Genomic DNA, 112,653 nt, shown 5'->3' with positions numbered 1-112,653 from the left:
CCGGGCACAGCGCCGTCCCCGCCGGGGCGACGGGGACGGTCGCGTCCGGCGCCGGGCTCAGTACTGGTTCATCGGACGGAATCCGGGCGGTGTCGGCCAGTCACCCGGGGGCGGTCCCTGCGGCGGCTGGGCGGCGCGCTGACGCGCCTCGAGTTCCTCGACCCGACGCTTGAGCGCCTCGAGTTCCTCGGCGGTCGCGTCGGGCGCACCAGTCACCGTGGGCGCGACCGGTGACGCCGGCGTGGTCCCCGGCATGCCGGGATAGGCCGGAGCCGGCGCATAGGGCATACCGTAACCACCATAGGGCGCACCACCATACCCCGGACCACCATAGGGGCCATAGGGCGGCGCATAGGGGCCGTAGGGACCGTCGTAATAGTCGTCGTCGTAGCGATCACCGCCCATCCAGCGGCTGGGGTTCATCATGTCGCCGAAGTTGAACGCCGACACCGCCGGCACCTGCGCCAGCAGGGCGAGCAGCGCGATCGCGCGCGCGGAACGTCTGGTGAACTTTGGGACTGACACGGAGGCTCCTCCTCGTGGCTTGACGGGATCGGGGATCGGGCAACGCGCCGGTGGGATCAGCCGTGACTCTGCGCGGCTTGATGGAAATGACCGTGACCGTGATGCTCACCCTCCTGGGCGTCGCCGTGCAGCAAGGCGCCGTCGGGCTGGATCAGCGGATGGATGGTCCGGCCGAGCGCGCGCCTGGTGTCCTGTGCCTGCAGCTCGTCGCGCAGCCAGATCAGCCAGGGTTCGATTTCACCGGGGCCACGGGTCGAGACCACATCGAAAGGCGCCACGCTCGCCAGCGCGCGCAGATGGCGCTCGGCGCGCTCGGGGTCGAAGTCCTCGAGCACCGGCAGCAGATCGCCCTTGGTGCAGAGCACCAGGTCGGCGGCGCGGAAGATCACCGGGTACTTGGCCGGCTTGTCGTCGCCCTCGGGCACCGACAGCAGGGTGACGTTGCGGTGCTGGCCGAGGTCGAAGCTCGCCGGGCAGACCAGGTTGCCGACGTTCTCGATGAACAGCAGGTCGATGCCGTCGAGATCGATCTGGTGCAGCGCCTGATGGACCATGTGGGCATCGAGATGACAGGCGCTGCCGGTGGCGATCTGTACCGCCTGCACGCCCTTGGCGCGGATGCGCTCGGCATCGTTCTCGGTCTCGAGATCGCCCTCGATCACCGCGATCCGGCAACTCGGCCCGAGCACCTCGATGGTCGCCTCGAGCAGACGGGTCTTGCCTGCGCCCGGCGAGGACATCAGGTTGATCGCCAGCACGCCGTGACGATCGAAGTGTTCACGATTGTGACGGGCCTGACGGTCGTTCTCCGTGAGCAGGTTGCGCAGCACGCTGACCGCCGCGCGACCGTCCTCGGTCCGGGCGTGACGTCCGCCATCGCGCACCAGGTGCTCGTTGCCGGGGGTGATGTTGCAGCCACAGGTATCGCACATGACGAGATCTCCGCTAGAGATGCGCTGTTGGAACGATGGCGCGCCACTTCGGCAGCGATCGCGCGAACCCTGTCCGGGTCATCCATCCACCGGATGCTGGCGCCAACGTCTCCTGAATCCAAGCCTTGGCGTGAGTGTATGTCATCACAACCGTCACCGGTTAGTCAGAATCCGGTCATGACGCCGGGTCGTCGGGGATCGACAGCTCCAGATTGGCCAGCAACATCTCGTCGCCGCTGATCAGGCGGGTGCGATACCCGGCACACGTCCCGCACAGCAGCCGGTTGGACTCGACCGTGCTCTCGGCGCCGCAGTCGAGACAGCGCACCTGCACCGGCGCGGACTCGATCGCCAGGGTCGCGCACTCGGCGCGGGTCCCGGCGGCGGCCAGCGGATAGGCGCGCTCGAGCAGGTCGGGTTCGACCCCGGAGAGCGGCCCGATACGCAACAGGATGCGCTCGACCCGGGTGGCGCCGTGCTCGTCGGCGATCCGCTCGACCTGATCGAGCAGCGCCTGACAGATGGAGAGTTCATGCATCCCGCAACCTCCGCGCGTCGCGGCGGGATCAGCCCCCGCCCTCGAAATAGGTGTAGCCGTAGAGCCCGGCCTTGAGCTCGACGAACAGCCGCTCGCGGGTATCACGATCGAGTCCGGCGGCATCGAGCTTGCGCCGGTAGTGGGCGAGCAGGGTGCGCGGCTCGAAGTGCACATAGCTCAACAGCTCGTCGGTGGAATCGCCACGCTCGGCCTCGCACAGCCGGTAGCCCGCGGGGGCCTCGGGGTCGAGCTCGACGTTGACCGCATCGGTGTCGCCGAACAGGTTGTGGATGTCGCCGAGGATCTCCTGATAGGCGCCGACCATGAAGAACCCGAGCAGATAGGGCGCGCTCTCGGCGGCGTCGGCATGGATCGGCAGGCTGGTCTCCACCCCGCCCTCGTCGACATAGTGCTCGATACAGCCGTCGGAGTCGCAGGTGAGGTCGTGGACCAGCGCGCGCGCCCCGGGCAGCTCGTCGAGACGCTGGATCGGCGCGATCGGGAAGAGCTGATCGAGCGCCCAGACGTCGGGCATCGACTGGAACAGCGAGAAGTTGCAGAACAGCTTGTCGGCGAGCAGCGCATTGACGGTGTCGGCCAGCTCGCGATGACGCCGCACCGCCGGGTCGAGCCGCGCCGACAGACGGCGACAGACGGCGAAGAACAGCTCCTCGGCACGGGCACGGGTGGCGAGATCGACGGCATCGTCGGCAAAGCCCGCGCGCACCGCCTCGAGCAGCTCGCGCGACTCGGCATAGATCTCCTGGGGGGCACCGCGCCCGGCCTCGCGCAGCTGTTCGGCGAGCGCGTCGAGCAGCGCCTGGCCCTCCTCGGCGCGCGGCTCGACGCCGAGCCCGGCGGCGCGCTCGCGATCGATGACGTTGGTGATCAGCACCGCATGGTGGGCGGTCAGCGCCCGCCCCGACTCGCTCAGCAGGTCGGGCTCGGGCTGGGAGGCGCGCCGACACTCGGCGGCCACCGTCTCGACCACCGCGCGGGCATAGCCGGCGAAGCCGTAGTTGACCGAGCAGTAGTTGCGGGTGCGGGTGCCCTCGTAGTCGACCCCCAGCCCGCCGCCGACATCGAGACAGCCGACCGGCGCGCCCAATCGGCGCAGCTCGACATAGAAGCGCGTCAGCTCGGCGACACCGGCACGGATGTCCTGGACACTGGGGATCTGCGAGCCGAGATGGGCATGCAGCAGCCGCAGCCAGTCGAGCCGACCGGCCTCGCGCAGCGCCTCGACCAACGCCAGCACCTGATTGGCCGAGAGCCCGAACTTGGCCTTCTCGCCACCGCTGCTCTGCCAGTTGCCGGCGGCCGCCGCGGCCAGCCGCACCCGCACCCCGAGCAGCGGCTCGACGCCGAGACGCTCGGCCTCGTCGAGGATCAGCGCCAGCTCCGAGGGCTTCTCGATCACCAGGTGCACGCGCAGCCCGAGCCGCTGCCCGATCAACGCCAGACGGATGTACTCGCGATCCTTGTAGCCGTTGCAGACCACCAGCCCGCCGGGGGGCGAGAGCGCCAGCACCGCCATCAGCTCGGGCTTGCTGCCGGCCTCAAGCCCTGCCTGGCCGGAGCGCAGGATCTCGCGCACCACCCCGGCCTGCTGATTGACCTTGATCGGATAGACCGGCTGGTAACCGCCCCGGTAGCCGCAGGCGGCGCCGGCCGCAGCAAAGGCCGAGGCGAGCGCGGCGACGCGATGGCGGAGGATATCGGTGAAGCGCACCAGCACCGGCAGCGACAACCCCTCGGCGTCGAGCTGCGCGGCGAGCGCGGCGAGATCGACCTCGACCGCGCCCTCAGGATCGGGACGGGCACACAGGTGCCCCGCCCCGTTGATGGTGAAATAGCCCTCGCCCCAACGGTCGATGGCATAGATCTCGTTGCAGCGTCGGGCCGCTTGATCCACCGCGCCTGTCTCCTCGCTCCAGAATGATGATGCACGCCTGCCGGACCGAAGCCCGGCGGGCGCAGGCCCGATCAGGGCCAGATGCCGCGCTGCAGAGTCGCCTTGGCGAGTCGATCGAGCGCCTCGACCAGGGCGGCGGTGCGCAGATCGCCGCACAGCCCCTGCTCGGCGCAATCCTGGGGGAAGCCGCGCCAGCGCGCAACCACCCGGTCGGTGGCGTCGAACATGCGGGTGCGCAGCCGGTTGTTGACCTCCTCGAGCGACCAGCTGTGGTGCTCGATGTTCTGCACCCACTCGTAATAGCTCACGGTCACGCCACCGGCGTTGGCGAGGATATCGGGCAGCACCACGATGCCACGCGCAGCGAGCACGTCATCGGCCTCGGGTGTGATCGGACGATTGGCGCCCTCGACCACCAGCCGCGCCGCCACCCGCGTGGCGTTGCCGCTGTGGATCTGGCCGCCGAGCGCCGCCGGCACCAGGATGTCACACTCGAGCGCGAGCAGGTCGTCGTTGGTGATGGTGCGACTGCCCGGCACCCCGACCACGGAGCCGTGATCGGCCTTGTGGGCCTCGACCCGATCGAGGTCGAGCGTATCGCCGTTCTCGGCGAGGATCGCCCCCCCGGAGTCACTCACCGCGCGGATGTGCGCGCCCATCTCCTGGAACAGCCGCGCCGCGATGCGACCGACGTTGCCGAAGCCCTGGATCACCACTCGCGCGCCCTGCAGGCTGTCGAGCCCGGGCACGCCACCGAGCGCGATCAACCGCTCGGCGGTGTAGACACAGCCACGACTGGTCGCCTCGGTACGACCGGCCGAGCCGCCGAGTTCACGCGGCTTACCGGTGACCACCGGCAGGTTGTTCTCACCGGGGTGGAGCTGGTCGTAGGTGTCGTAGATCCAGGCCATGGTCTGGGCGTCGGTATAGACGTCCGGGGCCGGGACATCGGTATAGGGGCCGATGTTGTCACCGAGTTCGGAGATGAAGCGTCGGGTGATGCGTCGGAGTTCGCCCTCGCTGAGTTCCTTGGGATCGCAGGCGACCCCGCCCTTGGCGCCACCGAAGGGCAGGTGCAGCAGCGCGCACTTCCAGCTCATCAGCGCCGCGAGTACCTTCACCTCACCGGGACTGACCGCCGGATGATAGCGGATGCCGCCCTTGCCGGGACCGAACATGCGGCTGTGCAGCACCCGATAGCCCTCGAAGTGGCGAATGTGTCCGTCGTCCATCTGCACCGGGACGCTGACGTTGATGGTGCGCCGTGGCAGGCGCAGATAGTCCACAAGCCCCGGCGGCACCTCGCTGAGATGGGTGCGGGCACGATGGAACTGCTCGGTGAGGATGCGCTCGGGGTCGAGTTCGTCGGCGAGCGGGGTGGACTGCGAGGATTGGGTGTCGGTCATGACGGCTCCAGCGATAACCGCCGCGCACGACCACGGGGGCGTGCGCAGCACGGGGACAGGACGCCCCGGACACCCGACCAGCCCCTTTGGGGCTGGTCGACGGTGGCCGTGGGGTCGGCCACCGACAAGGTGCCTCGGAAATATCCTCGCTTGCAACGCGGAAAACGGCCAGCCCGCTCAGTCGCGTGGCGTGATCGTCTGCAGTCGCCAGATGTCGCGGTTGTAGTCGCCGATGGTGCGATCTGACGAGAAGCGGCCACTGTGCGCACTGTTGAGGATGCTCATCCGCCACCACCGCTCGGGATCGCGATAGGCCGCAGCGGCCTGCTCCTGGGTGTCGACATAGCTGCGGAAGTCAGCCGCGGTCATCCAGGGGTCGTGCGGATTGCGGATCGACAGGGTGATGGCGTCGAAGATCCCCGGTTCGAAGCGGTTGAAGTACCCCGACTCGATCAACCCCATCACCTCGCGCAGCGCCGGATCGGCAGCGATGATGCCGTTGGGGTCGTAGTGGGCGCGAGTCGCCACGACCTCCTCGGCGGTGAGCCCGAAGAGGAAGAAGTTGTCGGCGCCGACCTGCTCACGGATCTCGATGTTGGCGCCGTCGAGGGTGCCGATGGTCACCGCACCGTTCATCATGAACTTCATGTTGCCGGTGCCCGAGGCCTCCTTGCCCGCCGTCGAGATCTGCTCGGAGAGGTCGGTCCCAGGGGCAATCACCTCCATCAGCGAAACCCGGTAGTCGGGCACGAAGGCCACCCGCAACAGACCGGCGGTATCGGGATCGGCATTGACCACAGCGGCGACGTTGTTGATGAACTTGATGATCTGCTTGGCCATCACGTAGCCGGGCGCGGCCTTGCCACCGAGCAGCACGCAGCGCGGGGTCCAGTCGCGGGTATCGCCCTGCTTGATGCGGTTGTAGAGATGGACGACGTGCAGCACGTTGAGCAACTGGCGCTTGTACTCGTGGATGCGCTTGACCTGGACGTCGAACATCGCCTCGAGCGGGAAGTCGACGTGACAGATCTGCGCCACCACCTCGGCCAGACGGCGCTTGTTCTCCTGCTTGATCTCGCGCCAGCGCGCGCGGAAGGCGGCATCCTCGGCCAGGGGGGCGAGCCCCTCGAGACGCTCCAGATCACACATCCAGTCACCGCCGAGTTCGGCGTCGAGCAGCCCCGCCAGCCCCGGGTTGCACATCGCCAACCAGCGGCGCGGCGTGACCCCGTTGGTCTTGTTGTTGAACTTCTCCGGCCAGAGCTCGTAGAAGTCGTGGAACAGCCCCTGTCTAAGCAGCTCGGAGTGCAGCGCCGCCACCCCGTTGACCGAGAAGCTGCCGACGATCGCCAGATAGGCCATGCGCACCTGCGGCTCGTGCCCCTCCTCGATCAGCGACATCCGCCGCAGTCGCTCGTTGTCGCCCGGCCAGTGCCGCTCGACCTCCATCAGGAAGCGGGCATTGATCTCGTAGATGATCTCGAGGATACGCGGCAGCAGCTGCTCGAACAGACGCACCGGCCAGCGTTCCAGCGCCTCGGGCAGCAGGGTGTGGTTGGTGTAGGCCATGGTCTCGCGGGTGATGCCCCAGGCGGTGTCCCAGGAGAGCTGATGCTCGTCGACTAGCTGGCGCATCAGCTCGGCGACCGAGACCGCCGGGTGGGTGTCGTTGAGCTGGAAGCAGTTGAATTCGGCGAAACGCGAGAAGTCCTCGCCGTTGAGCCGCGTCCAGTCGCGCAACACGTCTTTGATGCTGGCGCTGGCGAGGAAGAACTGCTGACGCAGGCGTAGCTCCTTGCCGTTCTCGCTGGCATCGTTGGGATAGAGCACCATGGTGATGTGCTCGGCCTGGTTCTTCTGCGCCACCGCCTCGGTGTAGCTGCCGGCGTTGAACTCGTCGAGATTGAAGTCGTCGGTGGCCGCCGCCTTCCACAGCCGCAGGGTGTTGACCGTATCGTTGCGATAACCGGGCACCGGGAGGTCGTAGGGCACGGCGAGCACGTCGCAGGTATCGACCCAGCGCACCGCCTCGCGCCCACGGTGATCGAGATAGCGCTCGGTGCGCCCGCCGAACTGCACCCGCTGGGTGAACTCGGGGCGCTCCAGCTCCCAGGGGTTGCCGTCGCGCAACCAGTGATCGGGCTCCTCGACCTGGGCGCCGTGCTCGATTACCTGACGGAACATGCCGTACTCGTAGCGCAGCCCGTAGCCGCGCACCGGCAACTGCAGGGTGGCACAGGAGTCGAGGAAGCAAGCCGCCAGCCGCCCCAGGCCACCGTTGCCGAGCCCGGGGTCGGGCTCGTTCTCGGCCAGCTCCTCGAGCTGGACGCCGAGATCGTGCAGGCCCTTGGTCAGCGCGTCCTCGAGCCCGAGGTTGAGCATGGCGTTGGACAGCGCCCGCCCCATCAGGAACTCCAGCGAGAGATAGTAGACCCGCCGGCACTTGTCGCCGTCGTAGGCCTGGCGGGTACGCTTCCAGCGCTCCATCAGCCGGTCGCGCAGGGTGATGGCGAGCGCCGCATAGGGGTAGTAGGCCGCCAGCGAGTCACTGTCGCGCCCCAGGGTATAGCCGTAATAGCGTTGGAAGTCCCGGGCGAGCCCCGCGGCGTCCATCGGCAGTGAGGGCAGATCGAAGAGGTGCTCGCTGAGCGGGTTCTGCAAGAGCGTCTTGTAGGGAGACATGGCGCACATGGGTCCTCAGTCGTGTGTGAAGATCGGCCGTCGGGCAGACCGCGACACGGCGGCTACCGAACACGACCCGGATCGCGATCGGATCCTCTGGGCAATAGCGTCAGCAAGGCGCGGGCCAGGATGTACGGCCCCACACGCGACTCACCGCAGACCATCATAGCCGCCGGTCGGGTCGACTCGATGAAGCCGTGCCCCACGGCGCAGCGACCGGCACTCAGTAATACAGCGTCACCAGCCGCCAGCCCACGCCCTGGAGGCGCAGTCGGATGTGTACCGTCTCGGCACCGGCGGCCACGAGCCGCGCGCTGAACTCACGGGGCGCGACGAACCAGGCCCCGGCGAGCTGATCGGTCAGGGCCTCGCCCGGCGGTGTCGCGGCCTGCAATCGCTCGCACACCCAGTCGCGGGTCACCAGCTCGTCGAGCGCGCCACGACCGTTACGCCGAATCCCCGACTCCAACCACTGGATGAAGCCATCGGAGAGTTCGCCGATCACCGTTTCGTGCTCCTTGTTGAGCCGATGGGCGATCTCGGCGCGGATCGCCGGCAGATCGACCAACCCGTCGAGTGCCGCGCAGTCATCCTCGGCCAGGGCGTGATCGATGCGCCACAGGGTTGCATAGGGCCAGACGCAATAGAGCGACAACAAGGTCAGCAGCGCCAACAGCAGCGGCCTCAGGAGCGTCCCCAGACCACGCCAGCGAGCGGCCGACCAGTGGGCGCGAAAACGAGAAGGATCGGGAAACAGCGGCATCATCGCGCGAGTCCGGCGCTCAACAGGTCTCCTGGAACTGCTCGAGTGCCTCGCAGACATCGAGCCACTCACTCTCGGTCGCCACCAGCTCGGCCTCGAGCCGGCGGTGTTCCTCCATCAGCTCGAGTAGCCGCGACTTGGCCGACTCCTCGTAGAGCGCGGGATCGGCGAGCGTCTGATCGAGCGTCTCGCGCCGCGTCGCCAGCTGCTCGAGCGCAGCCTCGAGACGCCGCTCGCGCTGGCGCAGCGGCGCCATCGCCTTGCGCTGCTCGGCGGCCTGACGGCGCTGCTCGCGCCGCTCGTTACCGGCGCGCGCCTGGGCCGGCTCATCGGCGCTGGCGCCCGCGGCCACTCGCCCGGCGAGCCAGGCGGGATAGTCGTCGAGATCCCCGGCAAAGGGCGCGACCTGGCCGTCGTCGACCAGCAGTAGGGTATCGGTGGTCACCCGCAGCAGGTGACGGTCGTGCGAGACCACCACCAGAGCCCCCTCGAAGCCCTGCAGCGCCTCGCTCAGAGCATGGCGCATCTCCAGGTCGAGGTGGTTGGTCGGCTCGTCGAGCAGCAACAGGTTGGGGCGCTGGTAGATGATCAGCGCCAGTGCCAGACGCGCCTTCTCGCCACCGGAGAAGGGCGCCACCGGATCGAGCGCGCGATCACCCGAGAAACCGAAGCCGCCGAGAAAATCGCGCAACTGCTGCTCGGTGGCCTCGGGATCGAGTCGGCGCAGGTGCATGAGCGGGCTGTCCTCGGCGCGCAGCGCCTCGAGCTGGTGCTGGGCGAAATAGCCGACACGCAGCTCCTGGGCGCGCTCACAACGTCCGGCGAGCGGCGCCAGCTCACCGGCGAGGACCTTGATCAGGGTCGACTTGCCGGCGCCGTTGCGCCCGAGCAGGCCGATGCGGTCGCCCGGCTCGAACCCCAGCCCGACCCCGTCGAGGATCACCCGATCGGCATAACCCGCGCGCAGCGCGTCGAGCCGCAACAGCGGGCGCGGCAGGTGCTCCGGGACGGCGAAGGCGAAGCGGAAGGGCGAGTCGACATGGGCGGGGGCGATCAGCTCCATGCGCTCGAGCGCTTTCAGCCGACTCTGCGCCTGACGCGCCTTGGTGGCCTTGGCGCGGAAGCGGTCGACGAAGCCGCGCATGTGCGCGATCTCGCGCTGCTGGCGCTCGTGGGCGGCCTGCTGCTGGGCGAGACGCTCGGCGCGCTGACGCTCGTAGGCCGAGTAGTTGCCGGTATAGAGGGTCAGGCGACGCTGTTCGAGGGCGAGCACCTGACCGACCACGGCATCGAGGAAGTCGCGGTCGTGCGAGATCAGCACCAGGGTGCCGGGATAGGCCCGCAGCCAGCCCTCGAGCCAGATCACCGCATCGAGGTCGAGATGGTTGGTCGGCTCGTCGAGCAGCAGCAGGTCGGAGCGACACATCAGGGTCCGCGCCAGTGCCAGGCGCATGCGCCAGCCACCCGAGTAGCTGTTGACCGGGCGGCGCTCGTCGCCGGGGGCAAAACCCAGACCGTGGAGCAACCGCGCCGCGCGGCTCTCGGCGCCATAGCCGTCGATCGCCTCTAGTCGACCCAGCCACTCGGCGTGACGCAGCCCGTCGCCGTCGGCCTCGGCGCGGGCCAGCTCGCGCTCGATCTCGCGCAACTCGCGGTCACCGTCGAGGACGAATTCGATCGCCGCGCGCTCGGTGTCCGGGGTGTGCTGGGCGACATGGGCGATCACCCAGTCGGGCGGCAGCGAGACGGCGCCGGCATCGGCGCCAAGTTCGCCGAGCAACAGCGCGAACAGGCTCGACTTGCCACAGCCGTTGGCGCCGACCAGTCCCACCCGCTGGCCGGGATAGACGGTGACGTCGGCGCCCTCCAGCAGCAGGTTGGGGCCACGGCGCAGGCTGAGCTCTTGAAGTTGCAGCATGATGATCCGGTATCGGTTGCGAACACTGTGGTGCGCGGGCGAGAGGCCCGCGCGATGCGTCTTCAGGGCCGCTCGGCGGCGCGGTCGAGACGGCGATAGCCGATCGCCTCGCCGAGATGGGCCGGGGCGATCCGCGGCGCGCCCTCCAGGTCGGCGATGGTGCGCGCGACCTTGAGCACCCGGTGATAAGCGCGCGCCGAGAGCCCCAGTCTGGCCATCGCCTGCTCCATCATCCGTACCCCCGCGGCCTCGAGCGCGCAGTCGCGCTCGAGGCCAGCGGTATCGAGCGCGGCGTTGGCGCACCCGGCGCGGTGCTGCTGGCGCTCACGCGCCGCGCACACCCGCGCGCGCACCGTCGCCGAGTCCTCGGCCTGCGGGGCCGAGGGCGCGAGCAACGCGCCGAGTTCGACCCGCGGCACCTCGAGCTGCAGGTCGATGCGATCGATCAGCGGCCCCGAGATCCGCGCGCGATAGCGCGCGACCTGCTCGCGACTGCAGTGACAGCGTCCACCGGGGTCGCCGAGATAACCGCAGGGGCAGGGGTTCATCGCCGCCACCAGCTGGAAACGCGCCGGGAAGCGTGCCTGACGCGCCGCCCGCGAGATGTCGATATGACCCGACTCCAGCGGCTCGCGCAGCACCTCCAGCACCCGCCGGTCAAACTCCGGCAGCTCGTCGAGGAACAGCACCCCGTGATGCGCCAGCGAGATCTCGCCCGGACGCGGGTTGCCCCCACCGCCGACCAGGGCCACCGCCGAGGCGGTGTGATGCGGGGCGCGGAACGGTCGCTCGCGCCAGCGCACCGGATCGAACGGCGTGCTGGCGCTCACCGAGCGGATCGCCGCGCTCTCCAGCGCCTCGTCCTCGCTCAACGGCGGCAACAACCCCGGCAGCCGGCTCGCCAGCATCGACTTGCCGCTGCCCGGCGGGCCGATCAGCAGCAGGCTGTGGCCGCCGGCGGCGGCGACCTCAAGCGCCCGCTTGGCCTGCGCCTGACCGCGCACCTCGCGGAGATCGGCGCCAGTCGGCGCGGTGACGATCTCGCCCCCCTGCGGGTGCGGCCTCAGCGCACGCACCCCGGCGAGATGCTCACAGACCTCGCCGAGATGCTCGGCCGGGAGCAGCTCGAGCCCGCCGACCAGCGCCGCCTCCTCGGCATTGGCGCGCGGCAGGATCAGGGTGCGTCCAGCCGCGCGCGCGGCCAGCGCCGCGGGGATCACCCCGGTGACCGGGCGCAGCGCGCCGGAGAGCGCCAGCTCGCCGAGACACTCGCAGTCATCGAGCCCGGCGGCACCGAGCTGTCCCGAGGCACCGAGGATACCGAGCGCGATCGGCAGGTCGAAGCGCCCGCCTTCCTTGGGCAGGTCGGCGGGAGCGAGATTGATGGTCAGGCGACCGTCGGGGAAGCGGAAGCGGGCATTGAGCAGCGCTCCGCGTACCCGCTCCTTGCTCTCGCGCACCGCAGCCTCGGGCAACCCCACCAACGACAACGCCGGCAGTCCCGAGGAGAGATGGACCTCGACGGTGACCGCCGGGGCCGAGATGCCCACGCAGGCGCGGCTGTGCAGGGTGCAGAGCGCCAACGCCGGATCGCGACCGGGTCAGTCGGCGTTCGACCGACGCGCGCCGAGCGCCTGCTCGAGCGCCGCGACCTGGGCCTCGAGCGCCATCACCTTCTCACGGGTACGCGCGAGTACCGCCGACTGCACGTCGAACTCCTCGCGGGTCACCAGATCGAGCCTGGAGAGCCCGGATTCGAGCGAGGCCTTGACGTTGCGATTGATGTCTTCCTGCAACATCTGCAGGCCTTTGGGCATGTTCGCGGCGAACCGCTGGGCCAGGTCGTCGAGTTGCTTGGGATCTAGCATGATCGATTCCTTCGGCGCGAACACACCGGTCCGCGCGCGCTGTGGGTGGGGTTGGACGAGGCCGCCGACCGCTTCGCGGGACGACGACAAGAACCGCGCAGAGGCGCCCTTGGGCCCACATTATAGGTGTGTCGCACGGTGCCGTCTGCGCCGATCGACGGTGCTGTGCCGCCTTCTTTTGGTGCGCTAATCTGACCGCCGACACCCAACCGGCACCAATCCGGTGCACTCTTCTGTTGCCACTTTGGCACATGATGCCGAAAAGCGTCTCCAACACGCCTCAAACGGCAACTGGCACGCGATGTGCTGATGTCCACTGAACGTTTTCGCGTCCCCGGCTCGACCCAACAGCCGACTGCGGCGCACATGGACGGCAACCGCCACGACCCAACGCAAGCAAACAGAGGTATCAGTCAATGCAGCAAGCACGCATCGGCGCCATCCTGACCGCCACCGCACTGAGCGCGGCGCTCATGCCCTGGCAGGGCGCGAGTGCCGAGGGCCCGCACTCGGTGAGCGCCAACATCGGCGTGGTCAGCAACTACATCTGGCGCGGCCAGAGCCAGACCGATGACCAGGCCGCCGTCCAGGGCGGACTCGACTACGCCCACGAGAGCGGCTTCTACGCCGGCACCTGGGCCTCCAACGTCGACTTCGGCGACAACACCAGCTACGAGCTCGACGCCTATCTCGGCTTTGCCGGCAACATCACCGACGAACTCGGCTACGACCTCGGTGCCGTCTACTACGCCTACCCCGACGGTCGCGACAGCGACTTCGCCGAACTCGCCGCCAGCCTCAGCTACCGCTGGCTCACCGCCGGCATTGCCTACACCGTCTACGGTCAGGCCGACGGCGCTCCGGGGGTGAACAACGACGAGGCGCTCTACATCCAGGGCGATCTCTACTACCACGCCAGCCTCGACTTCACCCTGCCCTTCGACCTCGGCCTGACCGTCTACGGCGGCTACACCGACTTCGAGTACAACGACGGCGGCAACGACTACGGCCACTGGGGCGCCTCGATCAGCCGCGAGGCCGGCGACTTCGGCACCTTCAGCCTGAACTACGACCAGGTCGGTCGCGACACCTACGACGACGACCCCAAGGTCTGGGTGGGCTGGAACAAGGAGTTCTGAGCAACGCCACACGCGCTCGCCCCCAACCCCGGACCGGAGCAGGGATTCCGGTCCTCACAGGAGTTCATTCGCGATGAAACTTGTTGCAGCCGTCATCAAACCCTTCAAGCTCGACGACGTGCGCGAGGCGCTCGGCGACATCGGGGTCTCCGGCATCACCGTGATCGAGGTCAAGGGCTTCGGTCGCCAGAAGGGCCACACCGAACTCTACCGCGGCGCCGAATACGTGGTCGACTTCCTCCCCAAGATCAAGCTCGAGATCGCCGTCGACGACGGCATGGTCGACAAGGTGGTCGAGGCGATCAGCACCGCCGCCCGCACCGGCAAGATCGGCGACGGCAAGATCTTCGTGTTCGACCTCGACCAGGTCACCCGTATCCGCACCGGCGAGACCGGTCCGGACGCGCTTTGAGCCAGGCAGTGCTAGGAGATGTAACGGTGAATCCGATGCGACATTCGACGACCCTGCGCGCGCCCCTGCTGGTCGCGCTGCTGCTCTCGCCCCTGCTCGCCTGGGGCCAGGACGACGCCGCGCTAAGCGCCGGCGACACCGCCTGGATGCTGACTGCCACCGCGCTGGTGCTGTTCATGACCCTGCCCGGCCTGTCGCTGTTCTACGCCGGTCTGGTGCGTGCCAAGAACGTGCTCTCGGTGCTGATGCAGTGCTTCGCCATCGCCTGTCTGATGAGTCTCTTGTGGGCCGTCTACGGCTACAGCCTGGCGTTCACCGACGGCGGTGCCAACAACGCCTGGATCGGCGGCCTCGAGCGGCTGTTCCTCGCCGGACTGCAGGTCGACACCCTCTCCGGGAGCATCCCCGAGTCGCTGTTCATGACCTTCCAGATGACCTTCGCCATCATCACCCCGGCGCTGATGGTCGGCGCCTTCGCCGAACGCATGAAGTTCTCGGCGATGCTGATCTTCATGGCACTGTGGCTGACCCTGGTCTACATCCCCATCGCCCACTGGGTCTGGGGTGGCGGCTGGATCGGCGAGATGGGCGCGCTCGACTTCGCCGGCGGCACCGTGGTGCACATCAATGCCGGTATCGCCGCGCTGGTGGCCGCCATCGTGCTCGGCAAGCGCAAGGGCTACCCGACCACGGCGATGCCGCCGCACAACCTCGGGCTGACGGTGATGGGCGCGGCGATGCTGTGGGTCGGCTGGTTCGGCTTCAACGCCGGCTCCGAACTCGCCGCCGACTCCACCGCGGCAATGGCGCTCACCGTCACCCAGCTGGCCACCGCCACCGCGGCGCTGACCTGGATGTTCGCCGAGTGGATCAGCCACGGCAAACCCTCGGTGCTCGGCATCGCCACCGGCGCGGTCGCCGGTCTGGTGGCCATCACCCCGGCCTCGGGCACCGCCGGCCCGATGGGCGCGATCGTCATCGGCTTCAGCGGCGCGATCTTCGCCTTCATCGCCTCGACCAAGGTCAAGCACTGGCTCGGCTATGACGACTCGCTCGACGTCTGGGGCGTGCACGGCGTCGCCGGTATCGTCGGTGCCCTGCTCACCGGCGTGTTCGCCGCCCCGGCGCTCGGCGGCGCGGGCCTGGCCGACGGCGTCGACGGCATCGGCGCCCAGGTGTGGATCCAGTTCGTCTCGGTGATCGCCACCCTGGTCTACGGCGGTATCGTCAGCCTGCTGCTGCTGCTCGGACTCAAGGCCACCATCGGGCTGCGCGTCGACGAGGAGCAGGAGACCGAGGGTCTCGACCTCTCGCTGCACGACGAGCGCGGCTATATCCTCTGACCCCGCCACCACGGCGAGCGGCTCCGGCCGCTCGCCCCGCTCCCTGCGCGGCGCCCGGGCGTCGCGCCCAGTCCGATTCGGAGGTCCCTTCCGTGGAATCCACCACGCAGCTCGTCTATGCCCTGGACACCTTCTACTTCCTCGTCACCGGCGCCCTGGTGATGTGGATGGCCGCCGGTTTCGCCATGCTCGAGGCCGGGCTGGTCCGCGCCAAGAACACCGCCGAGATCCTCACCAAGAACATCGCCCTGTTCGCCATCGCCAGCACCACCTACATGGTGATCGGCTACGACCTCATGTACCCGACGGCGGGCAACGGCTTCGTCCCCGGTCTCGACTGGGGTTTCCTGTTCGGTGGTGACCACGACGCCGCGACCATCACCGCCGAGGGCCTCAACCACGCCCGCATGTCCGACTTCTTCTTCCAGGTGGTGTTCGTCGCCACCGCCATGTCGATCGTCTCGGGCGCGGTGGCCGAGCGCATGAAACTGTGGTCCTTCCTGCTCTTTGCCACCGTCATGACCGCCGTGATCTACCCCATCCAGGGCTACTGGAAGTGGGGCGGCGGCTGGCTCGAGGCGGTCGGTTTCAACGACTTCGCCGGCTCCGGCCTGGTGCACCTGTGCGGCGCCGCCGCGGCGCTCGCCGGCGTGCTGCTGCTCGGCGCGCGCCGCGGCAAGTACGGCAAGGACGGCTCGATCAACGCCATCCCCGGCGCCAACCTGCCGCTGGCCACGCTCGGCACCTTCGTGCTCTGGCTCGGCTGGTTCGGCTTCAACGGCGGCTCCCAGCTCGCGCTCACCGGGTTCGACAACACCAATGCGGTGGCGGCGATCTTCGTCAACACCAACATGGCCGCCGCCGGCGGCACCCTGCTCGGGCTGATCACCGCCCGGCTGCTGTTCGGCAAGGCCGATCTCACTATGGCCCTCAACGGCGCCCTGGCCGGGCTGGTGGCGATCACCGCCGAGCCGCTCACCCCCTCGCCGCTGTTCGCCACCCTGATCGGCGGTGTCGGCGGGGTGCTGGTGGTGTTCTCCATCGTCACCCTCGACCGACTGCGCATCGACGACCCGGTCGGCGCCATCTCGGTGCACGGCGTGGTCGGCATGTGGGGGCTGATGGCAGTGCCAATCACCAACGCCGGTGCCAGCTTCGCCGCCCAGGCGATCGGACTCGGCGCCATCCTCGGCTGGGTGTTCACCACCTCGCTGCTAGCCTGGCTGCTGATCCGTCTGGTGATGGGCCTTCGCGTCAGCGAGGAGGAGGAATACGCCGGCGTCGACCTCGGCGAGTGCGGTCTCGAGGCCTATCCCGAGTTCACCGCCACGCGTCGTGCCAGCTGACGCCTCCAACACCATGTTCTCGCGCTGCTCACTCCTCTGTTGTTGAGCATTCAGGGCCCCGTCAGGGGCCCTTTTTTTGGGCCGGCTCAGGCCGGAGCGAAACGGACCCTGACGATCCCCGGCAGATAGCGGCGCAACACCGGCACGCGTGCCACCAACCAGGTCAGCGCGCGCGTCAGACCGCGCGGGGCGACGAATTCGAGATCCTGGACCTCGACGAGATCGGGAACCCAGTCGCGCAACGTCGGCGCAAGCCGGTGCCGATCGATCCCCCAGGGCATCTTCGGGGTGCGGTAATGGGGTGTCTTCCACCAGCCACGCAAGGTGCGCCGCGACAGCCAGCCGGGGATGTGATCGAAGGCGAGCCAGGCTCCGGGCAGGCGCGTGGCCAGCTCGCGCAGCAGCCCGGCCAGCGCCTCGGGATCGAAATACATGAACAGCCCCTGGGCGGTGACATAGACCGGCCGACCCGACGGCACCCGATCGATCCAGCGGGTGTCGAGCGCACTCATCGGCAGATGCAGATGGCGCGCGTCCGGGCTGATGAAGCGCTCGCGGATGGCGATCGACTCGGGCAGGTCGACGCTCAGCCACAGCGCCCGATCGCTGTCGAGACGGAAGCGCTGGGTCTCCAGCCCCTCGCCGAGATTGACGATGACGCCATCGGGATGGGCATCGAGAAAGGCGCGCAGCTCGGCGTCGAAGATCGCCGAGCGCACGCCGTGGGAGTAATCGGCCGGACCGAAGGCGCGCTCGTAGTCGTAGTCGAGCGCGCGGTGGATATCCAGGGCCCGGGGATCACGGATCACCCCGTCGGCGCGCGCCGCCTCGCTGGCACGATTGTGCAGCGTCCACAGCATGGTCTCCGGGACATCGGTGAGGTTGGGAACGTGTCGGGTCGTCATCGGCAGGTCTCTCGGTGGAAGACGGCCGCAAGGGCTCGGTCTCGCGCCCGCCATGTCATGGAAAAAGGAAGGGGGACGCGGGCACGCACCCGGTACGGACCGGGGCGCGCCCGCGCGCCGGATCAGGCCGGCAGTGGCGAGTCCTTCAGGTGCCAGTCCTTGGTCGCCTGCTGGGCATCCCACATCGAGCGGTAACGTCCGGCGGCATCGAGAAGCTCCTGATGTCGCCCCTGCTCGACCAGTCGACCGTCCTCGATCACCAGGATGCGATCGGCGGCGGCAATGGTGGAGAGACGGTGGGCGATCACGATCACCGTCTTGGCGCGCACCAGGGCATCGATGGCACGCTGTACCGCCACCTCGCTCTCGGTGTCGAGCGCGGCGGTGGGCTCGTCGAGAACGACGATCGGCGCGTCCTTGAGCAACGCGCGGGCAATCGAGATCCGCTGCCGCTCGCCGCCCGAGAGTCGTCCGCCGATCTCACCCAGACGGGTGTCCCAGCCCTGCGGTAGGCGCTCGATGAACGACAGGCACTGGGCGGCACGCGCCGCGGCCTCGACCTCGGCGTCGGAGGCCGAGGGGCGGGCCATGCGGATGTTGTCGCGGACCGTGTCGTCGAACAGGTAGACGTCCTGGAACACCGCCGAGATCAGCCCGTTGAGGGTCTTCGGCGGAATCGCCCGCACATCCACACCACCGATGCTGACCCGTCCGGCCTGGGCGTCGGCATGACGCATCAGCAATCGGGTGAGGGTGGTCTTGCCCGAACCCGAGGGGCCGACCAGGGCGGTGAGGCTGCACGGCGCCAACTCGGCATCGATGCCCTGGATCACCGGCTCGGCGCTCTGCGCATAGGTGAAGGAGACGCCCTCGAAACGGATGTCATACTGCTCCGGGATGCGCTCCGGGGTCTGCTGCGCCAGCGGCTCGATCGCCAGCAGTGCCTCGATGCGCTCGAGCGCCGCCTCGATCAGGCTGAACACCTTGGTGAAGGTGATGAAGTTGGCCAGCGGCTCGGCGAAGCGCACCACCATCACCATCACCGCCGCCAGCACCGCCAGGTCGAGCGAGCCCATCACCACCCAGGTCGTTCCGGCAGCGACCACTAGCAGCAGCCCCAGCTCGACCACGCTGGCGACGATGATCGCCGGCTTGGCGCCGGCGCGCTCGGCCGCATCCTGGGTCGCACGCAGATGCGCGAAGCTCTCTTGCAGCCGCTCGGCCTTCTCGCCCTCGCAACAGGCCGCGCGCAACACCGCCAGCCCCTGGGTGTACTCGAGGATGTCGGCATAGGTGCGGCTGTGGGCGGCGGCGACGCGCCGCTTGTCACGGTCCTGCGCGGGGCGGCGGCGACGGTAGAGCGGCACGATCGCCGGAAACACCAGCAACAGGATCAACCCCACCCGCCAGTCCAGCCACAGGGTGACCAGCGCCGCCACCAGCGGGGTGACCACTGCCCCGGCGATCATGTTGAACACCGTCAGCGCGTAGTTGAGGTTCTCGTCGACGTTGCCGAGCAACATCGAACTCAGCTCGCCGGTACGCTTGTCCTGCAACCGTTCGAGCGGCATCCGCCGCAGCTGCTCGCCGAGCTGCAAACGCAGCGCATGGGTTGCCTGCGACATCCGACCATCGAAGTCGAACCCCATGGCGCGCCAGCGCACCACGGTGGCGAGCACGGCCAGTGCGGTCATCCCGCCCAACCAGGCGAGCGCCGTCGACCACTCCGGCTGCGGACGCAGCAGCACGACGAACAGCGGCAGCATGCAGGCCAGCGCCAGCCCCTGCAGCACCGCCGCCACCACCAGCCCGAGCAGGCTCGTACGCAGCCCGCGAGCGTGCTCGCCGGCGGTACTCAGCAAGCGCTGATAGGTCGTGCGCCAGGGCACCAGGGTGAGGCGCTCGGTATCGTCCTGGGTCAGGGTCTCGGCGTTCATGCGGGGGTCTCCTCACTGGCGGTGGGTGCCTGCTCCTCGACGGCGTGCGCGCCCAACGCCCACTGCTGGGCCTGGGTGTAGCTGCGCCACAGCCGGGCATAGCGACCATCGTGTTCGAGCAGCTCGTGGTGACGGCCACGCTCGACCAGCCGACCGCGGTCGAGCACCAGGATCTGGTCGGCGTCGCGGATGGTGGAGAGACGATGGGCGACCAGGATCACCGTCTTGCCGCGCATCAGGTGCGAGAGCGCGCGCACCAGCGCCGCCTCGTTCTCCGGGTCGGCGAAGGCGGTGGCCTCGTCGAGCACCAGGATCGGCCGGTCCTGGAGGATGGCGCGGGCGATGGTGATGCGCTGGCGCTGCCCGCCGGAGAGGAAGAGACCGCGTTCGCCGACCTGGGTGTCATAGCCCTGCGGCAACGCCATGATGAAGTCGTGCGCCTGGGCCGCGCGGGCGGCAGCGACCACCGCGTCCATATCGACCTCGGGCATGCCGAGACGGATGTTGTCGGCGATCGAGCTGGCGAACAGGAAGGTGTCCTGGAAGACGAAGGCGACCTGATGCATCAAGATCTCGGGGCGCATCTCGCGGACGTCCACTCCGCCGACCAGAATGCGTCCGGAGGAGACATCCCAGAAGCGCGGGATCAATCGCGCCACCGTGGTCTTGCCGGCACCCGAGGGACCGACCAGGGCGGTGACGGTACCCGGCTCGACGCGGAAATCGAGACCGCTGAGCGCCGCCGACTCGCTGCCCTCGTAGCGGAATTCGACCGCCTCGAAGGTCACGCTGGTATCGCCCGCAAGCGGGTCGCGTCCCTGCTCGGGCAGCGGCAGCACCGGCAAGCCTTCGATCTGCTCGATACGACCGATGCTGAGCTTGGCCTTGTCGACCAGGTGCATCAGCGACATCAGCGGCATCATCGCCTCGGCCATCCCGGTGCCGACCAGCAACACCGCCAGCCAGGTGGAGAAGCTGAGCGTGTCCTGCCAGACCAGCAGCACGCCGCACCACAGCAGCACCACCAGGGTCGGCAGCGGGTTGAGCACCGCCAACCCGAGGCGCGCCGACAGCCCGGCCTCGCGATACCAGCGGGTAACGATATCCAGGTACTCCACCAGCGCGTGCTGATAGCGCCCGAAGGTGGCATGACCACTGTCGAAGGTCCGCACCACCGGCATCGCCTGGACGAACTCGATCACCGCGGCACCGACCTGTTCGCGGGCCAGATGGTAACGACGACTGAGTTCGCCGCGATTGCGCATCGCCAGGTTCATCGCCATGAAACCGAACACCAACACCGCCAGCGCGCCGAGCGCCAGACGCCAGTCGAGCCACAGCAGGGCCACCAGGGTCAGCACCGGGGCGACATAGGCACGGGCGTAGAGCGGCGTGCTGTCGGCGACGAACACGTGCAACTCCTTGACGTCGTCCTGCATCACCTTGGCCAGGGCACCGGCACCGAGGTGCTGGGCCTCGCCGAGCGAGATCCGCGCCATGTGCTGGCTGAGTCGGGTGCGCAGCACCTGCTCGAGGCGGAAGGCCGCCGAGTGCGACTGGAGGAAGGCCTGCACTCGCAGCACATAGGCGACTGCGGTACAGCCAATCGCCCCGAGCAACGCGGTCCAAGGTGAGGCATCGGTGTCCTCGACCAGACCGTGCACCAGCCAGGCGAGCAGTCCGAGCGCGCTCAGGGCGAAAAAGGTGGAAAGGGCCGACAGCAGCATGGCGAAGCTGATCTGGCCGCGAACCGGGCGCATCACCGCCCAGGGGCTCGTGCCGACTGGCGCTGCGCCTGAACTCTGATCCGGGTCGGTATTCATCGATGACCTCTACAGATGAGTGAAATGGACAGCTCACCCCGGACGCGCTCCGTCCGGCGCGAACCCCGAGGTTCAGAACAGGTGGCTCACCCCGAGCCCGAGAACTCGCCCCTGTGCTGGCAGACCGAAGGAGATATCGCCCGGAACCGCGTAGGCGTAGTGCTCGTAATCGGTATCGAGCAGGTTGTCGCCCCAGACGTAGAACTCGGTATCGTCGAACATCAGGCCGAGACGCAGGTCGAGCTTGTGGTAGGCCTCGAGATCGATGCGGTTCTGGGGATCGGCCGGGCGCTCGCCGACATAGCGATGGGTCAGTCGGGCATTGAGCAACGGCGCCGCGCCGCCGGGGAAGGACGCGATCGCCCGCTGCCAGGACAGCGACACCAGACCGCTCCAGTGCGCCACGTCCGGCACGCCGTTGCCGGCCTCGACTCGACCGCCCTGGACTCCGAGGACGTCCTCGGTGATGGTCGCGTCGGTATAGCTCAGCCCCGCCGAGAGGCTCAACCCAGCGCCGATGCGCCAGTTGCCCTCGAGTTCGGCACCCTTGCTCTCGGTGTCGGCGTTGACCGCCTGGGTGGCCATGGTCAGGTAGTCGAAACCGAGCAGATGGTCATCCGCGACACGGTTGTAGAAGAGCGCGCCGCTGAGATCGAAGCGCCCGTCGAGTGCATGGTGCTTGAAACCGATCTCGAGGCTGTCGACGGTGGCGGCGCGATAGGGCTCGCTGTCGGCGATCTGGGTGGCGAAGTCGTTGAAGCCGCCGGACTTGTAGCCGCGCGCGGCGACGGCATAGAGATTGGTCGACTCGCTCAGGGTGTGCGAGAGCGCCAGGCGGCCGGTGTCATAGCTGTCGCTGAGACGGCGTCGATCGACCGAGACCGAACCCGGATTGCGATAGGTGGCGCCGTAGCGCTTCTCCTCCCAGGTATGACGCCAACCGGCGGTGAGTTTCCAGGCGTCGGCGAGCGGATAGGTCAGCTCACCGTAGATCGCCTCGCCGTGGGTATCGAAGCGACGGTCGTACTGCGTCCCCTGCATGATCGACGAGTCCCAGGTACGCTCCGAGCGCGACAGGTTGAGACCCGCCACCCAGAACACCTCGGCACCGGGCAGCGACGACAACCGCAGGTCCTGGTTGAACACCCGCTCGTCACCGATATCCTGGGCGCGGATCTCGATCGGCGCGCCGAACATCTTCTCGCTCACCCGGGTGCCATACGCCTTGTGGATATCGATATCGGCGTTGGTCAGCGAGGTGATCGCGGTCAGCCGTCCCCAGTCGAGCTGGTGGTTGAACTCCAGCGAGTGACGCTCGACGACCTTGCGGTTGTCATCGATCGACTCGGGCGAGAGATCGACCAGCGGGGGATCGCCATAGGGTCTGAGCACCATGACGGGGGCGGCACCATCGCGCTGCTGACGCTCCGAAATCAGCAGCAGCGAGGTCTCGGCAGTCGGCTCCCAGAGCAGGCTGGCACGCGCCGCGAAACTACGCTCATAGGTCAGCGGATCACCGGTGCGCTGGTTCTCGATCCAGTTGTCACCACCCTCGTGACGGATCGCCACACGCGCCATCCACTGCTCCGAGAGCGCGCCACCGAAGGCCGCCTCCTGGAGCTGTTGACCGGCCTCGCCTCCCTCGATGCGCACATAGCCCTCGGCCTCGCGGCTCGGGCGACGCGAGCGAACGTTGAGCGCGCCGGCCTCGCTGTTGCGACCGAACAGGGTGCCCTGCGGCCCCTTGAGCACTTCGATACGCTCGACGTCCAGGGTCGCCATCGCGGCATGGCGGCTCGACATCGGCACGCCGTCGAGATTGATCACCACCGAGGTGTCCTCGGCACTGACCTGATAGAGCGAACCGACACCACGGATGCGGATGTTGGCATCGTTCGCCCCGCCCCATGAATTGACGTCGACCCCGGGGGTCTGACGCAGCACCTCGCCGAGATCCAGCAGGCGCTGCTCCTCGATGGTCGAGGCATCGATCACATCGACGCTGAAGGGGACTTCGGCGAGCGACTCTTCACTCAGACGCGAGGTCACCGTCAAGGTATCGAGCTGTACCGCATCACTGCTGGCGGCTACCCCCTGCAGGGGCAGCGAGACACCGAGGATCGCGCTCGCGATCCGACGACGTCGGTTCGAATACCGCATACGAGTCATCTCCATTGGTCGCCGCGAGCAGCCTGCGGGTCGAGGACCCGGCGCATGACGACCTCGGGCGACCGGCGAGGGACATCGGCAGAGAGATTCAGGGGGTCATGAGCACACGGACCTTGCGGTCTAGATCCCATGGCGCGGAACCGAGATCATCCGGACGGAAGGCATCCGGCTGAACTCGGCCCCTGTCCCGTGCCGATCCTGGCGAGGTGAGATGGACGATCAGCGCCTTACTTCGCGTACATGACAATTATTCTCATTAACGCGCGCATATGCTGCCCGGATCGGGAGCGCAATCCCCGAATCGGGACGCGGCATGGCGCCCCGCAGGAGCATGCCTCGAGCGGCGCTAGACAAGACGTACGCCGTTCAGCCGGCGCATGGCCCGGGCGGACGCCCGGGCGGCGGGAGGATCAGTCGGTCGCGGCGAGGGCGCGACGCAGGAACTCGGGCTGGGCGAGTGCGCCCTGGTGGATCTCGGCGTTGTAGTAGCGGGTCGCGAAGGGCTTGGCGCGGGCGTCCTCGAGGCGGAAGCGATCGAGCGCGACGCCCTTGCCGGCCATGGTCGCGCTCCACCAGCCGGAGGGATAGATCGGCTGCGGGAAGCACAGCGTCTGGGTGGTGTCGAAGCCGCCCTCGCGCAGCGCCTGGTGCATGTCGCGCAGCAACTGGGTGTGATAGAGCGGCGATTCGCTCTGCTGGATGAGGATGCCGCCGGGGGCGAGCACGCGCTCGCAGTCGGCGAAGAAGTCGCGGGTGAACAGCCCCTCGGCCGGACCCACCGGATCGGTGCTGTCGACGATGATCAGATCGAGGCTCGCCGGCGCGGCCTCGCGGATCCAGCGCACCCCGTCCTCGAACAGCAGCTGCGCACGCGGATCGGCGTTGGCCTCGGTGAGCTCGGGGAAATAGCGCTCGGCGAGCCGGGTGACGCGCTCGTCGATATCGATCTGCACCGCCGACTCGACCCCGTCGTGACGCAGCACCTCGCGCAGGGTACCGCAGTCGCCGCCACCGATGATGCACACCCGCCGCGGCGCGGCATGGGTGAACAGCGCCGGGTGCGACATCATCTCGTGATAGAGGAAGTTGTCCCGGGTCGAGAGCATGGTGCAGCCATCGATCACCATCAGATGGCCGAAGCCCTCGGTGTCGTAGATCTCGATGCGCTGATAAGGGGTCTGCTCCTCGTGCACCCGGGCGCGCATCTTCAACGAGAAGGCGGAACCGTCGGTCGCGACGACCTCGGAGAACCACTGATTGGGATCGAGCATGGACATTCCTCTGCGATATGGGGTCGGGAGCCAGGCCCCCGCGACGGTGGACGTCGACGCGCGGGGCTAGGGCCGGTCGTCGAGATTGGCCGGACACAACACCTCGCGCATGATGCCGATCAGCTCGAGCAGCTGGGTGTTGCGGATCCGGTAATAGATCCGGTTGGCCTCCTTGCGGGCGACCACGATGTTCTTGTTGCGCAGCTGTTCGAGATGCTGCGAGATGTTGCTCTGTGAGGTGCCGACGCGCTCGACGATCTCGCCGACCGAGAGCTCGCGCCCGCCGAGCGAGCAGAGGATCTTCCAGCGCAGCGGATGGGCCATCGCCTTGAGTGCGTTGGCGGTGAGGGTGGCATCTTCCTCGTCACCGGGGCCTGTGGGCGAAACCGGATCGGTCATCGTGCATCCTCCTCAGGATGGTTGCCGCGCCTGCCCCGGCGCGGGTGCGGGCGCGTCCGGATCGACCCGGACATAGCCGCTCATGTTCTTGGCAATACAGATGATATCGCTGATCTCGCCCCGGGTATTCCTCACTGCGGTGCGCGAGAACAGGATCGGCACCCGACGACCGTCGCTGGCGATGAAACGCGCCTCGATCTTGCTGAGCGCGCCGGTGCGGATCAGCGCCTCGAGCCAGGTGCCCATGAAGGCCCCGGCCTGCTCGTCGGCCTCCTCCTCGAAGACGTCCCCGATCGCCATCCCGCGCAGCGCCGTCTCCTCGTAACCGAGCATGTGGCGTGCGGCCGGGTTGGTGAACTTGATGGTGCCGTCGGGGGCGAGCACCAGCAGCGCCTCGCCCATGTAGGTGAGGATGTTCTCCAGGTACTGGCGCGCCTCGGCCAGCTCGCGGGTGCGCTCGGCGACCTGCTGCTCGAGCTGGCGGTTGAGCCCGCGCTCCTTCTCGATCAGGCGGAAATAGGTACCGATCTTGTTGATCAGCAGGTCATCGTCGATCGGCTTGAGCAGATAGTCGACCGCACCGACGGCGAAGCCCCGCTGCTGAAAGGCCTCGGACTTGAAGGCGGCGGTGAGGAAGATGATCGGGATGTCGCGGGTGCGCTTGCGCAGCTTGAGCATCGAGGCGGTCTCGAAGCCGTCCATCTCCGGCATCTGCACGTCGAGGATGATCAGATCGATGTCGGCGTGCTCGTGGGTGAGATCGAGCGCCTGCTGCCCGGAGCTGGCCTCGAGCACCGCACAGTCGAGATGACGCTCGATCAGGGTGCGCAGGGTGAAGAGGTTGTGTGCGTGATCGTCGACGATCAGCAGCTTGAATCCGGCATGGTGGCTCATCATCGCTCTCCTCGCGCCGCGCCGCCCGATCCCGTGGCGGCACGGCCGGTCTGGTGTGCATCCCGCGCCGACGCGGCCCGCGCGCCACGCACCTCGGCGAGCAAGCGATCGAGCCGATCGTCATCGACGGACTTGGCGAGCAGCGCGAGCACACCGGCCTCGCGACAGGGCTCGGGCGACGGCGCCTCGGCCTCGCCCAGCAGCACCACCGCGGGCGCGGCGCCCCGGCACTGCGCGATCAGGCCGTGGATGCTATCACAGCACTCTCCGGGCGCCCCGGTGAGCGCCAGCAGCATCAGCATGCAGCCCTCGCCCTCCTCGGCCAGGGTCTCGCGTGCCTCCTCGAGATCGGCGGCGGTCTGCACCCGCAGCCCGCGCCGCCCCAGCGCCGCCGCCAGTCGCACCAACAACGGCACCTCGCGCGCGATCACCAGCACCCACTCGCCCCCGTCCTCGGGCGGGGCCGCCTCCGTCACGGCGACCGGGACGGCGGTATCTGCCGTGGTGGCGGGGGTGTCCTCGGTCGCCGGCGACGCATCGGGCGCACCGCCCGGCGCCGTGAGCGGCAGCAACAGGGTGAAGCACGCCCCGGCCCCGGGCGCGCTCTCGACACTGATGCGCCCGCCGAGCAGCGCGGCCAGCTCGCGACTGATCGACAATCCCAGCCCGGTGCCGCCATAACGGCGCCGGGTCGAGCCATCGGCCTGCTGGAAGGCCTCGAAGATCAGCCCCTGCTTGTCCTCGGCGATCCCGATCCCGGTGTCGGCGACGCTCAGCGCCAGCGGCAACTCGGGGTCGTTGCTCGGCGCGCAGCCGAGCAGGATATGACCGCGCTCGGTGAACTTGAGCGCGTTGCTGAGGAAGTTCTTGAGGATCTGGCGCAGCTTGTCGGCATCGCAGTGGATCAGGGTCGGCGCGCGCGGGTCGATCTCCAGACTCAACCGCACCGGCTTGTCGGCGAGCTGAGGCTCGATCAGCGCCACCAGCGACTCGAGCAGCGAGGGCAGCTCCACCCAGTCGGGGTCGAGTTCGACCTGACCGGCCTCGATCCGCGAGATGTCGAGGATGTTGTCGATCATCGTCCGCAGGTCGCGCCCGGCGGCGTGGATCACCTGAGCCTGCCGACGCTGCGCCGGGTCGAGCCCGCCGCTCTCGGCGGCGAGCATCTTCGACAGCAGCAGGATCGAGTTGAGCGGGGTGCGCAGCTCGTGACTGACGTTGGCGAGAAACTCCGACTTGTAGCGGTTGGAGCGCTCCAGCTCGCGAGTATGCGCCTGCTCGGCGCGCAGGTGCTCGGCATGGGTGTGCGCCAGCGCGGTGAGCTGGGCGCCGAGCGCGCGGATCTCGCGCGGGCCGCGCCAGTCAAAGCGCAGCGCCCGCCCCTCGCGCAGCACCTGGGTCAGCCCGCGGGTGAGCGACTGGCCGAAGCGCTCGAGCCGCCTGGCGATCAGCCGCGCCACCACCATCACCACCACCACCAGCGCGAGCATGATCGAGAGCACCCGCACCATCAGCGCGTCGCGGAAGGCATCGATCGGCGAAGGATCGACCGCGCGCCCGACCCACAGCGGCGCGCCGTCCTCGGTGAGGAACATCGGCACCCACAACAGCTGGCGTCCGGCACGCCCCTTCCACAGCGCCAGGTTGCCCGCGGTGAAGATGGCCTCCAGCCCGGAGAAGTCGACGAAGGCCTCGCCCAGGACGCCACCCGGTTGGCCGGGACGCAGATAGCTGCCGTCGTGGTTGACCCACAGGGTGTCGCGATAGAACTGCGCCAGCCCGCCGACATCGATCGCCATCACCACCGCCCCGCCCTCGTCACCGAGCCGACTGATCAGGCTCAGGGTCATCAGCTGGCGCTGATCGCGCTCGCCGGCCTCCTGGTCGATGCGGATGCGGCTGACCAGCACCGCCCCCGGCTGCAACGACAGCCCGGTGTCGAGGAAACGCGGCTCGGGCAGCAACGGCGGGCGTTCGGTGGCATGCCACTCCTGATCCTGTCGGTCACGCGCGAGCTGGAAGCGCAGCGCCCCGCTGTCGTCGACGAAGAGGATCTGGATGATGTCGCGCTGGTCGACGAGGATCTGGTTGACCCAGCGGGTATAGCGCTCGCGCGCCAGCGCCACCTGCCCGGGCTCGCCCCGGAGCCCGAGGATCAGCCCCGGCTCGGGCAGCCGCGCGAGCAACCGGATCATCTCGTGACGACTGGCCAGGTGCTGGTCGAGGTCGCGGAAGTCGGCGCGCAGGTTCTGCAGATAGGCGCGCTGATAGAACAACGCCGTGCGATCGAGCACCAGCGGCAGATTGATCGCCACCGCCAGCATCAGCGGGATCACCCCGAAGGCCAGCAGGAACAACAGGATATAGAGCCTCAGCTTCATCTCACCGACACCGCCGGACCGCCCGTCGAAACCGATCGAGGCATTGAACCGCAAAGACGCGCGGGATGCGAGTCATGGGCGAAAGTGAGACATGAACCGCAAAGACGCCAAGGACACAAAGAAGATCAATAAAGACAGCGGGATGAAACCTTTCGAGCGACCAGCCTTCACCCTCCATTCAGGAGCGACGATGGCACCGAGATCTCACCCGATCAAACCCACTTTGTGTGCTTGGCGTCTTTGCGGTTCAAACTCCCTCGCGGCTGGCGGCTGGCGGCTGGCAACTGGTAGCTGGCGACTGGTAGCTGGTAGCTGGTAGCTGGAGATCGTTTGACAGCCCCTGCGCCCCTTCCTAGGATCGGGCGTTCATCCATCTTGCCGATCCCAGATCATGCCCCGACTCTCCGCCCTGCAGTGGCTGCTGCTCGTCGTCTTCCTCGTCTTCTACGGCTTCGCGGTGTTCGCGATCACCCGTGATTACTATCTGCGCAACCCGATCCAGGTCGCCCAGGCCCCGGTGGCGGCGCCGGATCAGGGCGTGCCCGAGCCGGTCACCGGGAACGACCCCGAGCAGCTCCACCAGCGCGCCGACAGCCTGTTCATGTCGCAGCGCTATGGCGAGGCCGCGCGCTACTACCAGCGCATCCTCGAACTCCGCCCCGACGACCCCGAGGCCTACAACGACCTCGGCCTGTCGCTGTTCTACACCGGCGACACCGCTGGCGCCCTCAAGGCGCTGCGCGCCGGGCTGGAGATCGCCCCCGAGCTGCAGCGGATGTGGCTAACCTACGGCTTCATCAACCTCCAGATCAGCGACACCGCCACCGCCCGTGCCGCGCTCGAGCGCGCCCGCGACATCGCCCCCGACAACGACATCGGCGGCGAGGCGGTCCGTCTGCTCGGCCTGCTCGAGCAGGCCGGCGACTGAGGCTCAGCGCTCGGCCTGCGCCACGGTATAGTGCGCGCCCTGCTTGAGCTTGTCGTAGTTGCCGAAGACCTCGCCGAGGTTGCGCTTCATGTACTGGCGCAAGCCATTGATGGTGACCACATAGAGCCGTCCGCCGGGACGCAGCCGGGCACGGGCGTCGTGCAGCAAGAGCGCGAGCAGCTCCTTGCCGACCTTGGCGGGGATGTTGCTCACCACCAGATCGAAACGCGCGGCCGGGTCGATCTGCGCCAGCCCGTTGCTCAGCTGGGCACGGGCGTTGCCGAGCCCGTTGCGCTCGGCGTTGGCGTTGGCGTAGTCGACGGCGACGAAGTCCTTGTCGACCATCAGCGTCTGGCCCTGGGGCGCGCGCGCGGCCAGCGACAGCCCGAGCGGGCCGTAGCCGCAACCGATGTCGAGACAATCGGCGTCGGGCGCGACCTCGACGTACTGCAGCAGCAGCCGGGTGCCCTCATCGATCTCGCGCGGCGAGAACAGTCCCCAGGTGGTATGAAAGGTGAGCGGAACACCGCCGGGCTCGGCAGTGAAGACGATGTCGCGGCGCAGGCCGGCGAGCTGTTCGGGAGTGAGCATGGTGCGTGGGTCGTGAACTGAACGGATGCGACCGGTCACCGCGCGGGGCGCGGCGCCGTCCCGGCGGGGATCGCCGGTGGTCGGCGCATTGTCCGATCCCGGCGCACGTTTGACCAACAGACAGACGAGCGTGGACGGAGGCTGAGCATGCAGGAGCCAGGCGGCAGACTCGGGATCGAGCTGCGAATCGCCCCCGAGACGCGATGCTGCGAGATCCACTCGACCCGGCCGGTGACCGCCAGCCAGGTGTTCATCGGGCGCACGCCGGCGGAGACGGCGCGGGTCCTGCCGCGTCTCTACAGCATCTGCGGCCAGGCCCAGGCGTGTGCCTGCGCCACCGCGCTCGAACACGCCCTGGGACAGGCCGTGCCCACCGCGGTCCGCGCTGATCGCGCCGCGGCGGTGGCGAGCGAGACCCGGCGCGAGCACCTCTGGCGCATCCTCATCGACTGGCCGGCGGCGCTCGACGAGCCGGCCGATCACCTGACGCTCGCCCGGGTCCACGGTCTGACCCGCACCCTGCTCACCGCGCTCGACCCGGAGGCGGACCTCTTCATCCCCCACGCCCGCCCCGCAACGACCGACCAGCGGGTGCTCGCCGAGACCCGCGACGCCCTCGACACCCTGCTCGAGGAGCGCGTCTTCGGTATGTCCCCGGCGCACTGGCACGCCCGCATCGACACCCCGGAGCGGCTCGCCGACTGGGCGGCGAGCGGCGTCAGTCAGGCTGCGCGACTGCTCCAGCGGGTGATCGTCGACGACCTCGCCGGACTCGGCGCCACCACCATCGCACCGCTGCCGGCGCTCGACGAGCGGGCGCTCGCCGACCTGCTGCCCCGGCTCGCCGACCCCGGGTTTATCGCCGCCCCGACCTGGGACGGTGCGCCGCGCGAGACCACGCCCCTCACCCGCCAGTACCATCACCCGCTGATCAGCGCGCTCGGCGCCGGGCTGCTGGCGCGGCTCGCCGCGCAGCTCGTCGAGGTCGCCGCCCCGCCGCTGATCGAGCCGCCACCGACCGCCGCGCTCGACGGCGGTCTCGGTGTCGGTCGCGCCGCCGCCGCGCGCGGCGAGCTGATCCATCTGGTCCGGCTCGACGCGCGAGACCACATCGCCGACTATCGCATCCTCGCCCCCACCGAGTGGAACTTCCACCCGCGCGGGGCGCTCGCGCTGGCGCTCGAGGCGCTCGAACCGGTCCCCGAGACCGAACTGCGCCGACGCGCCGGGCTGCTGATCGCCGCCCTCGACCCCTGTGTCGCCTTCGACCTGACCCTCACCGGCCCCAGCGAGGTCCCGCCATGTGCCTAGCCATCCCCGCCCGGATCACCGCCATCGACCACGCCAACGACACCGCCGAGGTCGCACTCGACGGGGTCGCGCGCAGCGTCTCGCTCGCCCTGCTCGACAGCGCCGAGGTCGGCGACTACGTGCTGATCCACGTCGGCTACGCGCTCAACCGCATCGACCCCGAGGAGGCCGAGCGCACCCTGGAGACGATGCGCGAGGCCGGGCTGCTCGCCCCGGGGGATGCGCCATGAGATATGTCGACGAGTTCCGCGACCACGCCCTCGCCAAGCGGCTCGCCGCGATCATCGCCGCCGAGGTCGACCCCGAGCGCGACTACCGGCTGATGGAGTTCTGCGGCGGTCACACCCACGCCATCTTCCGCTACGGGGTGCAGCAGCTGATGCCGCCGCGGCTGCGCTTCGTCCACGGCCCCGGCTGTCCGGTGTGCGTGCTGCCGATGGCGCGGATCGATCAGGCGATCGCGCTGACCGAACGCCACGGGGTGACGTTGTGCACCTACGGTGACCTGATGCGGGTTCCAGGCGGCGACCGTCGCACCCTGTTCCAGGCCCGTGCCGAGGGCGCCGACGTGCGCATGGTCTACTCCACCCAGGATGCGCTGCGCATCGCCCGCGAGCAGCCGGGGCGCGAGGTGGTGTTTTTCGCCATCGGCTTCGAGACCACCACCCCGCCGACCGCGGTGGCGTTGGAGCAGGCGCGCGCCGAGGGGCTGACCAACTTCTCGGTGTTCTGCAACCACGTGCTCACCCCACCGGCGCTCGCCGCCATCCTCGCCGACGGCGCGCGCATCGACGCCATCCTCGGGCCTTCGCACGTCAGCACCCTGATCGGCACCGCCCCCTATGCCTTCGTCCCCGAGCAACACCGGCTGCCGCTGGTAATCGCCGGCTTCGAGCCGCTCGACGTGATGCAGTCGACGCTGATGCTGGTGCGCCAGATCAACGCCGACACGGCGCGGGTCGAGAACCAGTACCGTCGCGCGGTCAGCGAGGACGGCAACCGCAAGGCGCAGGCACTGATGGCGCGGGTCTTCCGGGTGCGCGAGCGCTTCGCCTGGCGCGGACTCGGCGAGATCCCGGAGAGCGCCCTGGAGCTGGCCCCCGAGTTCGCCGCGTTCGATGCCGAGCGCCGCTTCCCGGTCGCGTGCACACCGGCGCGCGAGCCCCGTGGCTGCGAGTGCCCGGCGATCCTGCGCGGCGAGAAGCGCCCCACCGAGTGTCGTCTGTTCGGCACCGGCTGCACCCCGGCGCACCCGCTCGGCGCCTGCATGGTCTCCTCCGAGGGCGCCTGTGCCGCCTACTGGAGCTATGGCCGGACCCGCGACCGGGCGGCCGCCGGCTGACCCGCATGCACCCCGGGCGCCGCGCCCGCGATCACCGACGAGAACCGACCCGATGACCAGCCAATCCAGCCCCCACACCCCGCTCGACCTCGACCACGGCCGAGTGGAGATGACCCACGGCGCCGGCGGTCGCGCCATGGACCAGCTCATCGACGGAATCTTCCGTCGTCATCTCGACAACCCGCTGCTCGCCCAGGGCAACGACCAGGCCCGCTTCGCCGTCCCGCCCGGTCGGCTGGCGATGAGCACCGACGGCCACGTGGTCTCGCCGCTGTTCTTCCCCGGCGGCGACATCGGCGCGCTGGCGGTGCACGGCACCGTCAACGATCTGGCCATGGGCGGCGCGCGACCGCTGCATCTCAGCGCCGGATTCATCATCGAGGAGGGCTTCGCTCTCGCCGCGCTCGATCGCATCGTCGCCAGCATGGCGCGGGCGGCGCGCGAGGCCGGGGTGACGGTGGTCACCGGCGACACCAAGGTGGTCGAACGCGGCAAAGGCGACGGGGTGTTCATCACCACCACCGGACTCGGGGTAGTGCCCGAGGGGGTCGAACTCTCCGGCGAGCGCGCCCGCCCGGGCGATGCCATCGTGCTCAGCGGCGGCATCGGCGAGCACGGGGTGGCCATCCTCGCCCAGCGCGAGCACCTCGGCTTCGCCACCGGGGTGCGCTCGGACAGCGCCGCGCTGCACGGGCTGGTCGCCGCGATGCTCGCGGCGGTGCCGGGGCTGCGCTGTCTGCGCGACCCCACCCGCGGTGGGCTGGCGGCCTGTCTCAACGAGCTGGCGCGACAGTCCGGGGTGGGGATGCAGATCCGCGAGGCGGCGATCCCCGTCCACCCCGAGGTCGCCGCCGCCTGCGAACTGCTCGGGCTCGACCCGCTGCACATCGCCAACGAGGGCAAGCTGGTGGCGATCTGTCCGCCTGAGCGCGTCGATGACCTGCTCGCGGCGATGCGCGCCCACCCGCTCGGCGTCGCCGCCAGCCACATCGGCGAGGTGGTCGAGGACGAACTGCGGCTGGTGCAGATGGAGACCGGGTTCGGCGGCTCGCGGGTGGTCGACTGGCTCACCGGCGAGCAGCTGCCGCGGATCTGCTAGCGGGTCTCGGGCACGCCCTCGACCACCCGCCCGTGGGCGCTCTCGAGGCGCAGCTCGGGCAGCGTGACCGAGGGCGGTGCGGGATAGCGGCGGATGTCACCCTCACCGGTGATCACCTCGACCCGCCGCCATTCGTCGGCGACCACGCCGAGCGCAAGCTTGGTATCGCGCTCGGTGAACAGCCCGCGATGGACGACGCCGTAGGTCAACACCCCGTCGCGCGCGACCAGCCGGCTCTCCACCCGGCTCCAGGGCAGGCCGAAGCCACGCGCCTCGAGCCTCAACTGGGCGCGCCGATCACGCTCGCCGATCCAGAACAGGACGACGTCCAGGTCGTCGGCCTCGATGCGCAACACCTCGGGCGCGGGCAGGAACTCGTCGTGGGCGATGCGCTCGTACTCGATCCGCTTGAGCGGAGTCGCGACCAGCACCACCGCGATCAGCACCGGCACGCCCAGGGCGTAGCCGAGCGCGGTCAGGCGCGGATGACGCAATCGGCTCGACGGCGGCGGTGCGAGCGCGGCGGCACGCTCGCGCCGCGGCACCCGCAGCACGCCGTGATAGAGCAGCAGCGCGGTGCCATAGACGAACACCCAGGCCCAGATCACGTCCGAGGGGAAGTGATCGCCCGCGGCCATGCGACCGATCCCGAGCAACACACCGAAGGCCACCGAGCCGGCGAGCGCCATCCAGGCCAGCAGCGGTCGACGCCGACGCCAGATCAGGAAGAAGACGCCGAGCACGAAGCCAACCGAGGCGTGACCACTGGGGAAGGACTTGCCCTCGCCATAGTCCCCGATCCGCAACGGCGGCAGATACGGCTGGGTGCCACCGAAGGCCTCGGTCTGATGTGGCCGCGGACGGTCCCACTGCTCCTTGAACACGCCGTTGACGATCAACCCGGGGCCGAGCAGCGCGGTGGCGATCACGAACACCGCATGGATACGCAGCCGTCTGAAGCGCGGCCACAACGCGGCGGCGATCAGCACCAGCAACCCGCCGAGCATCACCAGACCGGTGAGCAGCGGCGCGGCGACATAGAGCGCCGACCACAGCGGTGCCTGGGCCTCGTACCAGGGATCGTCGGCGCCGGGATGGTAGAACAGCGACACCAGGCGGGTGTCGAGGTCGCTGAGCCAGAACGGCAGGGTGCCAAGCAGCGCCACCACGGCCAGGGCGATGAGCTGACCTCGCAGATCGCGCGCGATCATCAATGCCCCCGCTGATCACTGGATGGGGCGGCTTGGGCTGACGGCATGACGGACTCCTGATGTGGTGACGACGATGGATCGGCGAGGCATTGTCCGGTGACTCGATCACTTTGACCAGTGCCTCGGGGACTGGATCGCACCGCCGGGCTCGGGTATGGTCGGTCCCGCTCGTACACGAAAAAACCACAGACGAGAAGAGGACCAACCCATGACCCGCGCACTGTTTGCAGGCTCGCTCGCACTCGCACTGCTCACCCCGCAGGTATTCGCCGCGACCCCCGACATGGCCACGCCGGAAGAGGCCAAGGCGCTCTCCGAGCAGGCGCACCAGGCAGTCGAGAGCCAGGGGGCCGAGGCCGCATTCGCCACCTTCGCCGCCGAGGACGGGGGCTTCCGCGACCGTGATCTCTATGTGTTCTGCATGGATCTCGAGGGCGAGATGCTCGCACACCCACTCAAGCCCGAGCTGGTCGGCAAGAACCTGATCGACTTCGACAAGTACGGCGACACCCTGTTCAGGGACATGATCGAAACGGTGAAGGACTCGGGCGAGGGCTGGGTGGACTATCGCTGGCCCTATCCGGGCAGTGACGAGATCCGCGACAAGGCCACCTATGTGATCGGCAACGATGCCGGCTTCTTCTGCGGGGTCGGCGCCTACAGGTAGCGCACCAAGCGGGAAACGCTGAGCAAATCAGCGTTTCCCCATTCGACGCCGACGGTGGCGAGACGTACCCGTTGGAGGCACGGGTCAGGACCTGACGGTCATCTCCGTCGGCGGGGCGTGTCTCCTGGATCCGGGGAGCCGGGACACGGGGACCGTCAGACGAGGGGCTCAGGCGGTGGAGAGTTCACCCTCGACGAACGGTGCCTGTTCCTCGGCGGCGGCGGCCTTGGCGGCGACCCCGAACTCCGATTGACGCTCGGCGACCTCGAGAACGGTGGCGCGGCCCCGCTCGTCGCTGAGCCGGAAGAATTCCACCAGACGCATCTCCTCGGCGTCGAGCGGCCCCTTGTCATCGAGGCAGAGCAGATAGGTAGGGGTCACGGTACGCAGCGCCATCGAGAGTTCGTGGGCCTCCTCGAGCCCCATCCGACGGATCCCCTGCTCATAGTTGCTGATCCGCGACTTCGACAACGAGTTGGTCCGGCTGGACAGGTCGGAAAGACTCAGCTTCTGCTCTTGCCGGGCGGCGCGAAGGCGTTGGCCGATACGTTTGGTCAGGTCCATAGTGATAATGATTCTTTTAACCAGTTTGGTGGTACGAAAAAATGATCGAAGGCCGGCGGTCAAGTTCATCCTTGAGCCGGTTCCGACACACGTCCAAGGTGCATGAGGAACTGAACCGCCGTCGTCCCGGCCCACCGTCTGACGACGGTGGGTCAGGGAACGATTGCGTCTCTTCGAGGGCCGATCAACCCAGGAAGGCGTCTTCCCATTCGGCTTCTCCGATGGTCTGGGGCTGGGGCTCCACGACACGGTCGGCGAAGGCGGAATCGAGGGTCTTGATGAAGCACTTGGTCTGCGGCGAGAGGAACTTGCCGCGACGTTGCACGATGCCGTAGCTGCGCTTCGGGAAGTAGTGATCGAGCGGGATGGTGCTGAGCCTCTCCTCCCCGGTCAGACAGACATCGGTGACGATGGAGATGCCGAGTCCGAGTTCGACATACTTCTTGATCACCTCCCAGCCGCCTGCTTCCAGGGTCACCCGATACCCGAGATTGTGCTGCTTGAACACCAGGTCAACCATGCGCCATGTACTGAGATGGCGCGGCGGCAGGATCAGCCCGTAGGGGGCGATGTCCTCCAGGGTGACCGTCTCGCGACCGGCCAGTGGGTGATCGGCCGGGGTGATCAGCGTCGGGCGATAAGTGACGAATGGCCGATAGGTGATGTCGTCCGGGACCTCGAGCATCGAGCCCACGGCGAGATCGACCTCGTCGGCGCGCAACATCGCCAGGCCGTCGCGACCGGTGACGTTGTGCATCTTGAGTTCGATGCCGGGGTACTGATCGACGAACTCGCGCACCGGATCGGGAAGGATATAGAGGATGGTCGACTCGCCGGCGGCGATGTTGAGCACCCCTTGATCGACCCGGCCGCACTGGGTGGCGAAGGTCTCGTGGAGCTTGTCCATGCCCTCGACCAGCGGCTCGGCCATCTGGAACAGCAGATCGCCCTCGGGGGTGAGCTTGATCTTGGGACCTCGGCGCTCGAACAGCACGGTGCCGAACTCGCGCTCAAGCGCCTGGATCTGCAGCGAGACCGTTGGCTGGCTCAGGAAGATCTTTTCCGCCGCGGCGCTGACGCTGCCGGTTCGGGCCGCGTGACAGAAGGCGCGCAGCTGCTTGAGCCGGTTCTGCTTGTAATGGATCTGGGATCCGGAACCCATGGCAGACATCCCTCAGTCGACAACAAGTGCCGATATTAGCGGATGAACGCCATTGATAAAAGCAATACCCCTGTTATCCACCAGAAAAGTCTCACGTTTTGACGATCGACGCACAACATGTACACGGCTCAGTCGTCGAGCTGGGCGAGGATATTGCGTGCCACGCGGCGCGCGTCCTCGTCTCCCTCCTCAAGCACCTCGTACAGAACGTGTCTGGCAGCAACCAGGCTGTCGAGTTCCCGTAGCCGGTTGGCGCGCTTGAGCTTCTCCTCGACAGAATTGATCGCCGCAGGCACCGGCGTCGAGGTCTCGCGCGCGGCCTCCTCGACGTCGATACGATCGAGTTCGGCCTCCATCTCGGTCTCGCTCAGCGGCTGCCAGCGCGACTCGTCGTCGAGCGCCGGATCGAGTTCGCCGCCGACCGAGGTCCCAGGACGGGGACCGCCACCGGGCGCCGGCGAGTCGCCGGGGCCGTCGGGATCGGTGCCGTCGTCGTCCTCGTCCTCATCGAGCCGCCCCTTGAGCAACACCCGGGCGAACAGGATGCCGAGTTCGAACAGCAGCCACATCGGGATCGCCAGCAGGGTCTGCGAGATCACGTCCGGCGGGGTGAGAAACATGCCGACGATGAACACACCGACGATCACATAGGGACGCTTGGCGGCGAGCGCAGCCGGCGTGGTCAGGCGCAGCGCCACCAGCAGGATGGTGGCGATCGGGATCTCGAAGGCCAGACCGAAGGCGAAGAACAGGGTCAGCACGAAGTCGAGATAGGCCGAGATGTCGGTCATCATCGCCACGCCCTCAGGCGTCGAGCCGGCGAGGAAGGCGAACACCAGCGGGAACACCACGTAGTAGGCGAACAACATGCCGAGATAGAACAGCAGCACGCTGGAGAGCAGCAGCGGCACCGCCAGACGCCGCTCGTGCTGATAGAGCCCGGGAGCGACGAAGGCCCACAGCTGATAGAACAGGAAGGGCATCGACAGGAACACCGCCGCCACCAGCGCCAGCTTGAAGGGCGTGAGGAAGGGTGCGGCCACCTGGGTGGCGATCATGGTGTTGCCGTCGGGCAGCTGTGCCATCAGCGGCGCGGCGATGTAGACGTAGAGGTCGTTGGCGAAGGGGAACAACGCCAGGAACACTACCAGGATGGCGATCACCATCCGAATCAGGCGATCGCGCAGCTCGATCAGGTGTGAGACGAAGGGCTGTTCGGCGCCCGGATCATCGGGATGCATCGCAGGTGACATGACTGGACTCTATCCGGGCGAGGGGCCAGGGCCCCGGGTGGCGGCGGATCTCGGGTGGATGACAGGGGTTAGCCGCGCGGCGGGGTCCGCGCGGCGCTCGCCCCGTCCCGGGCGTCGGGAGCCGCGGCGGGAGGCTCGGACTCCTCGAGAATGGTCTCGAGCGAGCGCGAGCGGTGCTGCTCGTCGAGCACGCGATTGAGTTCCTCGGTATGCAGCTCGCGGTCGATCTCGTGCTTGACCGAGGCCAGGGTGCGGCGCGCCTTGCCGACCCACATCCCGGCCATGCGCGCCACCCGTGGCAGTCGCTCCGGGCCGATCACGACCAGCGCGACCACCGCGATCAGGATGAACTCCCAGAATCCCCAGTCGACCATCAGGTCTCCCCGATCCGGCGCTCAGCTCAGGGCTGACGCTTGTGGCTCTCTGCCGAGGCGTTGGTGGCCTTGGCGTCGGTGCGCTCGGCCTCGCTCAGCTGCTCGGGCGCGGCATCGTTGTCCCGATCCTTGTCGGCATCGGACATCGCGCTGCGGAAGCCCTTGATCGCGGTGCCGAGATCGGAGCCGAGGTTCTTCAGCCGTTTGGTGCCGAACAGCAGCAGCACGATCACCAGGATGATCAGAAGCTGCCAGATACTGATACCGCCTGCGCCCATCTTTTCCTCCGGACCACCCCTGTGCGGCGGTCGACTCTAGCCTCAGTGGAAACGCGCCCGACCAGCGGGTGGTCGGCGCGCATCGGGAATTCGTGCCCCGGGTGCGACGCGTGTGCGGAGGAGTCGTTCGACCGCCGCCTTTACCGCCCCCCGGAAAGAACGGGGCCGGTGACTGCCGGACAGGCCGCGCCGAGCGCGCGCTCGGGACACCCAGGGTCGCCGGCAACGCGCAATCATACCGCAATCGCTGCGGCCCCGGCAGCCCCCGGCGCAGCGGCTCAGCCCTTGCGTGCGGCCTTCTCCTCGAGCCCCGAGAGACCGAAACGGCGCTCGAGCTCGGCGAGCACCTGGTTCGGTCCCAGCCCCTGATGCGAGAGCAGCACCAGGGTGTGGAACCACAGATCGGCAACCTCGTAGACGACCTTCTCGGGCACCCCGTCCTTGGCCGCCATCACCGTCTCGGTGGCCTCCTCGCCGACCTTCTTGAGAATGGCGTCGAGCCCCTTGGCATGGAGCTTGGCCACATAGGAGCTGTCGGGGTCGGCGGCCTTGCGCGCTTCGAGGACCTCGGACAGGCGATCGAGTACATCGTTCATGGAGCGTGACAAACCTTCTGCAAGTGTTGGGATCAGCCCTTGGAATAGATGGCGTCGGGGTCCTTGAGCACCGGCTCGACCGCACGCCAGGCGGCGCTCTCGTCGAGCGCGCGATAGAAGCAGCTGTGACGCCCGGTGTGACAGGCGATGCCGCCACGCTGCTCGACCTCGAGCAGCACCACGTCACCGTCGCAGTCGAGACGGATGTCGCGCACCACCTGCTGATGGCCCGAGGACTCGCCCTTGTGCCACAGCCGCTGGCGCGAGCGCGACCAGTAGACCGCATGCCCGCTCTCGCGGGTCAGGCGCAGCGCCTCGCGGTTCATCCAGGCCATCATCAGCACCTTGCCGGTACCACGCTCCTGGGCGATCGCCGCCACCAGACCGTTGTCGTCCCAGGAGACGGCATCGAGCCAGTCGTCGGCGCGCGTCGCTGGGTCGCTCATGCCCGCTGCGCCTCCAGCGCGTCGGCCAGCTGCTGACCGGCGGCGAAGTCGAGGGTGCCCTCGTAGATCGCCCGCCCGGTGATCGCACCGCTGATGCCACTGGCGGCGGCCTCGGCCAGCACCCGCACGTCATCGAGCGTGGTGATGCCGCCGGAGGCGATCACCGGGATACGGATCGCCTCGGCCAGGGCGCGGGTGGCCTCGACGTTGGGACCGCTGAGCATGCCGTCGCGACCGATGTCGGTGTAGACGATCGCCGAGACGCCGTCGTCCTCGAAGCGGCGCGCCAGGTCCTCGACACGGTGCTCGGTGACCTCGGCCCAGCCGTTGATCGCCACCTGACCATCCTTGGCGTCGAGCCCGACCATCACGTGACCGGGGAAGGCGCGACAGGCGCGGGCGACGAACTCGGGCTCCTTCACCGCCTGGGTGCCGATGATGCAGTAGCTCACCCCGGCGTCGAGATAGGCGGCGATGGTGCGCTCGTCGCGGATACCGCCGCCGACCTGGATCGACAGCTCGGGGTAGCGCGCGGCGATCGCGCGGATGGCCTCGCCGTTGACCGGCTCGCCGGCGAAGGCGCCATTGAGGTCGACCAGGTGCAGGCGACGGGTGCCGGCCTCCACCCAGCGGGCGGCGACCTCGACCGGGTCGTCGGAGAACACGGTCTCGTCGTCCATCCGGCCTTGACGCAGCCGCACGCAGCGGCCGTCCTTGAGATCGATTGCGGGGATCAGCAACACGGGGATTGGGTCTCTTGCTGGGGTTCGGAAAACGGTGATCGGGGCGCGGGCGCGCTCACAGCGCGCCCTTGGTCGAGGGGGTGATCCCGGCCATGCGCGGATCGGGCTCGACGGCCATGCGCAGCGCCCGCCCGAAGGCCTTGAACATGGTCTCGGCCTGGTGGTGGGCGTTGGTGCCGCGCAGGTTGTCGATGTGCAGGGTCAGCGCGGCGTGGTTGACCAGCCCCTGGAAGAACTCCTGGAACAGATCGACCTCGAAAGCGCCGACCTGGGCGCGGGTGAAGGGCACGGCATAGGTCAGCCCGGGGCGTCCCGAGAGGTCCACCACCACCCGCGACAGCGCCTCGTCGAGCGGCACATAGGCATGACCGTAGCGGCGGATGCCGCGCTTGTCGCCGAGCGCCTGGGCCAGCGCCTGACCGAAGGTGATGCCGATGTCCTCGACGGTGTGATGCGCGTCGATATGGAGATCGCCCTCGGCCTCGACCTGCAGGTCGATCAGACCGTGACGCGCGATCTGGTCGAGCATGTGCTCGAGGAAGGGGACGCCGGTGCGGAAACTGCCCTGGCCAGTCCCGTCGAGATCGAGCGTGACGCGGATCTGGGTCTCCAGGGTATCGCGCGCGACCTGCGCGCGGCGGTGTGTGGTCTCAGCAGACATGGGATGATCGCTCGGTGACGCCTGGTATACGGATCAATTCACTAGGATAACAGCCTGCGCCGGGTTCGTGGCTGCGACCAGCGACCAGCGACCAGCGACCAGCGACCAGCGACCAGCGACCAGCGACCAGCGACCAGGGGATTGAACCGCGAAGGCGCGAAGGGCGCAAAGGGGAATAAGCCACCAGCGGCCAGCGATCAGCCACCAGTGGGAGCGGGCCCGCGCCGCCTGTAGCCTCACGCCGACATCACACATCACTCACTTTGCGTGCTTCGCGGCTTTGCGGTCCAATCCTGGCGGCGGCTGGCGGCTGGCGGCTGGCGGCTGGCGGCTGGCGGCTCGTGACGGCTGGAAAACCGCTCGTCTCATGTCTCCAGCCAGAAGGTCACCGGACCGTCGTTGACCAGCTCGACCTGCATGTCGGCGCCGAAGCGCCCGCACTGCACGGCGGGGTGCGCGGCGCGGGCGCGCTCGAGCAGCAGCTCGAACAGGCGTCGGCCCTCCTCGGGGGGCGCGGCGCTGCTGAAGCCGGGGCGGGTGCCCTTGCGGGTGTCGGCGGCGAGGGTGAACTGGGGCACCAGCAGCAGCCCGCCGTCGATGTCGCGCAGGCTGAGGTTCATCCGCTCCTCGGCGTCGGGAAAGACGCGATAGCCGAGCAGACGTTCGAGCAACCGCTCGGCACGCGCCTCGGTGTCGCCACGCTGTACCCCGACCAGCACCAGCAGACCGCGATCGATGGCGCCGACCACCTCGTCGCCGACCGTCACCCGCGCCCGGCTCACCCGTTGCAGCAACCCGATCACGCCGCCCCCCCGCCGAGTTCGACGGCGAAGCGATCGGTGGCGGCCACCAGGGCGCGCTGGATCCCCGGCTCGAAGGCCGAGTGACCGGCATCGGGCACCACCTCGAAGCGCGCCCCGGGCCAGACCTGATGCAGCTCCCAGGCCGAGCGCATCGGACAGATGAGATCGTAGCGCCCCTGCACGATCACCCCGGGGATCTCGGCCAGCCGTCCGGCGTCGCGCAACAACTGTTCGGGGGCGAGAAAGGCGTGATTGACGAAGTAGTGACACTCGATCCGCGCCAGACTCAGCGCCAGGTGGGGATCGGCGAAGTGATCGCTGACGGTGCGGTTGGGATGCAGGGTCGAACAGCGTCCCTCCCAGATCGACCAGGCCTTGGCCGCGGCCATGCGCGCGACCTCGTCCTCGCCGGTGAGACGGCGGTGATAGGCGTGCAACAGATCACCACGCTCGGTCTCGGGGATCGGATCGAGGAAGCCCGCCCAGTGATCGGGGAAGACCCAGTTCGCGCCCTCCTGGTAGAACCACTGGATCTCGGCGTCGCGACAGAGAAAGATGCCGCGCACCACCAGTGCCGCGACCCGCTCGGGATGGGTCTCGGCATAGGCCAGCGCCAGGGTCGAGCCCCAGGAGCCGCCGAACACCAGCCAGCGCTCGATGCCGAGGTGCTCGCGAATGCGCTCGATATCCTCGACCAGGTCCCAGGTAGTGTTGGCGCCAAGCTCGGCGTGCGGGCGCGAGCGCCCGCAACCCCGCTGGTCGAACAGCACCGCGCGATAGCGCCCGGGGTCGAAGAAACCGCGGTGTGCCGGCTCGCAACCGGCACCGGGACCGCCGTGGAGGAAAACGGCGGGTACACCGTCGCGCCGCCCGCACTCCTCGACATAGAGCTGATGCCCGTCGCCCACGTCCAACCGGTGGACAGCGAAGGGGTCGGTGATGGGGTGGAGGAATTGCGCTGTGCTCTGCATGGGTCGCTCGGGGTTGCGGTGGACTCGGCACGAGGCCAGGACTCCCCGATGGTACGCAACCACCGTCGATCACGCACCCGCCGCGCCGACGGACGCCATGCTAGCCTTGGGGCGCGGCAGACCGCCGTACACCAAGGACGTCCGTGATGAAGCTCCTCCCCCTGCTACTTGCCGTCGCCCTGCTGCTCGGGCTCGGCTATGTCGCCGCCGGCCCTTACCTGACCGTGGCGCAGATCCGCACCGGTCTCGTCGAGCGCGACCCGGTCATGCTCGAACAGCACGTCGACTTCCCACGGCTACGCGCCGGGCTCAAGGACCAGCTCAACGTCCGTCTGCTCGAAGAGGCCCAGGACGACGGCGAGACGTCCAACCCGCTCGCGCTGGCGCTGGTGGGTCTGGCCACGCAACTGATCGACAAGGTGGTGGACACTTTCGTCACCCCGGCGGGGCTGGCCAGGATCATGGCCGGCGAGACCCCGGAGCCGGGCGCGGAGCTGCCGACGGCCCCGGTCGAAGAGGCGGACGCGCCCGACGACGGCGGCGGCGAGCGCCGCCCCTTCGCCGACGCCCGCTATGTCTACGACGACCTCGACACCTTCTCGGTCTGGGTGCCGACCGAAGACGGGCGTGAACTCCGCTGCGTGCTCGAGCGCGACGGACTGCGCTGGCGGCTGGTCAACATCGTGTTGCCACGGGACTGAGCCCGCCCAGCCGCCCCGCGCCCGAACCGATCAGAGACCGCGGCTGGCGCGCTTGCGGTCCTGCTCGGTGAGGTGACGCTTGCGCACGCGGATGGCGTCGGGGGTGATCTCGACCAGCTCGTCGTCCTCGATGAACTCCAGCGCCTGCTCCAGGGTGAACTTCACCGGCGGGGTCAGCAGGATGTTCTCGTCCGAACCGGCGGCGCGGATGTTGGTCAGCTGCTTGGCCTTGAGCGGGTTGACGGTGAGGTCGTTGTCGCGCGAGTGGATGCCGACCACCTGGCCCTCGTAGATCTCGTCGCCCGGCGAGACCAGCATCCGACCCCGCTCCTGGAGGTTGAACAGCGCGTAGCCGAGCGCCTTGCCGGTGGCGTTGGAGATCAGGGCGCCGTTGCGCCGCTCGGCGATGCCGCCGGTGGTGGCCGGACGGTAGCGCTCGAAGACGTGATACTTGAGGCCGGTGCCCGAGGTCAGCGACATGAACTCGGTCTGGAAACCGATCAGGCCGCGCGAGGGGATCTCGTAGTCGAGCCGCACCCGCCCCTTGCCGTCCGGCACCATGTCCTTGAGTTCGGCGCGACGCTCGCCGAGCGCCTGCATGATCGCGCCCTGGCACTCCTCGTCGACGTCGACGGTGAGCTGCTCGTAGGGCTCGCAGATCTCGCCGTCGATCTCGCGGAAGATGACCTCGGGGCGCGAGACGGCCAGCTCGTAGCCCTCGCGGCGCATGTTCTCGAGCAGGATCGAGAGATGCAGCTCGCCACGCCCGGAGACGCGGAACTTCTCCGGATCGTTGCCTTCCTCGACACGCAGCGCGACATTGTGGATCAGCTCGCGCTGGAGCCGGTCCTTGAGCTGGCGCGAGGTCAGGTACTTGCCCTCGCGCCCGGCGAAGGGCGAGGTGTTGACCTGGAAGGTCATGGTCACGGTCGGCTCGTCGACGGTCAGCGGCGTCATCGGCTCGACATGATCGGGATCGCAGAGGGTATCGGAGACGTTCGGCGCCTCGATCCCGGTGAGCGCGACGATGTCGCCGGCGCTGGCCGAGTCGACCTCGTGACGGTCGAGCCCGAGATAGCCGTAGACCAGACCGATCTTGACCTTCTGCCGGGTGCCGTCGCGCTTGACCACGGTCACCTGCTGATTGGGGCGCACGCTGCCCTGGCGAATGCGCCCGACCGCAATGGCGCCGACGAAGGCGTTGTAGTCGAGGGTCGAGACCTGCATCTGGAAGGGCGCCTCGGGCTTGACCTCGGGGGCCGGGCAGTGCTCGACGATGGCCTGGAACAGCGGGCTCATGTCGCCGTCGCGCACATCGTCCTCGAGTCCGGCATAGCCATTGAGCGCCGAGGCATAGACGATGGGGAAATCGAGCTGCTCATCGGTTGCGCCGAGACGGTCGAAGAGATCGAAGACCTGGTCGATGACCCAGTCCGGACGCGCGCCCGGACGATCGATCTTGTTGACCACCACGATCGGACGCAGACCGTGGGCGAAGGCCTTGCTGGTGACGAAGCGGGTCTGCGGCATCGGTCCCTCGCGGGCATCGACGAGCAGCAGCACCGAGTCGACCATCGACAGCACACGCTCGACCTCACCGCCGAAGTCGGCGTGCCCGGGGGTGTCGACGATGTTGATGCGATAGTCGTTCCAGCGGATCGCGGTGTTCTTGGAGAGGATGGTGATGCCGCGCTCCTTCTCCAGCGCGTTGGAGTCCATCACCCGCTCCACCGGCCCGAAGCGCTCGCCGAGCGTGCCCGACTGCTGCAGCAGCTGATCGACCAGGGTGGTCTTGCCGTGGTCGACATGGGCGATGATGGCGATATTGCGGAGTTTCTCGATTTGCTTGCTTGACAATGCCTTATCACTCGTTGACGAGGCGTCGCGCGCCTCTTTGGGTGTTCACTGGGCCCGGGGATTATGGGGCGGACTCCACACGGCCCGCGCCAGGGGCATCACGGCGAGGGATGCGCCCGAACGGGTCCGATCTCGTCGAATATGGACGCGCGGGATGGTCTTCTTGACCCGTGGTCGCGACCAAGGAGTTGGTCGACAGGCACCCGGACGCGCGCAACCGGCAAAGCTGTCGGTCAGCGGCTCGACGATGGAACGGGTGATCACCAGGCGTGCCAGGGTTGGGAATTCATAAGTATACACCGTACGGGCCAGGGCCCAGCAGGGGCGACGAAAAAAAACCTGTCGGCCCCGATCATCACCACCATCGCCGCCACCCTGTGCACCCACCAGCGCGCGGGCCGGATGTCCAACCATGCCCATCTCGAGCCGATGGCGGGGCACGCCAGCCGCGTCGGCAGCCTCGATACCTACCGGGCGCGGGCCGACGGCAACGCCGATCTGTTCGAGGGCGTGAACATGACGCCCGCGAGCGGCGCCCGCCCGGAGATCTATCGCGGCCTCGGCAACACCCCCGACCTGCGTGACTGACCGCCCGGCGGCGCCGGGAAACACCACCACGCACTGTACCGATTGTCACAAAGCCCGCCGACACGGCCTGTTGCGATCCCCACAAGGGTCACGCCCCCAGCCATTCGCCACACGCAAAAACAACCGGTTACCGCACCCTCTTCAGTCAGGCACGCTGCTTGCTCATGCACGACAGAACCATTGAATCCGCGGGGCCCGACGCCCCGTCAGTCGTGGAGGCCAGACGATGGAGTCGAAGCAAGCGGGTCACGATCGAAAGACCCCCACCTCGGGTTGCGCTGCGGGGGGCTGCGGTGGCGGGAGCGCGCTCGACCGGCTCCCCGCCGCGACCCGCGAGCGGGTGCGTAACCATCCCTGTTTCTCGGAGGATGCCCATCAGCACTACGCACGGATGCACGTGGCGGTGGCGCCGGCCTGCAACATCCAGTGCCACTACTGCAACCGCAAGTACGACTGTGCCAACGAGTCACGGCCCGGCGTGGTCTCCGAGCTGCTCGAACCGCAGCAGGCGGCGGACAAGGTGGCGGCGGTGGCCGCCCACATCCCCCAGCTCTCGGTGGTCGGCATCGCCGGTCCGGGCGATCCGCTGGCCAACCCCGAGCGCACCTTCGCAACCTTCCGGCTGATCGCCGAGCGCACCCCGGACCTCAGGCTGTGTGTCTCGACCAACGGCCTGGCGCTGCCCGAGGCGGTCGACACCCTGTGTCGCTACAACATCGAGCACGTCACCATCACCATCAACTGTCTCGACCCCGACATCGGCGCCGAGATCTACCCCTGGGTGTTCTGGAACAACCGCCGCGTGCGCGGTCGCAAGGGCGCCGAGATCCTCATCGAGCAGCAGCAGCTCGGGCTCGAGCGGCTGGTCGAGCGCGGCATGCTGGTCAAGGTCAACTCGGTGCTGATCCCCGGGGTCAACGACCAGCACATCACCGAGGTCAGCCGCGCGGTCAAGGCCAAGGGAGCCTTCCTCCACAACCTGATGCCGCTGATCGCCGAGCCCGAGCACGGCACCTTCTACGGCCTGATGGGCCAGCGCGCACCGCGCGCCAGCGAGCTGCGCGCGCTGCAGACCGAGTGCGCCGGCGACATGGCGATCATGCGTCACTGCAAGCAGTGTCGCGCCGACGCCGTCGGCATGCTTGGTGAGGACCGCAGCGCCGAGTTCACGCTCGAGCGCATCGCGACCATGGAGATCGACGACGCCGCCGCACTGGCGCGACGCACCGCCGCGCGCGAGGCGATCGAGCAGCGGCGCCAGGGCGTCGCCCCGGCGCTGGTGCCGCTGTCCACGCTGAGCACCACCCGCCCCCGCCCCGTCACCCACGCGGCACGCATCGCGGTGGCCAGCAGCGACGCTCGACTGGTCGATCAGCACTTCGGTCATGCCGAGCGCTTCCTCGTCTACGAGGTCGACGAACAGGGCGAACGGCTGCTCGACGAACGCCCACTCGCGCGCTACTGCAACGGCGCCGAGCACTGCGACGAGGACGACGACGCCCTGGCCCCGGCACTGGCCGCGCTCGCCGACTGCGCCATGGTGCTGTGCTCGCGCATCGGGCTCGCTCCCTGGGAGCGGCTCGAGACGGCGGGCATCCGCCCCAACGGCGAGCTGGCGATGCTGCCGATCGAGCAGGCACTGCGCGCGGCCCATCGCGAACTCGCCGAGCAGGGTGTCCTGAACGTCGATCAACCCCAGTGCGCCGCCCTGAGCGCCTAGCCACGGAGATCCCCGAGATGGCCCTGAAGATCACCGCCGGATGCGTCAACTGCTGGGCCTGCGAGCCGCTCTGTCCGAGCGCCGCGATCGAGCCCGCCATCCCGCACTTCCGTATCGATCCAGCCGCCTGCAGCGAGTGCGCGGGCGAATACGCCGACCCACAGTGCGCGAGCATCTGCCCCATCGAGGGCGCGATCGTCGATGCCGGCGGCAGCGCGCTCAATCCCCCGGGCTCGCTCACCGGCATCCCGCCGGGCCTGCTCGAGCAGACACGCGCACGCATCCAGGCCCGCTGACCCCAACCACCGGGTCCGATATCAGGGACGCCCGCGGGCCCGGCACCATCACCAGGAGACCGATGGAGGCGAGACCATGGCCACGCCCTGCCCCGAACGCACCCGCGAGATCCAACGGATCTTCGTCCGGTTGATGACCCGGGCGGTCGGCGCGGGCAACGACCATGCCTTCGCCTGCATGATCGCCAGCCGCGCCAGCGGTCTCGGCGCCCTGCCCCCCTGGCTCGGGCTCGCGCCCGAGGCGTTCAATGCGCTGATGGGCTATCACTTCCCCGGAGTCTCGCCCGAGGTGCTCTCCAGCCTCGACGGGGCGGCGCCCAATCCCGCGCGCGAGGACGAGCGCACGGAGTTAGTCGCACTGCTCGGCAGTCAGCGCGCCGGACACACTCATTCGGAGCTGTGGATGGCCGAGGTGGTTGCCGCCGGCTGCATGGCCACCGATCATCTGTGGCAGGACCTCGGCCTGTGGAACCGCCGCGCGCTGACCGCGCTGATGCGTCGCAACTTCCCGCGTCTGGCCATGACCAACGCCGGCGACATGAAATGGAAGCGCTTTCTCTACAAGCAATTGTGCGAACGCGAGGGCGTCTATCTGTGCCGGGCACCATCATGCGAGGAGTGCGCCGACTACCATGTTTGTTTTGGACCTGAGGACTGATCTCGCCGCCGGCGAGACCACCGCCAACACCCTCCATGCCCGCGCGCTCGGCGCCTATCTGGGACTGGCCATCGGCGACGCCCTGGGTGCCACCGTGGAGTTCATGACCCCGACCGAGATCCGCACACGCCACGGCACCCACCGCGACCTGATCGGTGGCGGCTGGCTCAGGCTGCGCCGCGGTCAGGTCACCGACGACACCACGATGTCGCTGGCCCTCGGCCAGGCACTGCTCGAGCACGGCAGCGTCGCGGCCACGCCCATCGCCGAGGCCTTCAGTGCATGGATGCGCACCAAGCCGGTCGACATCGGCCATACCGTGCGTCGGGGCATCTCGCACTATCGTCGCACCGGCGCCACCGTGGTCCCGGAGAACACCTATGACGCCGGCAACGGCGCCTGCATGCGCGCCCTGCCGATCGCGCTCTTCACCCTCGGCGCCGAGGCCGAGGCCGTCGCCACGGCCTGTCGGATCCAGGCCCATGTCACCCATCACAACCCGCTCTCGGATGCCGCCACCCTGACCGTGGTGCGCATGGTGCAGAGCGCCATCCTCGGTGCCACCCGCGAGCATCTGCGCGAACTGGCCGAGGCACTGATCGCCGAGGAGCCGTGCTTCGCCTACGATCGCGGCCGCGCCGAGAACCCCGGCGGCTACATCGTCGAGACGATGCGCGCGGTGCTGCAGGCGCTGTTCGCCACCGACGGCTTCGAGGCGGCGCTGGTCGACGTGGTCAACCGTGGCGGCGACGCCGACACCACCGGCGCCATCCTCGGCATGATCGTCGGCGCCTTGCACGGTCCCGAGGCCATCCCTCGGCGCTGGCTCGACGGACTCGAGCACACCAGTGCCACGGCCTGCCGCGAACAGGCACAGGCGCTGGTGCGTGCCTCGGCGCTGTGCCGAGGTCGCGCTCAGCCGCGATAGAAATCGAACAGCAACACGAATACCGCGCTCGCCACCACCAGCCCGACGAGCATCACCGGGATACCCACCCGCAGCCAGCCGAGCGGGGTGATGCGCGCCTCGGGGATGCCACTGCGCTCGGACTCGGCCACGCAGATGACATTGGCGGTGGCGCCGATGTGCGAGCCGTTGCCGCCGAGCCCGACGCCGATCGCCAGCGCCCACCACAGCGGGGTGATGTTCACCCCCTGCTGCTCGAGCCCAAGTACGATCGGGATCATGGTGACGGTGAAGGGGATGTTGTCGACCACCGCGCTGAGCAGCGCCGCCACCCACATCAGCGCCAGACAGGTGAGCAGCAGCGTCTGCGGATCCTGCGCCAGCCGCGCCAGCCGAAAGCCGACCCAGTCGAGCAGCCCCGAGGCCTCGACCCCGCCGACGATCACGAACAGCCCGGCGAAGAACACCAGCACCGACCACTCGAGCTTGCCGAACAGCGACTCGGGGTCGGGGCGCAGCAACACCAGCGCCAGCGCCACCGCGATGAAGGCGACATAGGCCGGGAACAGGTGCAGCCGGTGATGGACGAAGAACAGCACGATCGCCACCCCCAGCGCGATCAGCCCGCGCCGCAGCCGGAGCGGATGCTTGATCGCGCGCCGCTCGTCGAGATCGATCTGCGCCCCCGGGCCGCTCGGCGCCAGCTCGCGCCGAAACAGCAACAGGATCAGCACCACCGTGACCGCCCAGGAGACCACGACCAGCGGCGCCATGTGCACCAGGAAGCGGGTGAACTCGATGCCGCCGGCGCTGCCGATCATGATATTGGGCGGGTCACCGACCAGGGTCGCCGCACCGCCGATGTTCGAGAGCATCGCCTCGGCCATCAGGAAGGGCAGCGGATTGAGCGAGAGGATGCGGGTGATCAGCACCGTTAACGGCGCGAAGATCAACACCGTGGTGACATTGTCGAGGAACATGCTGATCAGGCTCACCGCCAGCGCCAGATAGACCAGCAGCAGCCGCGGGTTGCCGCGCGACCACTTGGCGATGCGGATGGCCAGATAGTCGAAACCGCCGGTGGGCCGCAGCAGCACCACCAGCATCATCATCCCGGCGAGCAGGAACAGGGTGTTGGCGTCGATCGCCATCACCGCCTCGGCCTGGCCGTAGAAGCCGCCGATCATCCCCACCCCGATCATCACCACCGCGCCGATGAGCGCCGCGCTGGTGCGGTGGATCAGCTCACCGAAGATCAGCACATAGGCGGCGATCATGGTCAGCCCCGCGGCCGCCATCTGGCCGCTGAACTGGGGTGCCATCGCAAGCTCGTTCACACGTCCTCCTCGTCTCTGGCCAGCATGCAGCCGACGATCGCCATCCGGGTCACCACGCCGCGGTACTCGCCGGCGTCGACCAGGAACAGGTAGGAGCTGTTGTAGCGCTCCATGATCGCCAGCCCCTTGATCAGCGGCGAGCCGGCGCTGATCGTCGCCCGGCTCTCGAGCACATAGCCGCTCGCCTCCTCGGCGAGGATGGCGCGACGCCGCGCCTCGGGCAGGTCGACGTTATCGATGTTGTCGCCCAGATAGTGGGCCGCGCCGACCAGAAAGTCGGGGATGCAGGTGTGCTTGACGATATGACGCAACGATACGCGGCCGCAGATCCGCCCCTCGGCATCGGCATAGGGCAGCCCGCCGACGCTGCAGCGCACGCACTCGCGAAACACCTCGCGCAGGGTCATGCCGGGCCTGACCACCAGGGTCGGGACGGCAAGTTCGATCAGTTTCATGGAGATTCAGCCTTCCGCTTCGGGTGACCCCGGATCGCGCGTCGATCCGGGGCTGGACGCGCCCCGCAGGCCCAGGAGCAGGGTCCGTGTCGCAGGGCGCCGCGGCACGAACCGCGCGGCGGAGGCAGGGACGAGGTTGGGCTCACGCCCGTGTCAGCGCCGTGGCGGCATCGCCCGTCGTCGCAGGTCGTGAGCGAACCCGCCCGTCGCGCCATGGACAGCGTCGGGACAAGAGGTGTCGGGGTCGGCTCGGATCGCGCGATCACGCATGCGGGTCGAGATGTCGCGCGATCAGTCTAGCACCCGAGCGCACCGGTCGTCGCACAGGCCTCGTCATCGAAATAGGCCAGCCCCTCGAGCAACTCGCTCACTCCCGCCTCGACGATGGTGATGCCGTGACGTGCACAGAAGCGTCGCGCCCTGGGTGTGGGCTCGGGGATCAGCGCCCAACCCGCGGGCGAGCCGGCGCCGTGGGTCAGCTCGGTGACCAGCATCCGCTCGGTGTCGCGATCGAGGTTGAGCCCCAGCAGCAGATAGCGCAGCCCGCGCCGGCGGGCCTTGACGAACGCGGGGATGGCGAAGCCGCCCATCAGCTCGGTGAGATAGTCGACGAAGTCGGCGTCCGAGGCGATATAGGTCGATCCCGGCTCGGGGCTGCCGAGCGGCTTGAACAGCACCGGCAACGCCGGATCGACCGCGTCCTGATCGACCTCGCGATAGCCGACACCGTCATGCACATGAATGCGAAAACGGTAGTCCGTCCCCCCCATCCGGGCGATGCCGCGCACCAGCACGTGCGGCCGGTCGGCATAGAGGTGCTGGAGCTGGAGATCGCGATTGAGATCGATGACATAGCCGGGACCGGTCCCGGTCAACCAGGCGTGCAGCGGCGCCTGCGTCCACGCCCGCCCCGCGTAGGTGGCATCGAGGAAGCGCTGTACCGCGCCGCGCCCGCGCTTGAGTTCGACGCTCATCGCCGCACGCGAGAACTCCCACATCAGCCGCCGCGACATCGGCCGTCCGCCGTTGAGCGCGAGGATCAGCGAATCGCTGTCGGCCGGGATCGGCTCGCCGCGCTCGCGATCGACCACCCCGGCAAGCGCGCCGGGTCCCAGGCAGGGCACCAGCTCGCCCCGCGCCAACGCATCGACGATGGACTCCAACAGGCTCGACATCAGGACCTCCGTGGCTGCAATCCGATACTCACGGAAGCCAATGCAAATCCAGGGCCAGCGTGTCGCCCCAGCCGTTCGCCACGCCGTATCGGTGCCCGGTACCGCACCTCGGACCGGATCACCGCCGAGCACCGCGGCTCGAATCCAGCGCGTTCCGACCATCATCGAGCGGGCCAACCCCGACAAAGCGTCGCAAACCCCACAGCCGCCGCTGGCTGGCGCGCGCCGGTTTCGGCTAGCATGCCTCGATCGCCCGACAGCCCCTGGACAGCCCGACCGATGACGCCCTCCCCATCCGCCCTCGCCAACCTGCTCGCCGAGCGTCTCGCCGCCACCGCCGACCTGCTCGAGCGCACCCGCGCCGATCACGTGCTGCTCGAGGGCTGCGTGCGCGCAGCTTCGCGCACCGCCGAGGCGATCGCCGCCGGCGGCACCCTGTTCATCTGCGGCAACGGCGGCAGCGCCGGCGAGGCCACCCACCTCAGCGGCGAGCTGATCGGCCCCTTCGCCGACAAGACCCGCCCGGCGCTGCCGGCGATCGCACTCGGCTTCGACCCCAGCGCCGCTACTGCGGTGGCCAACGACTTCTCCTTCGACGAGATCTTCGCCCGTCAGCTCGCCGGGCTCGCCCGGCCCGGCGACGTGCTCTGGGCGCTGACCACCAGCGGGCGCTCGCCGAATGTGCTGCGTGCCCTCGAGGTCGCCGCCGAGCGCGGGCTCTACGGCGTGCTGCTCACCGGCGCGCTGCCCGCCGAGGCCGCCCCACGCGGTGTCGATCAGGTGCTCGCAGTACCCTCGACCGAGACCCCGCGGGTGCAGGAGCTGCACCTGATGCTCGGTCACTTCCTCTGCGAGGCAGTCGAGGCGCTCGCCACCCCCAGCTCCAGGGCATAGAGCCAGGGCCAGCGCTTGCCGGTGACATAGAGCAGGTCCTGCTCGGGGGCATAGGCGATGCCGTTGAGCACGTCGGCCTCGGGGGGACGTTGTGCGCGCGGCCACAGCGCGCTCAGGTCCAGGGTCGCGGTCACCGCCCCGCTCACGGGGTCGATCCGTACCAGCCGGTCACTGCGCCAGACATTGGCCCAGATCCCCGCCGGGGTGTACTCCAGCTCGTTGAGCCAGCGCACCGGGCGGCCCCGCTCGCGCACCAGCACACGGCGCCGGATCACGCGCCGCTCGGGATCCATGAAGCTCAGAGAGGCACTGCCGTCGCTGATGATCCAGTCGCGCCCGTCATGGGTGATGCCCCAGCCCTCGCCGGGGAGGGTGAAGCGATCGACCGGGGTGAGGGTCGCGCGGTCGTAGATCAGCCCGACCCCGGCACGCCAGGTGAGCTGCACGATCCGATCCTCCCAGGGGGTGATGCCCTCGCCGAAGAGGCGCTCGGGCAGGTCGTGACGCTGCAGCACCCGGCCACTGGCGAGCGCCACCCGGCGCAGCGACGAGCCGCCATACTCGCCGGTGCCCTCGAACAGCGCGCCGTCGGCGAAGGCCAGCCCCTGGGTGAAGGCCCCGGGGTCGTGGGCGAAGCGCGCCACCACCCGATAGTCGAGCGCGACGACGGCGCCCCCGTCACCCGAGTCAGCGACATCACAACCCGTCACCATCAGGACGAGCAACAACCGCCACCACCCGGTCCTCGCCCGCTGAGTCAGCGTCGCCACGCTCGTCCGTCCATGTCCCAGAGCATGCCCTGCTCGGTGTCCGTCCGGCTAGTCGCCGTCGCCGAGACGCTGATAGTCGCTGCGCGAGCCGGTCAGATCCCAGGCGAAGGTACAGTCGAGAGACGAGAGCACCGCGATCAAGCCGGGCTCGCCGTCCTCGAGCATCACCTGCAACGGCGAGCGGCGTGCGAACTGGCGACTGACGCGACGCACCCAGTGGCGACGCATCTCCGGGTTGCGCGGAAAACTGGTGTGCAGCGCCGCATCGATGCGCAACAGATAGTCGGCGCGACGGGCGGTCTCGGGGTGATCGGACAGCGCCACGCGCCCCAGCTGGCGAGACCGCACCCCGGCGGGCAGTTGCAGCAGGGCGGCGATCTCACCCGCCCCCAGCTGCCAGGAACCGAGCAGGGCGATGAGTTCGCGGGTCTGGTCGAGGCGAGGATCAGACATCGGCGTCTCCAGCAGGGAGCGGCGGAAGATGAGTGGGATCGTTGACGAATCGTGTCTTATCGAGCGCCCGTTCACTGGGCGCCATGGATCCGAGAGATGGCGACCACGCGCGACCAAGACAAGGACGTCGCCCTGCCTCGAGGGATCGATGCTCAGTTAGCCGTCACTCTTCGTACGTCTTCTCGTCACTCGCTCGCAACCTCGTGTCCGGATTGGGCATTTCCGCATTCGTCGAGCTTGTGGATAACTTTGTGCACAAAACTGGCGCAACCGCCTCCGATTCTCACCCAAGCTCATCCCAAATCTGATCGTCACCATATCAAGCAAACAAAAAATAATTAACAAAATCAAAATTATAAGAACACAAAAAATCTTCTCCACCGCATCAACCCAAGGCCTCCGGGAATCGTGCGAGCGGGGCTTGACAGATGTGAACAACCCACAAAAACATCCCATACTCCAAGCTCCGTGCCACCCCACGGCATCCATCGGGCAGGCCCATCGAGATCACAGCACACGAACAAATCGATCGGTGAGCAGCCCTCTACCATCGTTCTGATGCCGGATCGTCGGCATGCCGGAAACCGACTCGGGCTTGGAACTCGCGGTCACGATCCGTATATTTTCAAGTGAGAGTCCCCACTGCCCTCGCCCGAATCCGCCCGTCGGCGCCCACCGCAACGCCCGACGATCCATCCACGCCATTCGGACAGGACGCGCACCAAGATGACAGCGAACGCCCCTCTCGAGCCCTTGCGCGCCCACGTCAGCGCGCGCATCGTCGGCCAGCACGCCTTCGTCGACAGCATGCTGATCTGTCTGCTCAGCGACGGCCACCTGCTGGTCGAGGGCATGCCGGGATTGGCCAAGACCTCGGCGGTCAAGGCGCTCGCCGAGGGGCTCGAGGGCGACTTCCACCGCATCCAGTTCACCCCCGACCTGCTGCCCTCGGACCTGATCGGCACCGACATCTATCGCCACGAGCGCGGCGAGTTCGAGTTCCGTCAGGGACCGCTGTTTCACAACGTGCTGCTCGCCGACGAGATCAACCGCGCCCCGGCCAAGGTGCAGTCGGCGCTGCTCGAGGCAATGGCCGAGCGCCAGATCACCGTCGGCCAGCGCACCTATCCCCTGCCCGGGCTGTTCATGGTGCTGGCGACCCAGAACCCGGTCGAGCAGGAGGGCACCTATCACCTCCCCGAGGCCCAGCTCGACCGTTTTCTGATGCAGGCGGTGGTCGACTACCCCAGTCGCGACGAGGAGCTTGCCATCCTCTCACTCGACCAGCGCCGCCACACCGAACCCAGTCCACCGCCAGACCAGCTGCTCAGTCAGGCCGAGCTGCAGCACGCCCGCGCCGAGGTCGCCGCGCTGCACCTCGACCCCAAGCTCGAGGGCTATGTCGTCGATCTGGTACAGGCCACCCGCGACCCCGGTCGCTACCACCCCGACCTGGCGCGCTGGTGCCGCTTCGGCGCCTCGCCACGGGCGAGCATCGCCCTGGCCCGCTGTGCTCGCGCCCGCGCCTGGCTCGACGGCGAGCGCTTCGTCGCCCCGCACCACATCCAGGCGGTGGCCCCGGAGATCCTCCGTCACCGCCTCCTGCTCAGCTTCGAGGCCGAGGCCGAGGGGGTCACCACCGACACCCTGATCGAGCGCCTGCTGGCCCTGGTCGCCATTCCCTGAGCGCCGCCATGCAGCAGCCCGGCGTCCGTCTCGACGACCTGCTCGAACTGCGTCACCAGGCCCGCGCCCTGGGCCTGCCCGCGCACCACCTGGTCAACTCGCCCTTCGCCGGGCTCTACGCCTCGGTGTTCCGGGGCGCCGGCATCCACTTCGAGGAGGTGCGCGAGTACCGCGCCGGCGACGACATCCGCTACATGGACTGGAAGGTCACCGCGCGCACCGACACCCCGCACCTCAAGCTCTTCCGCGAGGAGCGCGAGCGCGCCGTGCTGCTCTGCGTCGAGCGTGGCGCGCACCTCGAGTTCGGCACCCGCAACACCTTCAAGTCGGTACAGGCGGCACGCGCCGCAGCACTGATCGGCTGGGCCGCAAGCCGACTCCACGACCGCGTCGGCGGACTGGTGTTCGGCACCCCGGCGCCGCGCATGCTGCGCCCGGCGCGGGGGCGACGTGCGCTCTGGCAACTGCTGCGCACGCTCGCCGAACCGCTCGCCCCCGGATCGCCGACCACGCCGGTGACCGAGACCCTGCGCCGCGCCGCCGCTGGACTGCCGCCGGGCTCGCTGCTGTTCCTGGTCGCCGATCTCGACTGCGAGCGACCGGGGTTCGAGACCCTGCTCGGCGAGCTGCGTCAGCGCCACACCCTGGTGCTGCTCGCGCTTGACGACCCGGCCGATCGCGAGATCCCGGCGATGGGCCGGGTCGGCTTCGTCGGCCCCGACGGTCGCCGCCATCAGCTCGACACCGACGACCCCGTTGCTCGCAACGCCTATCGCGCGGCCTGGGAGGTGCGACGCGCGCGACTGCGCGCCAATGCCCACCGACTCGGACTGATCCTGATCCCGATCGCCACCGACAGCGAGATCCATCTGGCACTGAGCCACGGGCTGGCACGCCACGCTCGGTCGAGGGCACACCGATGATCGAGCACGGCGGACTACGCGACATCCACGACATCGACGCCGTCTCCTGGTGGCCGCCGGCCCCCGGCTGGTGGCTGCTCGCGTTCGCCCTCGGACTCGGCGGCTGGCTGCTGTGGCGCGAGCGCGCACCGCTCGGTCGTGCGATCGTCGGGCTCGCACGCAGCCACAGCGGCTGGCGTGTCGACGCCCGCAGACGACTGCACGCACTGGCGCGTCGCGAGCGCGCCGGCGAGGACCCGAGCCGACTGCTCGCCGAGTTCTCCGAACTGCTGCGCCGCATCGCCATCGCCCGCTGCGGGCGCGACGGCGTCGCCGGGCGCTGCGGCCAGTCCTGGCTGGAGTGGCTCGAACGCGCCGACCCGGCGGGCTTTCCCTGGCGCGAGCACGGCCAGGCGCTGATCGGCGCACGCTACGCCCCCCCCGGACAGCCCCCCATGCCACCACTCGCGCCACTGATCGCAGCAACCCAGGCCTGGACCCGGGCCGCACCCTGCCGGGAGGGCGGCGATGCTTGAGTTCCACTGGCCCTGGGCCGCGCTCGCACTGCCGCTGCCCTGGCTGCTGCCACGGCTGCGACGACGCCGGACCGGATCCGACCCGACGCCGCCGCGACCGACCACCCCGGGACTGCGCCACCCCCACCCCGAGCGGTTGCGCGCGGTCTTCGCCGCAGGCGGCGACGGCACCGGCGGCGCGGCGCGCCTCGACCGGCTGCTGTGGCTGCTGCTGTGGCTGGCGCTGGTCGCCGCGCTCACCCGACCACAGTGGCTCACCCCGCACACCGAGATCAGCACCCCGGGCTACGACCTGATGCTCGCCGTCGACGCCTCGCACTCGATGGCCGCGCTCGATCTCGGCGACGGACGCCAGCTCGATCGCATGCAGGTGGTGCGCACGGTGATGGATCGTTTCGTCGCCGGGCGTGGCGGCGACCGCGTGGGGTTGATCCTGTTCGGCGCCCAGGCCTTCGTGCTCGCGCCGCTGACCCTCGACCGCACTGCGGTGCGCCAGCAGCTCGCCGGCCTGGTCCCCGGGATCGCGGGCTCGGCCACCGCGCTGGGCGATGCCATCGCACTCGGCACACTCAAGCTGCGCGAGCGTCCCGAGGGCTCGCGGGTACTGCTGCTGATCGCCGACGGCGACAACAACGCCGGCAGCTTCGACCCGCGCGAGGCGGCGCGACTGGCCGCGCAGTACGGCATCCGCATCCATGTCATTGGCGTCGGCAGCCAGCAGCAGCGCATCCCGATCCGCGAGGAGGGACAGATCCGCTATCGCGACGACCTCACCATGGACGAGGAGACGCTGCGCGCGATCGCCGCCCTCACCGGCGGCGATTATTTCCGCGCCACCGACGGCGATGCCCTGGCGCGCATCTCGGCGCAGATCGACGGACTCGAGAAGACCGCGAGCGAGGCACGCACCCTCTACCTGCCCCAGCCGCTCTACCGCTGGCCGCTGCTGCTCGCGCTGGCGGCCTTGCTCGCGCTGAGGATCCGGGATCGCGGGGTGGTGTCATGAGCGCCGCCGGACCGCACCTGGCCGAACCGCTGTGGCTGCTCGGGCTGCTGGCGATCCCGGCGCTGTGGTGGTGGCGACGCCGCCGCTCGCCGCTGGCAGGCGCGCCGACGGCGTTGCGCGCCTATGCCGACGCCCATCTGCTGCCGCACCTGCTGGTCACGCCACCGACGCCGGGCCGACGGGGCCACCCACTGCGCCGCTGGGCGCTGCTCTGGGCCCTGCTGATGCTCACCCTCGCCGGGCCGCGCTGGGGCTATCAGGAGGTACGACTGTTCCACCCCGGCAATCACCTGCTGGTGCTGCTCGACGTGTCGCGCTCAATGCGCTGCACCGACCTCGCCCCCGACCGGCTCGGGCGCGCCCGTCAGGAACTCGAGGACCTGATCCGCGCCAATCGCCATCACCGTCTCGGGCTGATCGCCTTCGCCTCGGTCCCGCACGTGCTCGCCCCGATCACCGAGGACAGCGCCACCCTGCTCTCGCGCCTGCCCGTGCTCGCCACCGACCTCGCTAGCCCGCAGCTCCAGGGCAGCAACCTCGAGGCCGCGCTCGAACGCGCCGCACAGCTGCTCGACCCGCTGCCGGCCGAGGGCGCGCGCGCCATCCTGCTGATCTCCGACGGCGACTTCGCCACCCCGCTGCCGCTCGAGCAGGTACGCGCGCTCGCCGCACGCGGCATCCGTCTGCACGTCCTCGGCGTCGGCACCGAGCAGGGCGCCCTGGTGCCCGCGTCCCAGGGCGGCTGGGTGCGCGACCCCATGGACCCGACCCGCCAACCGGTGCGCTCAACGCTCGAACCCGAGCGGCTCGAGGCGCTCGCCGTGGCCGGTGGCGGGCGCTACCGCGAAGCGGTCCACGGCGAGACCGACACCCGCGCACTGCTCGATGCCAGTGCCGAGCGGGCGCGATCCGCCGCTGCCGGTGACGAACGCACGCGGATCTGGAACGAGCGCTTCTGGATCCCCCTGATCGTCCTCGCGCTGCTGGTGCTGGCCGAATTCCGCCATCCCTGGCGGCATCCCGGGGGTGGGTCTTGAGCAGGCGCACGATACTCGTGCTGCTGCTCGGTCTCGGCACCCCGGCGGGCGCCGCCGACTGGTTCGAGAACCGTGCCCAGCGCGCCTATGGCGACTATCTCGCCGGCGACTACGCCGCCGCCGCCGAGGGCTTCAGCGATCCCTACCGACGCGGTGTCGCACTCTATCGCGCCGAGCGCTACCAGGAGGCCGAACGCGCCTTCACCGAGGCCGCCGAGAACGGTGGGCACGGCGGCGCGGCGCACTACAACCAGGGCAACGCCCGCTTCCAGCTCGGCGACTACGCCGGCGCCGTCACCGCCTACGGCGAGGCGCTGCGGCGCGACCCCGAGGACGCCGACGCCGCGCACAACCTCGCCCTCACCCGCGCCCTGCTCGCCCGGCTCGAACCCGAGGAGGAGGAAGAGGAGGAGGAGGACGAGGACGAGAACCAGGAACAGCAGGAACAGCAGGAACAGCAGGAACAGCAGGAACAGCAGGAACAGCAGGAACAGTCTGAAGCATCGGAGCAGTCGGAGCAGTCGGAGCAGTCGGAGCAGTCGGAGCAGTCGGAGCAGTCGGAGCAGTCGGAGCAGTCGGAGCAGTCGGAGCAGTCTGGTCAGGGTGATCGATCGGAGGACGCGGGTCGAGCCGAATCGACGACGGCGGGCAACGGGGAGGACGACGGCGAGACTGGAGCGGACGACGGAACCGGCGACGGTGCGGACGACGACGACCGCGAGCACACCGGTCGCGACGACGAGACCGAGACCGAGACCGAGACCGAGACCGAGACCGAGACCGAGACCGAGACCGACCAGGGTGACACGGACGACGCGTCCCCGGAGGCGGGGCGCGAGGACGGTGACGGCGGCGACCAGGGTCCGGCGACACCCGCCTCGGGCACGGCCCCCGAGGACGCGCGAGACCGCGGCAGCGCGGGCGAGCAGGCGCCCGACCGAGGCCCGGGCGAGCAGGGCGAGACCGGCGAGCGCGCCGCACAACCGGGCGAGGTCCAGCGGCGCGGCCCGGACGGCGCGCAGCCGGGGCTCGACCTGCCGGGGAGCGGGCCGGACGAGACGGCCCCCGGCGAGGACGACCCCTCGGCGGAGACCGGCGACCTGCCCGGGCCACTCGACCCCGACGCCACCCTGGAGCAACGACTCGAGCGCCTCCAGGGCGACCCGGCGCTGCTGATCCGCAACCAGTTCCGGCTCGAGGAGCTGCGCCGGCTGCGCGAACAACCGCTGCGCTATCGGGAGATCCGCCCATGGTGAGGTCGATCGTCCCACTCACCGCCCTCGCCCTGCTCTGGTGCGCTCAGGCCGGCGCCCAGTTCCAGCCGCCCTGGCCGCCGCCCTGGCAGGCCGGCCAACGCCCGGCCTGGCCCACTCAGCCATCGACCACCAGCCGTACCCCCGACTACCGGTTCAGCTGGTCGATCGAGACCTCGAGTCCCTATGTCCATCAGCCGGTGCTGCTGCGGCTGCGCCTGAGCGGCGATGAACAACCGACCCGGATCGGGCTCGAGCCGCCACGCCCCGGGACCGTGCTGCTGCGCCGAGTCCACGCCGAACCGCCCAGACGCGCGGGCGACGGCACCACCATCAACACCCTGGTGTTCGCCCTGCTGCCGCTGCGCCCGGGGCGGCTCGACGCCGGCCCCCTGCGGCTCAGCGGCAGCCATGCCGGCGGCGCGTTCGAGGTCGGCAGCGAGCGCCCGCTCAGGCTGCGGGTACGCCCGCCGGCGCCCGGTATCGAGCCCTGGCTACCGGCGCGCGCACTGACCCTCACCTCCAGCCTGACACCCGAGGGTCCGGTGGCCCCGGGCGAGCCGCTGAGACTGCGGCTCGAACTCTCGGCGACCGGCACCAGCGGCGAGCAGCTCCCGGTGCTCGCTGACCAGCTCGCCGGGGTCGACGGCATCCGCGTCTATCGCGAGCGCGCACAGGTCGACACCCGTCTCTCGCCCGATGGACGACAGCTCCTCGCCAGCCGCGTCGAGACCCATACCCTGGTGGCACAGCACGCCGGACGGCTGCTGCTCCCCGAGATCCGGGTGGCCTGGTGGGACATCGCGCGCGAGCGCGGCGAGCTGGCGCGCACCCCGCTACGCACCCTGCAGGTGACGGACGGCGCGCCGCCCCCCGGCCCGCGATCCACTGGCACCCGGCGTGGATGGCGGTGAGCGCGGTGCTGCTGGTGCTTACCGGCTATTGGTGGGCGGTGCTCACCCGCGCCCCGGCTGGACGCTTGGCGGGCGCGCTCGAGCGCGCCCGCCTGCATCTCCTCGGGCTCGGCGAGACACTGTGGGCGGGATTGTGGGTCGGCCTGCCCGGCGGCTGGCGGTTGCGCCTGGGGCTGCTGCGCGCGCGCACCGCCACCACCCCGGAGACCTGGCTGGCACGGCTCGCCCCGGCGCTGCCCGACGGCGGACGGCGCGGTCGACCCGAGGTGGTCGCGGCACTGCTCGCCACCGCACCCGGCGCCGATCACACCGCGCTGACGCGGCTGGTGGCGCGACTGGAGGCGGCGCGCTACGGCGCCCAGCGGGTGGTGTTCAGCCGCTGGCAGCGCGCGCTGGCGCGCCGACTCGCCAGCGGACGACGCGCACACCGCCCGGCTCGCCCGAGGCGGCGCGGCGGGCTGCCGCCGCTCAACCCGCCCGGCTGAGGCGCCGTCCCAGCCCCTGGCTCAGCCCGGCGAGCAGGATCCAGTACATCAGCCAGTCGTGACGCACCATGCGGTAGTTGGTCAGCTCCCACAGCAGCAGATAGCACCAGAGCGCGATCAGCAGTGCGCGCAGCAGGCGATCATCGGCGCAACCGCGCCAGAGCGCGGTCAACAGCGCCAGGATGAGCAAGGCACCGCAGAGCAAGCCGACGACGCCGAACTGCACCAGCACCTCGAGATAGGTGTTGTGCAGATGACGCAGCGCCACCCCGGCGCCGTCGCGCACCCCGGGGTCGCCGCTGAGGTCCATCAGCCATTGGCTCAACCCCGGCCCCCAGCCGAACCAGGGCTGATCGAGCCACAGCGAGAGCCCGATCAGCTGGGCGCTCCAGCGCTGGCCAAGCGAGGAGGCGGCGGTGCCCTCGCGCGCACCGCTGATCCAGGCCAGGTCCTCGCGCATGCGCCACAGCAGGTCGTCGGCCTGGAAGGCGACCAGCACCAGCACCACCGCGGCGAGCACGGCGACCCACAGCGCGCGGCGCAGCACCCGACCATCGAGCCGGGCGCGCGTCGGGGCGGCGAGCACCAACCCGAGCAGCAGCGCCGGCAGCCAGGCGACCCAGCTGCCGCGCGACTGGCTCTGCAGGAAACCGAGGGCGAACAGGCCCAGCAACAGCCCCCAGGCCAGGATCAGCGACCAACGGGTGATCGGGCGGGCGGCACGCGCGAGCAGGCGCTCGCGCATCAGCATCAGCCCGAGCAGGGCCGAGCCGGTATAGAGTCCGGTGGCGATGGCGGTGAAGCCGTACTGATCGCGCTCGCCGAGGAAGGCGCCCGGGTCGCTCGCCAGCAGCCCCCAGTCGAGCCGCCACAGCATCCCCAGGGCGAGCCCGGCGAGGGCCAGCCCGAGCAGGCGCAGGGCGCGTGGGCGCTCAGCGGCGAGGAAGTGGGCGAAGGGGATGAACAGCAGCAGCTTGCACCAGTCGAGCGCACTCTCCCACAGCAGCCCGTGTGGCACCGACGGATCGAACGCGGCGACGGCGGCGCGCGCCACTACCAGCAGACAGAGCGCCACCACCGCCAGGGACGCGGGCGACCAGTGCCAGGGGGCGCGGGGCGCGGGCGGCGCAAGCACGAAGGCCAACGCCAGCCCGACCATCGCAATCGAGGCGAGCGCGGTGGAGAGAAAGGCACTGGCGGCGAGCAGATAGAGCATCGCCACCCCGGCGCGCTCGGCCAGCGCGCGCGTGGTGATCGGTGTCGGATTGGGCATCGCGTCGGTTCCGGCTAGGGACGGGATCGGCGCCGCCGGCGGGGGGCGGGCGGCGACAGGCGCTCGGCGGGCAAGCATAGCAGGAATCCGGCCAACCTCGGAGCCGATGATGAAAACAGCACTCGCGCGGCGTTCGAGCGATGGTATGCTTGAGCGCTGCGATCCGATCAACGCCTCGCATTCTCAATACTCATCATGAACCTGACACTCGTCGTCCTCGTCCCCTTTCTGGGGGCCGCTCTGACCGGGTGGGTCTCTCGTTACGGACGTTTGCGCTCGGCCTGGATGGCCGGGGCGGTGACCGCCCTGGCGCTGGCCTGCCTGCTGCCGAGCCTGCCGGTGCCCTTTGCCGGCGAGACCCTGATTCAACGCCTGCCCTGGATGCCGGGGCTGGGGCTCGACCTGGTATTCCGTCTCGACGGTCTCGGGCTGCTGTTCGCCCTGATGATCCTCGGCATGGGCCTGCTGGTCATCCTCTATGCCCGTTACTATCTCGACGCGGACGACTGCATGGGGCGTTTCTACGCCTATCTGCTGCTGTTCATGGGCTCGATGCTCGGCATCGTGCTGGCCGAGAACCTGATCCTGCTGCTGATGTTCTGGGAGCTGACCAGCCTCTCCTCGTTCCTGCTGATCAGCTATTGGCGCCATCGCCAGGACGCCCGCCAGGGCGCACGCATGGCGCTCACCGTCACCGGGCTCGGCGGCCTGGCGATGCTCGGTGGCTTCCTGCTGCTCGGCGAGATCGCCGGCAGTTACGAACTCTCGGTGATCCTCGCCTCGGGCGATGCGATCCGCGCCCACCCGCTCTACACCCCGATGCTGGTGCTGGTGCTGCTCGGCGCCTTCACCAAGTCGGCGCAGTTCCCCTTCCACTTCTGGCTGCCGCGGGCGATGGCCGCGCCGACCCCGGTGTCGGCCTATCTGCACTCGGCGACCATGGTCAAGGCGGGCATCTTCCTGCTCGCGCGGCTGTTCCCGGCGCTCTCGGGCACGCCGCTGTGGAGCGCGCTGGTGATCGGCGCCGGACTCACCACCCTGCTGATCGGCGCCTGGATCGCGCTGTTCAAGCACGACCTCAAGGGGCTGCTGGCCTACTCGACGGTCAGCCATCTCGGTCTGATCACCCTGCTGTTCGGCATCGGCACCCCGCTGGCGGCGGTCGCCGGCGTCTTCCACATCATCAACCACGCCACCTTCAAGGCCTCGCTGTTCATGGCCGCCGGCATCATCGATCACGAGTGCGGCACCCGTGACATGCGCCGGATCAACGGGCTGTGGCGCTTCATGCCCTATACCGCCACCCTGGCGATGGTGGCCTCGGCGTCGATGGCCGGGGTGCCGCTGTTCAACGGCTTCCTCTCCAAGGAGATGTTCTTCGCCGAGGCGGCCAACTTCTTCGACCAGAGTGCCTGGAGCTGGGTGCTGCCGGTGACCGTAGTGCTCGCCAGCGCGCTGGCGGTGGCCTATTCGCTGCGCTTCATCCACGACGTCTTCTTCAACGGCGAGCCGCACGACCTGCCGCGCACCCCGCACGAGCCGCCGCACTGGATGAAGGTGCCGGTGGAGATCCTGGTGGCGATCTGTCTGCTGGTCGGCATCCTCCCCGCCCTCACCGTCGAACCCTTGCTCGCAATCGCCGCCGACAGCGTGCTGCAGTGCAACTCACCGGCCCATGACCTGGCGATCTGGCACGGCTTCAACTCGGCCTTCGCGATGAGCGTGATCGCGCTGCTCGGCGGGCTGCTGATCTATGCCGCGCGCCAGCCGTTGTTCATGGTCGCCGCTCGTCACGAGGGCCTGATCGATGCCGGGGTGCTGTTCGGATCGACCCAGCGCGCGGTGATCGCCGCGGCACGCGCCGTCACCGCCGCGCTCGACACCGGCTCGCTGCAACGCATGGTGGCGCTGCTGCTGATCAGCGCGCTCGTCCTCGGCGCCGTCGGCATGCTCGGCGTCACCGCCCCGCTCACCGGCTCCGCGACCCTGGTCCCGGCCGACGGCATCAGCCTGATCGTCGCCCTCGGACTCGGCGCCGGGGCGATCGCCACCACCGCGCTGCACCGGCAGCGTTTCACCGCGCTGATCGTGATCGGGGTGCTGGGACTGCTGGTCGCGCTGATCTTCGCCAAGTTCTCGGCCCCGGACCTCGCCCTCACCCAGCTCTCGGTCGAGGTGGTGACCATCGTGCTGCTGTTGCTGGCGCTCTACTTCCTGCCCCAGCACACCCCGGCCGAGTCCTCGCGCGTGCGCCGTGTCCGCGACCTCGCGCTCGCCGCGCTCGCCGGCCTCGGCACCACGGCGCTCGCCTGGGGCATCCTCACCCGCCCCGGCGAGACCATCTCCGGGTACTTCCTGGAGCACAGCGTGCCCGGCGGTGGCGGCAGCAACGTGGTCAACGTCATCCTGGTCGACTTCCGTGGCTTCGACACCCTCGGCGAGATCACCGTGCTGGCGCTCGCGGGACTCGGCATCTACGCCATGCTCAAGGGTCTGCGCCTGCCCGGAATGACGCTCGACCCCCATGGCCACCCCTGGAACTGGGACCTGCACCCGAGCATCATGGCCGCGCTCACCCGGCTGCTGCTGCCGCTGGCACTGCTGGTCTCGGCGTTCATCTTCCTGCGCGGTCACAACCAGCCCGGCGGCGGCTTCATCGCCGGACTGATCACCGCCGTGGCGCTGATCATGCAGTACCTGACCAATGGCGTGGAGTGGACCCACCGCCGGCTCAACGGCAACATGCACCCGCTGATCGCCGCCGGCCTGCTGGTGGGCACCCTCACCGGCATGGCGAGCTTCGTCTTCGGCTATCCCTTCCTCACCTCGACCTTCAGCCACGTGCACTGGCCGCTGGTCGGCGACTTCGAGCTGGCCTCGGCGATGGCCTTTGACCTCGGCGTCTATCTGGTGGTGGTCGGCTCGACCCTGCTGATCCTGATCCATCTCGGGCTGATGCGCAGCGCCGCCACCCAGGAACGAGACTGACTGATATGGAAGCCCTGATCTCCATTCTCATCGGCCTGCTCACCGCCTGCGGGGTCTATCTGGTGCTGCGCGCCCGGACCTTCCCGGTGGTGATGGGCCTGACCCTGCTCTCCTACGGGGTCAACCTGTTCCTCTTCGCCACCGGTCGACTGACCATCGGTCAGCCGGCGGTGATCGACGCCCAGGCGCCCGGCTATGCCGATCCGCTGCCCCAGGCGCTGGTGCTCACCGCCATCGTTATCAGTTTCGCGATGACCGCCTTCGTGATCATGCTCTCGCTCAAGGCCCGCGCCGAACTCGGCAACGACCATGTCGACGGTCAGGTCGACGAGGAGGGACGCGCGTGAGTCATCTGGTGATCCTCCCGCTGCTGCTGCCGTTGCTCGCCGGCGCCCTGTTGCTGCTGGTGCGCCGCACCCTGCCGCTGACGGTACGGCGGCGGCTCAATCTGGTAGCACTGCTCGCCCAGGTCGGAGCAGCGCTGGCGCTGCTGCTCGCCGTCGCCGACGGCAGCGTGCTGACCTATCAGCTCGGCGACTGGCCGGCGCCCTATGGCATCGTCCTGGTGGCCGATCGGCTCAGCGCCTGGATGGTGTTGCTGACCGCCTTGCTCGCGCTGTGCGCGCTGCTCTACGCGATCCGCGGCAGCGATGCCGGCAGCCGTCACTTCCAACCGCTGTTCCAGCTGCAGCTGTTCGGTCTCAGCGGCGCCTTCCTCACCGGCGACCTGTTCAATCTGTTCGTCTTCTTCGAGGTGCTGCTGCTGGCCTCCTACGGCCTGCTGTTGCACGGCGGCGGCACCCAGCGCACCCGCGCCGGGCTGCACTTCGTGGTGGTCAACCTGGTCGGCTCGACGCTGTTCCTGTTCGCCGCGGGGACCCTCTACGGCGTCACCGGGACGCTCAACATGGCCGATCTCGCCGGCAAGCTCGCCGCCCTCGACCCCGACGAACTCGGGCTGGCTCGTGCCGGCGCGCTGCTGCTGTTCGCGGTGTTCGCGCTCAAGGCCGCGCTCTTCCCGCTCTATCTGTGGCTACCCACGGCCTATGCCGCGACCTCGGCGCCGGTGGCGGCACTGTTCGCGGTGATGACCAAGGTCGGGATCTACGCCATCCTGCGCATCCAGACGCTGTGGTTCGGCGATGGCGCCGGGGGGTTGGCCGGACTGCTCGATCCCTGGCTGTTGCCGCTGGCGCTGGTGACCATGGCGCTCGGCAGCCTCGGTGCCCTGGCGAGCACCACGCTGCGGATCCAGATCGGCTATCTGGTGCTGGTCTCGATCGGGGTGCTGCTGACCGCCATCGCGCTCGGCGATCGCGACAGCATCGCCGCCGCACTCTACTACCTGGTCCACACCACGCTCGCCACCGGCGCCTTCTATCTGCTCGCCGAGGGCATCGCCCGACGCCGCGGCGCAGCCGGCGACCGGCTGATCGACGCCCCGTCGATGCCCCATGCCGGACAGGTCGGCACACTCTTCTTCATCGCCGCGATCCTGGTGGCGGGGCTGCCGCCCTTCTCCGGCTTCCTCGGCAAGCTGATGGTGCTGCGTGCCGCGCTCGACGACCCGGCGATGGCCTGGATCCTCGCCGTAGTACTGACCTCGGGGCTGCTCGGCATCGTCGCCCTGGCGCGCAGCGGCAGCCTGCTGCTGCTGCGCGCCGGTCCCGGCGAACCGCCAGCGGCCACGCCCGGGCGCGCCGAGCTGCTGCCCGCCACTGCGCTGCTCGCGCTGTGCATCGGACTGACACTGGGGGCCGGTCCGCTCAGCGCCTTCACCCAGGCCACCGCCGAGCAACTGCTCGCGCCCGAGCACTATGTCGAGACGGTGCTCGGCGGCGATCGCGATATGGAGGCCCGTGCACGATGAAGCTGCGACTGCTGCCCCATCCACTGCTCACCCCGGCGCTGACGGTGATCTGGCTGCTGCTGGTCAACAGCCTGTCACTCGGCCAGCTGCTGCTCGGCCTGCTGCTCGGCTGGCTGATCCCGATCTTCACCCTGCGCTTCTGGCCCGATCGGGTACGGATCCATCGACCACTGACGCTACTGCGCTTCGTGCTGGTGCTGCTCTACGACATCCTGGTCGCCAACCTGGGAGTGGCCTGGCTGATCCTGCGCGGCCCGCGTCGGGTACGACCGGGCTTCGTCGAGGTGCCCTTGGCGCTGCGCTCCGAACTCGGTATCAGCCTGCTGGCCAATACCATCTCGCTGACTCCGGGGACGGTCTCGGCCTGGCTGAGCCCGGATCGCGCTACCCTGGTGGTGCACGCGCTCGACGTGGACGATCCCGAGGCGCTGGTCGCAACCATCAAGCAGCGCTATGAAACCCCGTTGCAGGAGGTCTTCGAACCATGCTGAGCACCGCTGTGAGTATCGCCTTCCTGCTGGTGGCCGCAGCCTTCGTGATGGCGCTGCTGCGCCTGCTCTACGGCCCCGATCAGCCGGACCGCATCCTCGCCCTCGACACCCTGTATGTGAACACCGTGGCGTTGCTGGTGTTGCTCGGCATCCATCTCGGCAGCGCGCTCTATTTCGAGGCCGCGCTGCTGATCGCGATGATGGGGTTCGTCGGCACCGTGGCGCTGTGCAAGTATCTGTTGCGCGGCGATATCATCGAGTGAGGCCAAGATGCTCGAAATCATCCTCTCGGCGCTGATCCTGCTCGGCGCGCTCTTCACCTTCATCGGCTCGCTCGGACTGGCGCGGCTCGAGGACTTCTATACCCGGCTGCACGGCCCGACCAAGGCCACCACGCTCGGTGTCGGCAGCCTGCTGATCGCCTCGATGGTCTATTTCAGCACCCGTGGCGAGGGGCTGAGCCTGCACGAACTACTGGTGACGCTGTTTCTCTTCATCACTGCGCCGGTGAGCGCCCACCTGCTGGCCAAGGCCGCGCTGCACCTGCGACTGCGCTCGATCGCGCCGGTACCGCCGCGCGCCGAGGCCAGCGATCCGCGCCAGGCCAATGCCAGCGGAGATTCAGCCACCCCCCCTCAGGGCTAGCAGGAAGCGCTCGAGCGCCGCCACCTCGAGCGGATGCGAGAACAGATAGCCCTGCCCGGTATGGCAGCCCTCGCGGGTGAGGAAGTCCTGCTGTTCGCGCGTCTCCACGCCCTCGGCCAGCACCTCCAGCGAGAGGCTGCTGGCGAGCGCGATGATGGCCTTGGCGATGGCCACGTCGTTGGCGTCGTCGGGGATGTCGGAGACGAAGGACTTGTCGATCTTGAGCTTGGTGAGCGGCAACCGCTTGAGCTGGGTCAGCGAGGAGTAGCCGGTCCCGAAGTCGTCGATGGCGATCTTGACGCCGAGCGCACGCAGCGCGCCGAGCACGTGCCGGGTGCGCTCGATCGAGCGCATCATCGTCGACTCGGTGATCTCCAGTTCGAGTCCCGCCGGTGACAGACCGGTGCGGGTGAGGATACCGCCGACCATCTCGCTGAGCGCGTGCTGATCGAACTGCTTGGGCGAGAGGTTGACGCTGATCAGCACCTGCTCGTCGAGCAGCCCGCCCTGCTGCCAGGCACGCATCTGGGTGCAGGCATGCTCGAGGATCCACTCACCCATGACGATGATGATCCCCGACTCCTCGGCCAGGGGGATGAACTTGCCGGGCGAGACCAGCCCCATCTCGGGATGACGCCAGCGCACCAACGCCTCGAGCCCGCGCAGCTCGCCGCTCACCAGGTCGAGCTGCGGCTGGTAGAAGAGTTCGAGTTCATCGCGCTCCAGGGCACGGTGCAGGCTCGATTCGAGCAGCACCCGCTCGAAGGCGCGCGCGGTGAGTTCCTCGGAGTAGTAGCGAAAGCCGTTGCGCCCCTCGTCCTTGGCGCGATACATCGCCGCGTCGGCGTTGCGCACCAGGTCCTCGGCGCGCGCGCCGTGCTCGGGATAGAGGCTGATGCCGATGCTCGCGCCGAGGAACACCGAGTGCTCGCCGACCTCAAAGGGATCCTTGAACAGCTGCAGGATGGCGCGCGCCACCCGTGCCGCGTCGTCCTGATGGGCGATGCCGTTGAGGATCAGGGTGAACTCGTCGCCGCCCATCCGCGCCAGGGTGTCGCCCTCGCGAAACTGCGCCCGCAGCCGCCCCGCCACCACCTTGAGCACCTGGTCGCCATAGCTGTGGTCGAAGCTGTCGTTGACGTGCTTGAAGCCGTCGAGGTCGATGAACAGCACCGCCAGCCGGGTGTGCTCGCGGTGCGCCAGCCGGATCGCCTGCTCCAACCGATCGGCGAACAGCAGCCGGTTGGGCAGTCCGGTGAGCGGGTCGTGATGGGCGAGATGGGCATAGCTGTTCTCGCGCTCGCGCAATCGGTCGAGCAACTCGAGGTGGTCGCTGATGTCGCGCGAGACCTCGATGATGCCGATCACCTCGCCGGTGTCGTCGAGCAGCGGGCTGGCGGCGACCTCGTACTGACGCACGCCGCCGTCGGGCAGCCGATGGTGGCGCAGCATCTTGCACGGCTCGCCGCTCTCGAGGATGGTGCGCAATGGGCACAGCGGGTCCTCGGGCACGCAGGGATGCGGGGCGAGCTGGTGACAGCCCCACTCGTGCAGTCCGGCATCGTCGACCGCGGCGAGTCGCTGGGCGACGCGGTTCATCCGCAACACGTGGTGATCGGTACCGATCACCATGATCGGGTCGTCGATACCGTCGATCACGTGCTGCAGGAATGCGCGCTCCTCGTGCAGCGCGCGCTCGGCGAGCCGGCGCTCGGTGACGTCCTCGCCCGATGACAGGGTGCCGATCACCGTGCCCTCGCCATCGCGCACCAGGTTGTGGTGCCAGGCGATCAGCCGCTCCTCGCCACGCGCGGTCAGGATCGGACCATCGGTCAGGGCGGTCTCCGGGTGGGCGCCCGAGAGCATCTTGCGAAACAGCCCGTGACGCCGCTCGCGCTCGCCCGGCGGCAGGAAGCGGGCGAACCAGTCGAGCCCGATCAGCTCCGACTCGGCACAACCGAGCACGTTACAGCCACGCGGGTTGACCGAGAGGATGTGGCCGTCGAGGTCGAGTGCGAGGAACATCACCCCGGCGATGTCGAGATACTGCCTGGCACGGTTGCGCTCGGTCTCGGCCTGACGCTGTGCCTGCTTGAGCGCGGAGATATCGATCTGGGTGCCGACCATGCGCAGCGCGCGACCGCGCTGGTCGCGTACCAGATAGGCGCGGGACAGGACATCGACCCAGTGCCCCTCCTTGTGACGCATCCGCATCTCGAGGTCGAAGTCGTCGCAGCGTCCACTCATGTAGTCGCGCAGCCGGCGCCAGCAGCGCTCGCGATCCCTGGGGTCGACCAGCCGCTCCCAGGTCTCGAGCCGGTCGGGCAGTTGGCGCTCGGCGTAGCCGAGCATCGACTTCCAGCGCGCTGACAGATAGATCCGCCGGGTGCGCAGGTCCCAGTCGAACAGCCCGGCATCGCTGCCGCGCATCGCCAGCGCGAAACGCTCCTCACTGTCGCGCAGCGCACGCTCGTAGCAGTCGCGCTCGGTGATGTCGCGCCCGAGCACGATCAACCCCTTGCGCCGGCCGTCGTCCTCGAACACCGGCACCTTGATCACGTCGTAGACCTTGGTCACCCCGTCCGGGCGGGTGATCCGCTCCTCGGCACGCGACAGCCGGCCGGCGCGCCAGGCGATCTCGTCGCTCGACTCACAGGCGAGGAAGGCGTCGCGATAGCAGGGGTCGGTGAACTCGGCCAGCTCGGCGTCGGTCCTGCCGCGATAGTCGACGGCGGTGAGCGAGAACAGCGCGAGATCGGCGTCGTTGGCCTCCAGCCAGCGCCCCTCGCCGTCCTTGAAGCAGATGATGTCGGGGGTGGCGTTGATCAGCGAGCGCAGCCGCTGCTCGCTCTCGCGCAGCGCCATCTCGACCGCGCTGCGAGGGCCGATCTCCAGGGCGAAGGCACACACCAGGGGCTGGCCGTCGCACTCGAGCAGTGACAGCGTCACCTCGACGGCACACTCCTCGCCCTCGACGCGTCGGTGTACACCCTCACGCCGCTCGTGACGCACCTGGCGCAGACGCGCGACCAGCGCCGACCAGGCCGCGGCATCGAGGCTGGTGTCGATGCTGGCGACCGGCTGGCCGATCAGCCGCTCGCGCCCCTCGCCGGTCAACCGCTCGACGGTGGTATTGACCTCGACCAGCCGACCGTCGAGACCGGCCCAGTAGATCTCCAGGGCCGTCTGGTCGATGGCGGCTTGCGCCATGTCTTGTCGCAGCATATACCTCGGCTCCGGCGCGCGCTGATGCGCTCGGTGCGTTCCGAACCGACCAGTACATGCACAGACTTCGCCTCCAGCCCGTCGATCTCCACAGCGGGATCGAGCCGGGCACGGCCACCATCCTTGAACGCCGATGCGAAACGTGCGTGAGCCGGGATCCAGACACGCGGGTCAGGTGACGGGCGGAGACGACGACAGCGCCTCGCCCAGGGCGCTCACTCCGGGTCGCGGGTCGTCGTCTCGTCCCAGCGCCGCGCCGCGGCCTCGTCGCTGGCACGGGCCTCGACCCAGTGCTCATCCGCGCCGCTCGTCTCTTTCTTCCACAGCGGGACACGGGTCTTGAGGGCGTCGATCAGGAACTCGCAGGCACGAAAGGCCGCCGCATGATGCGCGCTACCCACCCCGACGAAGACGATCGGATCGCCCGGGGCGAGCCGACCGACCCGGTGCACCAGCACCAGATCGGTCAATGGCCAGGCCCGTTCGGCCTGCGCGGCGAGCGCTTCGAGCGCCTGCTCGGTCATGCCCGGGTAGTGCTCGAGGACCATGCCGTCGACCGCACCCTCGGCGCCGAACGTGCGCATCAGCCCGGTGAAGCTCACCACCGCGCCGACCCGCCCGTCGGTGTCGTTGAGCACGGCCTGCTCGGCCAGTGGGTCGAGTGGCTCGTGCTGTACCCGGATCTGTCGCATCGGCACCTCCGCGTCAGCCGATCGGAGCGACCCCCAGCAGCGCCCGATGCAGCCAGAACATGAATGCAAGATAGAGTACCAGACCGCCGACGATGGCGAGTGCATCGTTGAAGGACGAGGCCGGCGCGCCATAGACGGTGGGCGCCGGACGACGCTTGAGCGAGATGCGGTCGGCCACCGCCCAGGCGAGAAAGCCACCGAACAGCAGGACATCGGCCAGGGTGCCGTTGGCCAGCAGGTGCGCCAGCGCCCACAGCTTCACCGCGACGAGCATCGGGTGCTTGAGGGTGCGCTGGATACGCCCCGGCAGATAGGCCGCGAGCAGCAGGGTGAACACCGGCAGCATCAGCAGCAGATTGATATGACGCAGCCAGACCGGCGGGTCATAGAGCGGGATCGGCGCCTGACGCGCCAGCCCGTAGCCCCACACCAGCACCAGGAAACCGAACAGCGCGAACAGCCCATAGAGCGCCTTCCACGGCAACTCACCGATACGCGCCACTACGCGCGCGCGCCACTCGGGGGCGAAGATGGACACCGAGTGCCCACCGAGAAAAAGGACCAGACCCAGAATCAGGATCGCCATGCGCAACATCTCCTTCGAGCATCAGAAGCGGATGCAGATCCTATGCGATTGTCGGGCGATCGAGAAACCCGTGTGTCGGGGGACCAGGCGTCAGCCACCAGCGGTCAGCTTCCAGCCGCCAGTGGGCGCGCATGCTCGACAGTTGGTTGGCTAGCTCCCCGCTGGTGGCTAACAACTGACCGCTGGCGGCTGATCGCTGATCGCTGATCGCTGGCGGCTGACGACTGGCGGCTGGAAGCTGGAAGCTGGTGGCTGGTGGCTGGTGGCTGGTGGCTGGAAGCTGACCGCTGGCGGCTGGAAGCTGAAACTCAGCCCCGCACCGCGCTGGCGCAGAACATCGAGTAGGTGCGCTCGACACCGGCGGCGTCGGGCTTGACCAGGCGGTGGGCGGTCTCAACGCGGATCCGCTCCAGCCCGGCATCGACAAGCATCTCGGCGATTCGCTCACGGTCGAAACCGTGGTGACAGACGCCCTCGTGGTCGGCGTGGAAGCTGCCGTCCTCGCAATCGAGGTCGACCAGGAAGAGCGTTCCGCCCGGGACCAGCAGCCCCGCAAGACGCGCGATCATGGCACCGACATCGGGCACGTGATGCAGCGCCATCGCCGAGTGGATCAGGTCGAAACCACTGGCCGGGGCCGGCTCGTCGACCAGATCGACCTGACGGATGTGGAGGTTGTCGAGCCCAGCGGCCAACCGCTTGGCTTCGAGTTCGGCGAGCATCCCGGGGCTGCTGTCCCAGCCCTCGACCTCGGCGACCTCGGCGGCGAGCGCGAGCGCCGCCAGACCGGTGCCGCAGCCGTAATCGAGCACCCGCATCCCCGGGCGCGGCGCGCAATGCCCGGCCAGGGCGAGACGGACCGCCCGGGCGAGTTCCTGGATCAACGGGTTGTTGTCCCAGGTCGCGGCGACCTGCTCGAAATCGGTCCGTGGATAGGGGTTGGACATGATGATGATCTCCGGTGGATGAGGACGATCTCCAGACTAGCCGACGACCGTCTCACCAGACCTTCATCACCGACGCAACATCCGTCACCCGTGCCGCAATCGCGCCCGATAGCGACGCGGCGAACAGCCCTCGGCGACACGGAAGCGCGAGGCCAGGTGCGACGGCGAGGCGAACCCGCACTCGGCGGCGACCTCGGTGATCGAGCACTCGGAGTGCGCCAGCAGGGCGCGGGCACGCGCCAGACGCGAACGATAGATCAGCTCGCGCGGACTACAGCCGAGCCGGGTCCGCAGCAGCCGGTCGAGGGTGGCGCGCGAGACCCCGAGATGGGCGGCGATCAGCTCGCGCGAGAGCGGCTCGGCGAGATGGGTCTCGACATAGACCACCGCTTGCTCGACCAGTCGCGCGGTCCGTGCGCTGGCCGGGCGCTCGGCCAGCGCGCGCAGACAGAGACGCGCCAGCTGCTCGGCGAGCAGGCGCAGCATCGCCGCGCGTCCCGGCAGCCGCCCGAGATGCTCGCGGGCGAGCCGCTCGGCGACCGCGAGTACCTCGTGCCCCTCGACCGGCTGGAGCAGCGGCACCCGCAACGCCTCGGGGTCGAGCCCCTGGGTGGCGGCCAATGCGGCAAGCCAGTCGTCCTCGATCAGCAGCACCAGCTGGGTCGGCACGCCGCGCTGCGGCAGTGGCCGATGCAACCGCGCCGGTGGCAGCATCAGCATGCGACCACGCTCGACGCGCACCTGCCGCCCCTCGACCTCCATCCACTGATCGCCGTCGAGCACCACCAGAAACAGCCATTGCGGATGACGGTGCGGCGTCGCGACGGGCGCTCCGGAATCGACGGCGGGTGCGGCATCGGCGATCAGCAGCGACAACTCGGGACAGTCGAAGGTGCGGCACGCACAGCGCGCCTGGAAACGATTCGTCGCGCCCTCAGCCGGCGCGTGCGGCGCGGCTGAGCAGGGTGTCGAGGGCATTGGCGAAGGCCTGACGATCGCGCGCGTCGAGCGCCGCCGGCCCACCGGTCTGGACGCCGCTGGAGCGCAGCGTCTCCATGAAGTCGCGCATGTTCAGCCGCTCGCCGATGTTGTGCTTGGTGTAGCGTTCACCACGCGGATCGAGCACCTCGGCGCCCTTGGCGATGGCCTCGGCGGCGAGCGGGATGTCGGCGGTGATCACCAGGTCACCGGTACTGACCCGACGCACGATCTCGGCATCGGCCTGATCGAACCCGGCACCGACCCGGATCGAGCGGATCCAGCGCGAGGGCGGCGTGTTCAGCGACTGGTTGGCGACCAGGGTGAGCGCTACCCCACAGCGCTCGGCGGCGCGGTAGAGGATGTCGCGGATCACCCGTGGGCAGGCGTCGGCGTCGACCCAGATGTGCATCCCGCCTCCTGTACCAGTACCCAGGGCGCGATCACCAGCGCCCAGACCTCGGCCTCGCGCGCAAACCAGTCGCGCGCCTCGGCGTCCGGGATCGGGCCGACCTCGCCGGCCTCGATCGCAGCGCCCAGTGCGGCGGTGTCGTCACGGGCGATGCGCAGCGCGGTCTCGATCAGATCCAGCCCGGCGGCGACGCGGATCACCTTACCCTGGGCGAAGAAGCGCTGCAGCGACGACCAGGGCGCGCGGGCCGTCTCCTGGTTGAGCTTGGCGCGGAGCAGCGCGTCGTCCTGCTCCAGTGGGGTACCGTCGACGACGGCGGGGTCTTGCTGTGTCACGCGGGATCGACCTCGTGGAATGACGTGGGGACGCCGCGTCGGAGCGGCGTCGTTGCAATGGTTCGACCCGACGTCGTGACGCCGGACCGGATGGATCAGGCGGCGCTGACCTCGCTGTCGGCAGTATCGCCGCGCGCGCCCGCCTCCGGCGCCTCAGCCTGTGACTCGCGCACCAGGATCAGGCCACCGAGCGGGGGCAAGGCGATCGGGATCGAATAGGGGCGCCCCATCCAGCTCACCGCCTCGGTCTCGACACCGCCCTGGTTGCCGACGTTGCTGCCGCCATAGAGTTCGGCGTCGGAGTTGATCAGCTCACGATAGAAGCCGGCCTCGGGGACACCGATGCGATAGTGCTCGCGCGGCACCGGGGTGAAGTTGAACACCCCCACCGCCAGGGTCTCGCCGTTGCGGTCCTTGCGCAGATAGCTCAGCACCGACTGCGAGCTGTCGTGACAGTCGATCCACTCGAAGCCCTCGCTGGCGAAATCCTGCTGATGGAGTGCCGGCAGCGTGCGATGGCAGTGGTTGAGATCGCTCACCAGACGCTTGATGCCCTGATGCTGCGGCCGCTCGAGCAGCTCCCAGTCGAGCGCGTCGTCGAAGCGCCACTCGCGCCCCTGGGCGAACTCGCAGCCCTGGAACAGCAGCTTCTTGCCCGGATAGCTGAACATCAGGGTATAGAGCAGACGCAGGCTGGCGAATTTCTGCCAGCCGTCGCCCGGCATCTTGTCGATCATCGAACCCTTGCCGTGCACCACCTCGTCGTGGGAGAAGGGCAGCACGAAGTTCTCGGTGAAGGCATAGAGCAGGCCGAAGGTCAGCAGGTCATGATGGAAGTGGCGATAGATCGGGTCCTTGGACATGTAGGACAGGGTGTCGTGCATCCAGCCCATGTTCCACTTCATGCTGAAGCCGAGCCCGCCGAGATAGGTCGGGCGCGACACCGCCGGCCAGGAGGTCGACTCCTCGGCGATCATCAGGGTACCGGGATGACGCTCATGGGTGACGCTGTTGAGTTCACGCAGGAACTCCACCGCCTCCAGATTCTCGTTGCCGCCGTACTTGTTGGGGATCCACTCGCCGGCGTCGCGTGAGTAGTCGAGATAGAGCATCGAGGCCACGGCATCGACCCGCAGCCCGTCGAGATGGAACTCCTCGAGCCAGTAGAGCGCGCTCGAGAGCAGGAAGTTCTTCACCTCGTTGCGACCGAAGTTGAAGATCAGCGTGCCCCAGTCCTTGTGCTCGCCGAGCCGCGGATCAGCGTGTTCGTAGAGCGCGGTGCCGTCGAAGCGCGCCAGGGCGTAGGCGTCCTTGGGGAAGTGCGCCGGCACCCAGTCGAGTAGCACACCGATACCGCGCTGATGGAGATGATCGACGAAGAAGCGGAAGTCATCGGGCGAGCCGAAACGCGAGGTCGGGGCGAAATAGCCGGTGCACTGATAGCCCCAGGAGGCATCGAGCGGATGTTCGGTGATCGGCAGCAGCTCAACATGGGTGAAGCCGAGCGCCTCGACATAGTCGCCGATCTGCTTGGCCAGTACGCGATAGTTGAGAAAACCACCGTCGGCATCACGTTGCCAGGAACCGAGGTGCACCTCGTAGACCGAGAACGGGCGCTGTTGCCAGTCGGCCGTGGCACGGGCGCGCATCCAGCCGGCGTCACCCCAGCGATAGCGGGTCTCCGGGCAGAGATGGCCAGCGGTCTCGGGCCGCTCCTGGAAGGCCTGGGCGTAAGGGTCGATCTTGACCTGGACATTGCCCTGACGGTCGCGGATCTCGTACTTGTAGAGACCGCCGGGACCGAGTTCGGGGATGAACAGCTCCCACACCCCGGAGCCACCGCGCACCCGCATCGGATGGGCGCGCCCGTCCCAGGCGTTGAAGTCGCCGACCACACTCACCCGCGCGGCATTCGGCGCCCACACCGCAAAGCGCACTCCGGCGATGCCGTCGACCTGGTGGAGATGCGCGCCGAGGAAACGATAGGCGTGCCAGTGACGCCCCTCGCCGAACAGATGGAGATCGAAGTCGCCGAGCTGTGGCGGGAGACAGTAGGGGTCGTGGCTGCGATGCACCACCCCGGCAGCATCCTCCCACTCGAGCTGATAGCGCTCGGGCAGCGCCTCGGGCACGCCGCGCCAGATGAACAGATCGGTGCCCTCGATCCGGGTCATCGCGGCAGCGGCCTCGACCAGCCGCACCCGCTCGGCGCGCGGCAGGAAGACATGCACCACCAGACCGCCGTGCTCATCGAGATGGCGCCCGAGCACGCTGAAGGGGTCGTGATGACGCGCCTCGACGATGCGTTGCAGGGGATCGGGAAGGGCCCGCACGGCCTGGGTTGCGGTTGCCATATCGCTGATCTTCCTCCGCTGTCTAGCTGTGGTCGGGGTCAGTGACGGGCCCGCCGCCGGGGCCGCTGACCAGTCGAGACTGGGAACGCACGTCACCGCGCGAGCCTCGTCCGATACTCAGCAAAGATCGGGGAAATGGCTCGACGAACACGGCTCGATCCGCTCTGAAGAACGCCCTCGATGGTATCATAAGGGCACTGCTTAACATGCGGTTGCCTCAAGATTCCAGGAGGATTTCATGCCCCACAGCAACCCCCGTTTCATCAGCCGTCTCACCCGCAATACCCTGGCGCTGATCCTGGCTGGCGGACGGGGATCCCGCCTCAAGCAGCTCACCACCTGGGGTTCCAAGCCAGCGGTGCCCTTCGGCGGCAAGTTCCGCATCATCGACTTCCCGCTGTCGAACTGCATCAACTCAGGGATCCGTCGCATCGGCGTGCTCACCCAATACAAGGCGCATTCGCTGATCCTGCACATCCAGAAGGGCTGGGGCTTCCTGCGCGGCGAGTTCGGCGAATTCGTCGAGCTGTGGCCGGCGCAGCAGCGCGTGACCGAGAACTCCTGGTACGCCGGCACCGCCGATGCGGTCTACCAGAACCTCGACATCATCCGCGACCACGACCCCGACTATGTGCTGATCCTCGCCGGCGACCACATCTACAAGATGGACTATGGCGCGATGATCGCCTTCCACGTCGAGTCGGGCGCCGACATGACCGTCGGCTGTCTCGAGGTCGAGACCGAGCGCGCCCGCGAATTCGGAGTGATGGAGGTCGACGCCGGCCATCGGGTACGTGGCTTCGAGGAGAAACCCGCCGAGCCCAAGCCGATCCCCGGCGCGCCCGGACGGTGCTTCGCCTCGATGGGGATCTACGTCTTCAACCGCGACTTCCTCTTCGAGCAGCTGCAGAAGGACGCCGACACCCGTGGCTCGAGCCGCGACTTCGGCAAGGACATCATCCCCTCGGTGATCAAGCAGTACCGGGTGATGGCCTATACCTTCCGCGACCCGGTCAGCGGCGAGCAGGCCTACTGGCGCGACGTCGGCACCCTCGATGCCTTCTGGGAGGCCAATCTCGAGCTGATCGGCGTCACCCCGCCGCTCAACCTCTATGACAAGGGTTGGCCGATCTGGACCTATCAGGAGCAATTGCCGCCGGCCAAGTTCGTCTTCGACGACGAGGACCGACGCGGCATGGCGGTCGACTCCATGGTCTCGGGCGGCTGCATCATCTCCGAGGCCAAGGTGCGTCACTCGCTGCTGTTCTCCAACGTGCGAGTGAACTCTTTCGCCTATGTCGAGGACTCAGTGGTGCTGCCCGACGTCGACATCGGTCGCAATTGCACCATCCGCAACGCCATCATCGAACGCTACTGCCAGCTCGAGGAAGGCACCGTGATCGGACTCGACCCCGAGGCCGACCGTCGCGCCGGCTACCAGGTCACCGACAGTGGCATCACCCTGGTGACCCCGGAGATGCTCGGGCAGAACGCCAACCACGTGCGATGAGGAACACAGAGCACATGCAGATCGAGATCAACGGCGACCGCACCGAGGTCGCCGAGGCCATCACCATGGCCGAGCTGCTCGAACAGCTCGAACTCACCGGCAAACGTCTCGCCGTCGAGGTCAACGCCGAGCTGGTGCCGCGCAGCCGCTTCGCCGAGCACCGTCTCATCGCCGACGACCGGGTGGAGATCATCCACGCCGTCGGCGGCGGCTGAACGGCCACGCCGGGCCTGCCCCGGTGCCATCCTTGATTCACAGATGCGGCCCTTTTGAATTTGCCCGCCACCGGCCGCATGCTGGTTCGTTTTCCACTTCACGCTTCGACACGGACCCCCATGACCACAGCGACCCAGAACCCAGACCGACTCGTCATCGCCGGCAAGGAGTACGGCTCCCGCCTGCTCGTCGGCACCGGTAAGTACAAGGACATGGACGAGACTGCGCGTGCCATCGAGGCCAGCGGCGCCGAGATCGTCACGGTCGCGGTGCGTCGCACCAACCTCGGCCAGAACGCCGATGAGCCCAACATCCTCGACGTGCTGCCCCCGGAGCGCTACACCTATCTGCCCAACACCGCCGGTTGCTTCGATGTCGACACCGCGGTGCGCACCTGCCGCCTGGCGCGCGAGCTGCTCGACGGCCACAAGCTGGTCAAGCTCGAGGTGCTCGGCGACCAGCAGACCCTGTTCCCCGATGTCATCGCCACCCTCAAGGCCGCCGAGATCCTCGTCGCCGACGGCTTCGACGTGATGGTCTACACCAATGACGACCCGATCGTCGCCCGCGAGCTGGAGGCCATCGGCTGCTGCGCGGTGATGCCGCTGGCCGCGCCGATCGGCTCGGGTCTAGGCATCCGCAATCCGCTCAACATCCGCACCATCGTCGAGAACGCCAAGGTGCCGGTGCTGGTCGACGCCGGCGTGGGCACCGCCTCCGACGCCGCCGAAGCGATGGAACTCGGCTGCGACGGCGTGCTGATGAACACCGCCATCGCCGCGGCCAAGGACCCGGTGCTGATGGCCACAGCCATGCGCAAGGGCATCGAGGCCGGACGCGAGGCCTATCTCGCCGGGCGCATGCCGGCCAAGCGCTTCGCCTCGGCCTCCTCGCCGATCGAGGGGCTGTTCTTCTGAGTCTCCCGCCGACGGGCATCGGCCCGTCGCCAGCGCGCCCGCTCGGGCGCGCTGCCCCACCGACCGCCCGCTCTTGGTATCCTGCGCCTCCCGATCGTGCAGCGGAGCTGCGGAGACATCGCCTCGAACCGCCAGGACGCAGACCCCGCCCAGGGATCGCCCCCGCCACGATCCATCCGCTCATCAGTCATCAAGCGTCGAGAATCCATCCGTGCAACCAACAGATCCCCGTCATCGTCAGGTGCGCAGCTTCGTGCTGCGCGAGGGCCGACTCACCCCGGGCCAGGAGCGCGCCTTCGCCGAGCTCTGGCCCCGCTTCGGCGTCGACTGGCAGGCGCCGGCGCCGCTCGATCTCGGCGCGCTGTTCGGCAACGACCAGCCGGTGACCCTCGAGATCGGCTTCGGCAACGGTGAGTCGCTGGCGCGGATGGCCGCCGACGACCCGGCGCGCAACTGGCTCGGGGTCGAGGTCCATCGCCCCGGGGTCGGGCACCTGCTGCTCGAGATCGAGCGGCTCGGCATCGACAACCTGCGGGTGATGCGTCAGGACGCCGTCGAACTGCTCACCCACGGCATCGCCCCCGGCGCGCTCGACCGGGTGCAGCTGTTCTTCCCCGACCCCTGGCCGAAGAAGCGTCATCACAAGCGCCGCATCCTCAACCCCGGGATGATCGCGTTGCTCGAACGCGCCATCCGTCCCGGCGGTCACTTCCACGCCGCCACCGACTGGGAGCCCTATGCCGAGCAGATGCTCGAAACCCTGGAGGCGGCCACGGGCTTCGCCAACACCGCCGGCGCCGGTCACTACACCCCACGCCCCGAGAGCCGTCCGCTGACCAAGTTCGAGCAGCGCGGCGAGCGCCTCGGTCACCCGGTCCACGACCTGATCTTCCGCCGCAGCTGATGGGCGGGCTCAGGGTCCAGGGGCTCGGCAACGCCTTGTTCGGGCCCATCGACCTGGCCGTCGGCGGCGGCGAGCGGGTGTTCCTGTCGGGCCCATCGGGCTGCGGCAAGAGCCTGCTGCTGCGCGCCATCGCCGACCTCGACCCGCACCGGGGCGAGGCCTGGCTCGACGACGTGCCGCGCTCGCGCCTGCCCGCCCCGCTGTGGCGTCGCCGCGTCGGGCTGCTGCCGGCCGAGTCGGCCTGGTGGGGCGAGTCGGTGGGTGAGCATCTGCCCGCCACACACCCGCCACTCGATGACTGGCTGAGTGTGCTTGGCTTCGGCCCCGAGGTACTCGACTGGCCGGTCGCCCGGCTCTCGACCGGCGAGCGCCAGCGCCTAGCGCTGCTACGTCTGCTCGCCCAGTCGCCACGGGCGCTGCTGCTCGACGAGGCCACCGCCAACCTCGACCCGCAGAACTGCGCCCGGGTCGAGGGGCTGATCGAGGACTACCGCGCCGCCCACCGCACGCCGGTGCTCTGGGTCAGTCACGACCCGGCGCAACGGCGCCGACTCGGCGATCGCCGGCTGAGCATCCGCGACGGTCGGCTTGAACCCGAGGACATCGACCCGTCATGACGCTGATCTCGCTCACGCCACTCGATCTCTCGCTCGCCGCGGTGCTGGTCCTGCTGCTCGCCTGGGTCTCCTGGCGGCTGCGCCTGGGGGTGGAGCGGCGCGTGCTCGTCGCCGCGCTGCGCAGCGCCATCCAGCTCAGCCTGATCGGGCTGGTGCTCAAGGTGTTATTCGCCCAGTCGAGCCTGTCGCTGATCGCCCCGGTGGCGCTGGTGATGCTCGCGGTGGCCGGCTGGGAGGTGATGCAGCGTCAGCGCCGTCGCTATCGCGGTCCCTGGGGCTACGGCATCGGCGCGGTGTCGATGTTCCTGTCCTCGTTCGGGGTGACCTTCCTCGCCCTCACCCTGGTGATCGGGGTCGATCCCTGGTACCAGCCGCAGTACCTGATCCCGCTGCTCGGCATGCTGCTCGGCAACACCATGAACGGCATCGCCATCGCCCTCGACAACCTCACCCGTTACGCCTGGGAGGCGCGCGCGCGCATCGAGGCGCGGCTGCTCGCCGGCGCCGACTGGGACGAGGCGATCGGGGAGGTACGCCGCGAAGCGATCCGCTCTGGACTGATCCCGATCATCAACTCCATGGCCAGCGCCGGGCTGGTCAGCCTGCCGGGGATGATGACCGGTCAGGTGCTGGCCGGCAGCCCACCACTGGAGGCGGCCAGGTATCAGATCCTGATCATGTTCCTGATCGCAGGCGGCACCGGATTGGGATCGATCTTCGCGGTCTGGGCGGGCTCGCGACGGCTGTTCGACGGTCGCCAGCGACTGCGTCTGGATCGGCTGAAGGCGCGCCCGAGGGGTGGTTGAGCGAGGAACCGAGGCACAAATCGTGCTTTTTTTCCGCATCGAATCCGCCCCGGCGATGGGTCGGTCCTCCCTCAACGATCCAACACCGCCCTCAGCGAGCTGATCGGGAAAGATGAAATAAGCCACTGTTATCAAAGATACAATCATGAAAAAGAACGAATTTCCGATCGTGGCCGTTGGTATTTATTTAAGTCAATACAACCAATAAATTGATTGTAAATATCAATATTATAAATCTGTCCCACTGCGTTCTTTCCCGGCCCCGCATCCGCTAGTGTGAATCCATACCGCGTCGGGGCTCACCCGGTGCACCTTCCCGATAGGGATCACAGACGGTAACTCGCGCAGGAGCGCCGTCGGTTCGGGGCCGAACCATCCTCGAGGCCCCGCTCCCGGATCCAGTGACCACCACCCGTGTCGTCACAACGACCGGTGCATCCCTGCGCCACGCGCAAGGCCCGAACCCAGGGCTCTTGCGCTTAGAGCCGGCAACGCCGTTGCGGAGGACCATGAGCATGAATCCATCGACCCACTACGACGTACTCATCGTCGGTGCCGGCGTCACCGGCACCGCCCTGCTCTACGAACTGGCCAAGTTCACCGATCTCGGGCGGTTGTGCCTGGTGGAGAAGTACGACGACGTCGCCACGGTCAACTCACACGCCCACAGCAACAGCCAGACCATCCACTGCGGCGACATCGAGACCAACTACACCCTGGAGAAGGCGCGTTCGGTCAAGCGTACCGCCTACATGGTGATCAACTACGCCACCAAGCTGCCCGCCGAGGAGCGCGACCGTATCATCCAGCGCATGCCCAAGATGGTGCTCGGTGTCGGCGCCGAGGAGTGTCGCTATATCCGCGAGCGCCACGCCCGGTTCAAGGGACTATTCCCACGCATGGAGTTGCTCGAGCGCGAGGCGATCGCCGAACTCGAGCCCAATGTGGCACGGGTCGAAGGCCGGTGGCGCGCCGAGGAGATCGTCGCCACGGGAACCGCCGACGAGTACTGCGCGGTCGACTTCCAGGCACTGGCACAGTCCTTCTCCGATGCTTGCGCACGTCTCGACCGCAACAGCGGCAAGCAGATCACCCAGCTGTTTTCGACCAAGGTCGAGTCGATCCGCAAGGAGGGCGGGGACTATGTGCTGCGCACCAACCGCGGCCTGCTACAGGCGCGCGCGGTGGTGGTCTGCGCCGGGGGGCACTCGCTGCTGATGGCCCAGGAGATGGGGCTGGGACTGGAGTATTCCTGTTTGCCGGTAGCCGGCTCCTTCTACTTCGCCCCCGAAGCACTCAACGGCAAGGTCTACACCGTCCAGAACCCCAATCTGCCCTTCGCCGCGGTGCACGGCGACCACGACGTCAAGGAGCGCGGCAAGACCCGCTTCGGCCCCACCGCACTGATGCTGCCGATGCTCGAGCGCTACAACCGATCGAGCATCCGCGAGTTCTTCAAGGTGCAGCGCTTCGATCATGATGTGGCGGCAGTCGTGTGGGACCTGATGAAGGTGCCCGATATCCGCAACTATGTGCTGCGCAACTTCCTCTACGAGGTGCCCTGGCTCAACCGTCAGCTGTTCGTGCGCGAGATCCGCAAGATCGTCCCCGCGCTCCAGGCCTCAGAGATCAGCTATGCCGAGGGCTTCGGCGGGATCCGCCCACAGCTCATCGACAAGCGCGCACGCAAGCTGCGCATGGGCGAGGCCAAGATCAGCGACGGCGGCGGCATCATCTTCAACATGACCCCGTCCCCCGGCGGCACCAGCTGTCTCGGTGCTGGCGAGGGCGACATGCGCGCCATCGCCGAGTATCTCGGCGCCCGCATCGACGAGCGTGCCTTCGAGCAGGAGCTGCTGATGGGGCACGAGGACACCCGCGATCACGAGGATCCGGCCACCGAGGCGCTGGCCACGGCGGTCTGATCCCGCAACCGATCGCGGAAAAACGGGCCCGACCACGCTGAGGCGTGGTCGGGCCCGTTCATGTCAGCCGGATGACGCCGTCCGAAGACGGCGTGACAGCGACTCAGGCGTGGTAGGGACGGCTCAGCTCGTGCACCGCCTCGATCATCGCGCCGGCATTCTCGGGATTGACGTCCGGGGTGATGCCGTGGCCGAGGTTGAAGACGTGGCCGGGACCCTTGCCATAGCTCTCCAGCACCCGCGCGACCTCCTCGCGGATCCGCTCGGGCGAGGCGTAGAGGGTGCAGGGGTCGAGATTGCCCTGGAGGGCGACGCGATCGCCGACCATGCGCCGCGCATCGGCCAGATCGGTGGTCCAGTCGACGCCGAGGGCGTCGCAGCCGGTGTCGGCCATGTCGGCGAGCCACTGACCGCCGTTCTTGGTGAACAGGATCACCGGGACGCGGCGGCCCTCGGCCTCGCGGGTCAGGCCGTCCATCACCCGCTTCATGTAAGCCAGCGAGAACTCGCGGTAGTGGGCCGGGGCCAGGGCACCGCCCCAGGTGTCGAAGATCATCGCCGCCTGGGCGCCACGAGCGATCTGGGCGTTGAGGTAGGAGGTCACCGAGTCGGCGACCTTGGTCAGCAGACGGTGCAGCAGGTCGGGACGGTCGAACATCATCGCCTTGGTGTGGGAGAAGTTCTTCGCGCTACCGCCCTCGACCATGTAGGTGGCCAGGGTCCAGGGACTGCCGGAGAAGCCGATCAGCGGCACGCGACCGTCGAGTTCGCGACGGATCACCGACACCGCGTCCATGACGTACTTCAGCTCACCCTCGGGATCGGGGATCGGCAGACGGTCGATATCGGCCTCGGTGCGCACCGGACGCTCGAAGTTCGGGCCCTCGCCCTCGGCGAAGTAGAGCCCCAGGCCCATCGCGTCGGGCACGGTGAGGATATCCGAGAACAGGATCGCTGCATCCAGCGGGAAGCGGTCGAGCGGCTGGAGGGTGACCTCGCAGGCCAGTTCCGGGCTTCTGCACAGGTCCATGAAACTGCCCGCCTTGGCGCGGGTGGCACGGTACTCGGGGAGATAGCGGCCAGCCTGGCGCATCATCCAAACCGGCGTGTAATCAACGGGTTCGCGCATCAAGGCGCGCAGGAAGGTGTCATTCTTCAGTTGGGTCATGAAGCAGTGCCCGGGCAGTTTGATGTGTTAAGAACGCAGGTTTTGCAGGGCTATTCTACTACGGGTTAACGGCCAAACGCCCGACGAGAAAGAGCACATCCCATAGCGACTGCGTGCGCCCCTCTCCCGCTCGTCCTGGATCTCCAGAGAAATCGCTAAAGCACTGAAAAGAAAGGGAACCTTGATAAGCTGTGCGCAACCCTGTGGATAAGTGGATGGATAAACTGGTGGACAAAATCGGGGCCTGATTCAGTCACAAGTTATCCACAGGATATCTTCAGCTTCATCCACTCGATCCGGCCTCTCAAGCGCATGATATATATAAAAAAAAAAGAGTTATCCGGATATCCACAGGGATCAATAATAACTACAGACTTTAAATATCTATATATTTATTTTGATTAGATTCGCGCGAAACGGCGGGGCCGAGCAGATCCAGCATACCCCAGATCAAGATATCCGCGGATGGAAAATGTCAGCAAGATCCTCGTCTTCCGTCACCCCTCCCTGGGGTAGAATCCCCCGATGAATGCTTCAGCCCTCCTCGACTCGCTCAACCCCGCCCAGCGTGAGGCCGTCTCAGCCCCTCCGGGTAACCTCCTGATCCTCGCAGGCGCCGGCTCGGGCAAGACCCGCGTGCTGGTCCACCGCATCGCCTGGCTGCTCCAGGTCGAGCAGGTGCCGCCCTGGGGGATCCTTGCCGTCACCTTCACCAACAAGGCCGCCCGCGAGATGCGTGGACGCATCGAGACCATGTTCGCGCAGCCAGTCGGTGGGATGTGGGTCGGGACCTTCCACGGCCTGGCCCATCGCTTGCTGCGCGCGCACTGGCAGGAGGCGGGGCTGCCGCAGCACTTCCAGATCCTCGACGCCGATGATCAGCTGCGCATGATCAAGCGCATCGTCAAGGACCTCGGTCTCGACGAGACCCGCTGGGCACCGCGCCAGATCCAGTCCTTCATCAACAAGCACAAGGATGAGGGGCTGAGACCGACACATCTCGACTTCTCTGGTGACTTCTTCGGCGAGCGGATGCTCACTGTCTATCGCGAATACGAGCAATTGCGTCAACGTGGTGGTCTGCTCGATTTCGCCGATCTGCTGCTGTGCGCCCATGAGCTGTTGCGTGATCGTGCCGACCTGCTCGAGCATTATCAGCGCCGTTTCCGTCATATCCTGGTCGATGAATTCCAGGATACCAATGCCATCCAATACGCCTGGCTGCGTCTGCTCGCCGGTGGCGAGGACAAGTTGTTCGCGGTCGGTGACGATGATCAGTCGATCTATGGCTGGCGTGGTGCTCGGGTGGAGAACATCCGTTCCTTTCAGCGCGATTATCCGGAGACCCGGGTCATTCGTCTGGAGCAGAACTATCGCTCCACCGCCACCATTCTCGCCGGCGCCAATGCGCTGATCGCCAACAACCCCTCGCGACTGGGCAAGAAGCTGTGGACCGAGGGTGAATCCGGCGCGCCGATCCGTCGCTATGGTGCATTCAACGAGGTCGATGAGGCCCGCTTCGTCGTCGAGCGTATTCGTCGTCATGCCGAGACGCCGGGTGGCCGTCACGATCAATGCGCCATCCTCTATCGCACCACCGCGCAATCTCGCCTATTCGAGGAGGCCCTGATGCGTGCCGCCGTCCCCTATCGGGTCTATGGCGGGCAGCGCTTCTTCGAGCGCGCAGAGATTCGTGACGCCCTCGCCTATCTACGCCTGATCGCCAACCAGGACGATGACGCGGCCTTCGAGCGGGTGGTCAATACGCCCTCGAGGGGGATCGGACTGCGTACCCTCGATCAGTTGCGCGATCACGCCCGGGGGCACGGGTTGTCGCTGTGGCGCGCCGGCGCACAGCTGATCGCCGAGCAGGGGCTGGGTGGCCGGGCGGCGAATGCGCTGGGCGCCTTCATGGCCTTCATCGAGCAGCAGCGCGCCCGCAGCGCCACCCAACTGCTGCCCGATCTGACCGCCGCGCTGATCGACGAGGCGGGGCTGCCGGCGCACTACGAGAAGCAGAAGGACGGCAAGGGACGCGACCGCATCGAGAACCTCCAGCAGCTGGTCGAGACCGCTGCGCGCTTCGCCCATGAACTCGAGGCGCCGGATGGCGAGGTACTCGGCGCCTTCCTCGCCCATGCCGCGCTCGAGGCCGGCGAGACCCAGGCCGATGCCGAGACCGATGCGGTACAGCTGATGACGCTGCACAGCGCCAAGGGGCTGGAGTTTCCGGTGGTCTTCCTGGTCGGACTCGAGGAGGGCTTGTTCCCGCACGCCATGTCCGCCGACGATCCGGACCGGCTCGAGGAGGAGCGCAGGCTCTGCTATGTCGGCATGACCCGGGCGATGGCCGAGCTCTATCTGACCCATGCCGAGAGTCGGCGGCTCTATGGGCGTCAGGATCTGCCGCCGCCATCGCGCTTTCTGCGCGAGATCCCGGAGCGGCTGATCGAGGACGTGCGCGCTCGCGCCGCGCCCCCCAGACCGTCGCCTGCGTTCAGGCCCTCGCCACCACCCGTTGCCCGTCCTGCCGCGGCGCGTGAGACCGGCGGTTTTCAGGTCGGACAGCGGGTCCGCCACGCCAAGTTCGGCGAGGGCGTGGTACTCGATGGCGAGGGACGGGGCGCCCAGGCGCGTATCCAGGTCAAGTTCCAGGGCAGTGCCGGTACCAAGTGGCTGGTGCTCGCCTATGCCAAACTGGAGGCGGCATAGCCTTGTCGCCGGTGGCCGACCCGGGAGGGGGTATGAAGACACTCAACAAACGCGTGCTGGTCACCGGCGGCGCCGGTTTTCTGGGGAGTCATCTCTGTGAGCGTCTGCTCGAGCAAGGTTGCGATGTCCTCTGTGTCGATAATTTCTATACCGCGACCAAGGACAACATCCGCCATCTGCTCGGTCATCCGCACTTCGAGCTGATGCGTCATGATGTCACCTTTCCGCTCTATGTCGAGGTCGATGAGATCTATAACCTCGCCTGTCCGGCCTCGCCGATCCATTATCAATCAGACCCGGTACAGACCACCAAGACCAGCGTCCATGGCGCAATCAATATGCTGGGTCTTGCCAAGCGGACCGGGGCGCGGATCTTTCAGGCCTCGACCAGTGAGGTCTATGGTGATCCCGAGGTCCATCCCCAGGACGAGGGCTATTGGGGACGCGTCAACCCAATCGGCCCACGCGCCTGCTATGACGAGGGCAAGCGCTGTGCCGAGACCCTGTTCTTCGATTATCACCGTCAGCACGGACTGCGGGTCAAGGTGGCGCGTATCTTCAATACCTATGGCCCGCGGATGCACCCTGACGATGGACGGGTGGTCTCCAACTTCATCATTCAGGCATTGCGCAATGAGCCCATCACCCTCTATGGCGATGGCAGTCAGTCGCGCGCCTTCTGTTATGTCGATGACATGATCGAGGGTATCGTGAAGTTGATGGAGAGTCCGGATCAGGTCACGGGGCCGATCAACCTCGGCAATCCGGTCGAGTTCAGCATGCGTGAACTGGCCGAGTGTGTGCGTGAGCTGACCGGCTCGAATGCGCCCTTGATCGAGCGCCCGCTGCCCGTCGACGACCCGCGCCAGCGCCGTCCGGACATCAGCCTGGCGCGCGAGCTGCTCTCCTGGGAGCCTCGGGTCCAGCTCGTCGAGGGATTGCGGCGAACGGTGGAGTATTTCGAGGCGCTGCTGCGTCGAGGGCTGGCCTGAGCCGACCCACGAACCGGTTCGTGAAGACTTTATCGTTCAATGGTTTATTTGTTTTCGTTTCGGTTGTCGAGGCGTTAACCTGAGACAGGCATGCGCCTTGCGCGGAGGTGGCGGTCGTCGTCCGACGGGGATGTCGGTCAGCGTTTCGCCCAGTGCTGTGCTATGGTTCGCGCCGGCGGTGGACGACCCGAGCGGGTTGCGCCCCGGAGTCTCCCGGGGACGGCCGCCGTTCATGCCGGTTGCTCGAGCGTTGCGATCGCGGGCGCCGGAAGATTCGATCCTGCCCCCGGAGAACACCGAACTCGGGGTGTCCATTCCAGAGGCTTGAAGATTTGCGCAGCGTGGTCTATCCCGGGACCTTCGATCCCATTACCAATGGTCATGTCGACCTGATCCTGCGCGCGGCGCGTCTGTTTGATCGGGTCGTGGTCGCCGTTGCCGCCGACACCGGCAAGCAGCCCCTGTTCTCCACCGAGGAGCGGGTTGCTCTGGTGCGCGAGGCCGTGTCCGATATCCCCAAGGTCGAAACCGTTGATTTCCAAGGGTTGTTAGTGGATTTCACGCGTGAACTCGGGGTCGATGTGATCATGCGTGGGCTACGCGCGGTGTCCGACTTCGAGTACGAATTCCAGCTCGCGGGCATGAACCGGCGTATGGCGCCGGACATCGAGACCCTGTTTCTCACGCCAGCCGAGAAATATGCCTACATCTCGTCGTCCCTGGTGCGGGAGATCGCCCGCCTCAAGGGCGACGTGTCGGCCTTTGTCGTCCCGACGGTCGAGGCCGCACTGAAGGCGCGCTTTGGATAAAATCCGCGCGCTTTTTCTCCATCCACTGAAGCTAGCTCAAGGAGTTCTTCCATGGCGCTGTTGATCACCGACGAATGCATCAACTGTGACGTCTGCGAGCCCGAGTGCCCGAACGGCGCGATCTCGCAGGGTGACGAGACCTACGAGATCGACCCCAGCCTCTGCACCGAGTGCGTTGGTCATTACGAGACCGCGCAGTGTGTCGAGGTCTGTCCCGTTGATTGCATCATCAAGGACCCCAATCACGAGGAGTCCGAGGACGCGCTGCGGGCCAAGTTCGAGCGTATCGCCGGCGGTAACTGACCGCGGCCTGCCACGGCAGTGTGGGACAGTCGGTCTTCCCGGACGTCCACTGCTGTGGCTGTCGGCATCGCCCTGGCGGTGTCACGTCATGACGACACGTGCGCGGGTGACGGTCGAATCCTTTCGTCCAGCCCGTGGCGTGTTCCGCTCGCCGAACGACATCGCATCGGGATGCATGACGGCTGCCTGAGGGCGTGCGCCCTCCTCCCTGCCGATCCGTGATCTTCCACCGACCCGGATGACGGCACGTCCGGCCACGAGGCCGCTGACGGCATACCCGCTGGTCGCGCTTTGATTCGCATCGATTTCGACAACCTCAAGGAGATCCTCGCTAATGACCGTCAAGACCCTGTTCACGACCGCGCTGGCGCTGGTCGTGGTCGGCTTCATGTCCGTGTCCACGGACGTCGAGGCCAAGCGATTCGGGGGTGGATCCAGTCTCGGCAAGCAGTCGAGCAGTCTCTCCTCACGCCCGGCACAGCGTCAGCAGCAGGCGGCGCAACCGCGTGCTCCGGCCGCCACCAATGACCAGCGTCCGCAACAGAAGAGCGGCGCGAGCCGCTGGCTCGGTCCGCTCGCCGGTCTGGCTGCCGGTGGCCTGCTCGCCTCGCTGTTCTTCGGCGACGGCTTCGAAGGCTTCCAGTTCATGGACTTCCTGCTGATCGCGTTGCTGGTGTTCGGTGCGGTGATGCTGTTCCGGGCGTTGCGGCGACGTCAGGCGACGGGGCCCGTGCCCGCGGCCGCCGGCGCCCATGGTCGGGTGATGCCGGGCCAGCAGCGTCAGGCACATCCGGGGGCGGTCGGCACACAGCGCGCTGGCGGTACCCAGCAGCAGCCGTCCTGGTTCAATGCCGCCGGCTTCCTCGAGGACGCCAAGGCGCACTACGTGCGTCTGCAGTCGGCCTGGGACCAGGCCGACATGAACGATATCGCCGAGTACACCACGCCCGAGCTGTTTGCCGAACTCGAGCGTGAGCGCGCCAAGCTCAGCGGCCCCCAGAGCACCGAGGTGGTGCAGCTCAAGACCGAACTCGTCGGGGTGCGGCGCGATGGCGATCAGGTGGTCGTGAGCGTCCTCTTCTCCGGGCTGATCCGCGAGCAGGCACAGGCACCGGCCGAGTCCTTCCGCGAGGTCTGGCACATCCAGCACACCTGGGCCAGCCCTGCGGGCGACTGGTTCATCGCCGGGATCCAGCAGGTCGAGAGCTGATCCCGAGGCCACGACGAGGCGCGGACGCGTCCCGTCGTGGTGATTCGTGCGGCCGAGTGAGGGACGAGCGGGGCGAGATGGCGCATAATCCGCTCGACGGGGATTGGCCGAACGTCGCCGCTCTCCGCTCCGCTCGGTCCTGTGGGTGTCACCCGTTGCTGCCTTGATCGATCAGCTGGCGGATATCGCTGGTGTCCCTTCACTCCGTGCCCAGTTCATGTTCCATGGTGTCGAGACGGGTGTAGACGCATCAGACCCCGTCTCATCGAGTGTTGAGCGCGCCCTGAGTTCGCGCGTGTCTACGGAGAGTCCAGATCATGTCCAGCCCGACGCCTCACCCCTCCGGCTCCACCGGACCAAGCCTGTCCGACGGGCTCTACCCCTCCAAGGAAGTGCTCGAACTCGCCTTCAAGGCGGTCCGCAAGGCGGTGGTGCCGCAGATCCCCGATGTCATCCTGGCGTTGCGCAAGGAGCTGAATCGCCCCGAGCCCGATCTCAAGGCCGCTGCCGACCTGATCGCTCAGGATCTGGCGCTCTCCGGCCAGGTGCTCAAGACGGTCAACTCGCCCCTGTTCGGCGCGCGCGCCAAGATTTCCAGTGTTCATCAGGCAGTGGCGATGATGGGGGTCCGGCGGGTCGCCGCGCTGGCCTCGGCCGATGCCATCGAGCGCGCGCTGCGTCACAGTCAGGGGGGCGCTGCCCGGGTGGTCTGGGAGTCGATCATGGAACAGGCCCATGCCGCAGTCGCGGTCGCCAGACAGACCGGCTGTATCGATCCCGAAGAGGCCTATCTGTTCGGCCTGATGCATGATGTCGGCAGTCTCATCTTCGCCGAGCAGCTCAAGGACTACGCCACTGTCTGGATCCTCCACGCCGCCTCGCCGAGCGCTCTGCTCGAGCACGAGCGCAAGGCGCTCGGGGTCGATCACACCACGGTCGGCTTCCTCCTCGCCGGGACCTGGCAGCTGCCCGGCTATACCACCCTGGCGATCTATCACCATCACGATCCCCAGGCGGTCAAGCTCGTCGATGCGCGGGTGCGCACGCTGATCGCGATCGCCAAGTTCGCCTACTATCTGCGGGCCCTGCCGCAGGGCAACCAGGATGCCCCCGAGATGCTTGGTTATCTCGACGACGCCCGTCAGGAGCTCGAGTTCAACGATGAGACCCTGAACGCGCTCTCCGAGGAGGCGATGCGGGGGAGCTGGAGCCAGGGTACAGGCGACGGATGAGGGATTAGTCGCCCCGTCTTGCGCTTTTTCATCGCCCGCCGATGTCCTCGGCGTCGAGACTCGTGTCCTTCGCAGCACGAGGAGAGACGCCGGTGAAGCCTTCCGACCTGACCATCCTGTTCGACAACCATGATCCCGCCGGCGGTCCGCGTACGCTCTGGGGGTTTGCCGCACTGGTGCGGGTGAACGGTCAGCGCTTGCTGTTCGACACCGGCAGCAACGGCCCGGCGCTGTTGCGCGGGATGCGCGCCCAGGGGGTCGATCCGGCGACCCTCGATCAGGTCTTCCTCTCGCACCAGCACTGGGATCACATCGGCGGTCTGGATGCGGTGCTGGACGCCAATCCAGGTGTGTCCTGCGTGCTCCACGACGGCTTCTCGGCGCATCTGGTCGAGGACATCGACGGGCTCTGTGGCGAGCTGATCGTGGTCGGGGCCGAGCCGCGTGAACTCGCTCCTGGCGTGTTTTCCACCGGTCGGCTCGAGGGGCCGCCCGACGAGCAGGCGTTGGTGATCGACACCGGCGCCGGGATCGCCCTGGTCAGTGGCTGCGCCCACCCCGGGATCGAGACGCTGGTGGCACGTGCCCGCGCGCTCGCCGATGCCCCGGTGCGCTGGGTGATCGGCGGGCTGCATCTGATGCGTGCCGAGTCGGTGGAGATCGCGGCGACGGTGACCGCGCTGCGCGACCTCGGGGTCGAGTGGGTGCTGCCGACCCACTGCACCGGCGCCGCCGGGGTGGCCGCCTGTCAGCGCCTCTATGGTGGCCACGCGCTCGGCGGCGGGATCGGTGCCAGGGTCGATTTCGCCGCCCTGGGCGCGACCGCTCAGCGCTGACAGCGCGGACAGTAGACGCTCGAGCGCTGGGCGATGCGCAGCTCGCGCAGCGGGGTGGCGCAGTCGCGACAGGGCTGGCCGCCGCGCCCGTAAACCCTGAGCGACTGGGCGAAGTAGCCGGGCTGGCCGTCATCGCGGAGAAAGTCGCGCAGGGTGGTGCCACCCTGGTCGATTGCTGCCTCCAGCACCGCGCGGATGGTCTCGGCGAGCCGTCGATAGCGGGCCAGCGAGATCCGGTTGCTTGGGCACGTCGGGTGGATCCCGGCAAGGAACAGCGACTCGTTGGCATAGATGTTCCCCACCCCGACCACCACGCTGGCGTCCATGATCAGCGACTTGACCGCGATGCGCCGGGTGTGACCGATGCGGTGGAGGTGGTCGCCGTCGAACTCGGGGGTGAGCGGCTCCGGGCCGAGATGACGCAGCAGCGGGTGCGTGGCGCGGGCCTCGAGCGGCGTCTGTGGGGTCCACAGAAAGAGTCCGAAGCGTCGGGGGTCGTGCATTCGCAGACAGGGGCCGTCGGTGCAGACCAGATCGATGTGATCGTGACGACGCGGCGGCGTCGCCGGGTCGAGGATGCGCAGACTGCCGGACATCCCCAGATGGATCAGCAGACTGCCGTGCTCGAGTCCGAGTAACAGATACTTGCTGCGCCGTTCGAGTCCGAGGATATGGGTGCCGGCGATCCGCTCGGCGGTGTCGGCGGCGACGGGCTGGCGCAGCCGTGGCTCGCGTACCAGCAGGCGCTCGATCCGCCGTCCCTCGAGATGGGGGCGGATGCCGCGCAGGGTGGTCTCGACCTCGGGGAGTTCAGGCATCTTCGGGGCTTACTCTCGAACGCGGGTGATCGGCCGTGACAGCCGTCATCGTCAGGGTGGATCCGGGGCGAAGGGGTCCTGGCCGAAGCCCTGGGGCGGACGCTTGTAGGGCTCGGCGCCGAAGCCGGCCTCGGGGCTGGGGCGTTCGGGACCGAGGCGGACCTCCGGTGGTGGTCCGAGCAGGGTGTCGCTCGGCAGCACGGGTTCGTTCATCGCGCGGCTCTCCGGGGCGAAGGGATCGGTACCCGTGGCCGCCGATGACGTCGTCGGTTCGGGCAGCGGCGCGAGCGCCGGATCGGTCGCGAGCCTGGGTGTCGTGGCCAGCAGATAGCGCAGCGGCTGATCGAGTCGTCGCCAGCTGCGCTGATCCTCGGAGAGACGGAAGCGCAGCATCCGACCGTCCTCGGCACGCAGACTGAGGGCGGTGCCGCGTGGCGGCTCGGGATCGTGCTCGACCCGTTCGGCGCTGAGCGCGGGCAGTGCGTCGAGCGACTCTGGGGTCAGGCCGACACCCTCGAGCGTGCCCTGTACCGGGACGAAGTCCGCCGGCAGCGGGCGCGCCGAGACATAGTCGCGCAGCGGCGCGATCAGCAGGTGATAGGCGCGATCGTCGATCAGGTGCACGAGATCGCCGACGGCGACATAGCGATGCTGCTGGAGTGGATCGGTCGCGCCGAAGGCGAACTCACGGGCATCGACCCGTAGTCGTACCCGGGGTGGTGACAGCCCCAGGGGGGCGAGTTCGAGCCCGCTGGCCGGGAAGCTCTGTCGCACCGGGATGGCGAGTACCCCGAGCAGGCGTTCGATGTGCTCGGTATCGGCCGGCGCGCGGAAGGGCGTGCGTAGCTCCCAGCCCGTACCGGCACGCATGAACTCCAGTGGCGGCTCGCCATCGCGTTCGAGCCCGACGCGCTGGATCTGTGCCGGCTCGATCGTCGCCAGCAGCGGGCTCGCATGGTGCTGGCGCAGCTCGTCGCGGATCGCCAGTGCGAGTCCGAGCAGCACCAGCGCCAGGACCAGGTTGATCCGCCAGCGTTGGTTCATCGTGCCCTCCCGCGTCGCCACTGGATCAGCAGCCAGCTGGCAAGCAACAGTCCGGGGATCGCGCCCAGGCTGCCTGCGCCGAGCAGCAGGCGCCGCTCATCGTCGAGTTCGAGTGGCGGGTGTCCGGGCGCCGGTGATGGCAACGGGTGCATGCGCGCGCCACTGAGCCAATCGATCAACGCGAAGGCGAGCGCCCGGTTGCCCTCGCGGTTGATCCAGGCGTTGCTCATGAAATCACCGTCGCCGATGACTGCGATGCGCTGGTGGCGGTCGCCCTCGGTGCTCGCGCGGGTCAACGCGAGCAGGAGCGCCTGGGGGCCGGCCAGCTCGCCGACGACCTCGTCGCGGTAGCTCCCGGGCTCGATGCGTCCGACCTCGTTCCAGCTGCGTGGGCCGCTGACCAGTGGCTGCGCGAGGCTCCAGTCCTCGGCCGTTTCGGGGGCGAAGACGCGCGCCCCGGGGAACAGTACCGGCTGCGACAGCATGGCGGTCAGTGGGTGGGGCGTGGTGGTGGCGCTCCCTTGGGCCAGGGTTGGTGTGTCGGCGCCTTGCTCCAGGCTCTCGGGGTCGAGCACCATCCCGGGCAGCGGGCGCAGCCCGAGCCGTTCGGCCAGTGGCTCGAGGCCGTTGAGCGGGCCGGGGTCGAGCAGCCACAGCAGGTTGCCGCCACGGTCGAGGTAGTCGATCAGTCGCTCGACCTCGCCGGGGAAGAGTGCGATCTCGGGCTGGCCGAGGACCACCAGGTGGGTGTTGACCGGGACATCGCTGACCAGCGCCAGGTCCAGCGGACGGGCGAGAAAGCCCTGGGCCTCGAGTTCGCGCCCGAGTCGACCGAGATCGGCGGCGCCATCGCCATCGATGTCGCGTTCGCCGTGCCCCTCGATCACCGCGACCCAGGGTCGTCGATCCTCCAGCAATCGGGCGATGGCAGCACTGAGACTGTACTCGTCGAGCCGCTCCAGGGTCTCGCGTCGGCCGCGATACTCGACCAGCAACTGGCCATCGACCCGGACCTGGGCGTTACGCGCGCGTTCGGGGAAGCGACGCGGGTCGACGAACTCGACCAGCATATCGGGGAGCGCCTGTTGATAGCGGGCGAGAAAACGCCTGATCGATCTGCCGAGCAGACCGTCGGGATCGGCGAAGACGGTGATGCGCGGTGGCTGATCGAGCTGTGCGAGCAGCTGCAGGCTCTCGACCGAGAGGCTGTTGTCGCCACTCGAGGTCCAGTCCCAGTAATGGTCGTGGCGTGCGCTCAGCCAGCCGGCGGCGATCGCTACGGCGAACAGCAGCGCGAGGAAGACGCCATCGGCGAGCGGGCGATCGAGTCGTTTGAGCAGGGCGTGGATGCGATGCAGTGGCGACATCAGGCGAGCCGTCGGTTGTCGAGGCGGCGCTGGGCGAGCGCGAGGAAGACCGCGCTGAACAGGGCGAAATAGGCGAGGTCGCTGAGTCGGACGGCACCGAGCAGGAACCAGAAGAGGTGCTCGTTCCAGGTCAGCCAACCGAACAGTGACAGTGAGCCGTCGACGAACTGCTCGGCGCGACCGATGACCGAGAGCAGCAGCAGCACGGCGAAGGCGGCCAGGGTCGCGCTCGTCGGCTGGGTGCTCAGTGTCGAGGCGTGGATGGCCACCGCAGCGAACAGGCCGGCGGCGAGCCACAGCCCCAGGGTGGCGGCGACGATCTGTCCCGCGTCGAGCGGCGCGGCGCCGACGAGCAATAGCAAGTTGAGCGCCGGCAGCAGACACAGCGGGGTGAGCTGTGTCCACAGCCCGAGATACTTGCCGAGCACGATCTCGCTACTGCCGATCGGGGCGCTGGCGAGCAGCGCGAAGCGTCCGTCGCGCAGCTCCGCGCTGAGCATCCGCGCGCCCATCAGCGGTGCGGCGAACATCAGGATCACCGCGGTGAAGCCGAACAGGTTGAGGGTCAGCTCCAGGGTCAGGCTGTGCTGGCGGCTCGCCGCGTCGAGTCCGGCGACCTCTTCGATCACCTGGAGAAAGATCCAGGCGAGCACGATCTGGGCGCCGCCGAGCAGCACCCAGGGCAAGGGGGTGACGGCGCCGCCGAGCAGCTCACGGGTGAACAGAGTACGGATCATGTCGACTCCTCCGCGCCGGTGAGGTCGAAGAAGACGCGCTCGAGGTCGCTGCGCTCGGGGTGGAGTTCGTGTAGATCGACCCCGGCAGCGATCAGTTCGCGGGCCAGGTCGGCGGCGCTCGCGCCATCCTTGAGGACCACCCGGTAGCGGCTCTCGGCGACAGGACTCACCTGATCGAGTGAGTCGAGCGTGCGCAACTGCTCGCCCTGTTCCGGGGCGCCGAGCCGGATCCGCCACAGGTGTGGATTGTGCTCGGCGGCGGGATAGCCGTCATAGCGCACTCGACCCCGGTGCAGGATCATCACCCGGTCGCAGACCGCCTGCACCTCGGGGAGGATATGGCTCGAGAGGATGATGCCGCACTGGTGCGCGAGATCGCGGATCAGTGCGCGCAGTTCGCGGATCTGATAGGGATCGAGCCCTTCGGTCGGCTCATCGAGGATGAGGACCTGGGGGCGGTGGATGATCGCCTGGGCGATCCCCAGACGCTGCTGATAGCCCTTGGACAGGGTGCCGACGAGCTGGCGTCCCACCCGGTCGAGTCCGCAGCGATGCTTGGCCTCGTCCAGGTTCGCGGTGATGCGCTCGCGCGCGATGCCGCGCAATCGCGCGCAGAAGCGTAGATACTCGTCGACCCGCAGCTCGGGGTGGAGCGGTGGTCGCTCGGGGAGATAGCCGAGCCGACGTCTGGCTAGGCGTGGCTGACGGGCGAGATCGGCGCCGAGGATCTCGACCCGGCCACTGCTCGGGGCGAGCACGCCGGCGAGCAGCCGCAGACAGGTGCTCTTGCCGGCCCCATTGGGACCGAGCAGACCGAGCACCTGACCGGTATCGAGCGTCAGCTCCACCTCGGAGAGCGCCTGATGGCGTCCGAAGCGGCGGCTCAGGGCGGTTGCACGCACGAGGGTCTCCATGACAGCGGCAAGATACCCGCTCCTCGGGGGATTGCCAAACACTTCCAGCGATCAGTCGTCAGCGACCAGCGACCAGCGACCAGCGACCAGCGACCAGCTACCAGCTACCAGCCGCCAGCCGCCAGCCGCCAGCCGCCAGCCGCCAGCCGCCAGCCGCCAGCCGCCAGCCGCTAGGATTGAACCGCAAAGCCGCGAAGCACGCGAAGGGGGAATAAGCCGCCAGCGATCAGCCGCCTGTGGCCTCACGCCGACATCACACATCATTCACTTTGCGCCCTTCGCGGCTTTGCGGTTCAATCCGCTGGCCGCTGGCCGCTGGCCGCTGGCCGCTGGCCGCTGGCCGCTGGCCGCTGGCCGCTGGCCGCTGGCGACTTGATACCTTGCCATGCCCGGCGGTGGCGGCAAGAATGCGGCGCATGCGTCGTCCTAGCCCGTTACCGACTTGGTTCCATCCCTCGCTGGAGTGGCTCCGGCTGCGTCTGTCGCGCCCGGAGGCGCTGGTGTGGCACGCCGCTATCGGGTTGTTGACCGGGCTCTTGGCCGGTGCGGTGATCGTCGTCTTCCGGCTCGCGGTCGAGGGGGCTCAGGCCGCCTGGCTGCCCGAGCATGGTGAGAACTACGAGGCGCTCGCCGTCTGGGTGCGGCTGTTGCTGCCGCTCGCCGGGGCGCTGGTCATCGGGGTGATCTTCCTGCGCTTTGCTCAGGGTATCCAGGTGCTCGGCGTGGCCCGGGTGATGGAGCGCATGGAGTATCACCAGGGCTATCTGACCCTGCGCGGCTTCGTGCTGCAGTTCGTCGGTGCGGCCATCGCCATCGTCAGCGGCCACTCGGTGGGGCGCGAGGGGCCACACGTCCATCTCGGCGCGGCTAGCGGCAGTCTGCTCGGCCAGCTCTTCTCCCTGCCCAACAACAGCATCCGCACCATGGCCGCCTGCGGGACCGCTGCCGGGATCGCCGCCTCCTTCAACACCCCGCTGGCCGGGGTGATCTTCGCCCTGGAGGTGCTGGCGCTACCCTACAGCATTGCTGGTTTTATCCCGGTCACGCTGGCGGCGGTGAGCGCCAATGCCGTCGCCGTGGCCGTCTTCGGCAGCGCTCCGGTGTTGCTGCTCCCGCCCTTCGTGCTCGGCTCGCTCGCCGATCTGCTGCCGGTGCTGTTGCTGGGGGTGCTTGCCGGCGCGGTCGCGGCGGCCTATATCCAGTCGTTGCAGGGCGCGGCACGGCTTGCCGGGCGTCTCGGTGGGTTGCGTCGTTACCTGGTTGCGGGGCTTGCCGCCGGGCTCATCGGTGTCCTGGTCCCCGAGGTCATGGGGCTCGGTTACGACACCCAGCAGACGCTGCTCACCGGTCAGGCCGCCTGGGGCTTTCTGGTGGTGCTGCTCGTCGCCAAGCTCGCCGCCACCGCGCTCAGCGTCGGACTCGGGATCCCCGGGGGCAACATCGGCCCGGCGCTGTTCATGGGGGCGATCGTCGGCAATCTCACCGCCGTGATCAGTGCGTTCTTCGTCCCGCTCGATCCCGCCCATGTCACCTTCTATACCCTGCTCGGCATGGGGGCGATGATGGGCGCGAGCCTGCAGGCACCGTTGGCCGCGCTCACCGCCATCGTCGAGCTCAGCCACAGCCCCGGGGTGATGATGCCGGGGATGCTGGCGATCGTGATCGCTGCGCTGACCTGTCGCCAGCTGTTCGGCAAGGACTCGATGTTCCTGACCCTGCTGCGCGCCAAGGGGCTCGATTATCGCGCCAACCCGGTGATCGCGATGCTGCGCAGGAGCGGTGTGGCGAGCGTGATGAACACCGGTTTTGTGCGTCAACATCGGCTGCTTGATCGCGCTCTGGCCGAATGTCTGGTCGCCGATGCGCCGGACTGGATCGTCGTCGATCAGGATGGTGTCCCCAGCGTGTTGATGCCGGGGCTGGCGATCGCCAGCGAACTCGCGCGCGTCCCGGAGACGGTCGAAATCGATCTGCTGGAGATCCCCGCCGAGCGTTTCGAGCTTGCCCCCATCCATCTCCAGGCGACCCTGCAGGAGGCGATCGAGCAGCTCAATGCCCGCGGGGTCGAGGCGCTCTATGTCCAGCGTCCCCTGGCCCCGGGGATCGACCACGTCTACGGTGTCCTCACCCGCGGGCGTATCGAGTCGGCGTATCGGTATTGAGCGGGCATCAGCCGCTGGCCATTAGCTACCAGTGGCCAGTCGCCAGCTTCCAGTGGGGACGGCATGGCGCCCCTGGCCGGCGACTGGCGACTGGTAGCTGAGGTGCGCGATCATGTATCGCGATCTGGAGGGGTGGTTCGTGAGTCGCGCGCCGGATCGTGATCCCGGTGAGACCCCGGGGGCCGGCGTGCGGCGTTCCTTTTACACTGCAATCAGGAACGAGCATGTTGTTGAATACGCTGTTTTTCGCGCTGTTTGCGCTGATCATGGTATCGGCAGCGGTGATTCTGCTCGGTGTCACGCGTTGGCAGCGCATGACCGTGGCGCTGGTCGAGCAGCTCGAGGCGGCCAGGCGTGCGGTGACGCCGCGCACTTTCGAGTGCGATGAGCTGCAGGGGTTGCCGGAGCCGGTGCAAGCCTATTTCAATGCCGTCTTGAGTTCGTGTCAGCCATTGGTAGCCACCGCCGAAATTGCTCAGGAGGGGAAGGTCGATCTCGGTCGCGCCCGTACCCGCTGGATTCCCTTTCGTGCCCGCCAGCACGTCTTCCTCTCCCGTCCGGGTTGGTTGTGGGACGCGCGGCTACGTTGGCTGCCCGGGCTCGGGTTGTTCGCCCACCAGGGATTGCTCGCCGGGATCGGGGTCGCTCGCTACAAGCTGTTCGGTCTGATCCCGGTGGTGCGCTCGCGTGAGGAGGCGGCTGGCGCGAGCAGCGAACTCACCCGTTTTCTCGCCGAGGCGGTATGGTATCCGACCCGGTTGCTACCGAGTCAGGGGGTGAACTGGGAAGCGATCGACGGTCGGCATGCTCGCGCGATCCTGGACGATGACAGCATCGGTGTCGAGGTGGTGTTCACCTTCGATGATGGCGGACTGGTGCGCGTGGCGCGGGCGCAGACGCGTGAGCGACGGGTCGGTGGCACTCGGATCGAGACCCCCTGGGAGATGCGCTTCTGGGAATATCGCGCGCACGGTGGGATGCTGATTCCGGTGCAGTACGAGATGGCCTGGGGGTTGCCCCAGGGGCGTCGGGTCTATGCTCAGGGACGGGTGAGCGAGGCGCGCTACAAGTTCACGCCCTGAGGTTCGCCGGCATCACGCCCGCCACCCTGTGGCGGGCGTGATGCCGCGACCGGTCAGATCAAGGTTTCAGCTTGTCCTTGAGGATGGTGTTGACCTGTTGGGGGTTGGCCTTGCCGGCGCTGGCCTTCATCACCTGACCGACGAAGAAGCCGAACACCTTGTCCTTGCCGGCGCGATACTGCTCGACCTGGGCGGAGTTGGCGGCGATGATCTCGTCGATCATTGACTCGATCGCTCCCGTGTCGGTGATCTGCTTGAGCCCCTTCTGTTCGATCACCTGGTCGGCATCGTCCTCGCCCTGCCACATCGCCTCGAACACCTGCTTGGCGATCTTGCCCGAGATGGTGCCGTCCTTGATCCGGGCGATCAGTCCGGCGAGTCCCTCGGCGCTCACCGGGGAGGCGTCGATCTCCAGTCCCGCTTTGTTGAGCGCGGCCATCAGCTCGCCGCTGACCCAGTTGGCGGCGAGCTTGGGCTCGCCGCTGGTGCGTGCCACGACCTCGAAGTAGTCGGCCAGCGCGCGGCTGCCCGCGAGCAGGTTGGCGTCGTATTCGGACAGCCCGAAGGCGTCACGGAAACGGGCGCGCTTGGCATCGGGCAGTTCGGGCAGTTCGGCGGCGACGCGCTCGATGAAGGCACTCTCGATCTCGACCGGCAACAGATCGGGGTCGGGGAAGTAACGGTAGTCGTTGGCCTCCTCCTTGGTGCGCATCGAGCGGGTCTCGTCGTTGGCCGCGTCGTAGAGCCGGGTCTCCTGGACCACGCTGCCGCCATCCTCGAGCAGGTCGATCTGGCGCTCGACCTCGAAGGCGATGGCGCGTTCGAGGAAGCGGAAGGAGTTGACGTTCTTGATCTCGGTGCGGGTGCCGAAGGTGTCGCTGCCGAGCGGGCGTACCGAGACGTTGGCGTCGACGCGGAACGAGCCCTCCTGCATGTTGCCGTCGCTGATACCGATGTAACGCACCAGCTGGTGAATCTTGCGCGCGTAGGCGACCGCCTCCTCGGGCGAGCGCATGTCGGGCTCGGAGACGATCTCGAGCAGCGGGGTGCCGGCGCGGTTGAGGTCGACACCGGTGTAGCCGCCACCGAGCAGGCTGTCGTCGTGCAGCGACTTGCCGGCGTCCTCCTCGAGGTGCGCGCGGGTCACGCCGATGGTCTTCACGCTGCCGTCATCAAGCACGATCTCGACCTGGCCGCGACCGACGATCGGCAGCTCGTACTGGCTGATCTGATAGCCCTTGGGCAGGTCCGGGTAGAAGTAGTTCTTGCGTGCGAATACCGAACGCGGGGCGATCTCGGCGCCGATCGCGGTGCCGAAACGGACCGCCAGGCGCACCACCTCAGCGTTGAGCACGGGCAGCACCCCGGGCAGGCCGAGATCGATGGCGCATGCCTGGGTGTTGGGTTCGGCGCCGAAGGCCGTCGGTGCCGCGGAAAAGATCTTGGATTGGGTCGCGAGTTGGGTGTGGATCTCGAGACCGATGACGGTTTCCCATTGCATGGTTGGGCCTGCCTGATTCTCTTGTCGATGCGTCACCAGGCACCCTGGGTGCCTGGGTGTTGAGCGATCCCGGCGCCGAGGACGCCGCTCCAGGGCGACGTCTGCGGCAACCGGGTTCTAGACGTCGAGGTTCTCGACGTTGAGCGCGTTGTGCTCGATGAACTGACGGCGCGGCTCGACCTGATCGCCCATCAGGGTGGTGAAGATACGATCGGCGGCGACCGCGTCCTCGATCGAGACCTGCAGCAGACGCCGACCCTCCGGGTTCATGGTGGTCTCCCACAGCTGCTCCGGGTTCATCTCGCCGAGTCCCTTGTAGCGCTGGATGCTGTAGCCGCGCTGGGCCTCGGTGAGCAGCCAGCGCACGCCCTCGCCGAGTGCGCTGATCTCGCGGCGGCGCTCGCCACGGGCCATGTAGGCGCCGGGTTCGAGCAGCCCGTCGACCTTGGCGCCGTAGTCGACCAGTCGCTTGTAGTCGGCGGTGTGGAAGAACTCCAGCGGTACGAAGCGGGTGTCGGGAATACCGTGGATCAGCCGCACCACCTCCAGCCCCGGGGCGCGTTCCTCGGTGGCGGCGACATGCTTGACGCGGTAGTGCAACGAGGGTGATTGCTCACGGTTGAGTCCGGATTCGAGACGCTGGTGCCACTGCGCGAAGCCCTCGGGATCGTTGAAGGTCGCGGTCTCGAGCGCGGGCAGATGGGTGAGTTCCTCGAGGAAGGCCGCGTCATAGCGCGCGGCGAGCCGTTTGACGATACCGACGAAGACCTGGTAATCGCGGGCGAGCGCCTCCAGCGCGGTGCTCGCCAGCGCCATGGCGTCGGCCGAGACGTGCAGCTCGGCCCCGTCGAGCGCGGTCTGCAGCATGGCGTTGTTGAGCGCCGGCTCGTCGAGCAGATACTCCTCCTGCTTGCCCTTCTTGATCTTGAACAGCGGTGGTTGGGCGATATAGATGTAGCCACGCTCGACCAGCTCGGGCATCTGCCGATAGAAGAAAGTCAGCAGCAGGGTGCGGATGTGGGCGCCGTCGACGTCGGCATCGGTCATGATGATGATGCGGTGATAGCGCAGGTTGTCCGGGTTGTACTCCTCGCGCCCGATGCCGCAGCCGAGCGCGGTGATCAGGGTGCCGACCTCGGCCGAGGAGAGCATCTTGTCGAAGCGCGCCTTCTCGACGTTGAGGATCTTGCCCTTGAGCGGGAGGATCGCCTGGAAGCTGCGATCACGCCCCTGCTTGGCCGAGCCACCGGCCGAGTCTCCCTCGACCAGATAGAGTTCGGAGAGCGCCGGATCCTTCTCCTGACAGTCGGCGAGTTTTCCGGGAAGCCCGGCGATGTCGAGCACGCCCTTGCGCCGCGTCATCTCGCGCGCCTTGCGCGCGGCGTCACGCGCGCGCGCCGCCTCGAGCATCTTGTTGGCGATCGCCTTGGCCTCGTTCGGGGTCTCCTCGAGGAAGATACCGAGCTGTTCGGCGACCAGCGACTCGACCACCGACTTGACCTCCGAGGAGACCAGCTTGTCTTTGGTCTGCGAGGAGAACTTGGGGTCCGGCACCTTCACCGAGAGCACCGCGGTGAGGCCTTCGCGGGCGTCGTCGCCGATGGCGCGCACCTTCTGGCTGCGGTCCAGCGCCTCTTGCTCGATATAGCTGTTGAGGGTGCGGGTGAGTGCGGCGCGCAGCCCCGCGAGGTGGGTGCCGCCGTCGCGCTGCGGAATGGTGTTGGTGTAGCAGAAGATGGTCTCCTGATACCCACTGTTCCACTGGATCGCCAGTTCGACGGAGATGTCCTGGCGCTCGGCGCTGAAGTGCATCACCGTCGGGTGGATCGGTTCCTTGTTGCTGTTGAGGTGCTCGACGAAGGCGCGGATGCCGCCCTGGTACTCGAAGTGATCGCTGCGTCCCGTCGCCTCTTCGCTGAGGGTGATGCGCACTCCCGAGTTGAGGAAGGAGAGTTCGCGCAGCCGACGAGCCATGATGTCGTAGTGGAAATCGAGGCTGGTGAAGATCTCGGGTGAGGGCTGGAAACGGATCTCGGTGCCGGTCTGCTCGGTGTCGCCGATACGCTTGAGCGGGTACATGGGTTCGCCCATGCGGTATTCCTGCTCATAGATGTGCCCGCCGCGCTGGATGCGCAGCCTGAGCCACTCCGAGAGCGCATTGACCACCGAGACGCCGACCCCGTGCAGGCCGCCGGAGACCTTGTAGGAGTTGTCGTCGAACTTACCGCCGGCGTGGAGCACGGTGAGGATGACCTCGGCGGCCGAGCGTTGCTCTTCCTCGTGGATGTCGACGGGGATACCGCGTCCGTCATCGAGTACCGAGACCGAACCGTCGGCATGCAGGGTCACGCTGATGCTCGAGCAATGACCGGCGAGTGCCTCGTCGATGGAGTTGTCGACCACCTCGAACACCATGTGGTGAAGACCGGTGCCGTCGTCGGTGTCGCCGATGTACATACCCGGACGCTTGCGGACAGCGTCCAATCCGCGGAGTACCTTGATGTTGGAGGAATCGTACGTCATGTGATCTGCTTCGAGCGATGAGTGAGATCCTGTCGTTCGATGCCCGGGGGGCAAAGGGCAAAGGATCGAGGGATACGCGGTTCGGTGTTCGAGCCGAGCGTCGTGTTCTGGGGCGTCGTGCTGAAACGCACTGGGCGTCCTCCGTGCGGACCTCCGGGTGTCATGATCTGGCGTGGCCCCGGGGGGGCGAGAGCCTGCACGGGACGAGGGGCGTGCCCCGCGTCGACGGTGAGCGGCCGATGCCGACACGCCACGCGCGCTGCGAGGGTCCAGAGCGGTCGTCTCATCCCTTGATTATACGGGATGCCGCCCTGCTTGGGCGTTGTGCAACGATCGTCGGGTACATGCCCCTGGCTGGGTTTCACGTGAAACATCCCTGTCAGTCCCCTGCCTTGCGCGCCGATGGTTTCACGTGGAGCAAGCGGTGTCCGGGGTCGGGAGCCGTTCGGCGATCCCCCGTTTCACGTGGAACACGCGCATCCGATCAATGCCCGGCGCTTGAGGTCACGGCTCCGTGTTCCACGTGAAACACTCGGGTGGCGTTGGGGCGGGTGCAGGGGCCTGGGTCCGGGGAGGTCGCAACCCGGCTGAGGATGCACTGGCCGTCGCGTTGGCCGAGCAGTCCCCAGAGTCGCTCCAAGGTGTGAGTGTCGAGTTCGGCCTCGATGTCGTCGAGCAGCCAGAGTGCCGGCGCGAGTCCCTGGTCGCGATGGACCTGCTCGGCGGCGAGCTGCAACAGACAGACCACGACCTTGGCCTGGCCGCGTGAGAGCGCGAGTCGGGCGCCGTCGCGCACCAGCTGGAACTCGGCTCGACCGGGACCGATCAGGGTATGTCCACGACTGAGTTCTGCACGCCGGGCGGTGGTGATGGCCTCGGCCAGCGACTGTTGCGCCGGCCAGCCCCGAGCGAACACCAGATCGGCCCCGTCGAGGAAGGGAAAGGTCGCGGCGAGTTCGTGGAAGCGCGTTCGCCAGTGCGCGAAGAACACCTGACGCTGGCCGTCGATACGCTCACCCAGTTCACTCAACCCTCGATCCCAGACCGCGAGTTCTCGCCCACCACCGCGCCGCAGCGCGGCGTTGCGTTGTTGTTGGACCCGTGAGAGTTCTCGTCTGAGCGCGCCGAGTCGAGGTTCCACGTGGAACAGGTTCCAGTCGAGGAAGGTCCGGCGCAGCGTCGGGTCGCCTTCGAGCAGCGACTGGGCGTTCTCACCGATCAGCTTGATGCGCAGTGGACGATCGTCACCCGCTGGCGGCCAGGGCAGACCGTCGAGGCTGTGCTCGCGACCATGATGATCGCGCCGATAACGCAGCAGGCGTCCGTTCGGCGCATCGGCCTCGCAACGCCCCTCGACCAGGGTGCCGCGCTCGCCGCGGGTGGTCATCGGGCCGGCCTTACGGCCACGGAAGCTGCGCCCGCGGGCAAGCAGATAGACCGCCTCGAGCAGCGTGGTCTTGCCCGCACCGTTGCCGCCGGTGATCACCACCACGGGGGCTGCGGTCTCCAGCGCGACCTCACGGCAGCGCCGCAGATGGACCACCCGCAGCGTGCGCAACGGACAGACAGGGCTGGACTCGGGCATCTCGTCAGGATGCGACTAGAGGCGCATCGGCATCACCACGTAGGTTTCGGCCTCCGCGCCCCTGCCCCGCCACACCGAACTGCTGTTGCCGTCCTGGAAGCTGACCTCGACCTCGCTGCCATCGAGCACGCCGAGCAGATCGGTGAGGTAGGAGACGTTGAAGCCGATCGCGGTGAATTCGCCCTGGTACTCGATCTCGACCTCCTCCTCGGCCTCTTCCTGCTCCGGGTTGTGGGCCTGGAGCTTGAGCAGTCCATTGTCGAAAGCCAGACGCACGCCGCGATACTTTTCGTTGGAGAGGATGGCGGTGCGCGAGAGCGCGCGCTTGAGCGGCTCCTTGTCGATCACTGCCGACTTGGCGAGCTGTTGCGGGATGACCCGCTCGTAATCGGGGTAGCGACCGTCGACCAGCTTCGAGGTCATCATCATGTCGCCGATCACCAGACGGATGCTCTTCTCGCCCAGGACCACTGAGACCGGGTCGTTGGAGTTACCGAGCTGGCGGCGCAGTTCGAGCACCGTCTTGCTCGGCAGGATGACCTGGCGCCCGTCGACCGCGGCGACCCCGAGATCGGTGTTGAACTTGGCCAGACGATGACCGTCGGTGGCCACCGCGGTCAGTCCCTTGGCATCGAACTCGATCAACAGACCGTTGAGGTAATAGCGCACGTCCTGCTGGGCCATGGCGAAGGCGGTCTTCTCCAGCACCCGCTTGAAACCGGCCTCGTCGAGTCCGAACTCGACCCCGCCCTGCTCCTGCTCCATCACCGGGAAGTCGACCGCCGGCAGCACGCCGAGCGAGAAGCGCCCACGCCCGGCGGTGACCACGCAGCGCTCGTCGCTGATACGGAAGCGGATGTCGGTGCCCTCGCCGAGGTTACGACAGATGTCGACCAGCTTGCGTGCCGGGACCGTGGTCTCGCCGACTTCCTGGACCGCCGCCTCGCAGCGGGTCTGGACCTCGACCTCGAGGTCGGTGCCGAGGATGGTGAGTTCGCCCTCGCGAGCCACCAGTCGGAAGTTGCCGAGGATCGGCAGTGTCTGACGGCGCTCGACGACGCCGATCACCTTCCCCAGCGCCGGCAACAAGATCTCGCGGTTAACGACGAATTCCATGAATGTCTCCTAAAAATCGTGAATGGGCGATTGCGATGTCGCATGTGATGGGTGCGAGCACCGAACGGCGCGATCCTGGACCCGTGCGTGACTCAGGAGGTCAGGATTCGCAGCAGATTCCTGTAGTCCTCCTCGACCCCGGCGTCGCTCTCGCGCAGGCTCTTGATCTTGCGCGTGGCGTGCAGCACGGTGGTGTGATCGCGCCCGCCAAAGGCGTTGCCGATCTCGGGAAGACTGTGCTTGGTCAGGTCCTTGGCCAGGGCCATGGCGATCTGGCGCGGTCGGGCGATCGAGCGACTGCGCTTGGCCGAGAGCATGTCCGAGGCGCGCAGCTTGAAGTATTCGGCCACGGTTTTCTGGATGTTCTCGATGCTGACCTGCTTGTCCTGCGCCGCGAGCATGTCGCGCAGCGCGTGCTTGGCGAAGTCGAGAGTGATCGGTTTGCCGGTGAATTGGGCGTTAGCCACCAGTCGGCGCAGCGCGCCCTCGAGTTCACGGATATTCGAGCGGATCCGGCGACCGACGAAGAAGGCGACGTCCTCGGGCAGGTCGACGCCGAGCAGACTGGCCTTGCTGTGGAGGATGGCGACGCTGGTCTCGAGGTCTGGTGGCTCGATCGAGACCGTCAGCCCCCAACCGAAACGTGAACGCAGGCGTTCTTCGAGTCCCACCACTTCCTTGGGGAAACGGTCGCTGGATAACACGATCTGTTGACGAGACTCGAACAGTGCGTTGAAGGTGTGGAAGAACTCCTCCTGCGAGCGTTCTTTGCCGGCGAAGAACTGGACATCGTCGATCAGCAGCGCGTTGACCGAGCGGTAGGTGCGCTTGAACTCGTCGATGCGATTGTGTTGCAGCGCCTTGATCATCTCCGCGACGAAGCGCTCGGAGTGCAGGTAGGCGACCCGGGCATTGGGGTTGGAGGCGAGCACCATGTTGCCCACCGCATGCATCAGGTGGGTCTTGCCCAGCCCCACTCCACCATAGATGAACAGCGGGTTGTAGGCCGTTCCCGGGTTCTGACCGACCTGGAAGGAGGCGGCGCGAGCGAGCTGGTTGGACTTGCCCTCGACGAAACTGTCGAAGGTGAAGTCGGGATTGAGATTGGCGCTGAGCTGGCGGTCACGGTCGTCGCCGCCAGCCGTCGCTACCGCCGGGGCGCTGGCGCTGGCGCGGGGGCGGCTCGGGGCCGGCGTGGGGTCGGGTTCGGCCACGCTCTGATCGATGCCACCGACGCTGAAGGTGATCCGAGAGACCTGTCCCTCGCTGTGCAGCGAACACAGTTCGAGCAGGCGCGGCTCATAGTGCTGGCGGGTCCAGTCGAGCACGAAACGGTTGGGTGCGAACAGACGCAACACATCGGCGTCGATGCGTGCCTGGAGCGGCAGGATCCAGGTGTTGTACTCGGCCGAGGTCAGTTCCCCTTTCAGCTGCTTGACGCATTTTTCCCACACACCCACAGTTGATCCCGACCCTCGTCTCGTTGCCCGCATCCGTACCGCCCTTGGGTGGTACCCTCGTCGCGGAGTTGGTTGACGAGGCGCACCTCGAACGACTCCGGTGCGCTCGGAGTCTAGCGTTCTCGGCGCGACTTATCCACAGGTTAAGACGAAAACGGGATTGACTTTTTCGTCTGGATTGATTAAATTTTCGCG

Annotated in this window: 104 protein-coding genes; 47 read left to right on the top strand and 57 right to left on the bottom strand. The window is 68.0% G+C overall.

Features of this window, described 5'->3' with window-relative positions:
* Positions 1-57: 57 nt before the first annotated feature.
* The 10 genes from MARPU_RS00525 to ubiK all read right to left on the bottom strand — a co-directional run bounded on the left by MARPU_RS00525 (position 58) and on the right by ubiK (position 12,547).
* Positions 58-525: a coiled-coil domain-containing protein gene (locus tag MARPU_RS00525; protein ID WP_005222043.1), complete on the bottom strand. Its 468-nt coding sequence runs from the start codon at positions 523-525 to the stop codon at positions 58-60.
* 56 nt (positions 526-581) lie between these two features.
* Positions 582-1,457 carry a hydrogenase nickel incorporation protein HypB gene (gene hypB, locus MARPU_RS00520; protein ID WP_005222044.1) on the bottom strand — a complete coding sequence of 292 codons (876 nt, stop codon included), beginning with the start codon at positions 1,455-1,457 and terminating at the stop codon, positions 582-584.
* A gap of 175 nt (positions 1,458-1,632) precedes the next feature.
* Positions 1,633-1,995, bottom strand: a complete 363-nt coding sequence (locus MARPU_RS00515) for a hydrogenase maturation nickel metallochaperone HypA/HybF (RefSeq protein ID WP_005222046.1) — start codon at positions 1,993-1,995, stop codon at positions 1,633-1,635.
* 28 nt (positions 1,996-2,023) lie between these two features.
* Positions 2,024-3,910: a biosynthetic arginine decarboxylase gene (gene speA, locus MARPU_RS00510; protein WP_005222048.1), complete on the bottom strand. Its 1,887-nt coding sequence runs from the start codon at positions 3,908-3,910 to the stop codon at positions 2,024-2,026.
* A 71-nt stretch (positions 3,911-3,981) separates the two neighbouring features.
* On the bottom strand, positions 3,982-5,316 hold the full coding sequence (locus tag MARPU_RS00505) for a Glu/Leu/Phe/Val family dehydrogenase (protein ID WP_005222050.1): 1,335 nt from the start codon (positions 5,314-5,316) through the stop codon (positions 3,982-3,984).
* A gap of 177 nt (positions 5,317-5,493) precedes the next feature.
* Positions 5,494-7,998: a glycogen/starch/alpha-glucan phosphorylase gene (locus tag MARPU_RS00500; protein WP_005222051.1), complete on the bottom strand. Its 2,505-nt coding sequence runs from the start codon at positions 7,996-7,998 to the stop codon at positions 5,494-5,496.
* A gap of 223 nt (positions 7,999-8,221) precedes the next feature.
* Positions 8,222-8,764, bottom strand: a complete 543-nt coding sequence (locus MARPU_RS00495; RefSeq protein WP_005222052.1) for a DUF2939 domain-containing protein — start codon at positions 8,762-8,764, stop codon at positions 8,222-8,224.
* Positions 8,765-8,780: 16 nt separating this feature from the next.
* Positions 8,781-10,679, bottom strand: coding sequence for an ATP-binding cassette domain-containing protein (locus MARPU_RS00490; RefSeq protein ID WP_005222053.1), 1,899 nt, complete (start codon positions 10,677-10,679; stop codon positions 8,781-8,783).
* A 62-nt stretch (positions 10,680-10,741) separates the two neighbouring features.
* Positions 10,742-12,262, bottom strand: a complete 1,521-nt coding sequence (locus MARPU_RS00485; protein ID WP_005222054.1) for a YifB family Mg chelatase-like AAA ATPase — start codon at positions 12,260-12,262, stop codon at positions 10,742-10,744.
* An 18-nt stretch (positions 12,263-12,280) separates the two neighbouring features.
* The gene (ubiK, locus tag MARPU_RS00480; RefSeq protein ID WP_005222055.1) at positions 12,281-12,547 is read right to left on the bottom strand and encodes a ubiquinone biosynthesis accessory factor UbiK; all 267 of its coding nucleotides are present in this window, start codon (positions 12,545-12,547) and stop codon (positions 12,281-12,283) included.
* 416 nt (positions 12,548-12,963) lie between these two features.
* Here ubiK and MARPU_RS00475 point away from each other — a divergent pair, with 416 nt between their 5' ends.
* The 4 genes from MARPU_RS00475 to MARPU_RS00460 all read left to right on the top strand — a co-directional run bounded on the left by MARPU_RS00475 (position 12,964) and on the right by MARPU_RS00460 (position 16,787).
* Positions 12,964-13,686, top strand: coding sequence for a TorF family putative porin (locus MARPU_RS00475; RefSeq protein WP_005222056.1), 723 nt, complete (start codon positions 12,964-12,966; stop codon positions 13,684-13,686).
* Positions 13,687-13,759: 73 nt separating this feature from the next.
* Positions 13,760-14,098, top strand: coding sequence for a P-II family nitrogen regulator (locus MARPU_RS00470; RefSeq protein ID WP_005222057.1), 339 nt, complete (start codon positions 13,760-13,762; stop codon positions 14,096-14,098).
* Between the two features lie 35 nt (positions 14,099-14,133).
* Entirely contained in the window at positions 14,134-15,441 is a 1,308-nt protein-coding gene (locus MARPU_RS00465; protein WP_043762374.1) for an ammonium transporter, read from the top strand.
* A gap of 92 nt (positions 15,442-15,533) precedes the next feature.
* Positions 15,534-16,787, top strand: coding sequence for an ammonium transporter (locus tag MARPU_RS00460; protein WP_005222059.1), 1,254 nt, complete (start codon positions 15,534-15,536; stop codon positions 16,785-16,787).
* A gap of 86 nt (positions 16,788-16,873) precedes the next feature.
* On the opposite strand, the gene MARPU_RS00455 is transcribed toward MARPU_RS00460, so the two are convergent.
* The 8 genes from MARPU_RS00455 to MARPU_RS00420 all read right to left on the bottom strand — a co-directional run bounded on the left by MARPU_RS00455 (position 16,874) and on the right by MARPU_RS00420 (position 28,566).
* A complete protein-coding gene (locus tag MARPU_RS00455) occupies positions 16,874-17,692 on the bottom strand; it encodes a class I SAM-dependent methyltransferase (RefSeq protein WP_005222061.1) in 819 nt (272 codons plus the stop codon).
* Positions 17,693-17,814: 122 nt separating this feature from the next.
* Positions 17,815-19,629 carry an ABC transporter ATP-binding protein gene (locus MARPU_RS00450; protein ID WP_005222063.1) on the bottom strand — a complete coding sequence of 605 codons (1,815 nt, stop codon included), beginning with the start codon at positions 19,627-19,629 and terminating at the stop codon, positions 17,815-17,817.
* Complete coding sequence (locus MARPU_RS00445) at positions 19,626-21,452, bottom strand: ABC transporter ATP-binding protein (protein WP_005222065.1); 1,827 nt, start codon at positions 21,450-21,452, stop codon at positions 19,626-19,628. The genes MARPU_RS00450 and MARPU_RS00445 overlap by 4 nt, the downstream gene beginning before the upstream one ends.
* Positions 21,453-21,524: 72 nt before the next feature.
* On the bottom strand, positions 21,525-23,612 hold the full coding sequence (locus MARPU_RS00440; protein ID WP_005222080.1) for a TonB-dependent receptor: 2,088 nt from the start codon (positions 23,610-23,612) through the stop codon (positions 21,525-21,527).
* Positions 23,613-24,031: 419 nt separating this feature from the next.
* Positions 24,032-24,892 (bottom strand): polyamine aminopropyltransferase, encoded by an 861-nt coding sequence (speE, locus tag MARPU_RS00435; protein ID WP_005222081.1) that lies wholly within the window; start codon positions 24,890-24,892, stop codon positions 24,032-24,034.
* Between the two features lie 66 nt (positions 24,893-24,958).
* Positions 24,959-25,291, bottom strand: coding sequence for an ArsR/SmtB family transcription factor (locus MARPU_RS00430; protein ID WP_005222083.1), 333 nt, complete (start codon positions 25,289-25,291; stop codon positions 24,959-24,961).
* Between the two features lie 12 nt (positions 25,292-25,303).
* Complete coding sequence (locus MARPU_RS00425) at positions 25,304-26,185, bottom strand: response regulator (protein WP_005222085.1); 882 nt, start codon at positions 26,183-26,185, stop codon at positions 25,304-25,306.
* Positions 26,185-28,566 (bottom strand): hybrid sensor histidine kinase/response regulator, encoded by a 2,382-nt coding sequence (locus tag MARPU_RS00420; RefSeq protein ID WP_005222086.1) that lies wholly within the window; start codon positions 28,564-28,566, stop codon positions 26,185-26,187. The genes MARPU_RS00425 and MARPU_RS00420 overlap by 1 nt, the downstream gene beginning before the upstream one ends.
* Positions 28,567-28,957: 391 nt before the next feature.
* On the opposite strand from MARPU_RS00420, the gene MARPU_RS00415 reads away from it, so the two are divergent.
* Positions 28,958-29,494 carry a tetratricopeptide repeat protein gene (locus MARPU_RS00415; RefSeq protein WP_005222096.1) on the top strand — a complete coding sequence of 179 codons (537 nt, stop codon included), beginning with the start codon at positions 28,958-28,960 and terminating at the stop codon, positions 29,492-29,494.
* Positions 29,495-29,497: 3 nt separating this feature from the next.
* Here the strand turns inward: MARPU_RS00415 and MARPU_RS00410 are convergent, their stop codons facing one another.
* A complete protein-coding gene (locus tag MARPU_RS00410; RefSeq protein WP_005222097.1) occupies positions 29,498-30,085 on the bottom strand; it encodes a class I SAM-dependent methyltransferase in 588 nt (195 codons plus the stop codon).
* A 147-nt stretch (positions 30,086-30,232) separates the two neighbouring features.
* Here MARPU_RS00410 and MARPU_RS00405 point away from each other — a divergent pair, with 147 nt between their 5' ends.
* From MARPU_RS00405 to hypE, 4 genes are read left to right on the top strand one after another with little or no spacing between them, the layout of a single operon-like run.
* Entirely contained in the window at positions 30,233-31,396 is a 1,164-nt protein-coding gene (locus MARPU_RS00405; protein WP_005222099.1) for a hypothetical protein, read from the top strand.
* The gene (locus tag MARPU_RS00400) at positions 31,387-31,626 is read left to right on the top strand and encodes a HypC/HybG/HupF family hydrogenase formation chaperone (RefSeq protein ID WP_025275040.1); all 240 of its coding nucleotides are present in this window, start codon (positions 31,387-31,389) and stop codon (positions 31,624-31,626) included. Before MARPU_RS00405 ends, MARPU_RS00400 begins: the two co-directional genes overlap by 10 nt.
* The gene (gene hypD / locus MARPU_RS00395; RefSeq protein ID WP_005222101.1) at positions 31,623-32,738 is read left to right on the top strand and encodes a hydrogenase formation protein HypD; all 1,116 of its coding nucleotides are present in this window, start codon (positions 31,623-31,625) and stop codon (positions 32,736-32,738) included. The genes MARPU_RS00400 and hypD overlap by 4 nt, the downstream gene beginning before the upstream one ends.
* Before the next feature lie 52 nt (positions 32,739-32,790).
* On the top strand, positions 32,791-33,837 hold the full coding sequence (gene hypE / locus MARPU_RS00390) for a hydrogenase expression/formation protein HypE (RefSeq protein WP_005222103.1): 1,047 nt from the start codon (positions 32,791-32,793) through the stop codon (positions 33,835-33,837).
* On the opposite strand, the gene MARPU_RS00385 is transcribed toward hypE, so the two are convergent.
* Complete coding sequence (locus tag MARPU_RS00385; RefSeq protein ID WP_005222104.1) at positions 33,834-35,048, bottom strand: phosphatase PAP2 family protein; 1,215 nt, start codon at positions 35,046-35,048, stop codon at positions 33,834-33,836. The two genes, hypE and MARPU_RS00385, sit on opposite strands and share 4 nt — an antisense overlap.
* 208 nt (positions 35,049-35,256) lie before the next feature.
* Between MARPU_RS00385 and MARPU_RS00380 the strand changes: the two genes are divergently transcribed.
* A complete protein-coding gene (locus tag MARPU_RS00380; RefSeq protein WP_005222106.1) occupies positions 35,257-35,715 on the top strand; it encodes a cache domain-containing protein in 459 nt (152 codons plus the stop codon).
* A gap of 168 nt (positions 35,716-35,883) precedes the next feature.
* Here the strand turns inward: MARPU_RS00380 and MARPU_RS00375 are convergent, their stop codons facing one another.
* The 11 genes from MARPU_RS00375 to pip all read right to left on the bottom strand — a co-directional run bounded on the left by MARPU_RS00375 (position 35,884) and on the right by pip (position 43,566).
* A complete protein-coding gene (locus tag MARPU_RS00375; RefSeq protein ID WP_005222108.1) occupies positions 35,884-36,279 on the bottom strand; it encodes a helix-turn-helix domain-containing protein in 396 nt (131 codons plus the stop codon).
* Positions 36,280-36,463: 184 nt separating this feature from the next.
* On the bottom strand, positions 36,464-37,441 hold the full coding sequence (locus tag MARPU_RS00370; RefSeq protein WP_005222111.1) for a LysR family transcriptional regulator: 978 nt from the start codon (positions 37,439-37,441) through the stop codon (positions 36,464-36,466).
* 128 nt (positions 37,442-37,569) lie between these two features.
* Positions 37,570-38,694 (bottom strand): twin-arginine translocase subunit TatC, encoded by a 1,125-nt coding sequence (gene tatC, locus MARPU_RS00365; protein ID WP_005222113.1) that lies wholly within the window; start codon positions 38,692-38,694, stop codon positions 37,570-37,572.
* Between the two features lie 68 nt (positions 38,695-38,762).
* Positions 38,763-39,068 carry a Sec-independent protein translocase protein TatB gene (gene tatB, locus MARPU_RS00360; RefSeq protein WP_005222116.1) on the bottom strand — a complete coding sequence of 102 codons (306 nt, stop codon included), beginning with the start codon at positions 39,066-39,068 and terminating at the stop codon, positions 38,763-38,765.
* A gap of 26 nt (positions 39,069-39,094) precedes the next feature.
* On the bottom strand, positions 39,095-39,346 hold the full coding sequence (tatA, locus tag MARPU_RS00355; protein WP_005222118.1) for a twin-arginine translocase TatA/TatE family subunit: 252 nt from the start codon (positions 39,344-39,346) through the stop codon (positions 39,095-39,097).
* A 278-nt stretch (positions 39,347-39,624) separates the two neighbouring features.
* Positions 39,625-39,942, bottom strand: a complete 318-nt coding sequence (locus MARPU_RS00345; RefSeq protein WP_005222120.1) for a phosphoribosyl-ATP diphosphatase — start codon at positions 39,940-39,942, stop codon at positions 39,625-39,627.
* A 32-nt stretch (positions 39,943-39,974) separates the two neighbouring features.
* Positions 39,975-40,388, bottom strand: a complete 414-nt coding sequence (gene hisI / locus MARPU_RS00340; RefSeq protein ID WP_005222122.1) for a phosphoribosyl-AMP cyclohydrolase — start codon at positions 40,386-40,388, stop codon at positions 39,975-39,977.
* Positions 40,385-41,131 carry a 1-(5-phosphoribosyl)-5-[(5-phosphoribosylamino)methylideneamino]imidazole-4-carboxamide isomerase gene (hisA, locus tag MARPU_RS00335; RefSeq protein ID WP_005222124.1) on the bottom strand — a complete coding sequence of 249 codons (747 nt, stop codon included), beginning with the start codon at positions 41,129-41,131 and terminating at the stop codon, positions 40,385-40,387. Before hisA ends, hisI begins: the two co-directional genes overlap by 4 nt.
* Positions 41,132-41,186: 55 nt before the next feature.
* The gene (gene hisB, locus MARPU_RS00330; RefSeq protein ID WP_005222126.1) at positions 41,187-41,792 is read right to left on the bottom strand and encodes an imidazoleglycerol-phosphate dehydratase HisB; all 606 of its coding nucleotides are present in this window, start codon (positions 41,790-41,792) and stop codon (positions 41,187-41,189) included.
* 365 nt (positions 41,793-42,157) lie between these two features.
* A complete protein-coding gene (gene dtd / locus MARPU_RS00325; RefSeq protein ID WP_005222128.1) occupies positions 42,158-42,595 on the bottom strand; it encodes a D-aminoacyl-tRNA deacylase in 438 nt (145 codons plus the stop codon).
* Positions 42,592-43,566 carry a prolyl aminopeptidase gene (gene pip / locus MARPU_RS00320; protein ID WP_005222129.1) on the bottom strand — a complete coding sequence of 325 codons (975 nt, stop codon included), beginning with the start codon at positions 43,564-43,566 and terminating at the stop codon, positions 42,592-42,594. Before pip ends, dtd begins: the two co-directional genes overlap by 4 nt.
* A 146-nt stretch (positions 43,567-43,712) precedes the next feature.
* Here pip and MARPU_RS00315 point away from each other — a divergent pair, with 146 nt between their 5' ends.
* Positions 43,713-44,267, top strand: coding sequence for a DUF2939 domain-containing protein (locus MARPU_RS00315; protein WP_005222131.1), 555 nt, complete (start codon positions 43,713-43,715; stop codon positions 44,265-44,267).
* Positions 44,268-44,297: 30 nt separating this feature from the next.
* On the opposite strand, the gene typA is transcribed toward MARPU_RS00315, so the two are convergent.
* Positions 44,298-46,124 (bottom strand): translational GTPase TypA, encoded by a 1,827-nt coding sequence (gene typA / locus MARPU_RS00310; protein WP_005222133.1) that lies wholly within the window; start codon positions 46,122-46,124, stop codon positions 44,298-44,300.
* Between the two features lie 402 nt (positions 46,125-46,526).
* On the opposite strand from typA, the gene MARPU_RS00305 reads away from it, so the two are divergent.
* The 5 genes from MARPU_RS00305 (at position 46,527) to draG (ending at position 50,314) form a co-directional block, all read left to right on the top strand.
* Positions 46,527-46,712 (top strand): hypothetical protein, encoded by a 186-nt coding sequence (locus tag MARPU_RS00305; protein ID WP_005222136.1) that lies wholly within the window; start codon positions 46,527-46,529, stop codon positions 46,710-46,712.
* Positions 46,713-46,938: 226 nt separating this feature from the next.
* Entirely contained in the window at positions 46,939-48,432 is a 1,494-nt protein-coding gene (nifB, locus tag MARPU_RS00300; RefSeq protein WP_005222138.1) for a nitrogenase cofactor biosynthesis protein NifB, read from the top strand.
* Between the two features lie 17 nt (positions 48,433-48,449).
* A complete protein-coding gene (locus MARPU_RS00295) occupies positions 48,450-48,728 on the top strand; it encodes a 4Fe-4S dicluster domain-containing protein (protein ID WP_005222140.1) in 279 nt (92 codons plus the stop codon).
* 76 nt (positions 48,729-48,804) lie between these two features.
* Positions 48,805-49,386: a nitrogen fixation protein NifQ gene (locus tag MARPU_RS00290; RefSeq protein ID WP_005222142.1), complete on the top strand. Its 582-nt coding sequence runs from the start codon at positions 48,805-48,807 to the stop codon at positions 49,384-49,386.
* Positions 49,361-50,314 carry an ADP-ribosyl-[dinitrogen reductase] hydrolase gene (gene draG, locus MARPU_RS00285; RefSeq protein WP_005222144.1) on the top strand — a complete coding sequence of 318 codons (954 nt, stop codon included), beginning with the start codon at positions 49,361-49,363 and terminating at the stop codon, positions 50,312-50,314. Before MARPU_RS00290 ends, draG begins: the two co-directional genes overlap by 26 nt.
* Here draG and MARPU_RS00280 read toward each other — a convergent pair.
* The 3 genes from MARPU_RS00280 to MARPU_RS00270 form a co-directional block, all read right to left on the bottom strand.
* Complete coding sequence (locus MARPU_RS00280) at positions 50,302-51,630, bottom strand: ArsB/NhaD family transporter (protein ID WP_005222145.1); 1,329 nt, start codon at positions 51,628-51,630, stop codon at positions 50,302-50,304. The two genes, draG and MARPU_RS00280, sit on opposite strands and share 13 nt — an antisense overlap.
* Positions 51,627-52,085: a CBS domain-containing protein gene (locus MARPU_RS00275; protein ID WP_005222147.1), complete on the bottom strand. Its 459-nt coding sequence runs from the start codon at positions 52,083-52,085 to the stop codon at positions 51,627-51,629. Before MARPU_RS00275 ends, MARPU_RS00280 begins: the two co-directional genes overlap by 4 nt.
* 296 nt (positions 52,086-52,381) lie before the next feature.
* A complete protein-coding gene (locus tag MARPU_RS00270) occupies positions 52,382-53,260 on the bottom strand; it encodes an SIR2 family protein (protein ID WP_005222149.1) in 879 nt (292 codons plus the stop codon).
* Between the two features lie 279 nt (positions 53,261-53,539).
* Here MARPU_RS00270 and MARPU_RS00265 point away from each other — a divergent pair, with 279 nt between their 5' ends.
* Entirely contained in the window at positions 53,540-54,154 is a 615-nt protein-coding gene (locus MARPU_RS00265) for a D-sedoheptulose-7-phosphate isomerase (RefSeq protein WP_005222151.1), read from the top strand.
* Here the strand turns inward: MARPU_RS00265 and MARPU_RS00260 are convergent.
* A complete protein-coding gene (locus MARPU_RS00260) occupies positions 54,100-54,924 on the bottom strand; it encodes a glutaminyl-peptide cyclotransferase (protein WP_005222152.1) in 825 nt (274 codons plus the stop codon). The two genes, MARPU_RS00265 and MARPU_RS00260, sit on opposite strands and share 55 nt — an antisense overlap.
* 48 nt (positions 54,925-54,972) lie before the next feature.
* A complete protein-coding gene (locus tag MARPU_RS00255) occupies positions 54,973-55,377 on the bottom strand; it encodes a hypothetical protein (RefSeq protein WP_005222154.1) in 405 nt (134 codons plus the stop codon).
* Positions 55,378-56,103: 726 nt separating this feature from the next.
* Between MARPU_RS00255 and MARPU_RS00250 the strand changes: the two genes are divergently transcribed.
* Genes MARPU_RS00250 through MARPU_RS00215 form a run of 8 tightly spaced genes read left to right on the top strand, consistent with a single transcriptional unit; the run spans position 56,104 to position 63,196 of the window.
* Positions 56,104-57,063, top strand: coding sequence for an AAA family ATPase (locus MARPU_RS00250; protein ID WP_005222164.1), 960 nt, complete (start codon positions 56,104-56,106; stop codon positions 57,061-57,063).
* A gap of 8 nt (positions 57,064-57,071) precedes the next feature.
* Positions 57,072-57,986, top strand: a complete 915-nt coding sequence (locus MARPU_RS00245; RefSeq protein WP_005222166.1) for a DUF58 domain-containing protein — start codon at positions 57,072-57,074, stop codon at positions 57,984-57,986.
* Complete coding sequence (locus MARPU_RS00240) at positions 57,983-58,501, top strand: DUF4381 domain-containing protein (protein WP_005222168.1); 519 nt, start codon at positions 57,983-57,985, stop codon at positions 58,499-58,501. The genes MARPU_RS00245 and MARPU_RS00240 overlap by 4 nt, the downstream gene beginning before the upstream one ends.
* Positions 58,494-59,507, top strand: a complete 1,014-nt coding sequence (locus MARPU_RS00235) for a VWA domain-containing protein (protein ID WP_005222170.1) — start codon at positions 58,494-58,496, stop codon at positions 59,505-59,507. Before MARPU_RS00240 ends, MARPU_RS00235 begins: the two co-directional genes overlap by 8 nt.
* Complete coding sequence (locus MARPU_RS00230) at positions 59,504-60,544, top strand: vWA domain-containing protein (RefSeq protein WP_005222172.1); 1,041 nt, start codon at positions 59,504-59,506, stop codon at positions 60,542-60,544. Before MARPU_RS00235 ends, MARPU_RS00230 begins: the two co-directional genes overlap by 4 nt.
* Positions 60,541-61,800 (top strand): tetratricopeptide repeat protein, encoded by a 1,260-nt coding sequence (locus tag MARPU_RS00225; protein WP_084015121.1) that lies wholly within the window; start codon positions 60,541-60,543, stop codon positions 61,798-61,800. The genes MARPU_RS00230 and MARPU_RS00225 overlap by 4 nt, the downstream gene beginning before the upstream one ends.
* Positions 61,794-62,711, top strand: a complete 918-nt coding sequence (locus MARPU_RS00220; RefSeq protein WP_005222176.1) for a BatD family protein — start codon at positions 61,794-61,796, stop codon at positions 62,709-62,711. The genes MARPU_RS00225 and MARPU_RS00220 overlap by 7 nt, the downstream gene beginning before the upstream one ends.
* The gene (locus tag MARPU_RS00215) at positions 62,708-63,196 is read left to right on the top strand and encodes a hypothetical protein (protein WP_156929203.1); all 489 of its coding nucleotides are present in this window, start codon (positions 62,708-62,710) and stop codon (positions 63,194-63,196) included. The genes MARPU_RS00220 and MARPU_RS00215 overlap by 4 nt, the downstream gene beginning before the upstream one ends.
* Here MARPU_RS00215 and MARPU_RS00210 read toward each other — a convergent pair.
* On the bottom strand, positions 63,180-64,469 hold the full coding sequence (locus MARPU_RS00210; protein ID WP_005222179.1) for an O-antigen ligase family protein: 1,290 nt from the start codon (positions 64,467-64,469) through the stop codon (positions 63,180-63,182). The two genes, MARPU_RS00215 and MARPU_RS00210, sit on opposite strands and share 17 nt — an antisense overlap.
* A 195-nt stretch (positions 64,470-64,664) precedes the next feature.
* Between MARPU_RS00210 and MARPU_RS00205 the strand changes: the two genes are divergently transcribed.
* From MARPU_RS00205 to MARPU_RS00180, 6 genes are read left to right on the top strand one after another with little or no spacing between them, the layout of a single operon-like run.
* Entirely contained in the window at positions 64,665-67,457 is a 2,793-nt protein-coding gene (locus tag MARPU_RS00205) for a monovalent cation/H+ antiporter subunit A (protein ID WP_005222182.1), read from the top strand.
* Positions 67,458-67,462: 5 nt separating this feature from the next.
* Complete coding sequence (locus MARPU_RS00200) at positions 67,463-67,804, top strand: Na+/H+ antiporter subunit C (protein WP_005222183.1); 342 nt, start codon at positions 67,463-67,465, stop codon at positions 67,802-67,804.
* Positions 67,801-69,327: a monovalent cation/H+ antiporter subunit D gene (locus MARPU_RS00195; RefSeq protein ID WP_005222184.1), complete on the top strand. Its 1,527-nt coding sequence runs from the start codon at positions 67,801-67,803 to the stop codon at positions 69,325-69,327. Before MARPU_RS00200 ends, MARPU_RS00195 begins: the two co-directional genes overlap by 4 nt.
* Positions 69,324-69,818: a Na+/H+ antiporter subunit E gene (locus MARPU_RS00190; protein WP_005222185.1), complete on the top strand. Its 495-nt coding sequence runs from the start codon at positions 69,324-69,326 to the stop codon at positions 69,816-69,818. Before MARPU_RS00195 ends, MARPU_RS00190 begins: the two co-directional genes overlap by 4 nt.
* Entirely contained in the window at positions 69,812-70,081 is a 270-nt protein-coding gene (locus MARPU_RS00185; RefSeq protein WP_005222186.1) for a K+/H+ antiporter subunit F, read from the top strand. The genes MARPU_RS00190 and MARPU_RS00185 overlap by 7 nt, the downstream gene beginning before the upstream one ends.
* A 7-nt stretch (positions 70,082-70,088) precedes the next feature.
* On the top strand, positions 70,089-70,463 hold the full coding sequence (locus MARPU_RS00180; protein ID WP_005222187.1) for a Na+/H+ antiporter subunit G: 375 nt from the start codon (positions 70,089-70,091) through the stop codon (positions 70,461-70,463).
* Here MARPU_RS00180 and MARPU_RS16445 read toward each other — a convergent pair.
* From MARPU_RS16445 to glgB, 8 genes are all read right to left on the bottom strand, one after another.
* Positions 70,440-73,688, bottom strand: coding sequence for an EAL domain-containing protein (locus MARPU_RS16445; protein ID WP_005222188.1), 3,249 nt, complete (start codon positions 73,686-73,688; stop codon positions 70,440-70,442). The genes MARPU_RS00180 and MARPU_RS16445 overlap by 24 nt on opposite strands.
* Positions 73,689-73,903: 215 nt before the next feature.
* Entirely contained in the window at positions 73,904-74,380 is a 477-nt protein-coding gene (locus MARPU_RS00170; RefSeq protein WP_005222189.1) for a molybdenum cofactor biosynthesis protein MoaE, read from the bottom strand.
* Positions 74,381-74,393: 13 nt separating this feature from the next.
* On the bottom strand, positions 74,394-74,966 hold the full coding sequence (locus MARPU_RS00165; protein ID WP_005222191.1) for an NnrU family protein: 573 nt from the start codon (positions 74,964-74,966) through the stop codon (positions 74,394-74,396).
* 308 nt (positions 74,967-75,274) lie between these two features.
* Positions 75,275-75,913, bottom strand: a complete 639-nt coding sequence (locus MARPU_RS00160; RefSeq protein WP_005222193.1) for a class I SAM-dependent methyltransferase — start codon at positions 75,911-75,913, stop codon at positions 75,275-75,277.
* An 84-nt stretch (positions 75,914-75,997) separates the two neighbouring features.
* Positions 75,998-76,789: a helix-turn-helix transcriptional regulator gene (locus MARPU_RS16440; RefSeq protein ID WP_198015484.1), complete on the bottom strand. Its 792-nt coding sequence runs from the start codon at positions 76,787-76,789 to the stop codon at positions 75,998-76,000.
* 58 nt (positions 76,790-76,847) lie between these two features.
* Positions 76,848-77,303 (bottom strand): YaiI/YqxD family protein, encoded by a 456-nt coding sequence (locus tag MARPU_RS00150; RefSeq protein ID WP_005222196.1) that lies wholly within the window; start codon positions 77,301-77,303, stop codon positions 76,848-76,850.
* Positions 77,264-77,638: a DUF2288 domain-containing protein gene (locus MARPU_RS00145; RefSeq protein ID WP_005222197.1), complete on the bottom strand. Its 375-nt coding sequence runs from the start codon at positions 77,636-77,638 to the stop codon at positions 77,264-77,266. Before MARPU_RS00145 ends, MARPU_RS00150 begins: the two co-directional genes overlap by 40 nt.
* Before the next feature lie 95 nt (positions 77,639-77,733).
* On the bottom strand, positions 77,734-79,992 hold the full coding sequence (glgB, locus tag MARPU_RS00140; RefSeq protein ID WP_005222198.1) for a 1,4-alpha-glucan branching protein GlgB: 2,259 nt from the start codon (positions 79,990-79,992) through the stop codon (positions 77,734-77,736).
* A gap of 238 nt (positions 79,993-80,230) precedes the next feature.
* Here glgB and glgC point away from each other — a divergent pair, with 238 nt between their 5' ends.
* The 7 genes from glgC to MARPU_RS00105 all read left to right on the top strand — a co-directional run bounded on the left by glgC (position 80,231) and on the right by MARPU_RS00105 (position 86,887).
* Positions 80,231-81,502, top strand: coding sequence for a glucose-1-phosphate adenylyltransferase (gene glgC / locus MARPU_RS00135; protein ID WP_005222199.1), 1,272 nt, complete (start codon positions 80,231-80,233; stop codon positions 81,500-81,502).
* Positions 81,503-81,516: 14 nt separating this feature from the next.
* A complete protein-coding gene (thiS, locus tag MARPU_RS00130; protein WP_005222200.1) occupies positions 81,517-81,717 on the top strand; it encodes a sulfur carrier protein ThiS in 201 nt (66 codons plus the stop codon).
* A gap of 120 nt (positions 81,718-81,837) precedes the next feature.
* Positions 81,838-82,635, top strand: a complete 798-nt coding sequence (locus tag MARPU_RS00125; protein WP_005222201.1) for a thiazole synthase — start codon at positions 81,838-81,840, stop codon at positions 82,633-82,635.
* 211 nt (positions 82,636-82,846) lie between these two features.
* Positions 82,847-83,539, top strand: coding sequence for a tRNA (guanosine(46)-N7)-methyltransferase TrmB (gene trmB, locus MARPU_RS00120; protein WP_005222203.1), 693 nt, complete (start codon positions 82,847-82,849; stop codon positions 83,537-83,539).
* Positions 83,539-84,156, top strand: a complete 618-nt coding sequence (locus MARPU_RS00115) for an ABC transporter ATP-binding protein (RefSeq protein ID WP_005222205.1) — start codon at positions 83,539-83,541, stop codon at positions 84,154-84,156. The genes trmB and MARPU_RS00115 overlap by 1 nt, the downstream gene beginning before the upstream one ends.
* Positions 84,153-84,962 (top strand): ABC transporter permease, encoded by an 810-nt coding sequence (locus tag MARPU_RS00110; RefSeq protein ID WP_005222207.1) that lies wholly within the window; start codon positions 84,153-84,155, stop codon positions 84,960-84,962. Before MARPU_RS00115 ends, MARPU_RS00110 begins: the two co-directional genes overlap by 4 nt.
* 515 nt (positions 84,963-85,477) lie before the next feature.
* Entirely contained in the window at positions 85,478-86,887 is a 1,410-nt protein-coding gene (locus MARPU_RS00105; protein ID WP_005222209.1) for an FAD-dependent oxidoreductase, read from the top strand.
* A 103-nt stretch (positions 86,888-86,990) separates the two neighbouring features.
* On the opposite strand, the gene hemE is transcribed toward MARPU_RS00105, so the two are convergent.
* Entirely contained in the window at positions 86,991-88,055 is a 1,065-nt protein-coding gene (hemE, locus tag MARPU_RS00100; protein ID WP_005222211.1) for a uroporphyrinogen decarboxylase, read from the bottom strand.
* A 525-nt stretch (positions 88,056-88,580) separates the two neighbouring features.
* On the opposite strand from hemE, the gene uvrD reads away from it, so the two are divergent.
* From uvrD to MARPU_RS00065, 7 genes are all read left to right on the top strand, one after another.
* Positions 88,581-90,767 carry a DNA helicase II gene (gene uvrD, locus MARPU_RS00095; protein ID WP_005222213.1) on the top strand — a complete coding sequence of 729 codons (2,187 nt, stop codon included), beginning with the start codon at positions 88,581-88,583 and terminating at the stop codon, positions 90,765-90,767.
* 32 nt (positions 90,768-90,799) lie between these two features.
* Positions 90,800-91,759, top strand: coding sequence for a UDP-glucuronic acid decarboxylase family protein (locus tag MARPU_RS00090; RefSeq protein WP_005222215.1), 960 nt, complete (start codon positions 90,800-90,802; stop codon positions 91,757-91,759).
* 332 nt (positions 91,760-92,091) lie between these two features.
* Positions 92,092-92,568: a pantetheine-phosphate adenylyltransferase gene (gene coaD / locus MARPU_RS00085; protein WP_005222216.1), complete on the top strand. Its 477-nt coding sequence runs from the start codon at positions 92,092-92,094 to the stop codon at positions 92,566-92,568.
* A gap of 51 nt (positions 92,569-92,619) precedes the next feature.
* A complete protein-coding gene (locus tag MARPU_RS00080; protein ID WP_005222218.1) occupies positions 92,620-92,871 on the top strand; it encodes a YfhL family 4Fe-4S dicluster ferredoxin in 252 nt (83 codons plus the stop codon).
* Between the two features lie 334 nt (positions 92,872-93,205).
* Complete coding sequence (locus MARPU_RS00075; RefSeq protein ID WP_005222220.1) at positions 93,206-94,081, top strand: Tim44 domain-containing protein; 876 nt, start codon at positions 93,206-93,208, stop codon at positions 94,079-94,081.
* A gap of 317 nt (positions 94,082-94,398) precedes the next feature.
* A complete protein-coding gene (locus MARPU_RS00070; RefSeq protein WP_005222222.1) occupies positions 94,399-95,313 on the top strand; it encodes an HDOD domain-containing protein in 915 nt (304 codons plus the stop codon).
* A 92-nt stretch (positions 95,314-95,405) separates the two neighbouring features.
* On the top strand, positions 95,406-96,149 hold the full coding sequence (locus MARPU_RS00065) for an MBL fold metallo-hydrolase (RefSeq protein ID WP_005222224.1): 744 nt from the start codon (positions 95,406-95,408) through the stop codon (positions 96,147-96,149).
* Here MARPU_RS00065 and mutM read toward each other — a convergent pair.
* From mutM to MARPU_RS00040, 5 genes are read right to left on the bottom strand one after another with little or no spacing between them, the layout of a single operon-like run.
* A complete protein-coding gene (gene mutM, locus MARPU_RS00060; RefSeq protein WP_005222228.1) occupies positions 96,140-96,967 on the bottom strand; it encodes a bifunctional DNA-formamidopyrimidine glycosylase/DNA-(apurinic or apyrimidinic site) lyase in 828 nt (275 codons plus the stop codon). The two genes, MARPU_RS00065 and mutM, sit on opposite strands and share 10 nt — an antisense overlap.
* A 51-nt stretch (positions 96,968-97,018) precedes the next feature.
* A complete protein-coding gene (locus tag MARPU_RS00055; RefSeq protein WP_005222230.1) occupies positions 97,019-98,011 on the bottom strand; it encodes a hypothetical protein in 993 nt (330 codons plus the stop codon).
* Positions 98,008-99,378, bottom strand: a complete 1,371-nt coding sequence (locus MARPU_RS00050) for a GldG family protein (RefSeq protein ID WP_005222232.1) — start codon at positions 99,376-99,378, stop codon at positions 98,008-98,010. The genes MARPU_RS00055 and MARPU_RS00050 overlap by 4 nt, the downstream gene beginning before the upstream one ends.
* Positions 99,378-100,115, bottom strand: coding sequence for an ABC transporter permease (locus tag MARPU_RS00045; protein ID WP_005222234.1), 738 nt, complete (start codon positions 100,113-100,115; stop codon positions 99,378-99,380). Before MARPU_RS00045 ends, MARPU_RS00050 begins: the two co-directional genes overlap by 1 nt.
* Positions 100,112-101,017 (bottom strand): ABC transporter ATP-binding protein, encoded by a 906-nt coding sequence (locus tag MARPU_RS00040; RefSeq protein WP_005222237.1) that lies wholly within the window; start codon positions 101,015-101,017, stop codon positions 100,112-100,114. The genes MARPU_RS00045 and MARPU_RS00040 overlap by 4 nt, the downstream gene beginning before the upstream one ends.
* A 428-nt stretch (positions 101,018-101,445) precedes the next feature.
* Between MARPU_RS00040 and MARPU_RS00035 the strand changes: the two genes are divergently transcribed.
* Together MARPU_RS00035 and MARPU_RS00030 are read left to right on the top strand one after the other, a co-directional pair.
* Positions 101,446-103,191: a chloride channel protein gene (locus tag MARPU_RS00035; protein WP_025275034.1), complete on the top strand. Its 1,746-nt coding sequence runs from the start codon at positions 101,446-101,448 to the stop codon at positions 103,189-103,191.
* A gap of 230 nt (positions 103,192-103,421) precedes the next feature.
* On the top strand, positions 103,422-104,273 hold the full coding sequence (locus MARPU_RS00030) for a DUF6544 family protein (RefSeq protein ID WP_156929202.1): 852 nt from the start codon (positions 103,422-103,424) through the stop codon (positions 104,271-104,273).
* Between the two features lie 58 nt (positions 104,274-104,331).
* Here the strand turns inward: MARPU_RS00030 and gatB are convergent, their stop codons facing one another.
* From gatB to dnaA, 5 genes are all read right to left on the bottom strand, one after another.
* A complete protein-coding gene (gene gatB, locus MARPU_RS00025) occupies positions 104,332-105,774 on the bottom strand; it encodes an Asp-tRNA(Asn)/Glu-tRNA(Gln) amidotransferase subunit GatB (protein ID WP_005222242.1) in 1,443 nt (480 codons plus the stop codon).
* Positions 105,775-105,891: 117 nt separating this feature from the next.
* The gene (gene gyrB / locus MARPU_RS00020; protein WP_005222244.1) at positions 105,892-108,297 is read right to left on the bottom strand and encodes a DNA topoisomerase (ATP-hydrolyzing) subunit B; all 2,406 of its coding nucleotides are present in this window, start codon (positions 108,295-108,297) and stop codon (positions 105,892-105,894) included.
* Between the two features lie 484 nt (positions 108,298-108,781).
* A complete protein-coding gene (recF, locus tag MARPU_RS00015) occupies positions 108,782-109,882 on the bottom strand; it encodes a DNA replication/repair protein RecF (protein ID WP_005222245.1) in 1,101 nt (366 codons plus the stop codon).
* Between the two features lie 15 nt (positions 109,883-109,897).
* Positions 109,898-110,998 carry a DNA polymerase III subunit beta gene (gene dnaN / locus MARPU_RS00010; RefSeq protein ID WP_005222246.1) on the bottom strand — a complete coding sequence of 367 codons (1,101 nt, stop codon included), beginning with the start codon at positions 110,996-110,998 and terminating at the stop codon, positions 109,898-109,900.
* Positions 110,999-111,090: 92 nt separating this feature from the next.
* The gene (gene dnaA / locus MARPU_RS00005) at positions 111,091-112,458 is read right to left on the bottom strand and encodes a chromosomal replication initiator protein DnaA (protein ID WP_025275032.1); all 1,368 of its coding nucleotides are present in this window, start codon (positions 112,456-112,458) and stop codon (positions 111,091-111,093) included.
* Positions 112,459-112,653: the final 195 nt, after the last annotated feature.

The organism is Marichromatium purpuratum 984, assembly GCF_000224005.2.
GTDB classification, from domain to species: Bacteria; Pseudomonadota; Gammaproteobacteria; order Chromatiales; family Chromatiaceae; genus Marichromatium; species Marichromatium purpuratum.
This window is presented reverse-complemented; position numbering and strand designations above follow the sequence as displayed.

What these genes read in the sequence shown, in the direction of transcription:
- MARPU_RS00170 (WP_005222189.1), bottom strand. Translation starts at nt 74,380, where the DNA reads ATGCGACAGATCCGGGTACAGCACGAGCCACTCGACCCACTGGCCGAG.
- MARPU_RS00420 (WP_005222086.1), bottom strand. Translation starts at nt 28,566, where the DNA reads ATGAAGCTGAGGCTCTATATCCTGTTGTTCCTGCTGGCCTTCGGGGTG.
- MARPU_RS00515 (WP_005222046.1), bottom strand. Translation starts at nt 1,995, where the DNA reads ATGCATGAACTCTCCATCTGTCAGGCGCTGCTCGATCAGGTCGAGCGG.
- MARPU_RS00295 (WP_005222140.1), top strand. Translation starts at nt 48,450, where the DNA reads ATGGCCCTGAAGATCACCGCCGGATGCGTCAACTGCTGGGCCTGCGAG.
- MARPU_RS00045 (WP_005222234.1), bottom strand. Translation starts at nt 100,115, where the DNA reads ATGATCCGTACTCTGTTCACCCGTGAGCTGCTCGGCGGCGCCGTCACC.
- MARPU_RS00165 (WP_005222191.1), bottom strand. Translation starts at nt 74,966, where the DNA reads ATGGCGATCCTGATTCTGGGTCTGGTCCTTTTTCTCGGTGGGCACTCG.
- MARPU_RS00400 (WP_025275040.1), top strand. Translation starts at nt 31,387, where the DNA reads ATGTGCCTAGCCATCCCCGCCCGGATCACCGCCATCGACCACGCCAAC.
- MARPU_RS00495 (WP_005222052.1), bottom strand. Translation starts at nt 8,764, where the DNA reads ATGATGCCGCTGTTTCCCGATCCTTCTCGTTTTCGCGCCCACTGGTCG.
- MARPU_RS00410 (WP_005222097.1), bottom strand. Translation starts at nt 30,085, where the DNA reads ATGCTCACTCCCGAACAGCTCGCCGGCCTGCGCCGCGACATCGTCTTC.
- MARPU_RS00370 (WP_005222111.1), bottom strand. Translation starts at nt 37,441, where the DNA reads ATGGGTTCCGGATCCCAGATCCATTACAAGCAGAACCGGCTCAAGCAG.
- hemE (WP_005222211.1), bottom strand. Translation starts at nt 88,055, where the DNA reads ATGACCCAACTGAAGAATGACACCTTCCTGCGCGCCTTGATGCGCGAA.
- MARPU_RS00090 (WP_005222215.1), top strand. Translation starts at nt 90,800, where the DNA reads ATGAAGACACTCAACAAACGCGTGCTGGTCACCGGCGGCGCCGGTTTT.
- MARPU_RS00235 (WP_005222170.1), top strand. Translation starts at nt 58,494, where the DNA reads ATGCTTGAGTTCCACTGGCCCTGGGCCGCGCTCGCACTGCCGCTGCCC.
- MARPU_RS00190 (WP_005222185.1), top strand. Translation starts at nt 69,324, where the DNA reads ATGAAGCTGCGACTGCTGCCCCATCCACTGCTCACCCCGGCGCTGACG.
- ubiK (WP_005222055.1), bottom strand. Translation starts at nt 12,547, where the DNA reads ATGCTAGATCCCAAGCAACTCGACGACCTGGCCCAGCGGTTCGCCGCG.
- MARPU_RS00150 (WP_005222196.1), bottom strand. Translation starts at nt 77,303, where the DNA reads ATGCACATCTGGGTCGACGCCGACGCCTGCCCACGGGTGATCCGCGAC.
- MARPU_RS00490 (WP_005222053.1), bottom strand. Translation starts at nt 10,679, where the DNA reads ATGCTGCAACTTCAAGAGCTCAGCCTGCGCCGTGGCCCCAACCTGCTG.
- MARPU_RS00430 (WP_005222083.1), bottom strand. Translation starts at nt 25,291, where the DNA reads ATGACCGATCCGGTTTCGCCCACAGGCCCCGGTGACGAGGAAGATGCC.
- gyrB (WP_005222244.1), bottom strand. Translation starts at nt 108,297, where the DNA reads ATGACGTACGATTCCTCCAACATCAAGGTACTCCGCGGATTGGACGCT.
- draG (WP_005222144.1), top strand. Translation starts at nt 49,361, where the DNA reads ATGTTTGTTTTGGACCTGAGGACTGATCTCGCCGCCGGCGAGACCACC.
- MARPU_RS00230 (WP_005222172.1), top strand. Translation starts at nt 59,504, where the DNA reads ATGAGCGCCGCCGGACCGCACCTGGCCGAACCGCTGTGGCTGCTCGGG.
- glgB (WP_005222198.1), bottom strand. Translation starts at nt 79,992, where the DNA reads ATGGCAACCGCAACCCAGGCCGTGCGGGCCCTTCCCGATCCCCTGCAA.
- MARPU_RS00290 (WP_005222142.1), top strand. Translation starts at nt 48,805, where the DNA reads ATGGCCACGCCCTGCCCCGAACGCACCCGCGAGATCCAACGGATCTTC.
- MARPU_RS00035 (WP_025275034.1), top strand. Translation starts at nt 101,446, where the DNA reads ATGCGTCGTCCTAGCCCGTTACCGACTTGGTTCCATCCCTCGCTGGAG.
- MARPU_RS00500 (WP_005222051.1), bottom strand. Translation starts at nt 7,998, where the DNA reads ATGTCTCCCTACAAGACGCTCTTGCAGAACCCGCTCAGCGAGCACCTC.
- hisI (WP_005222122.1), bottom strand. Translation starts at nt 40,388, where the DNA reads ATGAGCGACCCAGCGACGCGCGCCGACGACTGGCTCGATGCCGTCTCC.
- MARPU_RS00250 (WP_005222164.1), top strand. Translation starts at nt 56,104, where the DNA reads ATGACAGCGAACGCCCCTCTCGAGCCCTTGCGCGCCCACGTCAGCGCG.
- MARPU_RS00185 (WP_005222186.1), top strand. Translation starts at nt 69,812, where the DNA reads ATGCTGAGCACCGCTGTGAGTATCGCCTTCCTGCTGGTGGCCGCAGCC.
- MARPU_RS00055 (WP_005222230.1), bottom strand. Translation starts at nt 98,011, where the DNA reads ATGAACCAACGCTGGCGGATCAACCTGGTCCTGGCGCTGGTGCTGCTC.
- uvrD (WP_005222213.1), top strand. Translation starts at nt 88,581, where the DNA reads ATGAATGCTTCAGCCCTCCTCGACTCGCTCAACCCCGCCCAGCGTGAG.
- MARPU_RS00315 (WP_005222131.1), top strand. Translation starts at nt 43,713, where the DNA reads ATGAAGCTCCTCCCCCTGCTACTTGCCGTCGCCCTGCTGCTCGGGCTC.
- thiS (WP_005222200.1), top strand. Translation starts at nt 81,517, where the DNA reads ATGCAGATCGAGATCAACGGCGACCGCACCGAGGTCGCCGAGGCCATC.
- MARPU_RS00445 (WP_005222065.1), bottom strand. Translation starts at nt 21,452, where the DNA reads ATGAATACCGACCCGGATCAGAGTTCAGGCGCAGCGCCAGTCGGCACG.
- MARPU_RS00465 (WP_043762374.1), top strand. Translation starts at nt 14,134, where the DNA reads ATGCGACATTCGACGACCCTGCGCGCGCCCCTGCTGGTCGCGCTGCTG.
- MARPU_RS00345 (WP_005222120.1), bottom strand. Translation starts at nt 39,942, where the DNA reads ATGAACGATGTACTCGATCGCCTGTCCGAGGTCCTCGAAGCGCGCAAG.
- glgC (WP_005222199.1), top strand. Translation starts at nt 80,231, where the DNA reads ATGCCCCACAGCAACCCCCGTTTCATCAGCCGTCTCACCCGCAATACC.
- pip (WP_005222129.1), bottom strand. Translation starts at nt 43,566, where the DNA reads ATGCAGAGCACAGCGCAATTCCTCCACCCCATCACCGACCCCTTCGCT.
- MARPU_RS00255 (WP_005222154.1), bottom strand. Translation starts at nt 55,377, where the DNA reads ATGTCTGATCCTCGCCTCGACCAGACCCGCGAACTCATCGCCCTGCTC.
- hisB (WP_005222126.1), bottom strand. Translation starts at nt 41,792, where the DNA reads ATGTCTGCTGAGACCACACACCGCCGCGCGCAGGTCGCGCGCGATACC.
- MARPU_RS00450 (WP_005222063.1), bottom strand. Translation starts at nt 19,629, where the DNA reads ATGAACGCCGAGACCCTGACCCAGGACGATACCGAGCGCCTCACCCTG.
- speE (WP_005222081.1), bottom strand. Translation starts at nt 24,892, where the DNA reads ATGCTCGATCCCAATCAGTGGTTCTCCGAGGTCGTCGCGACCGACGGT.
- MARPU_RS00125 (WP_005222201.1), top strand. Translation starts at nt 81,838, where the DNA reads ATGACCACAGCGACCCAGAACCCAGACCGACTCGTCATCGCCGGCAAG.
- MARPU_RS00070 (WP_005222222.1), top strand. Translation starts at nt 94,399, where the DNA reads ATGTCCAGCCCGACGCCTCACCCCTCCGGCTCCACCGGACCAAGCCTG.
- MARPU_RS00475 (WP_005222056.1), top strand. Translation starts at nt 12,964, where the DNA reads ATGCAGCAAGCACGCATCGGCGCCATCCTGACCGCCACCGCACTGAGC.
- MARPU_RS00180 (WP_005222187.1), top strand. Translation starts at nt 70,089, where the DNA reads ATGCTCGAAATCATCCTCTCGGCGCTGATCCTGCTCGGCGCGCTCTTC.
- MARPU_RS00385 (WP_005222104.1), bottom strand. Translation starts at nt 35,048, where the DNA reads ATGATCGCGCGCGATCTGCGAGGTCAGCTCATCGCCCTGGCCGTGGTG.
- MARPU_RS00375 (WP_005222108.1), bottom strand. Translation starts at nt 36,279, where the DNA reads ATGGACCTGACCAAACGTATCGGCCAACGCCTTCGCGCCGCCCGGCAA.
- MARPU_RS00220 (WP_005222176.1), top strand. Translation starts at nt 61,794, where the DNA reads ATGGTGAGGTCGATCGTCCCACTCACCGCCCTCGCCCTGCTCTGGTGC.
- MARPU_RS00505 (WP_005222050.1), bottom strand. Translation starts at nt 5,316, where the DNA reads ATGACCGACACCCAATCCTCGCAGTCCACCCCGCTCGCCGACGAACTC.
- dnaN (WP_005222246.1), bottom strand. Translation starts at nt 110,998, where the DNA reads ATGGAATTCGTCGTTAACCGCGAGATCTTGTTGCCGGCGCTGGGGAAG.
- tatB (WP_005222116.1), bottom strand. Translation starts at nt 39,068, where the DNA reads ATGGTCGACTGGGGATTCTGGGAGTTCATCCTGATCGCGGTGGTCGCG.
- MARPU_RS00245 (WP_005222166.1), top strand. Translation starts at nt 57,072, where the DNA reads ATGCAGCAGCCCGGCGTCCGTCTCGACGACCTGCTCGAACTGCGTCAC.
- MARPU_RS00050 (WP_005222232.1), bottom strand. Translation starts at nt 99,378, where the DNA reads ATGTCGCCACTGCATCGCATCCACGCCCTGCTCAAACGACTCGATCGC.
- MARPU_RS00265 (WP_005222151.1), top strand. Translation starts at nt 53,540, where the DNA reads ATGACGCCCTCCCCATCCGCCCTCGCCAACCTGCTCGCCGAGCGTCTC.
- MARPU_RS00115 (WP_005222205.1), top strand. Translation starts at nt 83,539, where the DNA reads ATGGGCGGGCTCAGGGTCCAGGGGCTCGGCAACGCCTTGTTCGGGCCC.
- MARPU_RS00205 (WP_005222182.1), top strand. Translation starts at nt 64,665, where the DNA reads ATGAACCTGACACTCGTCGTCCTCGTCCCCTTTCTGGGGGCCGCTCTG.
- hypE (WP_005222103.1), top strand. Translation starts at nt 32,791, where the DNA reads ATGACCAGCCAATCCAGCCCCCACACCCCGCTCGACCTCGACCACGGC.
- MARPU_RS00270 (WP_005222149.1), bottom strand. Translation starts at nt 53,260, where the DNA reads ATGTCGAGCCTGTTGGAGTCCATCGTCGATGCGTTGGCGCGGGGCGAG.
- MARPU_RS00200 (WP_005222183.1), top strand. Translation starts at nt 67,463, where the DNA reads ATGGAAGCCCTGATCTCCATTCTCATCGGCCTGCTCACCGCCTGCGGG.
- MARPU_RS00455 (WP_005222061.1), bottom strand. Translation starts at nt 17,692, where the DNA reads ATGACGACCCGACACGTTCCCAACCTCACCGATGTCCCGGAGACCATG.
- MARPU_RS00470 (WP_005222057.1), top strand. Translation starts at nt 13,760, where the DNA reads ATGAAACTTGTTGCAGCCGTCATCAAACCCTTCAAGCTCGACGACGTG.
- MARPU_RS00110 (WP_005222207.1), top strand. Translation starts at nt 84,153, where the DNA reads ATGACGCTGATCTCGCTCACGCCACTCGATCTCTCGCTCGCCGCGGTG.
- MARPU_RS00105 (WP_005222209.1), top strand. Translation starts at nt 85,478, where the DNA reads ATGAATCCATCGACCCACTACGACGTACTCATCGTCGGTGCCGGCGTC.
- MARPU_RS00380 (WP_005222106.1), top strand. Translation starts at nt 35,257, where the DNA reads ATGACCCGCGCACTGTTTGCAGGCTCGCTCGCACTCGCACTGCTCACC.
- MARPU_RS00425 (WP_005222085.1), bottom strand. Translation starts at nt 26,185, where the DNA reads ATGAGCCACCATGCCGGATTCAAGCTGCTGATCGTCGACGATCACGCA.
- MARPU_RS00240 (WP_005222168.1), top strand. Translation starts at nt 57,983, where the DNA reads ATGATCGAGCACGGCGGACTACGCGACATCCACGACATCGACGCCGTC.
- MARPU_RS00210 (WP_005222179.1), bottom strand. Translation starts at nt 64,469, where the DNA reads ATGCCCAATCCGACACCGATCACCACGCGCGCGCTGGCCGAGCGCGCC.
- nifB (WP_005222138.1), top strand. Translation starts at nt 46,939, where the DNA reads ATGGAGTCGAAGCAAGCGGGTCACGATCGAAAGACCCCCACCTCGGGT.
- tatC (WP_005222113.1), bottom strand. Translation starts at nt 38,694, where the DNA reads ATGTCACCTGCGATGCATCCCGATGATCCGGGCGCCGAACAGCCCTTC.
- MARPU_RS00160 (WP_005222193.1), bottom strand. Translation starts at nt 75,913, where the DNA reads ATGTCCAACCCCTATCCACGGACCGATTTCGAGCAGGTCGCCGCGACC.
- MARPU_RS00080 (WP_005222218.1), top strand. Translation starts at nt 92,620, where the DNA reads ATGGCGCTGTTGATCACCGACGAATGCATCAACTGTGACGTCTGCGAG.
- hypB (WP_005222044.1), bottom strand. Translation starts at nt 1,457, where the DNA reads ATGTGCGATACCTGTGGCTGCAACATCACCCCCGGCAACGAGCACCTG.
- MARPU_RS00305 (WP_005222136.1), top strand. Translation starts at nt 46,527, where the DNA reads ATGTCCAACCATGCCCATCTCGAGCCGATGGCGGGGCACGCCAGCCGC.
- gatB (WP_005222242.1), bottom strand. Translation starts at nt 105,774, where the DNA reads ATGCAATGGGAAACCGTCATCGGTCTCGAGATCCACACCCAACTCGCG.
- hypD (WP_005222101.1), top strand. Translation starts at nt 31,623, where the DNA reads ATGAGATATGTCGACGAGTTCCGCGACCACGCCCTCGCCAAGCGGCTC.
- MARPU_RS00415 (WP_005222096.1), top strand. Translation starts at nt 28,958, where the DNA reads ATGCCCCGACTCTCCGCCCTGCAGTGGCTGCTGCTCGTCGTCTTCCTC.
- MARPU_RS00275 (WP_005222147.1), bottom strand. Translation starts at nt 52,085, where the DNA reads ATGAAACTGATCGAACTTGCCGTCCCGACCCTGGTGGTCAGGCCCGGC.
- MARPU_RS00405 (WP_005222099.1), top strand. Translation starts at nt 30,233, where the DNA reads ATGCAGGAGCCAGGCGGCAGACTCGGGATCGAGCTGCGAATCGCCCCC.
- mutM (WP_005222228.1), bottom strand. Translation starts at nt 96,967, where the DNA reads ATGCCTGAACTCCCCGAGGTCGAGACCACCCTGCGCGGCATCCGCCCC.
- MARPU_RS00440 (WP_005222080.1), bottom strand. Translation starts at nt 23,612, where the DNA reads ATGCGGTATTCGAACCGACGTCGTCGGATCGCGAGCGCGATCCTCGGT.
- MARPU_RS16445 (WP_005222188.1), bottom strand. Translation starts at nt 73,688, where the DNA reads ATGCTGCGACAAGACATGGCGCAAGCCGCCATCGACCAGACGGCCCTG.
- recF (WP_005222245.1), bottom strand. Translation starts at nt 109,882, where the DNA reads ATGCCCGAGTCCAGCCCTGTCTGTCCGTTGCGCACGCTGCGGGTGGTC.
- MARPU_RS00075 (WP_005222220.1), top strand. Translation starts at nt 93,206, where the DNA reads ATGACCGTCAAGACCCTGTTCACGACCGCGCTGGCGCTGGTCGTGGTC.
- tatA (WP_005222118.1), bottom strand. Translation starts at nt 39,346, where the DNA reads ATGGGCGCAGGCGGTATCAGTATCTGGCAGCTTCTGATCATCCTGGTG.